At 56.2% G+C, this 106,192-nt stretch carries 100 protein-coding genes, 2 tRNA genes and 7 pseudogenes (1 of these 109 cut by a window edge); 58 read left to right on the top strand and 51 right to left on the bottom strand.

Going from position 1 to position 106,192, the window contains the following annotated elements; all coding sequences use genetic code 11:
- The 13 genes from nuoG to AC2FGB_RS10335 all read left to right on the top strand — a co-directional run.
- A protein-coding gene (nuoG, locus tag AC2FGB_RS10275) for an NADH-quinone oxidoreductase subunit NuoG (RefSeq protein ID WP_496693924.1) crosses the window boundary here: on the top strand, positions 1 to 393 show its 3' portion. 1,629 nt of this gene lie to the left of the window's left edge; only the last 393 of its 2,022 coding nucleotides appear in the window; the start codon falls outside the window, past its left edge; the stop codon is at positions 391 to 393.
- 204 nt (positions 394 to 597) lie between these two features.
- On the top strand, positions 598 to 1,635 hold the full coding sequence (gene nuoH / locus AC2FGB_RS10280; RefSeq protein WP_142634879.1) for an NADH-quinone oxidoreductase subunit NuoH: 1,038 nt from the start codon (positions 598 to 600) through the stop codon (positions 1,633 to 1,635).
- A 1-nt stretch (position 1,636) separates the two neighbouring features.
- Positions 1,637 to 2,131 carry an NADH-quinone oxidoreductase subunit NuoI gene (nuoI, locus tag AC2FGB_RS10285; RefSeq protein WP_496693923.1) on the top strand — a complete coding sequence of 165 codons (495 nt, stop codon included), beginning with the start codon at positions 1,637 to 1,639 and terminating at the stop codon, positions 2,129 to 2,131.
- A complete protein-coding gene (locus AC2FGB_RS10290) occupies positions 2,128 to 2,538 on the top strand; it encodes a carboxymuconolactone decarboxylase family protein (protein WP_142634878.1) in 411 nt (136 codons plus the stop codon). Before nuoI ends, AC2FGB_RS10290 begins: the two co-directional genes overlap by 4 nt.
- Positions 2,535 to 3,137 carry an NADH-quinone oxidoreductase subunit J gene (locus tag AC2FGB_RS10295; RefSeq protein WP_281972815.1) on the top strand — a complete coding sequence of 201 codons (603 nt, stop codon included), beginning with the start codon at positions 2,535 to 2,537 and terminating at the stop codon, positions 3,135 to 3,137. Before AC2FGB_RS10290 ends, AC2FGB_RS10295 begins: the two co-directional genes overlap by 4 nt.
- 86 nt (positions 3,138 to 3,223) lie before the next feature.
- Positions 3,224 to 3,706 carry a hypothetical protein gene (locus tag AC2FGB_RS10300; protein ID WP_496690844.1) on the top strand — a complete coding sequence of 161 codons (483 nt, stop codon included), beginning with the start codon at positions 3,224 to 3,226 and terminating at the stop codon, positions 3,704 to 3,706.
- Entirely contained in the window at positions 3,703 to 4,008 is a 306-nt protein-coding gene (gene nuoK, locus AC2FGB_RS10305; RefSeq protein ID WP_050602759.1) for an NADH-quinone oxidoreductase subunit NuoK, read from the top strand. The genes AC2FGB_RS10300 and nuoK overlap by 4 nt, the downstream gene beginning before the upstream one ends.
- Before the next feature lie 6 nt (positions 4,009 to 4,014).
- Entirely contained in the window at positions 4,015 to 6,165 is a 2,151-nt protein-coding gene (gene nuoL, locus AC2FGB_RS10310) for an NADH-quinone oxidoreductase subunit L (RefSeq protein ID WP_282021421.1), read from the top strand.
- Positions 6,165 to 7,709 (top strand): NADH-quinone oxidoreductase subunit M, encoded by a 1,545-nt coding sequence (locus AC2FGB_RS10315; protein ID WP_496689761.1) that lies wholly within the window; start codon positions 6,165 to 6,167, stop codon positions 7,707 to 7,709. The genes nuoL and AC2FGB_RS10315 overlap by 1 nt, the downstream gene beginning before the upstream one ends.
- 15 nt (positions 7,710 to 7,724) lie before the next feature.
- Positions 7,725 to 9,167 carry an NADH-quinone oxidoreductase subunit NuoN gene (gene nuoN / locus AC2FGB_RS10320; RefSeq protein WP_496689762.1) on the top strand — a complete coding sequence of 481 codons (1,443 nt, stop codon included), beginning with the start codon at positions 7,725 to 7,727 and terminating at the stop codon, positions 9,165 to 9,167.
- A 36-nt stretch (positions 9,168 to 9,203) separates the two neighbouring features.
- The gene (locus AC2FGB_RS10325) at positions 9,204 to 9,953 is read left to right on the top strand and encodes a biotin--[acetyl-CoA-carboxylase] ligase (RefSeq protein ID WP_281972819.1); all 750 of its coding nucleotides are present in this window, start codon (positions 9,204 to 9,206) and stop codon (positions 9,951 to 9,953) included.
- Positions 9,954 to 9,964: 11 nt separating this feature from the next.
- On the top strand, positions 9,965 to 10,744 hold the full coding sequence (locus AC2FGB_RS10330; protein ID WP_142634866.1) for a type III pantothenate kinase: 780 nt from the start codon (positions 9,965 to 9,967) through the stop codon (positions 10,742 to 10,744).
- Positions 10,741 to 12,408, top strand: coding sequence for a ribonuclease J (locus tag AC2FGB_RS10335; protein WP_271950165.1), 1,668 nt, complete (start codon positions 10,741 to 10,743; stop codon positions 12,406 to 12,408). Before AC2FGB_RS10330 ends, AC2FGB_RS10335 begins: the two co-directional genes overlap by 4 nt.
- Before the next feature lie 6 nt (positions 12,409 to 12,414).
- Here the strand turns inward: AC2FGB_RS10335 and AC2FGB_RS10340 are convergent, their stop codons facing one another.
- Together AC2FGB_RS10340 and AC2FGB_RS10345 are read right to left on the bottom strand one after the other, a co-directional pair.
- A complete protein-coding gene (locus AC2FGB_RS10340; RefSeq protein ID WP_282021545.1) occupies positions 12,415 to 13,119 on the bottom strand; it encodes an NUDIX hydrolase in 705 nt (234 codons plus the stop codon).
- A gap of 25 nt (positions 13,120 to 13,144) precedes the next feature.
- Positions 13,145 to 13,543, bottom strand: coding sequence for a DUF983 domain-containing protein (locus tag AC2FGB_RS10345; protein WP_142634860.1), 399 nt, complete (start codon positions 13,541 to 13,543; stop codon positions 13,145 to 13,147).
- Between the two features lie 222 nt (positions 13,544 to 13,765).
- Here AC2FGB_RS10345 and AC2FGB_RS10350 point away from each other — a divergent pair, with 222 nt between their 5' ends.
- From AC2FGB_RS10350 to AC2FGB_RS10365, 4 genes are read left to right on the top strand one after another with little or no spacing between them, the layout of a single operon-like run.
- Positions 13,766 to 14,233: an EF-hand domain-containing protein gene (locus AC2FGB_RS10350; protein ID WP_496689764.1), complete on the top strand. Its 468-nt coding sequence runs from the start codon at positions 13,766 to 13,768 to the stop codon at positions 14,231 to 14,233.
- Between the two features lie 6 nt (positions 14,234 to 14,239).
- Complete coding sequence (locus AC2FGB_RS10355) at positions 14,240 to 14,854, top strand: RNA polymerase sigma factor (RefSeq protein WP_271950161.1); 615 nt, start codon at positions 14,240 to 14,242, stop codon at positions 14,852 to 14,854.
- Positions 14,847 to 15,188 (top strand): hypothetical protein, encoded by a 342-nt coding sequence (locus tag AC2FGB_RS10360; protein WP_496689765.1) that lies wholly within the window; start codon positions 14,847 to 14,849, stop codon positions 15,186 to 15,188. Before AC2FGB_RS10355 ends, AC2FGB_RS10360 begins: the two co-directional genes overlap by 8 nt.
- On the top strand, positions 15,185 to 15,658 hold the full coding sequence (locus AC2FGB_RS10365; RefSeq protein WP_271950157.1) for a periplasmic heavy metal sensor: 474 nt from the start codon (positions 15,185 to 15,187) through the stop codon (positions 15,656 to 15,658). The genes AC2FGB_RS10360 and AC2FGB_RS10365 overlap by 4 nt, the downstream gene beginning before the upstream one ends.
- A gap of 5 nt (positions 15,659 to 15,663) precedes the next feature.
- Here the strand turns inward: AC2FGB_RS10365 and AC2FGB_RS10370 are convergent, their stop codons facing one another.
- A complete protein-coding gene (locus AC2FGB_RS10370; protein ID WP_496689766.1) occupies positions 15,664 to 17,085 on the bottom strand; it encodes a diguanylate cyclase in 1,422 nt (473 codons plus the stop codon).
- Between the two features lie 66 nt (positions 17,086 to 17,151).
- Between AC2FGB_RS10370 and AC2FGB_RS10375 the strand changes: the two genes are divergently transcribed.
- The 5 genes from AC2FGB_RS10375 (at position 17,152) to AC2FGB_RS10395 (ending at position 21,536) form a co-directional block, all read left to right on the top strand.
- A complete protein-coding gene (locus AC2FGB_RS10375; RefSeq protein ID WP_142634849.1) occupies positions 17,152 to 17,436 on the top strand; it encodes a DUF3572 domain-containing protein in 285 nt (94 codons plus the stop codon).
- Between the two features lie 25 nt (positions 17,437 to 17,461).
- Positions 17,462 to 18,157 carry an HAD family hydrolase gene (locus AC2FGB_RS10380; RefSeq protein WP_271950155.1) on the top strand — a complete coding sequence of 232 codons (696 nt, stop codon included), beginning with the start codon at positions 17,462 to 17,464 and terminating at the stop codon, positions 18,155 to 18,157.
- Between the two features lie 118 nt (positions 18,158 to 18,275).
- On the top strand, positions 18,276 to 19,835 hold the full coding sequence (locus tag AC2FGB_RS10385) for a trimethylamine methyltransferase family protein (RefSeq protein ID WP_281994861.1): 1,560 nt from the start codon (positions 18,276 to 18,278) through the stop codon (positions 19,833 to 19,835).
- A 121-nt stretch (positions 19,836 to 19,956) separates the two neighbouring features.
- Entirely contained in the window at positions 19,957 to 20,544 is a 588-nt protein-coding gene (locus AC2FGB_RS10390) for a heme NO-binding domain-containing protein (protein WP_271950151.1), read from the top strand.
- A complete protein-coding gene (locus AC2FGB_RS10395; RefSeq protein ID WP_496693922.1) occupies positions 20,541 to 21,536 on the top strand; it encodes a diguanylate cyclase domain-containing protein in 996 nt (331 codons plus the stop codon). The genes AC2FGB_RS10390 and AC2FGB_RS10395 overlap by 4 nt, the downstream gene beginning before the upstream one ends.
- 45 nt (positions 21,537 to 21,581) lie before the next feature.
- Here the strand turns inward: AC2FGB_RS10395 and AC2FGB_RS10400 are convergent, their stop codons facing one another.
- The 8 genes from AC2FGB_RS10400 to AC2FGB_RS10435 form a co-directional block, all read right to left on the bottom strand.
- Positions 21,582 to 22,280, bottom strand: a complete 699-nt coding sequence (locus AC2FGB_RS10400; RefSeq protein WP_496693921.1) for a CbiX/SirB N-terminal domain-containing protein — start codon at positions 22,278 to 22,280, stop codon at positions 21,582 to 21,584.
- Between the two features lie 69 nt (positions 22,281 to 22,349).
- Entirely contained in the window at positions 22,350 to 23,282 is a 933-nt protein-coding gene (locus tag AC2FGB_RS10405) for an AEC family transporter (RefSeq protein WP_142634838.1), read from the bottom strand.
- Between the two features lie 62 nt (positions 23,283 to 23,344).
- Positions 23,345 to 24,142 (bottom strand): MBL fold metallo-hydrolase, encoded by a 798-nt coding sequence (locus AC2FGB_RS10410; protein WP_271950144.1) that lies wholly within the window; start codon positions 24,140 to 24,142, stop codon positions 23,345 to 23,347.
- Positions 24,139 to 24,945, bottom strand: a complete 807-nt coding sequence (locus AC2FGB_RS10415; protein ID WP_496693920.1) for a TatD family hydrolase — start codon at positions 24,943 to 24,945, stop codon at positions 24,139 to 24,141. The genes AC2FGB_RS10410 and AC2FGB_RS10415 overlap by 4 nt, the downstream gene beginning before the upstream one ends.
- Positions 24,942 to 26,063, bottom strand: coding sequence for a DNA polymerase III subunit delta' (locus tag AC2FGB_RS10420; protein WP_496791777.1), 1,122 nt, complete (start codon positions 26,061 to 26,063; stop codon positions 24,942 to 24,944). Before AC2FGB_RS10420 ends, AC2FGB_RS10415 begins: the two co-directional genes overlap by 4 nt.
- A 10-nt stretch (positions 26,064 to 26,073) precedes the next feature.
- Positions 26,074 to 26,697, bottom strand: a complete 624-nt coding sequence (gene tmk, locus AC2FGB_RS10425; RefSeq protein WP_496693918.1) for a dTMP kinase — start codon at positions 26,695 to 26,697, stop codon at positions 26,074 to 26,076.
- Positions 26,694 to 27,815, bottom strand: a complete 1,122-nt coding sequence (locus tag AC2FGB_RS10430; protein ID WP_281972839.1) for a D-alanyl-D-alanine carboxypeptidase family protein — start codon at positions 27,813 to 27,815, stop codon at positions 26,694 to 26,696. The genes tmk and AC2FGB_RS10430 overlap by 4 nt, the downstream gene beginning before the upstream one ends.
- Before the next feature lie 64 nt (positions 27,816 to 27,879).
- Positions 27,880 to 29,064 (bottom strand): SPOR domain-containing protein, encoded by a 1,185-nt coding sequence (locus tag AC2FGB_RS10435; protein ID WP_496693917.1) that lies wholly within the window; start codon positions 29,062 to 29,064, stop codon positions 27,880 to 27,882.
- Positions 29,065 to 29,268: 204 nt separating this feature from the next.
- Here AC2FGB_RS10435 and AC2FGB_RS10440 point away from each other — a divergent pair.
- From AC2FGB_RS10440 to AC2FGB_RS10455, 4 genes and pseudogenes are all read left to right on the top strand, one after another.
- Positions 29,269 to 29,358, top strand: a tRNA-Ser gene (locus AC2FGB_RS10440).
- A 434-nt stretch (positions 29,359 to 29,792) separates the two neighbouring features.
- A pseudogene (locus AC2FGB_RS10445) lies at positions 29,793 to 31,139 on the top strand (DUF3604 domain-containing protein).
- A 107-nt stretch (positions 31,140 to 31,246) separates the two neighbouring features.
- Positions 31,247 to 31,333, top strand: a pseudogene (locus AC2FGB_RS10450) (IS6 family transposase); the annotation flags it as partial.
- Positions 31,327 to 31,521, top strand: a pseudogene (locus tag AC2FGB_RS10455) (IS6 family transposase); the annotation flags it as partial. The pseudogenes AC2FGB_RS10450 and AC2FGB_RS10455, both read left to right, overlap by 7 nt.
- On the opposite strand, the gene AC2FGB_RS10460 reads toward AC2FGB_RS10455, so the two are convergent.
- Together AC2FGB_RS10460 and AC2FGB_RS10465 are read right to left on the bottom strand one after the other, a co-directional pair.
- Positions 31,503 to 33,155 carry a GMC family oxidoreductase gene (locus AC2FGB_RS10460; RefSeq protein WP_496689772.1) on the bottom strand — a complete coding sequence of 551 codons (1,653 nt, stop codon included), beginning with the start codon at positions 33,153 to 33,155 and terminating at the stop codon, positions 31,503 to 31,505. The pseudogene AC2FGB_RS10455 and the gene AC2FGB_RS10460 overlap by 19 nt on opposite strands.
- Positions 33,156 to 33,165: 10 nt before the next feature.
- Entirely contained in the window at positions 33,166 to 34,266 is a 1,101-nt protein-coding gene (locus AC2FGB_RS10465; RefSeq protein ID WP_246097150.1) for a LacI family DNA-binding transcriptional regulator, read from the bottom strand.
- Between the two features lie 166 nt (positions 34,267 to 34,432).
- Between AC2FGB_RS10465 and AC2FGB_RS10470 the strand changes: the two genes are divergently transcribed.
- From AC2FGB_RS10470 to AC2FGB_RS10505, 8 genes are all read left to right on the top strand, one after another.
- Positions 34,433 to 35,899 (top strand): aldehyde dehydrogenase family protein, encoded by a 1,467-nt coding sequence (locus AC2FGB_RS10470; protein ID WP_221929474.1) that lies wholly within the window; start codon positions 34,433 to 34,435, stop codon positions 35,897 to 35,899.
- A 54-nt stretch (positions 35,900 to 35,953) separates the two neighbouring features.
- Positions 35,954 to 36,928: an ABC transporter substrate-binding protein gene (locus AC2FGB_RS10475; protein ID WP_496693916.1), complete on the top strand. Its 975-nt coding sequence runs from the start codon at positions 35,954 to 35,956 to the stop codon at positions 36,926 to 36,928.
- Positions 36,929 to 36,995: 67 nt separating this feature from the next.
- Positions 36,996 to 38,528, top strand: a complete 1,533-nt coding sequence (locus tag AC2FGB_RS10480) for a sugar ABC transporter ATP-binding protein (RefSeq protein ID WP_496693915.1) — start codon at positions 36,996 to 36,998, stop codon at positions 38,526 to 38,528.
- Complete coding sequence (locus tag AC2FGB_RS10485; protein WP_271946110.1) at positions 38,513 to 39,490, top strand: ABC transporter permease; 978 nt, start codon at positions 38,513 to 38,515, stop codon at positions 39,488 to 39,490. Before AC2FGB_RS10480 ends, AC2FGB_RS10485 begins: the two co-directional genes overlap by 16 nt.
- A 3-nt stretch (positions 39,491 to 39,493) precedes the next feature.
- Positions 39,494 to 40,492 carry an ABC transporter permease gene (locus AC2FGB_RS10490; RefSeq protein ID WP_142634806.1) on the top strand — a complete coding sequence of 333 codons (999 nt, stop codon included), beginning with the start codon at positions 39,494 to 39,496 and terminating at the stop codon, positions 40,490 to 40,492.
- Positions 40,489 to 41,589 carry a mandelate racemase/muconate lactonizing enzyme family protein gene (locus tag AC2FGB_RS10495; protein ID WP_496693914.1) on the top strand — a complete coding sequence of 367 codons (1,101 nt, stop codon included), beginning with the start codon at positions 40,489 to 40,491 and terminating at the stop codon, positions 41,587 to 41,589. Before AC2FGB_RS10490 ends, AC2FGB_RS10495 begins: the two co-directional genes overlap by 4 nt.
- Complete coding sequence (locus tag AC2FGB_RS10500; RefSeq protein ID WP_496693913.1) at positions 41,586 to 42,626, top strand: zinc-dependent alcohol dehydrogenase; 1,041 nt, start codon at positions 41,586 to 41,588, stop codon at positions 42,624 to 42,626. The genes AC2FGB_RS10495 and AC2FGB_RS10500 overlap by 4 nt, the downstream gene beginning before the upstream one ends.
- Positions 42,623 to 43,393, top strand: a complete 771-nt coding sequence (locus AC2FGB_RS10505; RefSeq protein ID WP_093961700.1) for an SDR family oxidoreductase — start codon at positions 42,623 to 42,625, stop codon at positions 43,391 to 43,393. The genes AC2FGB_RS10500 and AC2FGB_RS10505 overlap by 4 nt, the downstream gene beginning before the upstream one ends.
- 30 nt (positions 43,394 to 43,423) lie before the next feature.
- Here AC2FGB_RS10505 and AC2FGB_RS10510 read toward each other — a convergent pair whose 3' ends face one another.
- The 7 genes from AC2FGB_RS10510 to AC2FGB_RS10540 form a co-directional block, all read right to left on the bottom strand.
- Positions 43,424 to 43,843: a secondary thiamine-phosphate synthase enzyme YjbQ gene (locus AC2FGB_RS10510; RefSeq protein WP_496689776.1), complete on the bottom strand. Its 420-nt coding sequence runs from the start codon at positions 43,841 to 43,843 to the stop codon at positions 43,424 to 43,426.
- Between the two features lie 111 nt (positions 43,844 to 43,954).
- A complete protein-coding gene (locus tag AC2FGB_RS10515) occupies positions 43,955 to 44,818 on the bottom strand; it encodes a sugar phosphate isomerase/epimerase family protein (RefSeq protein WP_496689777.1) in 864 nt (287 codons plus the stop codon).
- 12 nt (positions 44,819 to 44,830) lie between these two features.
- Entirely contained in the window at positions 44,831 to 45,721 is an 891-nt protein-coding gene (locus tag AC2FGB_RS10520) for an NAD(P)-dependent oxidoreductase (protein ID WP_496689778.1), read from the bottom strand.
- A gap of 224 nt (positions 45,722 to 45,945) precedes the next feature.
- The gene (gene uxuA, locus AC2FGB_RS10525) at positions 45,946 to 47,127 is read right to left on the bottom strand and encodes a mannonate dehydratase (RefSeq protein ID WP_496693912.1); all 1,182 of its coding nucleotides are present in this window, start codon (positions 47,125 to 47,127) and stop codon (positions 45,946 to 45,948) included.
- Complete coding sequence (locus AC2FGB_RS10530; RefSeq protein ID WP_496693911.1) at positions 47,124 to 48,176, bottom strand: Gfo/Idh/MocA family protein; 1,053 nt, start codon at positions 48,174 to 48,176, stop codon at positions 47,124 to 47,126. Before AC2FGB_RS10530 ends, uxuA begins: the two co-directional genes overlap by 4 nt.
- Positions 48,173 to 49,174 (bottom strand): Gfo/Idh/MocA family protein, encoded by a 1,002-nt coding sequence (locus AC2FGB_RS10535; protein ID WP_496693910.1) that lies wholly within the window; start codon positions 49,172 to 49,174, stop codon positions 48,173 to 48,175. The genes AC2FGB_RS10530 and AC2FGB_RS10535 overlap by 4 nt, the downstream gene beginning before the upstream one ends.
- Positions 49,171 to 50,187: a Gfo/Idh/MocA family protein gene (locus AC2FGB_RS10540; protein WP_496689781.1), complete on the bottom strand. Its 1,017-nt coding sequence runs from the start codon at positions 50,185 to 50,187 to the stop codon at positions 49,171 to 49,173. Before AC2FGB_RS10540 ends, AC2FGB_RS10535 begins: the two co-directional genes overlap by 4 nt.
- A gap of 123 nt (positions 50,188 to 50,310) precedes the next feature.
- Between AC2FGB_RS10540 and uxaC the strand changes: the two genes are divergently transcribed.
- Positions 50,311 to 51,654, top strand: a complete 1,344-nt coding sequence (gene uxaC, locus AC2FGB_RS10545; protein ID WP_496693961.1) for a glucuronate isomerase — start codon at positions 50,311 to 50,313, stop codon at positions 51,652 to 51,654.
- Positions 51,655 to 52,851: a mannitol dehydrogenase family protein gene (locus AC2FGB_RS10550; protein ID WP_496693909.1), complete on the top strand. Its 1,197-nt coding sequence runs from the start codon at positions 51,655 to 51,657 to the stop codon at positions 52,849 to 52,851.
- Here the strand turns inward: AC2FGB_RS10550 and AC2FGB_RS10555 are convergent.
- The 10 genes and pseudogenes from AC2FGB_RS10555 to AC2FGB_RS10600 all read right to left on the bottom strand — a co-directional run bounded on the left by AC2FGB_RS10555 (position 52,838) and on the right by AC2FGB_RS10600 (position 63,843).
- Complete coding sequence (locus tag AC2FGB_RS10555) at positions 52,838 to 53,701, bottom strand: sugar kinase (RefSeq protein WP_281994843.1); 864 nt, start codon at positions 53,699 to 53,701, stop codon at positions 52,838 to 52,840. The genes AC2FGB_RS10550 and AC2FGB_RS10555 overlap by 14 nt on opposite strands.
- The gene (locus tag AC2FGB_RS10560; protein WP_281994842.1) at positions 53,698 to 54,579 is read right to left on the bottom strand and encodes a DMT family transporter; all 882 of its coding nucleotides are present in this window, start codon (positions 54,577 to 54,579) and stop codon (positions 53,698 to 53,700) included. Before AC2FGB_RS10560 ends, AC2FGB_RS10555 begins: the two co-directional genes overlap by 4 nt.
- A 3-nt stretch (positions 54,580 to 54,582) precedes the next feature.
- Positions 54,583 to 55,512, bottom strand: a pseudogene (locus AC2FGB_RS10565) (NAD(P)-dependent oxidoreductase); the annotation flags it as partial.
- A 98-nt stretch (positions 55,513 to 55,610) separates the two neighbouring features.
- Complete coding sequence (locus AC2FGB_RS10570; protein ID WP_142634776.1) at positions 55,611 to 56,615, bottom strand: Gfo/Idh/MocA family protein; 1,005 nt, start codon at positions 56,613 to 56,615, stop codon at positions 55,611 to 55,613.
- Positions 56,612 to 58,114, bottom strand: a complete 1,503-nt coding sequence (locus tag AC2FGB_RS10575; protein ID WP_496689783.1) for a UxaA family hydrolase — start codon at positions 58,112 to 58,114, stop codon at positions 56,612 to 56,614. The genes AC2FGB_RS10570 and AC2FGB_RS10575 overlap by 4 nt, the downstream gene beginning before the upstream one ends.
- A gap of 24 nt (positions 58,115 to 58,138) precedes the next feature.
- Entirely contained in the window at positions 58,139 to 59,089 is a 951-nt protein-coding gene (locus AC2FGB_RS10580) for a phytanoyl-CoA dioxygenase family protein (protein WP_282021400.1), read from the bottom strand.
- A 10-nt stretch (positions 59,090 to 59,099) separates the two neighbouring features.
- Positions 59,100 to 60,722, bottom strand: a complete 1,623-nt coding sequence (locus tag AC2FGB_RS10585; RefSeq protein WP_142634770.1) for a TRAP transporter large permease — start codon at positions 60,720 to 60,722, stop codon at positions 59,100 to 59,102.
- Positions 60,722 to 61,564 (bottom strand): TRAP transporter small permease subunit, encoded by an 843-nt coding sequence (locus tag AC2FGB_RS10590; protein WP_496693908.1) that lies wholly within the window; start codon positions 61,562 to 61,564, stop codon positions 60,722 to 60,724. Before AC2FGB_RS10590 ends, AC2FGB_RS10585 begins: the two co-directional genes overlap by 1 nt.
- Positions 61,565 to 61,580: 16 nt before the next feature.
- Positions 61,581 to 62,750, bottom strand: coding sequence for a mandelate racemase/muconate lactonizing enzyme family protein (locus tag AC2FGB_RS10595; RefSeq protein WP_142634768.1), 1,170 nt, complete (start codon positions 62,748 to 62,750; stop codon positions 61,581 to 61,583).
- 79 nt (positions 62,751 to 62,829) lie between these two features.
- Entirely contained in the window at positions 62,830 to 63,843 is a 1,014-nt protein-coding gene (locus tag AC2FGB_RS10600) for a TRAP transporter substrate-binding protein (RefSeq protein ID WP_496693960.1), read from the bottom strand.
- Between the two features lie 198 nt (positions 63,844 to 64,041).
- Here AC2FGB_RS10600 and AC2FGB_RS10605 point away from each other — a divergent pair, with 198 nt between their 5' ends.
- The gene (locus tag AC2FGB_RS10605) at positions 64,042 to 64,692 is read left to right on the top strand and encodes a GntR family transcriptional regulator (protein ID WP_142634766.1); all 651 of its coding nucleotides are present in this window, start codon (positions 64,042 to 64,044) and stop codon (positions 64,690 to 64,692) included.
- Here the strand turns inward: AC2FGB_RS10605 and denD are convergent.
- On the bottom strand, positions 64,689 to 65,624 hold the full coding sequence (denD, locus tag AC2FGB_RS10610) for a D-erythronate dehydrogenase (RefSeq protein WP_496689784.1): 936 nt from the start codon (positions 65,622 to 65,624) through the stop codon (positions 64,689 to 64,691). The two genes, AC2FGB_RS10605 and denD, sit on opposite strands and share 4 nt — an antisense overlap.
- Positions 65,625 to 65,653: 29 nt before the next feature.
- Positions 65,654 to 66,538 carry an NAD(P)-dependent oxidoreductase gene (locus tag AC2FGB_RS10615; protein ID WP_496689785.1) on the bottom strand — a complete coding sequence of 295 codons (885 nt, stop codon included), beginning with the start codon at positions 66,536 to 66,538 and terminating at the stop codon, positions 65,654 to 65,656.
- 190 nt (positions 66,539 to 66,728) lie between these two features.
- On the opposite strand from AC2FGB_RS10615, the gene AC2FGB_RS10620 reads away from it, so the two are divergent.
- Genes AC2FGB_RS10620 through AC2FGB_RS10640 form a run of 5 tightly spaced genes read left to right on the top strand, consistent with a single transcriptional unit; the run spans position 66,729 to position 71,663 of the window.
- Positions 66,729 to 67,487 carry an SDR family oxidoreductase gene (locus AC2FGB_RS10620; RefSeq protein ID WP_142634760.1) on the top strand — a complete coding sequence of 253 codons (759 nt, stop codon included), beginning with the start codon at positions 66,729 to 66,731 and terminating at the stop codon, positions 67,485 to 67,487.
- Complete coding sequence (locus AC2FGB_RS10625) at positions 67,484 to 69,280, top strand: IlvD/Edd family dehydratase (RefSeq protein WP_496689786.1); 1,797 nt, start codon at positions 67,484 to 67,486, stop codon at positions 69,278 to 69,280. Before AC2FGB_RS10620 ends, AC2FGB_RS10625 begins: the two co-directional genes overlap by 4 nt.
- An 11-nt stretch (positions 69,281 to 69,291) precedes the next feature.
- Positions 69,292 to 70,140 carry a fumarylacetoacetate hydrolase family protein gene (locus tag AC2FGB_RS10630; RefSeq protein ID WP_496693907.1) on the top strand — a complete coding sequence of 283 codons (849 nt, stop codon included), beginning with the start codon at positions 69,292 to 69,294 and terminating at the stop codon, positions 70,138 to 70,140.
- Entirely contained in the window at positions 70,133 to 71,056 is a 924-nt protein-coding gene (locus AC2FGB_RS10635) for a 2-hydroxyacid dehydrogenase (protein ID WP_281994834.1), read from the top strand. The genes AC2FGB_RS10630 and AC2FGB_RS10635 overlap by 8 nt, the downstream gene beginning before the upstream one ends.
- A 16-nt stretch (positions 71,057 to 71,072) precedes the next feature.
- Complete coding sequence (locus AC2FGB_RS10640; protein ID WP_271946164.1) at positions 71,073 to 71,663, top strand: LysE family translocator; 591 nt, start codon at positions 71,073 to 71,075, stop codon at positions 71,661 to 71,663.
- A 47-nt stretch (positions 71,664 to 71,710) separates the two neighbouring features.
- On the opposite strand, the gene AC2FGB_RS10645 is transcribed toward AC2FGB_RS10640, so the two are convergent.
- Complete coding sequence (locus AC2FGB_RS10645; protein WP_271946167.1) at positions 71,711 to 72,478, bottom strand: SDR family oxidoreductase; 768 nt, start codon at positions 72,476 to 72,478, stop codon at positions 71,711 to 71,713.
- 69 nt (positions 72,479 to 72,547) lie between these two features.
- Here AC2FGB_RS10645 and AC2FGB_RS10650 point away from each other — a divergent pair, with 69 nt between their 5' ends.
- The 4 genes and pseudogenes from AC2FGB_RS10650 to AC2FGB_RS10665 all read left to right on the top strand — a co-directional run.
- Positions 72,548 to 73,606 (top strand): L-idonate 5-dehydrogenase, encoded by a 1,059-nt coding sequence (locus tag AC2FGB_RS10650; RefSeq protein ID WP_496689789.1) that lies wholly within the window; start codon positions 72,548 to 72,550, stop codon positions 73,604 to 73,606.
- A 4-nt stretch (positions 73,607 to 73,610) separates the two neighbouring features.
- Positions 73,611 to 74,420: a phytanoyl-CoA dioxygenase family protein gene (locus AC2FGB_RS10655; protein ID WP_246097144.1), complete on the top strand. Its 810-nt coding sequence runs from the start codon at positions 73,611 to 73,613 to the stop codon at positions 74,418 to 74,420.
- Positions 74,421 to 74,488: 68 nt separating this feature from the next.
- Positions 74,489 to 75,196 (top strand): annotated as a pseudogene (locus AC2FGB_RS10660) (IS6 family transposase).
- A 1,066-nt stretch (positions 75,197 to 76,262) separates the two neighbouring features.
- Positions 76,263 to 76,567: pseudogene (locus AC2FGB_RS10665) on the top strand (transposase); the annotation flags it as partial.
- On the opposite strand, the gene AC2FGB_RS10670 reads toward AC2FGB_RS10665, so the two are convergent.
- From AC2FGB_RS10670 to AC2FGB_RS10710, 9 genes are all read right to left on the bottom strand, one after another.
- The gene (locus AC2FGB_RS10670) at positions 76,558 to 77,679 is read right to left on the bottom strand and encodes a Gfo/Idh/MocA family protein (protein ID WP_496689790.1); all 1,122 of its coding nucleotides are present in this window, start codon (positions 77,677 to 77,679) and stop codon (positions 76,558 to 76,560) included. The pseudogene AC2FGB_RS10665 and the gene AC2FGB_RS10670 overlap by 10 nt on opposite strands.
- Complete coding sequence (locus AC2FGB_RS10675; protein ID WP_496693906.1) at positions 77,676 to 78,752, bottom strand: Gfo/Idh/MocA family protein; 1,077 nt, start codon at positions 78,750 to 78,752, stop codon at positions 77,676 to 77,678. The genes AC2FGB_RS10670 and AC2FGB_RS10675 overlap by 4 nt, the downstream gene beginning before the upstream one ends.
- 12 nt (positions 78,753 to 78,764) lie before the next feature.
- A complete protein-coding gene (locus tag AC2FGB_RS10680) occupies positions 78,765 to 79,772 on the bottom strand; it encodes an ABC transporter permease (protein WP_496690824.1) in 1,008 nt (335 codons plus the stop codon).
- Positions 79,769 to 80,710 (bottom strand): ABC transporter permease, encoded by a 942-nt coding sequence (locus AC2FGB_RS10685; RefSeq protein WP_496693905.1) that lies wholly within the window; start codon positions 80,708 to 80,710, stop codon positions 79,769 to 79,771. Before AC2FGB_RS10685 ends, AC2FGB_RS10680 begins: the two co-directional genes overlap by 4 nt.
- Complete coding sequence (locus AC2FGB_RS10690) at positions 80,707 to 82,191, bottom strand: sugar ABC transporter ATP-binding protein (RefSeq protein ID WP_496693904.1); 1,485 nt, start codon at positions 82,189 to 82,191, stop codon at positions 80,707 to 80,709. The genes AC2FGB_RS10685 and AC2FGB_RS10690 overlap by 4 nt, the downstream gene beginning before the upstream one ends.
- Positions 82,192 to 82,264: 73 nt before the next feature.
- Positions 82,265 to 83,302 (bottom strand): ABC transporter substrate-binding protein, encoded by a 1,038-nt coding sequence (locus tag AC2FGB_RS10695; protein WP_142634734.1) that lies wholly within the window; start codon positions 83,300 to 83,302, stop codon positions 82,265 to 82,267.
- Between the two features lie 45 nt (positions 83,303 to 83,347).
- A complete protein-coding gene (locus tag AC2FGB_RS10700; protein WP_496693903.1) occupies positions 83,348 to 84,262 on the bottom strand; it encodes a sugar phosphate isomerase/epimerase family protein in 915 nt (304 codons plus the stop codon).
- Positions 84,263 to 84,272: 10 nt separating this feature from the next.
- Positions 84,273 to 85,427 carry a Gfo/Idh/MocA family protein gene (locus tag AC2FGB_RS10705; RefSeq protein ID WP_496693902.1) on the bottom strand — a complete coding sequence of 385 codons (1,155 nt, stop codon included), beginning with the start codon at positions 85,425 to 85,427 and terminating at the stop codon, positions 84,273 to 84,275.
- A gap of 12 nt (positions 85,428 to 85,439) precedes the next feature.
- Positions 85,440 to 86,168: an SDR family NAD(P)-dependent oxidoreductase gene (locus tag AC2FGB_RS10710; RefSeq protein WP_496693901.1), complete on the bottom strand. Its 729-nt coding sequence runs from the start codon at positions 86,166 to 86,168 to the stop codon at positions 85,440 to 85,442.
- Between the two features lie 177 nt (positions 86,169 to 86,345).
- Here AC2FGB_RS10710 and AC2FGB_RS10715 point away from each other — a divergent pair, with 177 nt between their 5' ends.
- The 5 genes and pseudogenes from AC2FGB_RS10715 (at position 86,346) to AC2FGB_RS10735 (ending at position 90,645) form a co-directional block, all read left to right on the top strand.
- Positions 86,346 to 87,374 (top strand): LacI family DNA-binding transcriptional regulator, encoded by a 1,029-nt coding sequence (locus tag AC2FGB_RS10715; RefSeq protein WP_281972354.1) that lies wholly within the window; start codon positions 86,346 to 86,348, stop codon positions 87,372 to 87,374.
- A gap of 76 nt (positions 87,375 to 87,450) precedes the next feature.
- Complete coding sequence (locus AC2FGB_RS10720) at positions 87,451 to 88,611, top strand: fatty acid desaturase family protein (protein ID WP_281994830.1); 1,161 nt, start codon at positions 87,451 to 87,453, stop codon at positions 88,609 to 88,611.
- The gene (locus tag AC2FGB_RS10725; protein WP_496693900.1) at positions 88,611 to 88,922 is read left to right on the top strand and encodes a MocE family 2Fe-2S type ferredoxin; all 312 of its coding nucleotides are present in this window, start codon (positions 88,611 to 88,613) and stop codon (positions 88,920 to 88,922) included. The genes AC2FGB_RS10720 and AC2FGB_RS10725 overlap by 1 nt, the downstream gene beginning before the upstream one ends.
- A 22-nt stretch (positions 88,923 to 88,944) precedes the next feature.
- Positions 88,945 to 89,994 (top strand): hypothetical protein, encoded by a 1,050-nt coding sequence (locus AC2FGB_RS10730; protein WP_282027511.1) that lies wholly within the window; start codon positions 88,945 to 88,947, stop codon positions 89,992 to 89,994.
- A 106-nt stretch (positions 89,995 to 90,100) separates the two neighbouring features.
- Positions 90,101 to 90,645, top strand: a pseudogene (locus tag AC2FGB_RS10735) (DDE-type integrase/transposase/recombinase).
- Positions 90,646 to 90,862: 217 nt separating this feature from the next.
- Here the strand turns inward: AC2FGB_RS10735 and AC2FGB_RS10740 are convergent.
- The 8 genes from AC2FGB_RS10740 to AC2FGB_RS10775 all read right to left on the bottom strand — a co-directional run bounded on the left by AC2FGB_RS10740 (position 90,863) and on the right by AC2FGB_RS10775 (position 98,404).
- The gene (locus AC2FGB_RS10740) at positions 90,863 to 91,960 is read right to left on the bottom strand and encodes a M56 family metallopeptidase (RefSeq protein WP_281994828.1); all 1,098 of its coding nucleotides are present in this window, start codon (positions 91,958 to 91,960) and stop codon (positions 90,863 to 90,865) included.
- Positions 91,947 to 92,342, bottom strand: coding sequence for a BlaI/MecI/CopY family transcriptional regulator (locus tag AC2FGB_RS10745; protein ID WP_142634715.1), 396 nt, complete (start codon positions 92,340 to 92,342; stop codon positions 91,947 to 91,949). Before AC2FGB_RS10745 ends, AC2FGB_RS10740 begins: the two co-directional genes overlap by 14 nt.
- A 65-nt stretch (positions 92,343 to 92,407) precedes the next feature.
- Complete coding sequence (locus AC2FGB_RS10750; protein ID WP_142634713.1) at positions 92,408 to 92,812, bottom strand: DUF2160 domain-containing protein; 405 nt, start codon at positions 92,810 to 92,812, stop codon at positions 92,408 to 92,410.
- An 8-nt stretch (positions 92,813 to 92,820) separates the two neighbouring features.
- Positions 92,821 to 93,618 carry a carbohydrate ABC transporter permease gene (locus AC2FGB_RS10755; protein WP_142634711.1) on the bottom strand — a complete coding sequence of 266 codons (798 nt, stop codon included), beginning with the start codon at positions 93,616 to 93,618 and terminating at the stop codon, positions 92,821 to 92,823.
- Positions 93,615 to 94,478, bottom strand: a complete 864-nt coding sequence (locus AC2FGB_RS10760) for a carbohydrate ABC transporter permease (RefSeq protein ID WP_142634709.1) — start codon at positions 94,476 to 94,478, stop codon at positions 93,615 to 93,617. Before AC2FGB_RS10760 ends, AC2FGB_RS10755 begins: the two co-directional genes overlap by 4 nt.
- Positions 94,475 to 95,551 (bottom strand): ABC transporter ATP-binding protein, encoded by a 1,077-nt coding sequence (locus AC2FGB_RS10765; protein WP_271946215.1) that lies wholly within the window; start codon positions 95,549 to 95,551, stop codon positions 94,475 to 94,477. The genes AC2FGB_RS10760 and AC2FGB_RS10765 overlap by 4 nt, the downstream gene beginning before the upstream one ends.
- A gap of 1 nt (position 95,552) precedes the next feature.
- Positions 95,553 to 96,602, bottom strand: coding sequence for an ABC transporter ATP-binding protein (locus tag AC2FGB_RS10770; RefSeq protein WP_142634705.1), 1,050 nt, complete (start codon positions 96,600 to 96,602; stop codon positions 95,553 to 95,555).
- A gap of 62 nt (positions 96,603 to 96,664) precedes the next feature.
- On the bottom strand, positions 96,665 to 98,404 hold the full coding sequence (locus tag AC2FGB_RS10775) for an ABC transporter substrate-binding protein (RefSeq protein WP_271946219.1): 1,740 nt from the start codon (positions 98,402 to 98,404) through the stop codon (positions 96,665 to 96,667).
- 319 nt (positions 98,405 to 98,723) lie between these two features.
- Here AC2FGB_RS10775 and AC2FGB_RS10780 point away from each other — a divergent pair, with 319 nt between their 5' ends.
- From AC2FGB_RS10780 to AC2FGB_RS10810, 7 genes are read left to right on the top strand one after another with little or no spacing between them, the layout of a single operon-like run.
- Positions 98,724 to 100,085, top strand: a complete 1,362-nt coding sequence (locus tag AC2FGB_RS10780; RefSeq protein WP_496693899.1) for a V-type ATP synthase subunit B — start codon at positions 98,724 to 98,726, stop codon at positions 100,083 to 100,085.
- Positions 100,063 to 100,668, top strand: coding sequence for a V-type ATP synthase subunit D (locus tag AC2FGB_RS10785; RefSeq protein ID WP_496690811.1), 606 nt, complete (start codon positions 100,063 to 100,065; stop codon positions 100,666 to 100,668). The genes AC2FGB_RS10780 and AC2FGB_RS10785 overlap by 23 nt, the downstream gene beginning before the upstream one ends.
- Complete coding sequence (locus AC2FGB_RS10790; RefSeq protein WP_496693898.1) at positions 100,665 to 102,461, top strand: V-type ATP synthase subunit I; 1,797 nt, start codon at positions 100,665 to 100,667, stop codon at positions 102,459 to 102,461. Before AC2FGB_RS10785 ends, AC2FGB_RS10790 begins: the two co-directional genes overlap by 4 nt.
- On the top strand, positions 102,458 to 102,901 hold the full coding sequence (locus AC2FGB_RS10795; protein ID WP_281972343.1) for an ATP synthase subunit C: 444 nt from the start codon (positions 102,458 to 102,460) through the stop codon (positions 102,899 to 102,901). Before AC2FGB_RS10790 ends, AC2FGB_RS10795 begins: the two co-directional genes overlap by 4 nt.
- Positions 102,901 to 103,578 (top strand): hypothetical protein, encoded by a 678-nt coding sequence (locus tag AC2FGB_RS10800; protein WP_496693897.1) that lies wholly within the window; start codon positions 102,901 to 102,903, stop codon positions 103,576 to 103,578. Before AC2FGB_RS10795 ends, AC2FGB_RS10800 begins: the two co-directional genes overlap by 1 nt.
- A gap of 1 nt (position 103,579) precedes the next feature.
- The gene (locus AC2FGB_RS10805; RefSeq protein WP_496693896.1) at positions 103,580 to 104,272 is read left to right on the top strand and encodes a hypothetical protein; all 693 of its coding nucleotides are present in this window, start codon (positions 103,580 to 103,582) and stop codon (positions 104,270 to 104,272) included.
- Entirely contained in the window at positions 104,269 to 106,110 is a 1,842-nt protein-coding gene (locus AC2FGB_RS10810; protein ID WP_496689808.1) for a V-type ATP synthase subunit A, read from the top strand. The genes AC2FGB_RS10805 and AC2FGB_RS10810 overlap by 4 nt, the downstream gene beginning before the upstream one ends.
- 5 nt (positions 106,111 to 106,115) lie before the next feature.
- Here AC2FGB_RS10810 and AC2FGB_RS10815 read toward each other — a convergent pair.
- Positions 106,116 to 106,190, bottom strand: a tRNA-Glu gene (locus AC2FGB_RS10815).
- Positions 106,191 to 106,192 lie beyond the last annotated feature (2 nt).

The following is a 106,192-nucleotide window of genomic DNA, read 5'->3' on the forward strand; positions in this document are numbered from 1 at the left end:
GGCGCAGCCTATACCGAGGAAAACGGCCTGTTCGTGAACACCGAAGGCCGCCCGCAACTGGCGATGCGTGCCGGGTTTGCACCAGGTGAGGCGAAGGAAAACTGGGCGATCCTGCGCGCTTTGTCTGCCGAACTGGGTGCGACGCTGCCTTATGACTCGCTGGCGCAACTACGCACCGCGCTGATCGAGGCGGTGCCGCATCTGGCCCGTATCGACGAGGTGATCGAAAACGAGGTTCAGGCGCTGAAGCTCGGCCCTCTGGGCAAGGCGAGCTTCCGTCACACCGTCAAGGATTTCTACCTGAGCAACCCGATTGCACGGGCCTCGCAGTTGATGGCTGAGCTATCGGCGCAGACGCAGGCACGCAAAGGCGAAAAGATCGCGGCGGAATGAACCGAAACTCTGTCATATCGCATTTCGACCCTGTGCTGGTCGGACAGGGGCTCGCCCCTGTTTTGCCTATGAAACGGAATAAAAAGGGTGGCGTAGAGGCTGCAGATGCTGTTTACACCAACGCGCCGACCCAGACGCACTTTACGCAGGCACATGGCCTTAGCATTTCGTGCGGAAAACGGAATACCCACGGTGTGAGGACCAATGGCTGAATTCTTTAACACCCCAGGCGGAATAGCCCTCATCATTCTGGCACAAGTGCTTGCCGTTGTGGCCTTTGTGATGATCTCGCTGTTGTTCCTTGTCTATGGAGACCGGAAGATCTGGGCGGCGGTTCAGATGCGCCGTGGCCCCAACGTGGTGGGCGTCTATGGCCTGCTGCAATCGGTGGCCGATGCGCTGAAATATGTTGTTAAAGAGGTGGTTATCCCAGCGGGTGCAGACCGCACCGTCTTTATCCTCGCGCCGTTGACCTCATTTGTTCTGGCGATGATCGCCTGGGCCGTGATTCCGTTCAACGACGGCTGGGTGCTGTCGGATATAAATGTCGCCATCCTGTATGTCTTCGCCGTGTCCTCGTTGGAGGTTTATGGCGTGATCATGGGGGGGTGGGCGTCGAACTCAAAGTACCCTTTCCTTGGCTCATTGCGCTCTGCCGCTCAGATGATTTCCTACGAGGTCTCGATTGGTCTGATCATCATCGGTGTGATCCTGTCGACCGGGTCGATGAACTTCGGTGACATCGTGCATGCGCAAGACGGGCGCTTTGGGTTCTTCAGCTGGTACTGGTTGCCGCATTTCCCAATGGTCTTCCTGTTCTTCATCTCGGCGCTGGCCGAAACCAACCGCCCACCGTTTGACCTGCCAGAGGCGGAATCCGAACTGGTCGCGGGCTATCAGGTCGAATACTCGGCCACGCCTTTCCTGTTGTTCATGGCTGGCGAATATATCGCCATTTTCCTGATGTGCGCGCTGACCACGCTGCTGTTTTTCGGCGGCTGGCTGTCCCCGATCCCGGGCCTGCCCGACGGCGTGTTGTGGATGGTCGCGAAGATGGCGTTCTTCTTCTTCCTCTTCGCAATGGTCAAGGCGATCACGCCGCGCTACCGCTATGACCAGCTGATGCGGCTGGGTTGGAAAGTCTTCCTGCCCTTCTCGCTGGCTTGGGTAGTCTTCGTGGCCTTTGCGGCGAAATTCGACTGGTTCTGGGGGGCATTCGCCCGTTGGAGCGTAGGAGGCTGACATGACCCAAATCGACTACACCCGCGCCGCCAAGTATTTTCTTCTACAGGATTTCTGGGTCGGCATGAAGTTGGGGCTGAAGTATTTCTTCGCAGCGAAGGCCACCCTGAACTACCCGCATGAAAAGGGTCCTCTGTCTCCGCGTTTTCGCGGTGAGCACGCCCTGCGTCGTTACCCCAACGGTGAAGAACGCTGTATTGCCTGCAAACTCTGCGAGGCGATCTGCCCTGCACAGGCCATTACAATCGACGCCGAACCGCGCGAAGATGGCAGCCGCCGTACCACGCGCTATGACATCGACATGACCAAGTGCATCTATTGCGGTTTCTGCCAAGAGGCCTGCCCGGTCGATGCCATCGTCGAAGGTCCGAATTTCGAATTCGCCACGGAAACCCGCGAAGAGTTGTTCTACGACAAGGAAAAACTGCTCGACAACGGTGAGCGCTGGGAAGCCGAGATCGCCCGCAATCTGGAAATGGACGCGCCGTACCGATGACTGACGCCCCGACAAATCCGTTTGAGCTGATGATGAAGCAGGCGCAGGACATGGCCAAGGCGATGAACCCTGCGATGGAGAGCTTCTCGCCCAAAGGGTTCGAAACTCTATGGCCGACCATGCCGAAAGAAGTCATGGAGATGATGTTCGGCAACACCGTCAACAAAGACGGGTTGGATGCCAAGACCCGCCTGTTGCTGACACTGGCCGGGCTGACCTGTCAGGGCGCGCAGGCGGATGCGGCGGTGCGTCAGACCGTGCGCCACGCTGTGGAAGCCGGTGCCAAGAAACAAGAGATCGTGGAAACGATCGGTCAGATGTCGGTCTTTGCCGGCATCCCGGCCATGACCCGCGCGCTGGAATTGGCGCAAGAGGTCATGGGCGATAACGAGGATGAGGATCAATGACCGTCTTTGCCTTCTATCTGTTCGCCATCAGCGCCATCACCGGCGGGCTGTTCACGGTGATCAGCCGCCAGCCGGTGCATTCCGTGCTGTGGTTGATCCTGTCCTTCCTGTCCGCGGCAGGATTGTTTGTGCTGCTGGGGGCTGAGTTCGTGGCGATGCTGCTGATCATCGTCTATGTCGGCGCGGTCGCGGTTCTGTTCCTGTTCGTCGTGATGATGCTGGACGTGGATTTTGCTGAGCTCAAGGCCGAGATGGCACGCTATATGCCGCTGGCCTTGCTGATCGGTCTGGTCATCCTGATGCAGTTTGTCATGGCCTTTGGGGCTTGGGACAGCGCGCAGGGTGCTTCCGCCAATCTGGCACAGCCGGTTCCAGTGGATCGTCACAATACCGAGGCACTGGGTGTCATCCTTTACGACCAATACTTCCTTCTTTTCCAACTGGCGGGCCTGATCCTGCTGGTGGCCATGATCGGTGCCATCGTGCTGACGCTGCGCCACCGTCAGGACATCAAGCGTCAGGACATCATCGGCCAGATGATGCGCGACCCGGCCAAGGCGATGGAGTTGAAGGACGTGAAACCGGGGCAGGGGTTGTGAGAATTTACGCGATCATAGGGCTATCAGCATGGCTTACGATTTCGTCAGGATCGGCCATGGCAGAGTGCCCTATCGGTAGTTGCAGTATGAGCAAGCCGCTTCATCACTTCGACAAGCCCGCCGAAGTTAAAGAGGATTGTAGCTTCTCTGAAGCTGGCGACGGTTGGAGCTCCTTTTTTTCAGGGAACGCTGCAACGGATATTGGTAGTGGTCGGGTAGGCCAGCGTTGGACCCTTACCGGGGAATGTGTTCGCAGCGAAAGTGTGCTGGTCGTGGATTGCAATTCCAAAGAGCTCATCCAAATCCGTGGCGTGTGTGCTCCTCCGGGCTCAGAATATCGGGTTTCTGTGGGTAATTTTTCGGCAGATCTTCTGTACCCACCTCACGGGAAACTGCGTTTGGCGTCTGGGACGACTGTCCAAGACTTGGTGAAATTATCCAAACAGGCTGGTTATGACCACTGGACAACTATCGACGGCTTTTTGAGCAGGGCCAAAAAGAAAAATCGCATCAACCCCTACTGCGGCTGCAAACTCTACTACCCAGACTCGCCAGGAGCGAAGCTATGATCGGACTTGAACACTATCTTACGGTCGCGGCGACGCTGTTCGTCATCGGCATCTTCGGTCTCTTCCTGAACCGCAAGAACGTCATCATCCTGCTGATGAGCATCGAACTGATGCTGCTGGCGGTGAATATCAACCTTGTGGCGTTCTCCAGCTTCCTGGGCGATCTGGTCGGGCAAGTGTTTACGCTGTTTGTGTTGACCGTGGCGGCGGCCGAGGCGGCGATCGGGCTGGCCATTCTGGTCTGTTTCTTCCGCAACCGCGGCTCGATCGCGGTTGAAGATGTCAATATGATGAAGGGGTAAGGGCACATGGAAACCACCATCCTCTTTGCCCCGCTGGTGGGCGCGATCCTGTGCGGGTTCGGCTGGAAGTTCATTGGCGAGAAAGCCGCCATGTGGACCGCCACGGGCCTGCTGTTTCTGGCCTGTCTGCTGTCGTGGATCGTCTTCCTGACGTTCGACGGCCACACCCAGCAGATCGAGATCATGCGCTGGATCGAAAGCGGCTCGCTCTCGACAAGCTGGGCCATTCGTCTGGACCGGCTGACAGCAATCATGTTGATCGTGGTGACGACCGTCTCGGCGCTGGTGCACCTGTATTCCTTTGGCTACATGGATCACGATCCGCAATGGCGCGAAGGCGAAAGCTATAAGCCACGCTTCTTTGCCTATCTGTCCTTCTTTACCTTTGCCATGCTGATGCTGGTGACCGCGGATAATCTGGTGCAGATGTTCTTTGGCTGGGAAGGTGTGGGCGTCGCGTCTTATCTGCTGATCGGGTTCTATTACCGCAAGCCAAGCGCCAATGCGGCGGCGATGAAGGCGTTTATCGTCAACCGGGTTGGGGACTTTGGCTTTGCGCTTGGCATCTTTGCGCTATTCCTGCTGACCGACAGCATCAATTTCTCGGACATCTTCGCCTCTGCCCCGGCATTGGCCGAAGAGAAGCTGCACTTCCTGTGGGGTGAATGGACCGCGATCGAGGTGATCTGCGTTCTGCTGTTCATCGGTGCGATGGGCAAATCGGCACAGTTGTTCCTGCACACCTGGTTGCCGGACGCGATGGAAGGTCCGACGCCTGTATCAGCCCTGATCCACGCCGCGACCATGGTGACCGCTGGTGTCTTCCTGATCTGCCGCATGTCGCCGCTGATGGAGTTCGCGCCGGGTGCGACCGGGTTCATCACCTTCCTTGGTGCGTCGACGGCGTTCTTTGCCGCGACCGTGGGTTTGGTGCAGACCGATATCAAACGCGTCATCGCTTATTCGACCTGCTCGCAGCTGGGTTACATGTTCGTCGCCGCGGGCGTTGGTATGTACTCGGCTGCCATGTTCCACCTGTTGACGCACGCGTTCTTCAAGGCGCTGCTGTTCCTTGGCGCTGGTTCCGTGATCCACGCGATGCATCACGAGCAAGAGATGACCGAGTATGGCGGATTGCGGAAGAAGATCCCTTATACGTTTTGGGCGATGATGATCGGCACGCTGGCGATTACCGGCGTTGGTATTCCTCTGACCACATTTGGCTTTGCCGGGTTCCTGTCGAAAGACGCGATCATCGAAAGCGCCTTTGCCGGAGGCACCGGCTACGCGTTCTGGATGCTGGTGATTGCGGCGGTATTTACGTCATTCTACAGCTGGCGTCTGATTTTCCTGACCTTCTATGGCGAGCCGCGCGGGGACAAGCACACGCATGACCATGCGCATGAAAGCCCGTTGGTCATGCTGGTTCCGCTGGGCGTTCTGTCGCTGGGTGCGGTTTTCGCCGGGATGATCTGGTATGGCAACTTTTTTGGCCACACCGACAAGGTCGGCCAGTTCTATGGCATTCCGGTTGCAGAGGCTTCGGTGGATGGCCACGCGGCAGAGGGCGCGCATGGGGACGATACCCATGCCGAAGATGACCACGGCGACGATACGCATGCGGATGCCGGTCACGCGGAGGACAGCCATGGTGAGAAGGACGCGCAGGGCGGCGATCACCATTATGCCTTTGTTGGGACGCCCGGAGAAGGCGCGCTCTACATCGCACCGGACAATCATGTGCTGGACGATGCGCATGCTGTTCCGAAATGGGTCAAGGTCTCACCCTTCGTTGCGATGCTGCTTGGTTTCATCGTGGCCTATTGGTTCTATATCGTGAATACGACGTTGCCCGCGCGCTTGGCAGCAAACCAGCGTCCGCTTTATCTGTTCCTGCTGAACAAATGGTACTTTGATGAGATCTATGACGCGATCTTCGTCAAACCTGCCTTGGCACTTGGGCGGTTCCTGTGGAAACGCGGCGACGGCAACACGATTGACGGTTTCCTGAACGGGGTAGCGATGGGCATCGTGCCATTCTTCACCCGCCTCGCAGGCAAGGCGCAGACTGGTTACATATTTACCTATGCCTTCTGGATGGTCCTGGGAATTGCTGCCCTGGTCACCTGGATGTCGATCGGCGGAGGCGCACACTAATGGACAATATCCTCTCGATCGTCACCTTCATCCCCGCAGCGGCGGCCGCCATTCTGGGGCTGTTTCTGCAGGGCGACGACGCAGCCGCGCAACGCAATGCCAAATGGGTGGCCATGGTTGCGACGACGGTGACCTTCCTGGTCTCGATTGGCATCTATACCGGCTTTGATCCTGAAAACACCGGCTTCCAGATGGTGGAAGAGGGCCAGTGGCTGATGGGTCTGAAATACAAGATGGGTGTGGATGGCATCAGCGTCCTGTTCGTGTTGCTGACCACTTTCATTATGCCGCTGACAATTCTGGCCAGCTGGAATGTGACAGACCGCGTCAAGGAATACATGATTGCTTTCCTGCTGCTGGAAACGCTGATGCTTGGCGTGTTCATGGCGCTGGACCTGGTGCTGTTCTACCTGTTCTTCGAAGCGGGTCTGATCCCGATGTTCCTGATCATCGGCATCTGGGGTGGTAAAGAGCGCATCTATGCCAGCTTCAAGTTCTTCCTCTACACGTTCCTTGGCTCTGTGCTGATGCTGGTGGCTATGGTTGCGATGTATGCGGATGCAGGCACGACGGATATCGAAGCGCTGATGGCGCATCATTTCTCGTCCGACAGCTTTACCGTTCTGGGCATCCATATCGTAGGCGGTATGCAGACGCTGATGTTCCTGGCGTTCTTTGCCTCATTTGCGGTGAAGATGCCGATGTGGCCGGTCCACACCTGGCTGCCGGATGCACACGTGCAGGCGCCGACCGCAGGGTCGGTCGTGCTGGCGGCGATCCTGTTGAAGATGGGTGGCTATGGCTTCCTGCGGTTCAGCCTGCCGATGTTCCCGGTGGGGTCGGCGGTGATGACCGATCTGGTGCTGTGGATGTCGGCCATCGCTGTGGTTTACACATCGCTGGTTGCTCTGGTGCAGGAGGATATGAAAAAGCTGATCGCTTATTCCTCGGTCGCACATATGGGCTTTGTCACCATGGGCATCTTTGCGGCAAACCAGCAGGGTGTCGACGGAGCCATCTTCCAGATGCTCAGCCACGGGTTCATCTCGGCGGCGCTCTTCCTGTGTGTCGGCGTGATCTATGACCGGATGCACACCCGCGAAATCGAGGCCTATGGCGGTCTGGTAATCCGGATGCCTGCCTACGCGCTGGTCTTCATGCTGTTCACCATGGCTAATGTCGGCCTGCCGGGCACCAGTGGGTTCATCGGAGAGTTCCTGACCCTGATGGGCGCTTTCCAGGTCAATACCTGGGTGACTGCTGTGGCCGCGACCGGTGTTATCTTCTCGGCGGGATATGCTTTGTGGCTGTATCGTCGGGTCGTATTTGGGGATCTTATCAAAGAAAGCCTCAAGGCGATGACTGATATGAGCTCGCGCGAGCGGTTGATATTTGCCCCCCTGATCGTCATGACGATCCTGTTGGGTGTGTATCCGTCGCTAGTAACAGATGTGATTGGCAACTCGACTGCCGCGCTGATTTCGAACTATGATACGGCTCTGGCCGCGGCTGAGACCGCGACCCAGACAGCCGCCTCGCATTAAGGAGGCTTTGGAGACATGATCCAGGCTGATCTGACAATTATCCTGCCAGAGATCGTTCTGGCACTATATGCGATGGCGGCATTGCTTGCGGCTGTTTACACCACCAAGGACGGGCTTGCGCCGACATTGGTCTGGGTGACAGCAGGGCTGATGGCGCTGCTGGCGTTCTGGATCGCCACCAATGGCGACGGAACGAACATCGCGTTTAACGGCATGTTCGTTGATGACGGATTCGCGCGCTTTGCCAAAGTGGCGATCCTGCTATCTGCCGCAGCCGTTTTGATGATGAGCCAGGACTATATGACCCGCCGCGGGTTGTTGCGTTTCGAATACCCTTTGCTGGTGGCGCTTGCCGCTGTCGGCATGATGATGATGGTCAGCGCGGGTGACCTGATGTCTCTGTATATGGGGCTCGAGCTGCAGTCGCTGGCGCTATACGTTGTGGCTGCGCTGCGTCGTGACAGCGCCAAATCCACCGAGGCTGGCCTGAAATATTTCGTTCTGGGCGCGCTTAGCTCGGGCTTACTGCTGTATGGGGCTTCGCTTGTCTACGGCTTTACGGGTACCACGTTGTTCTCGGGCATCATTCAGACCGTTCACCACGGCGATGTGACCCTCGGGTTGCTGTTTGGGTTGATCTTCCTGATCTCGGGGCTCGCGTTCAAGGTTTCGGCTGTTCCGTTCCACATGTGGACGCCGGATGTCTATGAAGGATCGCCCACACCAGTCACTGCCTTCTTCGCCACGGCGCCCAAAGTGGCCGCCATGGCCCTGTTTGCCCGCGTGTTGCACGACGCATTTGGAGGTGTCGTAAAGGACTGGCAGCAGGTGATCGTACTCTTGTCTGTTCTGTCTATGCTGTTGGGGGCCGTGGCTGCCATCGGACAACGCGACATTAAACGGCTGATGGCGTTTTCGTCGATTGCCCATATGGGGTATGCGCTGATCGGACTGGCGGCTGGGACCGAGCTGGGTATCAAGGCGATGCTGATGTATCTGGCGATTTACGTGACCATGAATGTCGGAACTTTCGCCTTTATCCTGATGATGGAACGGGACGGTAAACCTGTTACCGACATTGACGCCTTGCGCCAGTATTCCAAACGCGATCCGGGTAAGGCTCTGGCCGTGCTGATCCTGATGTTCAGCCTTGCCGGTGTTCCACCGATGCTTGGGTTCTTTGCGAAATTCGGCGTCTGGCAAGCGGGTATTGAGGCTGGCCTGACCGGTCTGGTTATCATGTCTGCCATCGCCTCGGTGATCGGTGCATTCTATTACCTGCGGATCGTATACTATATGTATTTCGGTGCCGAGAATGACGACCCGATCGACGCAAATTCGTCTCCGGTTCTGTGGGTTGCTCTGATGGGGTCAGCTGCATTGATGTTGGTTGGCGTATTCTATCAGTTTGGGATTGAGGGCGCAGCGGCAGCTGCAGCGGCGACGCTTGTTAACTGATTTCGACCATTGCCCGCGGCCTAATGTTCTTGTGACATGAGCGATTGGCCGGATGGATATGGCCTGCATGTATTGCAAGAGGTCGATAGCACTCTGAACGAAGCCGCCCGGATCGCGCCGATGGCTCAGGGTCCGGTCTGGATCCTGGCGCACCGCCAGACACAGGCGCGCGGTCGGCGCGGACGGGTCTGGACCAACCCCGAGGGAAATCTTGCCGCAACGCTGCTGATGCGGCCCGCAGGACGCCCGGAACAGGCCGCTCTGCGCAGTTTTGTCGCCGCCTTGGCCCTGTTTGATGCATGTGTGGCGGTCACCGGACGCATATCGGGTTTGTCGCTAAAATGGCCCAATGATGTGTTGCTGAACGGTGGCAAGCTTGCGGGGATACTGCTGGAAAGTACCGGGCAGGGGCGGGACGTCTCGCATTTGGCAATCGGCATCGGCGTCAATCTCGCGCAGGCACCGGCTGCAGATAAAGTCGAACCAGGTGCGCTAAGGCCGGTTTCGCTGTTGTCCGAGACAGGGGCAGATGTCACCACCGAAGACTTTTTGACCGAGCTTGCATCGGCCTATGCGCGTTTCGAGGCCCAGTTTGTAACCTACGGGTTCGAACCCATCCGCGCTGCCTGGTTGTCCCGCGCAGCTAAGCTGGGTGAGGTCATCACCGCGCGTACTGTCACCACTGAGACCGTCGGGACCTTCGAAACGGTGGACGCACGGGGTAACCTTGTCCTAAACACCGCGAAGGGCCGCGTCAGCATACCTGCGGCAGACGTATTTTTCTGAAAGGGGCACCAATGCTTCTAGCCATCGACTGCGGCAACACCAATACCGTTTTCTCGATCTGGGACGGTGAGGAATTTGTCTGCACGCTGCGCACGTCTACGCACCATGCCCGAACGGCGGATGCCTATTTCACTTGGTACTCTACGCTGGTCAAACATTATGAGATCGAAGCTGATATCACCGATGTGATTATCGCCTCGACCGTGCCGCGTGTGGTTTTCAATCTGCGCGTCTTTGCGGACCGGTTTTTTGGCTGTCGCCCATTGGTCGTGGGCAAGCCAGAGTGTCTGCTGCCTGTCAGCCCGCGCATAGACGAGGGTACGGTCCCTGGCCCGGATCGCCTGGCCAATGCTGCCGGGGCGTTTGAACGGCATGGCGGGGATGTGGTTGTTGTCGATTTTGGAACGGCCACCAACTTTGACGTGGTGTCTTCGGATGGAGCATATGTCGGCGGCATCATCGCCCCAGGTGTAAACCTGAGCCTTGAAGCGTTGCACCAGGGGGCCGCCGCGTTGCCGCATATCGACATTACACGTCCCGAAAAAGTGATCGGAACAAATACGGTTGGCTGCATTCAATCTGGCGTGTATTGGGGCTATTCCGGTCTGATCGAAGGGCTGATTGCCCGGATCAAGACGGAATACGGCATGCCGATGAAAGTCGTGGGAACCGGGGGGCTTGCGCCTCTGTTCGATCAGGCAGATGTTGGGTTTGACGCTATAGAAGACGATTTGACGATGCACGGACTGACCGTGATCCATCGCTATAACAAGGAAAATGGCTCAACATGAGCAGTGAACGACTGATCTATCTGCCCCTGGGCGGGGCGGGCGAAATTGGGATGAATGCCTATGTCTATGGCTATGGCAAGCCGGGAAAGGAGAAGCTGATCCTTGTCGATCTTGGTGTAACCTTCCCAGATATGGACACAACACCCGGTGTCGACCTGATCCATGCCGATATCAACTGGCTAAAAGAACGTGCCGACCGGCTTGAGGCGGTATTCGTCACCCATGCCCACGAAGATCATGTCGGCGCTGTGGCGCATTGCTATGACGACTTGGGCGCCCCGATCTATGCACGCGCTTTCACCGCAAATCTCGCACGTCGCAAGATGGAAGAGAAAGCCCATCCGACAGACGCGGTTCAGACCCTGTCAGCCTGGCCTGAACAGGTGACGGTTGGCCCGTTTACAGTCGGGTTTTTGCCGGTATCGCACTCGATCCCCGAAAGTGCGGCGCTTGTCATAGACTCGCCTGCGGGGCGAATCGTGCATACAGGGGATTTCAAGCTGGATGCCAACCCTGTGGTAGGTGAACCGTTTGATCAGGACCTTTGGGCAGAGATTTCAAAGGACGGTGTGAAAGCATTGGTCTGCGACAGCACAAATGTGTTTTCAACGCATGCGGGCCGCTCGGAATCCGAGGTAGGGCCCGAGATCACCAAATTGGTCGAAAATGCCAAATCAATGGTGGTTGCGACGACTTTTGCCTCGAATGTCGCACGGGTGAAGACGCTGGCCGAGGCTGGGCAGCGCGCGGGACGCTCGGTCGTTCTGTTGGGTCGTGCGATGCGGCGGATGATCGAGGCCGCGACGGAAACCGGTATTCTCACGGATTTTCCCAAGGTTATCAGCGCCGAAGAGGCCGTAGATATCCCGCGCCAGAACCTGATGCTGATCGTAACCGGCAGCCAGGGCGAACGCCGTGCGGCCAGTGCCCAGCTTGCACGCGGTAAATACCGCGGGATCGAGTTGAAGGAAGGCGATCTGTTCCTGTTCTCGTCGAAGACGATACCGGGCAATGAGAAGGGCGTAATCTTCATCATGAACCAGCTCAGCGAAAAAGGCGTTGATGTGGTGGATGACAGCTCGGGTCTGTATCACGTCTCTGGCCATGCCAACCGGCCTGATCTGGAAAAAGTGCACGCCATAGTCAACCCGCAGATGGTTATTCCCATGCATGGTGAACACCGACATCTGCGCGAACATGCTAAACTGGCCGAAGCGGGTGGTCGTACCGGGGTTGTGGCAGTCAATGGCACGATGCTGGATCTCAGCGGCAATGCTCCCAAGGTCGTCGACTACGTCGAGACAGGCCGAACTTATCTGGATGGAACCGTAAAGGTCGGAGCCTTGGATGGAGTTGTCCGCGACCGCATTCGCATGGCCTTGAACGGGCATGTAACCGTGACGGTTATTTTAGACGAAGAAGACGAACCGTTGGGTGAACCTTGGTGCGATACGATGGGCTTGGCCGAGACCGGAACATCGCGCGCAGCACTGGTCGAAGTTCTGGAAGAGGACCTGAACCAGTTCCTCATGCGGGCGGATGCCAAAACCCGGCGCGACGATGACAAGCTGGAAGAGGCACTGCGCCGGATCGTGCGTCAGACAGCAAAGACCGAGATCGGCAAAAAGCCCGAGGTGACCACGGTGATCAGCCGAATGAAGTAGGTTCGGCTAGAAGTCCTGTTCGGACATTGGATAGCCTTTGATCTGTAAGAACAGGCTTTGTTCTTCTTGATTGAGGAAGAACGGAACGCTTTGGGGTGGTTCGGGTCGTGTGACCCGGGCTGCGACTTCGGCCAGAACAACTTCGGTTATGAAGGGAAGATCAAGCTCGCGCGCCTTGTTCAACGGAACCCATTGCAGGTGAGACAACTCATCCGAAGCGCGGCCAAAGTCATCCAGATCGCCTTGCAGGGCGTCTGCATCTACCAAAAAGAATCGTGCATCGAACCGGCGCGTACGGCCGGGCGGGGTGACGGCGCGAAAAACAAACTGCAATGCCTGTGCAGAGGGCAGAAATCCTGCCTCTGCATAGCTTTGCCAGTCAATCGGCACCTCACCTGTCCAAGCGCCGGGAACTCCAAGCACCAGGCCGGTTTCCTCCCAGAGCTCGCGGATTGCGGCGGCCGCCAAAGCATTCTGCAGCCCGGGCGGAGACTGTTCAGTAAGCCGATCGCGGCAGAGCTGGGACATGTCAGCCGATAGCGGGACAAGGGCGTCCTCTGCGTCTACCGCGCCACCTGGAAACACGAATTTGTTCGGCATAAAAACGGCTTTTGCGCCCCTTTGACCCATCAAAATGGAAGGGTTCGTCATCCGGTCCCGCAACACGATAACTGTTGCAGCGTCCCGTATAGCCGTTTTGTCTGTACTCATCTCAGGGCCGACCCAATCATTCCAGTCATCGGTCCGTTTCGAACCCATGCATCCGTCGTGCCCACTGATAGGCGACAACGGCCCCTTTCATTCGCGGTAGCAGGAACAGTGTCAAGGCTGTACATCCGAATGCAAAAATCAGGAACATGTTCAGCGGGTCAGGGCGCCACTGGACATAAGAGATGTGCAAAGCGGGCGCCAGCAGGTGACCGACCAACAGGATCGTCAGATAGGCTGGACCGTCATCCGCACGGTGATGAAACAGTTCCTGACCACAGCTGCTGCAGCTGTCATTCACCTTCAGGTAGCTGTGCAACAGCTTGCCTTCACCGCATTTTGGGCAGCGGCAGCGGAAGCCTTTGATTAGCGCAGGCCGGGTTGGACGGTCGTTCTCGGATATTGTGTCGATCGTTTGATCTGTCATTTTGAAACTCGCGCATTCAGATTGCCCTGATATTGCGCTTGTTTTGCCCCACAGAAAAGGGGGGTGCGTCGCTTTGTGCCGCGATGAGATGTCCGGAAATTATGAGGTCGATGGCAGTGAGCAACAGAAAAAATTCAAATTGGGCGACGGAAACCGAAAACTGCACCGTTTTAACCTATGTGAGCAGCGACAAACCGGTCGCGAGAAACAAAGGAAAACGATATGAAAAGCGCGAAACTTATCCCGGCCATTCTGGTATCGGCCATTGCATTGACAGGCACAACCGCCTTGGCTGTCGGTCCGAAAGGCCGTGAGGACGTGACCTTTCAAGAGTTGGACCTGAACAATGATGGTCAGGTCACGCAGGAAGAAATGCAAACCTATAGGCAACAGCGTTTCACCAATGCCGACACCAGTGGCGACGGCATGTTGAGCGTCGACGAGATGCAAGCGGCTAGCCAGAAGAAGGCGAATGAGCGTGTGAATCAAATGTTCGAAAAGCATGACGCCAATCAAGATGGCCTCTTGTCCGATGATGAGTTGCCCAAGCCGCGCCGTGCTGGCAAGATGTTTGACCGCATCGACGCGGACAAAAATGGCACGATCTCGGAACAGGAATTTGCCGATGCAAAAAACCGGATGGGCTGGCATCACAAAAAACGTGACAAGGCTGGCACCGACGACAGCTAATGAAGGATGCGGGACCTGAGTACCTCATCAACGGGGGCTCGCAGCCAAAGTCAGGCTGCGGGCGACCCCGGAGACGATGCATTGTTGCGGCGGTTCGCCGAGGGTGACGCTGATGCGGCACGCATTTTGACCGATCGGCTTGGGCCGCGCAGTTTTTCGGTGGCGCTCAGGCTGTTGAACGACCGGGCCGAAGCCGAAGATGTCACACAGGAAGCCATGATGCGCCTATGGAAGATGGCGCCGGATTGGGTTGCTGGACAGGCAAAGGTGTCGACTTGGCTTTACCGGGTCACTCTGAACCTGTGTGTCGATATTCGGCGGAAGAAATCGGCGGACAGTCTTTCTGATGTTGCCGAACCTGAAAGCGATGCGATCAGTGCAACCGAACACCTTCAGGATGCCGCCAGGTTGGACGCACTGCAGTTCGCGTTGGCGCAACTTCCGGACCGGCAACGTCAGGCTGTTGTCTTGCGCCACATCGAAGAGTTGCCCAATCCCGAAATCGCGGGAATCATGGATGTTTCCGTCGAAGCTGTAGAGAGTCTGACAGCTCGGGGAAAGCGGGCACTGGCACAGCAGTTAGCCACAAGAAGAGACGAGTTGGGATATGCCGATGGATGAAAATAGCGACCTGAATCACCTGTTTTTACGTGCTCGTCAAGAAGATGAGCCGTTACCCGATGCTCTCGCCCTTCGTATTCTGGCCGATGCGGAAACCGTTCGTTTGCAAAGGCTTCAGAAATCACCCCAAGGGTTCTGGGCACAGGCATTGGATAGTTTCTTTGGCTGGCAGGGGATGGGAGGTTTGGCGGCCGCGGGCATTGCTGGCATCTGGATTGGATTGACTGCCCCGGCCTTTTTGCCTGATCCGGCGACGTTGCTTTATTCGCAATCCTCTGGCTTTGAGGTTGCGGATATGGATCTGAATACAATCTTCCTGGAGGAAGGCGAATGAGCGAACAGTCAAAACCTAAACGCCGGTGGATGCCTGTCCTGCTGATCGTGTCCCTTGCTATCAATCTGCTAGTCGTCGGTGCGGTTGTTGGCACGGCGCTGCGCGTCAGAAACAATGACCACGTCAAAACCCCTCCGGGATTTGGATCGGCGCTTTATCGCGCGCTTCCCAAGCATGAACGCCAGGCGATGCGGGCCGAGCTTTCGGGCCTGCACCGCCAAGGTGTCGATCATCGGGCGGCGGATTTTCAAGCCCTTGGCGACGCACTTCGCGCCGAACCCTTTGCGGCTGACGCTGTAGAGGCTTTGTTGGGTCAGCAGGCGCAGGTGATGTCAGAGATGCAGTCTGCTTTGCAGGAACAGTGGCTGATCCGTGTGTCAGCCATGAGCCCGAAAGAACGCGTCGAATACGCTGATCGTCTGGAAGATGTGGTGCACCGAAAATCGAAAGCGGGCAGAAAACACGACTGACCGGATCAGGCTGCGTGATCCTGGACCATGACCTGATTGCGTCCCGCCTTTTTCGCAGCATACAGGGCTGTATCCGCAGATTTTATCATGTTGTCCAATGGTGCGGGTGGGATGCCCCGGCGAAACGTGTTGTCATCAGCTGTAATGAGGCCGATGCTGATTGTCACTGCGATTGGTTCGGCGGCCTCGGATAGGTCAAATGGACACTGGCAGATGTCGTCGCAGACGGTTCGTGCGATCCCCAATGCTCGAGGCCCCGTAGTTTCAGGCAGACCGATCAAGAATTCTTCGCCACCGATCCGTGCCACAAAGCCGTCAGAACCAATGGAATTGCGCATGCGCCTGGCTGTTTCGATCAAGACCTGATCGCCTCCGGCATGGCCAAACTTGTCGTTGATTGATTTGAAATGGTCCAGATCGGCCACCATCACGGTAAACCCGAGCCCGGTCTGCGCAGACTGCCGGGCGATTTGCTTCAATGCTCGCATTGCATAGCGGCGGTTATGCAGGCCGGTCAGTGGATCCACCCAGGATTCCGCGATGCCACGCCGCAAAGAATCCCGCATCTGGTCAATTCGGCTTTTGCGGGCGAGCTGGTTATCAAGCCGCAACAGAGTTTCACGGGGGCAGAGCCCCGCCATACAGATGGCATCAGCGCCACGATCCAGCGCTTCGGCAGCCAGAGACGCGTCATCCTTTCTCAAGATGCCGATCAGCACCGTGTGCCGTGTTGCCCCGCGCGATTTCAAATCCGCCAGAATACTCAGGCCTGAAGATTCGCCATCAATTTCGACAATAATCGCGTCCGGGATGGGGCCGGAAAGCAGGCGGTGAAGGTTCGATATCGTGTGAATTGACAGACTGTGATGCGTATGTTCGGACAGCGCCTTCTGCCAAAGCGCCCCGGTTTTAGCGGATTGCGTCAGTAGGGCGGCGCGCGCAGCTTTGGGTGGCGTAGCAAAGGCGCTTGTCGCTTCAGCAAATCCCAAACATGGCGATCCGCTATTGTCTTGCAATTCCTGCGTATCGGCGCGTGCCCTTAGCAAGCTGCGAACCCGAGCTAGCAACAACGTGTCCTTGAACGGGTGCGCCAATACATCGTCCAACCCATCTGACAATGCCCTCAACCTTGCGGATTTGTCGTTTTGCGGCGCGATAGCGACAATGGGTATATCCGCCAGATCCGGGTCGGCCATTACCACTTTCTTGACATCTGCCGCCGTTCCATCCGGCAATGACTGCGCGGTTAAGATCAAATCGGGGCGCACACGTTTCAACAGCCCATCAAGACCCCGCAGATTTTCCCCCTGTGCGACGTGATACCAGGCCGCGGTAAGCTGTACCTTCAGCATAATTCGATTGGTTGAGGTCCCGTCCAGGACAAGGATCGTGCCTTGCACCGACATATCAGTCACCGTTGATTGCATGCGTTGCTAAAGTGTTTATGACTCTGGTTAACAAACCCTTTCCAATATCAGATCAGGGGCTTCTTTATGCCAATTTCCGCTCAATCCGCCGAAACGCTGGCGCTGAATGCCCTTGCCTGGCTTGTGGGCAATGATGACCTGCTGCCTGTATTTCTGGGTTCGACGGGGGCTTCGGTGCAGGACATAAAAGACAGGGCAGCAGAGCCGGAGTTTCTGGGCTCTGTTCTGGATTTTCTAATGCTTGACGATTCGTGGGTAGTCGAGTTTTGTGACGTCAATTCTGTGCCGTATGATCAGCCGGGCCAGGCCCGCGCCTTGTTGTCTGGTGGCGCGGAAGTTCATTGGACCTGAAAGCCTACCGGGCAGGAGTTTCACAATGCCAATCCAAGCCATCCTGTTCGACAAAGACGGTACCCTGTTTGATTTCGCGGAAACCTGGGGCACGTTCGGGCGCAATTTTTTACTGCGAGTGACGAACGGAGATCATGCCCGGGCGGCCGAGCTTGGGCAGGTGATCGGCTTTGACCTCGAACAGGTTGCCTATTCTGAGGACAGTGTTGTCATTGCGGGCACCGTCGAAGAAATTGCCGAGGTTCTAGAGCCGCACCTCCCGGAAATGCCGCGCGAAGAGTTGGTGGATCTGTTGAATGCCGAATCGGCCTCATCTCCGCAAGCCCAGGCCGTTCCGCTTATCCCGTTCCTTGAGGGGCTGCGTGAGGCAGGGCTGAAACTGGGTGTTGCGACCAATGACGGAGAAATGCCCGCATCCGAGCATCTTTCGTCTGCAGGAATCCGCGAACATTTCGATTTTGTCGCCGGTTATGACAGTGGGCACGGATTCAAGCCAGGCCCGGGTCAACTCTTCGCCTTTGCTCAGCATGTGGGGGTAAACCCAGAAAACATAGCAATGGTGGGCGACAGCCTGCATGATCTGCAGGCCGGACGGGCAGCAGGTATGAAGACGATCGGGGTTCTGACGGGTCTGGCGCGTGCAGAAACGCTCGAAGCGATGGCGGATGTCGTCTTGCCAAACATCGGACATATACCTGCATGGTTGTACGAAAATGCGTGATCGGGCTGTGAATTCGGCGGTTCAGACGTCGAAACCGACATAGCCTGTCGCAGACAGAGCGGCCAACAGTACGCGTTCGGGGCTTGCTTCTAGAAAGCCAAGTTCCGAGGAGTGTCCAATGGCCGACAAGAAAGCACGCAGAGGTCGCAGCGGAGGACGGGCCGGTGCCGCCGAGAGACGGGGCGCAGCGGTTATTGATCAGATGCCGTGGAGCCTTCCGATCAACACCGACAAACCAACCGAACCGTTGGACGAGATTGGCGTTGCGGCGATCCATGAGGGCGCAATGCGGATTCTCGAAGAGATCGGGATCGAGTTCTACAACGAAGAGGCAATCGGAATCCTGCGTGAGGCCGGATGTACGATCAACGGCGACAACGTTCGAATGGGCCGGGACTTTGTCATGGAAATGGTGCGTAAAGCCCCAGCCACCTTTACCATCACACCGCGTAATCCCGACCGCGCAATCGAGATCGGGGGCAAAAACCTGCTGTTCGGAAATGTGTCGTCCCCGCCGAACTACTGGGATATGGAGATTGGCACCAAGGTACCGGGAAATCGCGAGATGTGCCGGAACCTGTTGAAGCTGACGCAGTATTTCAACTGTATCCATTTTGCCGGCGGATACCCGGTCGAGCCAGTGGATATACATGCCAGCGTCCGGCATCTGGATGTTCTCTACGACAAGCTGACTCTGACCGATAAGGCGATGCATGCCTATTCGCTGGGCAAGGAACGCGTCGAAGACGTCATGGAAATGGTGCGGATTGCAGGGGGTCTGAGCCATGAAGAATTCGAAGCCAAGCCGAGGATGTATACCAACATCAACTCGACCTCGCCGTTGAAGCACGATCAGCCCATGATCGACGGTTGCCTGAGGTTGGCGCGGCGCGGGCAGGCGATTGTTGTGACGCCGTTCACCTTGGCCGGGGCGATGGCCCCCGTCACAATGGCCGGTGCAGTAGCGCAATCCCTGGCTGAGGCTCTGTGCGCGATTGCATTGTTCCAATATGTGCGACCAGGGATTCCTTGTGTCATCGGTACGTTCACCTCGAATGTGGATATGAAATCTGGTGCTCCGGCTTTTGGAACGCCGGAATACATGCGGGCGACACAGATGACCGGCCAGATGGCCCGATTTTACGACCTGCCCCTGCGGTCTTCGGGTGTCTGCGCGGCAAACGTTCCGGATGGCCAATCTGTGTGGGAGACCTCGAACTCATTATGGGCGGCGGTGCAATCGGGCACCAACATGGTCTATCACGCTGCAGGTTGGCTTGAGGGTGGCCTGATCGCAAGCCCTGAAAAGTTCATTATGGATTGCGAGATATTGCAGCAAATTCAGCGGTATATGCAGCCGGAATTGACGGCAACCGGCCCTGATGAGATTGCTCTGGATGCGATCCGGTCAGTCGGCAATGACGGGCATTTCTTTGGCATTCAGCACACTCAGGACCGCTATACCACCGCGTTTTATCAGCCGTTTCTGAGTGACTGGAAGAACTATGAGGGTTGGGAAGTCGCAGGAGGCGTCTGGACCGCTGAGCGCGCGCATCACATGTTCAAGGAAATCATCACCAGCTTTGAAGCTCCGGCAATGGATGAGGGCATCCGGGAAGAGCTTGCCGACTTTGTTGCACGACGCAAAACCGAAGGCGGAGCGCCGACAGATTTCTAGCGTAATCTCAGTCACTTCCACTTCGATACTTGCGTGAATTCTATGTGGTGACGCCCGCGTGTTGGGTGTTTGTTAACAAATTTCAGAGCACACTGCGTGAGAAACCAATTTGAGGTCTCTTATGCATGGTCTGATCAACCGGGCGATTCAATCCTTTGTTGCGGTGACCTACGGGCAGCCGTGCTGGATGCGCGTGATGGATTCAGCCGAACTGGGCTTTGCCGAGTTCGAGGCCATGCTTGTTTACGACGATGATATTACCGAGCAGGTATTGGATAAGGTATGCACGGTCCTGAAACGTTCACGAAGTGACGTTCTTGAAGACCTGGGAACGTACCTTGTGTCTCATCCCAACATGGAAGACCTGCGCCGTCTGTTGCGATTTGGCGGTGTCAGCTATCTGGAATTTCTCCATTCGCTTGATGATCTGTCAGACCGGGTCAGATTGGCCGTATCGGATCTAAATCTTCCGGCACTTGAATTGCACGAGCTTTCACCGACGGAATACAGATTGTCCTGCCATCCAGGCCTGCCTGGCTTTTCAAGCGTCATGGTTGGTGTATTGCGCGCGATGGCTGATGATTACGGGGCTCTGGCTATGCTATCGCATGAGGGCCAGCAGGGTGAGATCGAGTTTATCTCAATCGTTCTGGTAGAAAGCGCTTTTTCAGAAGGTCGGCATTTTGATTTAGGGGCGCGAAAAGCATGATGAACACGAATAATCTGGCAGAGCTTTTACAAACCCTGTGCCCAATGTTTTTGCTGGTGAACGAGGATGGGAAAGTGACCCGCGTCGGATCAACCTTGCAAAAGCTGCGCCCTGAAAAGCCGATGGAAGGTCAGAGCTTTCTGGATATCTTTGAGCTGCTTCGCCCTAGGGCGGTTACCACAGTTTCAGGCTTGATGTCCCAGGCCGGCACCAAGTTACAGCTCAGGTTCCATGACGCCCCGCGCACAGCATTGAAGGGCCTTATCGCTCCGCTGCCCGAAGGTAAGGGGGCGGTCATCAATCTGTCTTTCGGAATATCGATTTTGGATGCGGTCCGGGACTATGCCCTGACCAGTGCGGATTTCTCGGGCACTGATCTGGCGATCGAATTATTGTATCTGGTCGAGGCGAAATCGGCAGCGATGGAGGCGTCCAGATCTCTGAACCTGCGCCTTCAAGGGGCGATGCTTGCCGCCGAGGAAAAGGCATTTACAGATACACTGACGGGGCTGAAAAATCGCCGGGCGATGGATGTTCTATTGGATCACATGATCTCGTCCAAATCTCCATTCGCGCTGATGCATCTGGATCTTGATTTTTTCAAATCGGTCAATGACCAATTCGGGCATGCCGCGGGCGACTATGTGTTGCAACAAGCGGCGCGGATCATGGGTGAGGAAACCCGCGGAGACGATACAGTGGCGCGTGTCGGCGGGGACGAATTTGTAATTATATACAAAGGATTGACGGACGAGGGTGTTCTCTCTGCAATCGCCAGCAGGCTGATCGAACGTCTGCGGGAAACTATGATGTTCGACAACGTGTCGTGCCAGGTTTCAGCCAGTATAGGCACGGCGCTTTCGACCCAGTTTCCATCGCTTAAACCGGCTGAGATTTTGCATGCGGCAGACCTTGCCCTGTATGCGGCCAAGCGAAATGGCCGGTCTCGCCACTGTCTATATTCGCAGCTTGTGGATCACTCACACAGATAGGTTTCCCCCTAAAGGAACCGGCAAAGTGTATGTGGTCAGACGACTCTATTTCGATGAAGAAAAAGCTTTGAGAACGGACGCTATGTGTTGCTGCACCAGTGGCAGTTCACCCACAACCGGTAAAACCTGTCCCTTGAACTTGGCCTTGCTTAATTCTTGCGGCACATCCTCAAGAACATGGCCACCCGTGCAGGCAAAAAATGGCAAACACAGGGTTTGGGCGCCGGTTCCTGCGGCGGCCACAGAAATCGAAGGGGCCTCTTCGACAAACCCAAGGCGCAGGGATCCAAGTGGTATCAGTTGCAACAAAGCGTCGCCGAATGCCGTTGCAACGGCGGAAGGGTTTCTGCTGCGGCCCGATCCATGCGCAGCGATCACAAGGTCCGTTTCTTGTGACCGCCAGTCTTTGTCCTGCAGCGTTCCCTCAAGGGTTTGCGCGACCAACTGGGGCAATTTCGGGTCCGCGCCCAAGGGATCCAGAATAGGGTTTCGGCGGTCACCAATACGTTTCGGCAGCACATCTGTGACAAACCACCCTTTGGCCATGAATAGGGGATAGATGACGGCGTTGCCGGGAATCTTGTCCAGTGTGCTGTCAAGTGCCCCGGGGGCTGCCAGCGTTGCAGAATGAACCGAAACACCGGCACACAGGGCATTTACATCGGCCGCATAAGCCGCCAAGGCCGCTTCGGCTGGTTCTGGGTCAGAAGGTTGGCCATGGGTAACGATAAGGGCGTGTGTCATAAATCTGTCCTGTCCGCTTTAGCGATAGGTGCGCCGCGTCGTGTAAAAGTCAATCCGCCTGCGGCACCGTCAGCCCAATAGGGTCAGCCAAAACCAGACGCTCAGGATAGATACTGCCGTCCCCAACAGAACAGAGGATGCAGCAACCCGTTTGGCGCGGCCATAGATGTTTGCAAAGATATAGGCGTTGAAACCAGGGGCCATGGCGGCTGTCATCACTCCGGACCGGAATAGATCCTGTGGCAGTCCAAGGGTGGATCCGAAAAGCCAGAAAAGGCTCGGGTGCAGCAGCAGAGAAACGCCGCAGACAAAGGCGATCGCCCTTAGGTCACCTTCGGGTCTGTATTTAACCAGAACGCCCCCAAGCGCGAATAGCGCGCCGGGAAGGGCCGCGCGGGTCACCAGGCCAAGGGCATCATCTACAACGGCTGGCACGCCGAGCCCGGACAGATTTACGATGAAACCCAGTGAGATCCCGACAATCAGAGCGTTGCGAAACATCGCGGTCAGGACCGAGCGAACCATTCGCGATCCTCCGTGGCCTCGGTTCCGGATCACCTCCATTACCGTGATGCCTAGGCCGTAACAAAACGGCGAGTGAAAGGCGATGACGGCATAATTGCCCGTAAGGCTTTCAGGGCCATAAGCCCGTTCAGTAATCGGCAATCCCAGCAGGACGGAATTGGAGAACAGGCAGCAAAAACCGATTGCGACGCAATCTTCCCATTCGCGGTTGAAGATCAGTCGCGCGCCGAACAGGCCGGCACAAAAGCAAAGCGCAGCAGCAGAGTAAAAGCTGATCAACAGCTTGGGATCAAAACTGACACTGAGGTCGAGATGTGAAATCGCAAGAAACAGAAGGCAGGGGATTGCAAAACCCTGAGTGAACTTCATCAGGCCATCAATGTGGTTTTCCTTGAAGTATCCAAGAAGAGTGGAGACGTAACCGGCTCCAATAACAAGAAAAACTGGAAGGATGACTTCAATGAGATTTTGCAGCATGTCAGCGTTCCGCAACAGTTATTCGCGCGGGAAAGGATATCTGCATGATCTCGGCCAGGGCTCTACAGAGCCTGATGTATCACCATGCCGTCATAAGCAGGGGTGATGTTGTCTGCGGTTTCTGCGTCGACCGTGGCATAGTCAAGATCGATATGCATGTTGGTCAGAACCGCGGTTTTTGGTTGCAACAGGTCGATCCAGCCAAGGGTCTTTTCCAGATGCGCATGGGTCGGGTGCGGGGACCGGCGCAGCGCGTCGATCACCAGACAGTCCAGACCCTCTAATGTGGTCCAGGCATCGTCATATATCTCTGCCACGTCCGGCAGGTAGGCCAGATTGCCCATTTTGAAACCAAGTGCGTCGATTGATCCGTGGTTCACCTTGAAGGGGTGAAACGGGATAGGGCCTCCGGGGCCAGTGATCTCGAACGGGCCGTCGATTGTCTTTAGATTGAGGATCGGCGGGTAGGGTGAGTTTTCGGGTTGGATGAAGGCATAGCCAAATCGGCCCAAAAGATCATTCTGGGTGTCACCATCAGCCCAGACCGGCACCCGTTCGCGCATGTTGAAGACGATCATGCGCAGGTCGTCAATGCCGTGGACGTGGTCGGCATGGGAATGGGTATAGACCACCCCGTCCAACCGCCCGGTGCCGGTGTCCAGCAGCTGGCTGCGCATGTCAGGCGTTGTGTCGATCAGAACCGAGGTGGTGCCTTCGGGCCCGTCACGTTCGACCAGCATCGAGCAGCGGCGGCGGATGTTCCTGGGGTTTTCGGGGTCGCAGTCGCCCCAGTGACCGCCAAGACGTGGCACTCCACCTGACGAGCCGCAGCCCAAAATGGTGCAGCGCAGCGTGGTCATGCCGCCGCCTTGTAAGAGGCGACCTTGGTGAAAAGTCTTTCGAAATTGGCCTGCGTCTGCGCCGCGAAATCGGCATAGCCCATGCCAAAGACCTCCGCGCCTTTGCGGGCGGTGTGGGCGGTATAGGCCGGTTCATTCCGTTTGCCGCGAAACGGGGGCGGCGCCAGATAGGGCGCGTCGGTTTCAACCAGGATGCGGTCTACTGGCGCATTTGCGAAAATATCGCGCAATTCCTGGCTTTTGGGAAAAGCGGCGATGCCCGACATGGACAGGTAAAACCCAAGATCCAGGGCGGACTGTGCCAGCTCGGCCGAAGACGAAAAACAATGCATCACACAGGAATAGGGGGCATTGCCGTGTTCTTCGGCCAGAATGCGGGCCATGTCTTCGTCCGCCGCGCGCGCATGAATGATCAAAGGCAGTCCGGTACGCTGGGCGGCCTCGATATGAACGCGCAGGGATTGCTGCTGAACCTGCGCACTGTCGGCGGTATAGTGATAATCCAGCCCGGTTTCACCGATACCAACAAACTTGGGGTGCTGTGACAGTGCCACCAGCTCGTCCACAGTTGCCATCGGTTCATCGGCTGCACTCATCGGGTGCGTGCCTGCCGCGTAGAATACCGGCGCGTGAGCCTCAGCTATGGCGCGCACAGTGGGCTCGTTCCTCAGCCTGGTGCAGATCGTCACCATCCGGGTCACACCGGCTTCGGCCGCATTTGCGACGATCAGGTCCAACTGTCCTTCAAAATCGGGGAAGTCCAGATGGCAATGGCTGTCGGTGATTTGGGGGGTGTCGCTCATCTGTTCTGACCGGCGGTTTCCTGTATCTTGAACACCGTATCTAGGACCAGAGCGGCAGGGTCAAGGTTCACCGCCTGCCCGTGGCGGGCGCGGGCGGTGATCTGGGCTGCGGTTTCCGCCCAAAGGCGTGCCTGCTCCGGCGATCTGGACAAACGGGACAGGATATCACCTTCGTTCGGCGCGGCCTCTGGCGATGGCGGAGCACCAGTCGCACCGGTCACAGCAAGACGTGACAAGGCAATGTCGATCAGCGTCAACAGCAACTCGAACCGTTCGGCTGCTCCGCGCTGTGCGGCAGCCTCGGCCAGAGCCAGAGCGCGTTGTCTGTCCAGCCGGGGCAGGGTGCCCAGGATCACGATGAGCTCGGCATATATTTCGAGTCCGCTCAGATTTATCAGGCGGACGGCGTCCCCAACGGACCCGCTGGCCAGAGCGGCCAGATGGTCGGGGTTTCCAGTCAGCTCAACCCCGGTCTGGGTCAGTGCGGCGTTCATATCTTCCGCGTTCAGCGGCGAAAGGCGCAAGGTACGGCACCGGGATCGGATCGTGGGCAAAAGGCGCGACGGCTGATGCGAAATCAACAGCAGCGTCGTCCTCGCAGGCGGTTCTTCGAGCATTTTCAGCAATGCGTTGGCGGCGCTGATGTTCATCTCGTCAGCGGCATCGACGATGACGACACGGCGGCCCCCATCGGCCGAGGACAGGCCGAAGAACTTCCCAAGTTTGCGAATGTCGTCCACAACGATTTCATTCTGCAACCTGCCCTGATCGTTCACGGATCGTTTGATGGCGGCCAGGCCAGGCTCGGCACCAGCCAGAATTCGATGAACAACCGGGTGATCTGGTGGAATCTCAAGCGTTTCAGGGGGAGGTGGCGCGCCAAACAGCCCATCCTCTTCGACAGCCGGGGTCGCCAGCAGAAACCGCGCGATCCGCCAGGCCAGCGTCGCCTTGCCCACACCTCGGGGGCCGGTCAGCAGCCAGCCATGGTGCAGGCGATCAGAAGCATAAGCGCAAAGAAAGGCCTGCTCGGCCTCTGCCTGCCCAAACAGATGTGGCGTTTCGCGCGGATGAAGGGCACCGGGTGCCTGATCCGGGATCGGGATGTCGTTGTTCATCAATCGTCCGTCACAAGGCTTGCACGACGATATCTGTCACATCGCGGGCAACACTGTCCATGTCCCTGTTGCCATCGACCAGGCGAAACCGGTCGGAAAATTCATCCGCCAGTTCCAGAAAACCGGCCCGCATCTTCTGTTGTAGGTGAATGCCGAAATCCTCGAACCGTTCTTCGGTGCCCTGCCGGCCCTTGGCCCGAGAGAGGCCGGTTTCAGGATCCATGTCGATCAACACGGTCAGATCCGGTTCACGTTTGATCATCAGCTTATGCAACTGATCGACCAAACCACGCAGGTCGCCGCGTGATAGGCCCTGATACATGCGGGTGCTATCGGCGAAACGGTCGCAGATGACGATCTTGCCCGCAGCCAAAGCGGGTTCAATGGTGCGTTCCAGATGGTCGCGCCGCGCAGCAGTGAAAAGCAGGATTTCCGTCTCAGCTGACCAGCGATCGGGATCGCCTTCAAGAACCAGTCTGCGGATTTCCTCGGCCCCGTCAGAGCCGCCAGGTTCACGCGTTAGAACGACATCATGCCCGAGCCCGCGCAAATGCTCGGCCAGCATACGCGCTTGCGAGGATTTGCCTGATCCATCGATACCTTCGAAAGTCAGAAATAACCCGCCTGCCGTCACATCGCGCCCAACGGGTTACCAATGACATCTTTCGCGACAATGCCGCCAACTGTCATAATCCGCACGAAGAAACCGCCCTTTTCGACGCTTTCCGCTGCAACCAGGGGTCTACGGATCTCGGGCAGGCCATCGGGTTTGATGACAAGCTCAGCGATTTCCTGTCCTTTGGCGATGGGGGCCTCAAGCGGACCGTCATAGACTATTTCTGCCTCAACATTCTTATCCCCGAGAACAGGCAGCAGCAGTGTCAAATCCTCATGCGGGACAAGATCAACCGTTTTCGAAGTGCCCATCCAGATATCGGCTTGTCCTATCGGTTTTTCTGCTTCGGCAAGCTGCCTCTCGACAAAATTGCGAAACGACCAGTTAACGACGGCCTCAGCCTCCTCTGCGCGGCGGGCGACGCTGTCGAGCCCCGACAAAACGAAAATGACCCTGCGATCCCCCTGCTGTGCCGATCCTACAAGGCCATAGCCCGCTTCTTGCGTGTGGCCAGTCTTTAGCCCATCTGCACCAATCCCAAGTTTCAGTAAGGGATTCCGGTTACGCGAATTTGACGGCACCCGGTTGTCGAATTCGAACTCTTCCTCGGCGAACAGAGGGTAATATTCGGGAAAGTCGCTAATCAGATGGTCGGCCAGAATGGCGAGGTCATGCACAGACATCATGTGGCCTGCGGCTGGCCATCCGTTCGAATTCGCAAAGTTCGAATTATTCATGCCCAGCTGTTGCGCGCGTTGGGTCATGAACCGGGCAAACCCAGCTTCGGTTCCGTCCGGGCTGAGGGCTTCGGCGATAACAACACATGCGTCATTTCCTGACAGGACTATGATCCCGCGCAGCAGGTCTTCGACCCGGACACGGTCCTGCGTGTTCAAGAACATACTTGAGCCCTTATAGCTGGTCGCATGTTCGGAAACCGGAAGTTCCTCATTCAGTTCCAGGCGACCGTCCCGCAGCGCTTCGAATGCTACAAACAGGGTCATGAGTTTGGACATGGACGCGGGCGGCAACGGCTGGTCTGCGTCTTTGGACAAAAGAACGGTTCCTGTCGTTTGGTCCATGACATAGGCAGCACGGGCTTGCGTATCGAAAGCTTGTGCGGGCAGGGCAAACATAGCCAAACTGAGGGTCAGTACAGATGATCGAAATGAGGACAGCACGAGGGGGACCTCCTTTTGCTTAATTCTTCACGGTATAGGCGTCAGAAAAGCCCAGATCTTTGACGTCGCTTTGCATTGCGTTTCGTTCCGCCCGCGTCAAAGCAGGACCAACGATCACCCTCCAAACGGTTTTGCCATTGGCTTCGAGTTTTTGAACTTTCGCAGGCAACCCGTTTCGCCGAATTTTCTCGGCAGCACCTTCGGCATTTTCTTCAACTGTGAAAGTGCCCACCTGAATAAACGGTTTTGAAAGCGATGAAACGGAGGCAGCCTCAGTGCTGGCTGCGGTTGCTGCCGGGGTAGGGGCGGCCTCTTCGATGGCCGCTGCAGCGCCCTCAATCGGGTCCAGAGGTGTTTCGGTGATTTCGTCGGCAGACTTCTTTTGCCACCATTTACGCTTCGGTGCAGCCTCGGTTGGCGGCGTGACAGTGGGATCGGTCAGATTTGCGGTTGGTGCTGGCTCAGGCGCCGCCTCGATAATCTCTGTTGCCACCTCATCGGCCTTTTCTGCGGTTTCAGCCACGGCTGCAGCTGTCGCAGCACCAGCTGCGGCAACTGGAGCCTTCTTTTGCCACCATTTACGCTTGGCTGGTTTATCAATGTCTTCGGACACATCTGCCGTGGTCTGGCTATCGGTTTTCTTTTCCTGAGGTTCAACCGCCTCAGCAGTTGGGGTCTCTTCGGGTTCAGCGACCTCTTCGGGCTCAGGAGCTTTTTCTTCTACTTTCTCGGCAGGCTTGCGCCGCAGGGCAACAACTTCAACCCGAGTCGGTGCGCCTGCGAGGATACCCAGTTTCGCGGCGGCAGTCGAAGACAGTTGCAGCGCAGGGCCCGGCAAGTTGCGTTCGCGGCGGAAAAGTGCGCCGGTTACGGATTTGTTGTTCTTTGTATTCGTTATCCGAACACGTTCAGGCTGTGTAACGTCCGGGTGCGCGACCCAGATTCCGCCCAACGAGGGGCGCCCATCCCACAAACCGGCTTCGGTGACCTTGAAGACATCAGGAGCTTCAACATCATCACGCGCGTTCCCTGTCGTTTTGGGAAACAGCTCTAATTTGCCGTCGTCCTGCACGCTTTCGTCCGCCTGCTCGGTGGATGTTCCACCCGATGTCAGGGCCTCGTCGCACCCTGACAGAGCCGCAACTGTTATTACCAGAACCGCCAGTGCCCGCGGTTTTGCGCGTGTCGTGGTCGCTCGATCCATATTTGCAATCCCTTGCCTGTAAGGGGCCTCTTTCATCGTACCCCGCCGCCGATCGCTGGTTCTGAACTGCCAGCCTGTCACGGTCTTTCACGCAAAGCATAGCCTGCACGTTCGGCCATGGAAAGTCTGCTGCACAGGCTTCGGCAAGATTTCCCTATTTGGTCTTGCCACCGTTTAAAGATAGCCTTAGACCCGGCCCCACGCGGGGAGGTGGCAGAGTGGTCGAATGCGGCGGTCTTGAAAACCGTTGGGCGTGAGAGCGTCCCCAGGGTTCGAATCCCTGTCTCCCCGCCACTCATACCTGTCTCACTTCAGTTGTGTTTTCTGATCCGGAATTGCGCTGCAATTCCCGCGAGTTGGCGCATGCGCTTTCAATCAGAGACGGAGCAAACCGTACACTCAGAACGCAATTCAGGCCTCAGTCTCAGTGGCGCATTTTGGCGGGGTCGCTTTGGGAGGGATTTCCCTGATACTCGGCAATTTACAGGGAATTTTCGTGAGATGGGTCTGGAACCCAGAGTTTCTCCTCTCAGAAATGTATGTTTTTCAGAGGTCTATGCTGCAAATTCCCAAAAAGGTGGAGCAGGGAATTGTTCCGTCGGATCAGGGAGGGCGAACCTTGTAGCAGGGACGAAGGACTTGGAGATGTCAGAAGCCGAACAGGCGTTCCTGTTCGGACCAATCAGGTGCGTGGGTCACGCTGACCAGTCAGATGAGGCTGCTCAGCCATGGTGCCTGAGAACCCGATCAAGAACGCTTACTTCGGCGAAACTCATGTATATACTTCGTTTTCACTTGATGCCTACATTGGAGGTGCACGCCTGACACCTTCGGACGCGTATCGCTTCGCGAAGGGTCAACCTGTCTCGGTAAACAACGTGCAGCGCAGAATCGGTCGACCTCTGGATTTTGCGTCCATTTCCGTTCATGCAGAATTTCTTGGCGAGATGCTCTCAACGCAGATCCCATCTGCTCCAGGGCATTACCAAGAAGCTGCTGGCTCTACACTGTTGGCCATCCCACAAAACTCCAACGGAAGCAAAGGCTTGATGTTTGAGCCGATCGACAATGCCGGAAATCCAATCACGCGCGAATATGCCGAGCGCCGCGCCAAGTGGGAGCCGTTGATCGAAATGATGCAGATCAAAGGCAATTCCGAAACCCATCCCGGCGTGTCGCCTAACGATGAATTTGCGAACTTCGAGAATGCAGAGAGTATCGCTGCATTCAGTGAACGTTTCTTTCGCACCGATGGCTTCGTCCGTTGGGCTGCGACTAAAGGGCTCGACTATGAGCAGAAGCTAGGTGCGAACCCTTGAAAACTTGGTTTCATCGGAGGCACAGACAATCATAACGGTACCCCAAGTGATGTCGATGAGGCGACTTATAATGGCAGCCATGGTGTTGCCGACGGTACTATCGAACAACGCCGCGAAGGCGAGATAGACGGCTGGTTGCTTGGCCCCGACGCCAACCCGGGCTCGCTCGCAGGCGTCTGGGCGTCCAAGAACACACTTGGTGCGATTTTTGACGCGATGCAAAGCCGCGAAACCTTCGCCACATCAGGCCCTAGGATACAGCCGCGTTTCTTTGGCGGTGCAATACTCCAAAGCAACAACGATCCCGTGAAGCTTGTAATGGACGGTTATGCCAACGGCGTGCCGATGGGCGGTTCTCTGACAGCTTTGAACGGCTCACCAAATTTCGCGGTGCACGCATTAAAAGATCCGATCGGAGCCAACTTCGATCGCGTACAAATCATCAAGGGTTGGGTCGATGTGGGCGGATCGCCGCAAGAACGTATCATAGATGTAGTGTGGTCAAGAGATCGCGTGCCGGACGTGAATGGCAAGCTGCCGCCCATTGGCAATACGGTTGATCCTGAAACTTCGACTTACAGTAACGCAAACGGAGCTGCGGAGTTGTTTGGTCATTGGACAGACGACGATTTTGATCCTGGCCAACATGCTCTGTACTACATGCGCGTCATCGAAATACCAACTCCACGCTGGACGACGTATGACGCCGTCCGCCACGGCTTGCCGCTCCTTGAGGATGTCGCGGTGTGGATATAAGAACGAGCATAGATTTCGCCAATTTGGTATTCACCGGAGCAGTAGCCCACGGTCTTGTCAGAAGAACTTTGCTTGAGCGGGGCAGGGCGGTTGCGTAGTTTTTGCACATGACCAAACCTGCCTCTTTTAAAAACTTCAAGACCAGTCCCGAGATCATCCGCCTTGCTGTGATGCTGTATATTCGATTTCCGCTCTTCCGTTTCGACGACGCGAACGCGCGACGCAACGGTTCAGGCGCATGCGAAGTTTACGGAAATTCGCTGCCGTTCATTCTTCCGTCTAAAACCACTTCAACCAAGAAAGATCGCTCACCAGCCGAGACACCTTCAAGCTGACCCGCGCCGCCGCTCTTAGCGAGTGGCGTCAACTTTGTTCCGGATAAGAATTGCGTCCCTCGCGTACTGATCCGATGCCAAGGATAAGGTCGGCGCATCGTTCGCCAAGCATCATGGCAGGTGCGTTTGTGTTGCCGGCGTTGATGTCGGGCACTGCGGACATGTCGCACACCCGTAAGCTCTCGATCCCGCGAACGCGCATTCTGGCGTCCAGCACTGCCATTCCGTCGCCGTCCCGGCCCATTTTGGCAGTGCCCGCCGGGTGATAGTTGGTTTTTACGAATCTCTTGCAATGTGCTCGCAGCGTCTGGTCGTCGTCCGCTATCGGAATGACGATTTCGCGGATCCTTTGTGCAAGCGGGCCCGACGTGAATGCCCGACGAAAGAACCGCTGCCCCCGGATCATCTCTTGCATGTCGTCCTCATGCTTCAGAAGGTTGGGCGAAACCACCGGCATAGCTTGAGGATCGGCCGAGCGAAGCCGAACCTCTCCGCGTGATTTCGGTTTGACCACGACGGTCGTAACGGTCACGCCAAAGTCATCCTGCACCTCGTCCAGCGCGTCGCGATCCAGATAGACGATGGGCACGCAAAAGGCTTGAATGGTCGGTTCTCCATCAGGAACCGACGGATTGACGAAGGCACCAGCTTCGACCCCGGCCGAAGTCACTGGGCCGCTGCCGAAAAGTTTGAACTGTATGCCGTTGCGAAGCATCCGCCAGCCATCACCTTGTTTAAAATATCCGTATGGACCGTTGGCAAAGGCGGTGATGGGAACTTCGGGGTGGTCGATCAGGTTCTGACCGACCCCAGGCAGTGGGCAGACCACAGGAATACCGTGTTCGGCAAGATGTGCATCCGGTCCGATACCCGAAAGCATGAGGATTTTCGGCGTGACCAGAGCGCCCGCCGCAAGGATAACCTCACCATCACACCGGACGGTGTGGAACCCGCCTTTGTCGCGATACTGCACCCCGACGGCCTTGTCGCTTTCGATGATGACTTTTCTGACCGTGGCGCCAAGCCGTATGGTCAAGTCCGGGTTCGTCTCGAGAGGGGCGAGGAAAGCATAGGCTGACGAGCTGCGCTTTCCAGCGCGATTGGTGAACTGATAGAACCCGACACCGCGCTGTGTTGCGCCGTTGAAGTCCGTGTTGAATGGTTCACCAAGGGCCTGCACCGACTGAACGAACCAACGGGACATGTCGTCGATATACCCCGGATCAGAGACCTGCACCGGACCATCGCTGCCATGCAGGTAATTATGAAGCCTGTTGTTGTCTTCAATCCTGCGGAAATAGGGCAGCACATCATCCCATCCCCAGCTGACCCCGTCGTTGGTCTGTCGTAGCAGGTCGTTCCACGCGTCATAGTCAGAAGGGCGGCCGCGCATATAGACCTGCGCATTCACTGACGACCCGCCGCCCAGTACGTTGGCCTGCGGAATCTCATGCACGCGGCCGTCCAGGTGGTCCTGCGGTTCGGTCTGGTGGTAGGTCATGAACTTGGACCCGTTGATCATCTTGAAAATACCCGGCGGCATGTCCAGCAATGGATGGTGGTGCGAATGCCCGGCCTCCAGCACCAGAACCCTGCACTTGCCCTGGTTGACCAGTCGGGCGGCGGCTGCGGCACCGGCTGAGCCGCCGCCGATGACGATGTGATCGAAGGTTTCCGTCATGATGTCGCCTTCAGGTCCGGCGTTTGGGTTCTCTGATCGAGTCGCGCTCGACCAGTTCGCATTCAAGCTTCACGAGTGGGTGCCTCTGACCATCCGTCGGCCCGTGGAATAGCTGTTCGACGACCCAGCGTCCCATCGCCCGGGTGGGAAGAATCATCGAGGTCAGTGGCGGCGAAAGGTGTCGCGCGGTTTCGTCATCGTCAAATCCGATGACCGAGATGTCCTCGGGGATGGACAGGCCAAGTTCCTTGAGTGCCTCATAGCAACCGATTGCCATGCGGTCATTCTGACAGAAAATGGCGGTTGGCGGAGAGGGCAGGTCCATCAATTCGCGCGTGGCGGCATATCCGGCGCTGGGCAACCAATTGCCTTCGACAACCAAGTCCTCGTCGAATGGAATGTCGGCGGAAGCCAAGGCGTTTCTATACCCGGTCGTTCGTCCCGCGGCGCATTCCATGAACGGCTCGCCGGTGATAGTGGCGATTCGTTTGTGCCCGGCCTTGATCAGGGCGTTGGTCGCCGTATGTCCAGCAGCGACTTCGCCGGGGATCACCGCAGGAAACGAGAGGTCGTCGCAAAAGCAGTTTAGCAGCAGAACCGGGGTTGCGGCCTGCGTGAGGATTTCCGGAACGACCACCCGCCGGGTGAAAACAGTTGCGTAAACGATGCCCGCAACCTGTTGGTCGAGGAAATACTTAAGCGTTCTGGGTTCGACCTCTGGGTCGTTTTGGGTTTCTGCCAGCAATACAAGATTTCCGGTGTCCCGAACGGCCTGTTTCACGCCGCTAAACGCGTTTACCATTTCGGGGCTCGACGCCAGATCGTCCACGACAAAAGCGATGGTGTCGTCTAGTGCCGAGGGTCGGCGCGCGCTGTCTTGGGGTTTCCTGAGTTGAGAGGGCATGGCGTATCCAAGCGTATTGGCGGCATCCAGGACTCGTTGCTTTGTGTCCTCGGAGATTTTGACGGAATCGTTCTTGTTCAGAACCAGCGATACTGTCGTTTGTGAGCATCCAGCGACGCGTGCAATGTCGTGCATCGTTATGCGCTGTCGGCCCGCGACTCGTCCTACACCCCTGTGTTGTCCGGCCTTGTTCGCTTGATCGTTCATCGCTCAACCTTTTTGTTCGTATCCTTTTTACCGATTATGCGGAGGACGTGCAACTAATATTAGCGGATAGTAATTAATATTAGTGTTGACTAAATAATAATATTAGTGTTTTGATCGGTGGTGCGGTCGCCATTGTGGTTTGACCGAGCAAGCGCGGGAGGCGAAATTGCGGTCTGTAGTGGGGGAGTTGGGTCAAGTCGTTCGGCATTCGATGTTCATCGATGGCCGCTTTGTCGACCTTGACGCGGACACGGTTGTTGTCGAAAACCCTGCGAATGAAGAGATCGTTGCGCTAGTTCCAGATGGCGCCGCCGCTCACGCGGATGCGGCGGTCGAAGCGGCCCATCGGGCTTTTGGCTCGTGGTCCTCGCGCCCGGCGATCGAGCGGGCTCGACTGGTCCTGAGGCTCGCTGAGGCCGTCCGGATCGACGCCGGTCGTTTGGCTGCTCTGATCACCGCCGAGCAGGGCAAGCCGATCTCGCAAGCCCGAGGTGAAGTGGATGCTGCCGTCACCTTTCTTTGCCATGCGGCTGAAGAGGCCCGGAGGATTTCGGGTGACATAGTTGCGTCGGACAACGAGTCCGAGGAAATCCAGATCCGGCGTCATCCTTATGGCGTTGTTGTTGCGTTGACGGCCTGGAACTATCCGTTGGCATTGGCCGCCAGGAAGGTCGGACCCGCGCTAGTCGCGGGCAACACCGTAGTTCTGTTGGGGCACGAAATCACGCCGCTATCCGGTCTTGCGGTCGCCGAGCTTGCCAACAAGGTCGGGTTTCCGCCCGGTGTTCTTAATGTTCTGACAGGCAAGGGGCCGGTGGTAGGGCAGCGGTTGGTCGAACACCCCGATACGTCACTGATCACGATGACCGGCAGCACACGCGCCGGGAAAGAGATTTTTCGCGCCGCGGCCAACCGGATCAAGGTTGTTCGGCTCGAGCTTGGCGGTAAGGCTCCGTTCATCGTGATGGAGGATGCGGATATTGACGCCGCCGTTTCGGCCGCCATTGCCGCCCGGTTTGCCAATTGCGGCCAGATTTGCACCTGCAACGAGCGTATGTATCTGCATCGCGGCATTGCGGATCAGTTCTTGGAAAAATTCGTGTCCGCGGTCCGCGCTTTGTCGATCGGGGAACCGATGGACGACTGCGATTTGGGTCCCAAAGTCAGCAAGGCCGAAGTGACCAAGGTCGCCGAGATCATCCAGCGCAGCATCGCCGAAGGCGCCACGGTTCATCTTGCAGGTGGGCCCCTGACGGACGGGGCGCACCATAAGGGGCACTGGATGTCCCCGACGGTTCTTGAGGTCTCAGACAACAGCAATGCCGCGATGCAAGAGGAGGTCTTTGGCCCCGTGGCAACAGCCATGCGAGTAGATGATTTTGATCAGGCGATAGACGTAGCGAATGACACATCATTCGGGCTGTCTGCCTATCTCTTTACGGCATCGCACCGGCGATTGATGGAGGCCCCGAGCCGTTTGAAGTTCGGCGAACTGTATCTGAACCGCTCCAATGGCGAGGCCGTGCAGGGATTTCATACCGGTTGGGGTATGTCCGGGGTTGGGGGTGAAGACGGCGCATATGGCTTCGATGGCTATCTGAGGAAACAGACGACTTACATGAATTGGGCATGACCTAAAACTCGCGGTCAAAACGTTGGCGACCGCACCAATGGAGGAGGAATAACCATGAAACGCAGAACTCTTTTGATCTCGACGGTTGTCGCGGGTGCGCTGTTGGGCACGACTGCGATTGCGCAGGATCTGCCACAGCTTGAGCAGAAGGAGCGCTACAAAGTTGGCTTTGCGCAGATGGAGTCGAACAATCCGTGGCGCATTGCCGAGACCAAATCGTTCCATGACACGGCCGAGGCCTGCGGCTGGGACCTTATCGCGACGGATGCAGCTGGATCTGCGGCCAAGCAGGTTGCGGATGTGGACAGCATGATCGCACAAGGCATCGACGTTCTGTTTCTGCCTCCAAGGGAAGAAAAGCCACTGATTCCGGCGGTTATGAAAGCACGCGCCGCCGGCATTCCGACTTTTCTCGTGGACCGCTCGGTTGATCCGACCGTCGCCAAGCCAGGCGAGCATTTCGTAGCATTCCTGGGATCGGACTTCATTGATCAGGGCAACCGGGCCGCGCAATGGCTGATGGAAAATTTCGACGGCGACAAGGGCGTCATCGTCCAGTTGGAAGGCACAACTGGTTCTTCACCTGCAAATGACCGTAAAAAGGGTTTCGACGACGCGATCACAGCGGACGACCGCTTTGAGATCGTGGCTTCTCAGACCGGTGACTTTGCGCGCGACATGGGTCGTCAGGTGATGGAAACCCTGCTGCAGGCGCACCCCGATGTGAACGTGGTCTACGCCCACAATGACGAAATGGCGATCGGCGCGATCCAGGCTCTGGAACTGGCCGGCCGCAAGCCTGGCGAGGATGTGACCATCGTTTCGATCGACGGGACACGCGATGCTCTTCAGGCCATCATCGATGGCAAGATGGGGGTCACGGTGGAAAGCTCGCCCTTCTTCGGTCCTCTGGCTTGTGAAATCATGAAGAAATACGCGGCTGGCGAGACGATCCCGGAATGGGTGAAAGTCGAAGATCGCATCTTTACCAAAGACAATGCGGCTGATCACATCGACGAAGCTTATTGATTCTCCCTGGTGGGTGGTGCTGGCCTGTGGTCGGTGCCGCCTGCAAGCAATCGGAGGAAGACATCTTATGAATGCGCTCGTCTCGATGTCAGGAATTGAAAAGTCCTTTGCCGGCGTACCGGCACTGAGCCAGGCCAGTCTGGAGATCGCACTTGGCGAGGTTCATGCGCTGATCGGTCAGAACGGTGCCGGCAAATCGACGATGATCAAGGTTCTGACCGGAGTTTACGATCGGGATGCCGGCGACGTCCATTTGGCGCGTGGGCCTAGCCGCATTTCCACCCCGCGCGAAGCGCAGGAATCCGGAATTGCCACGATCTATCAGGAGCTCAACCTGGTTCCGCTGCGGTCAGTGACCGAGAACATTATCATGGGGTACGAGCCCAAACGTCTCGGTTTGGTCGACTGGCGCGAGGGCAACAGGCGCGCACGCGAGGTTCTTGCGCGCTTTGGCATAGAAATTGACGTGACTGAGCCGCTAGGAAATTTCTCGACTGCGATCCAGCAGTTGGTTGCGATTGCGAGGGCTGTTTCTCTTGACGCGAAGCTGGTCATTATGGACGAGCCGACGTCGTCGCTTGATGCCAGCGAGGTCGAGGTTCTGTTCGGTGTGGTGCGCGAGTTGAAGAAACAGGGCGTGTCCGTTCTGTATGTCTCGCATTTCCTCGATGAGCTGTTCCAGATCTGCGATCGGGTCACAACGATGCGCGACGGGCGCACTGTCAGCACTCGCAATGTCCAGGACACGACCAAGCTGGAAATGATCGCGGACATGCTGGGCCGCAACAAGGACGAGATTGCGGCAGACGGTTTGACGGACTTCGCCGGCGCCAAGGCTAAGAAAGGCGATATCGTTCTGCGGGCCGACTCTGTTTCGACAGGCCCACGACTGACGCATTTCGACCTCACGCTCCACCGCGGGGAAATCGTTGGGTTGGGCGGGTTGCTGGGCTCTGGCCGGACTGAGGCGGCGCGCGCTTTGTTCGGCGTGGACGGAGCACTCAGCGGCGCAATCGAGATACACGGTGCGGTCGGGCAACCGTCCGGACCGGGTGAAGCGATAGCAAACGGGGTCGGCTTTCTGACCGAAGATCGCAAGGCCGAAGGGATTATTCCCGACATGTCCGTGCGTGAGAACATAACGTTGGCCCTTTTGCCGAAACTAGCCAGCCGTGGTCAGATCGATTTTGCCCGCGAGCGAGAGATCGTTCAGGCCTTCATCGACGATCTGGGCATCAAGGCGGCGCATATGGACCAACCCATTCGCGAGCTGTCCGGCGGCAACCAGCAGAAGGTGCTGCTTGCCCGTTGGCTGGCGACGCAGCCCGACATCCTGATACTCGATGAGCCGACCCGAGGCGTGGATGTCGGCGCCAAGCGAGAGATCCAATCGTTCATTCGGTCTTACGTCGAGAAGGGGTTTGGCGTGGTCCTCATTAGTTCAGAATTCGAAGAACTGGTAGAAGGCGCCGACCGCATCGTGGTCATGCACGAGGGGCGCTCGGTCAAGGAACTGACCAACCCCGGGATTACCGAGAACATACTGGTGCGCGCGCTTGCGCATCATGAAGGAGGATCTGGTTCATGGACCGAGCAATGAAGTTGCCGCAACGGGTCGCCTCAATGCCCTTCCGCTTTCATGGCGGCATCGCCGCGTTGGTCGCCCTGCTGGTGTTCAACGCGTTTTTCACCCCCAATTTCCTGCAGATGCAGACCCTGTTCGTGAATATCAGCCAGGTTGCCACGATCGCCATCGTGGCCATGGGTATGACGCTGGTCATCGCCACGGGTGGAATTGATCTGTCGGTTGGCGCTGTCATGGCTCTGGCGGGGGCGTTGGCCCCGCTGATCTTTCTGTCGGATCTGGGCGCCGCCAATCCGATGCTTGGCGTCATTTTGGCCATTGTCCTGCCACTGTTCGTCGCGGGTTTATGCGGGGTATTCAACGGCGTGATGGTTGCCGTGTTGAACGTGCAGCCCATTATTGCGACGCTCATTCTTTTCATCTCGGGTCGCGGTATTGCCCAGGTTTTAACGAATGGCAACCTGCAGACATTTTCAAACCCTTCATTCAGTTATCTTGGAACCGGCAAGGTGCTTGGCTTGCCGTTCCAGGGTTGGCTGGCGCTGGCCATTGCCTGTGTGCTGTTCTGGGTGATCACCAGAACCACTTGGGGCCGCTACCTGCTGGCGATCGGCGGCAATGAACGCGCGGCCTATCTGGCCGGTGGTCCCGTCCGGCGGGTCAAGATCGGGGCCTATGTCATCTGCGCGGTGCTTGCGGGCTTGGCTGGTCTGATCGTGGTTGCGATCAACTCGGCCTCGGACGCCGCGCGCAACGGCAATCTGATGGAGCTTGACGCCATCGCGGCCGCTGTCGTTGGCGGGGCTCTTTTACAAGGCGGACGGGCGCCGATCTTTGGTGCCATACTGGGAGCCGTCATCATCCAATTGGTCAAATATACATTGCTGGCCAACGGGGTAGAGGACGAAGTTGCACTGATCGCCAAAGCGGTCATTATTATCCTGGCCGTCTGGGTCCAGCAGTTCCGGAGGGCTTGATCGATGTTGGATGAAACGGCTTTTGACCTGCGAAAGTACCTTCGGCGCAATTCGGCTTCGGTGACGGTGTGGATCGCACTGCTGGCTTTGATCCTGTTTGGGCTGATGCGCTATGACAACTTTGGCAGCGCCTACAATTTCTCGTCTTTCCTGAACTACAACGCGATGTTCATCGCGATTGCGCTGGGTATGTGTTTTGTGATCATGACCGGCGGGATTGATCTGTCGGTTGGATCCGTTGCGGCCTTTACGTCGGTTGTTGCGGCCTATCTCAGCCCATACGGGATTCAGGTTGCGCTGCCGGGGGCCGTGCTTGCCGGGGTGGGCTTCGGAGCGATCAACGCCTTTTGCATCATCATCCTTCGGATTCCGCCCTTCATCGCCACGCTGGCCACCATGCTGGCCGCAAAAGGCGGCGCACTGGTGATTTCGGGCGCCCAGACAATTTCGGTTGATTGGGGGTCGAACTTCACCAAGCTTGGCATGGGGCAGGCGTTTGGTCTGTTTCCATGGGCAATAGTCATAGTGGCCGGACTGACGCTGGTACTGTGGCTGGTGCTGGAAAGAACAACCATCGGGCGGACCGTCTTGGCGATCGGTGGCAGCGAGGATGCCTCGAACCTCATGGGTCTGAAGGTGAATCGCGCCAAGGCTTTCGTCTACCTGCTTTCGGGCGGCTGCGCAGGGCTGGCTGGCGTCTTTCTGGCCTCGGGTTTTGGAGCCGGACAACCCCTTGAGGGCATCGGATGGGAATTGTCGGCCATCGCGTCCGTTGTTGTGGGCGGTACCTTGTTGACAGGTGGGATGGGTTCGATCCCTGCGACCGTGGCCGGAGCGCTTTTGCTGGGTCTGGTGTTCAACGTTCTGAACTTTGAAAACGGTCAGGGGACCATCAGTTTCAGCGCCTATTGGCAGATGGTCATACGTGGAGGCTTTCTTTTTGTGGTCATCCTCTTACAGTCTCGGGTTATTGCCAGGCAGCAGAAGGTCTTGGGTTCGTGAATCGCATAGAAAGTGTTTCAGCGCGGCTGTTCAACGTCCCGCTCGCCGAAGTCCTGGTCGATGCCAAACATGGCGATCACACGTTCTTTCAATTGATCACCGTTACCATTCAAACGTCGGATGGGGTTGAGGGGGTTGGGTATACCTATACGGGCGGCAAGGGCGGTCATGCCATCTTGGCGATGATCCAGCATGATCTAGCGCCGTTCCTGGTTGGACAAGGCGCCGAACAGATCGAAAGCCTGTACGATGCCATGCAATGGCATGTGCACTATGTGGCACGGGGTGGGATCGCCTCGTTCGCCATTTCGGCCGTGGATATTGCCCTTTGGGACATTCGCGGCCGAACGCAGAATGCACCACTATGGCAAATGGCTGGTGGAGCGTCCAAACGGTGCAAGGCCTACGCCGGCGGGATCGACCTGAATTTCTCGTTGGAGAAACTGCTGTTGCAGACCGAAGGCTACCTTGCGCGTGGGTTCAACGCGGTCAAGATCAAGGTCGGTCAACCGGATCTGGCCGATGATCTGGCGCGGGCCCGGGCGGTGCGCGAAATGTTGGGGCCGGACCGGTTCTTCATGGTCGACGCGAATTACTCAATGAGCGTCGAGCAGGCCATCGTGGCAGCCCGAGGGTTCGCCGACTGCGATACCCTGTGGTTCGAGGAACCGACAATTCCAGACGATTACAAAGGCTATGGCCGAATTGCCGAAGCCACGGGCGTGCCCCTTGCTATGGGTGAAAACCTGCACACGATTCACGAATTCGAGTACGCCTTTGATGACGCGAAGCTGAGTTTCATCCAGCCCGATGCCTCAAACTGTGGCGGGATTACCGGCTGGTTGCGCGTGGCCGCGCTGAGCGCCCAGCACGGCATTCCGGTTTGTAGCCATGGCATGCAGGAGCTGCACGTCAGCCTTGTTTCTGCGCAGCCCAATGCGGGTTGGCTGGAAGTACACTCATTCCCGATAGACCAGTACACGACCCGTCCGCTGGTCGTGGAAGACTGCCTGGCCGTGGCCCCGGATACGCCGGGGACCGGAGTGGAATTCGACTGGGACAAACTGAATGCGGAACACAGGGAGATGCATACATGACGACCCAGACGATCTCTGCGGCGTATTACAGGGGCAACAAGAGCTTTGCCGTGGAACAGGCTCAGGCGACGGCACCGGGCCCCGGCGAGGCCGCCATTCGCGTTGCCTATTGCGGGATTTGCGGGACGGATATGCACGTCTACCACGGCAACATGGATGCCCGTGTCGGCCTGAACCGGGTAATTGGGCATGAGATGTCCGGTGTCGTAGAAGCGGTGGGCGAGGGCGTCGATACGATAAAGCCCGGCCAAAAGGTCGTCGTCCGACCGCTTGATCACTGCGGCGAGTGCCCGGCCTGCAAACGGGGGCATCAGCATATCTGTCAGAACCTCAAGTTTCTCGGCCTCGATACCGATGGTGCCATGCAAGAGATCTGGACCGTTCCGGCCCACACCTTGCACGTTCTACCGGATGAATTGCGCATGGATCACGCGGCGCTGATCGAGCCGGTCGCCGTTGCCTGCCACGATGTGCGCTTGTCTAGCCTGCAATCTGGCGAGGACGTCGTCGTCATCGGCGGCGGCCCGATCGGCATCCTGGTTGCCATGGTTGCGCGGGACGCGGGCGGAAACGTCGTGATTTCCGAAGTGAACCCAAACCGCTTGGCCATTGCCGAAAAGCTTGGTTTTGACACGATCAACCCAATCGAAACCGATCTGGTGGCCACGATCAACGGGCGCACGGGCGACAAAGGGGCGGATGTAGTTTTCGAGGTATCGGGAACGCAGCCCGGTGTTGATGCGATGACAGCCGTTGCCGCGACGCGGGCCCGGATCGTGATGGTCGCGATCCATGCTCAAAAACCCAAGATCGACCTCTTCCAATTCTTCTGGCGAGAGCTGCAACTGATCGGTGCTCGGGTCTATGAGCCGGAGGATTACGAGAAGGCGATCGCAGTTGTCGCCTCGGGCGGAGTGGACGCGGATGTCGTGATCACTGATGTCAGCCCTCTGGCAGACATTCAGGCCGCGTTCGAAGCACTGGATCGCAGCCCAACCGCAATGAAAAGCCTGATCGAAGTAGGACCGCGTTCATGAGTGTTTTGCAAAGTTTCGACCTGACGGGAAAAACGGCCCTTGTGACCGGATGCAAACGCGGCATCGGGCGCGGCATGGCCGAGGCATTGGCATCGGCTGGAGCAGACATCATCGGAGTGTCCGCCTCGCTCGAGCTGTCCGGCTCGGAGGTCGAAAAAGCCGTCACCGCGATGGGGCGCAGTTTCCGGGCTTACCAATGCGACTTCTCGGACCGCTCTGCACTGCATGGGTTTATTGATCAGTTAAGAGCCGATGGACAAACCCCTGATATCCTTGTCAACAATGCCGGAACAATCAAACGCAAACCTGCCGCCGAACACCCGGACGACTGGTGGGACGAAGTGATTGAGGTCAACCTGTCCTCTCAGTTTGTTCTGTCTCGCGAGATCGGCAAGGACATGCTGGCGCGCGGCTCGGGCAAGATCATCTTCACCGCCTCGCTGCTGACGTTTCAGGGCGGCATCACCGTTCCCGGATATGCGGCCTCGAAAGGTGGGATTGGACAGCTGACGAAGGCCCTGGCCAATGAGTGGGCCGGGCAGGGTGTGAACGTGAATGCAATCGCCCCCGGCTACATCGCGACCGACAATACCCAAGCCCTGCAGGACGATCCGGTCCGATCAAAGTCGATTCTGGAACGAACACCCCAAGGCCGTTGGGGTACGCCTGGTGATTTTGCCGGACCTGTAGTCTTTTTGGCTTCTGCAGCGTCGGACTACGTCAACGGTGAAATCCTTGTTGTCGACGGGGGCTGGATGGGGCGGTAACACCGTCAACGCGCCACGGGACCTAAGGCATCACGTCCCGATGTAGTGCACCTTCAATCGTCGTGTCTTGGGTGCCTCGCGATGTTCGAAGAGATACAGGCTTTGTACGCGGCCCAGCGGAAGCTGCCCCTGTTCGACCGGGATGGACACCTGCGTTTGCGTCAACAGCGCCCGCAAATGCGATGGCGCGTTGTCGTCTTCGCTCGGGCGATGGTGATATTTGCCTGGTGATTTGGGGACCAGTTCTTCGAAGAACGTCTCGATATCCTTGACCACCTCGGGATCGGCATTGGCCTGAACCAACAGCGCGGCACCGGTGTGGACGCACCAAAGGGTCAGCAGGCCCGAGCCAAGTTCATGGTCAGACACCGCACCCTGAACCACCCCGCTGATGTCGGCGAGGGATTTGCCGGGCGTTTCAATGGACAGCTCAAAAAACTCTTGCTTCATCCATCAGATCCTTTCCTTGATCTTGCGCGAATGCGCCCAGCTTTCCGCACCCCATTCGGCATTCAACTTTGAGGCTTAAGTATTTGATTTATAACATTCTATGACTTTCATTCATGCAAACAGGCTTTTGAACCTGTCTACGCACAAACGAAACCCATCTTCGAAATTTTCGTTGCCGGGATGATAAACGCTTTCCAAGGAAATCACGCCATCATAGCCATCGGATCGGAGCGCGTCCGCGATGGGTTGGAATAGGGGCGCGAGCTGACCTTCCCCCATACGGCGCACTTCCAGCGTTGCCCGTGGCGTGTCGACCTTTACGTCCTTGATGTGAATGTGACCTAAATAGCCGCCGCGCAGTTCTTCGTAACCGTCCGGGTATGCCAGTTCATGGCACCAGCAGTTGTTTCCGGGGTCCCAAAGTACCTTCAACGCATCCTTTGCATCCAACTCGTCGATCAGTTTGCGGGCTGTATAGTTGGAATTGACCAGCGTGCCGTTTCCGGTTTCCACGACAAGCGTCACCCCCTCAGCTCTTGCCAGTTCAACCGCCGGCGCGATCAGAGGCGGCATCGAGTCCCACACCCCATGCGCCACGTTCCATTTCTCGGCGCCGTTTTTTCCCCAGAGTATCTGCTCTTTTCGTTGGGTCATGATCCGAACGAGCGGAGACCCAACAACATGCGCCATGTCGATTACGCGTTTCAAGGCGTCCATGTGCCGAGTGTGCAGGTCGTCGCCGGGCCTGTTGGCAGCTGTCATCCCCGCAAAGATATGGCGTGACAGACATGACACAGGCTTGCCCCGGTCGCGCAAAAGCGCGTCGATCTCGGCAATTTCCTGCGGGGAATGGTCCCCGACCTCCGTATCTCCAACGAACTGAAGCTCTGCATAGTCCAGACCGAATTCGTCCATTACGTCCACGGCATGCCGCAGTTCGCGGGAAATGCCGTCGCAAATCACACCAAGTTTCATGTTCGTCCCCCCTCAGCGATGCAATTCTGCGCCAACGATCTCTTCGATGACCTGAGTACACACCCAGTTGTCGCCGTTCGGGTATTTGGTTTTTCCTGCGTGAAAGATCTGCATTGCGGATGACGCTGTGTGCATTGGAACGCCCAACGAACCGGCCAGTGCCAGCGAGATAGTCAGGTCCTTGTGCATGGTTGCGATATGGCTACCGGTGGCCTCGAACTTGCGATCAATGATGTTTTCAAGGGCGGTATTCACGACGCCGCACCCCGCGCTGGATGAGGAGAACACATCAAGTAATGCCTGACCGCTGACACCGGCTTTGGCCGCCAGGGCCGCAGCCTCGAATGTGGCGGAAAAGATCGATCCGATCAGAGATTGCAGGCAGGCTTTCACGGTTTGCCCGTCGCCGGCGTTTTCTCCGACCCGATGAATGGTTGCCGACACTGCCTGCATGACTTCTGCATTTCTGTCCAGCACATCCGCAGCACCGGCAGCCATCATCGTCAATGTGCCGTTCTGCGCGCCGGGGAACCCACCCGAGACAGGGGTGTCTATTAGGTGGATGCCCGAGCCCTCCATATCCTGCCCGATGGCGCGGGCTTCGGCCGGGGTAATGGTCGCCGACAGGATGACCGTTCCGCCTTTCGCCATGTTCGGAACCAGCCCGTTTTCACCCAAGATGACATCGCGGGCCTGATCTCCGCTCATCACCATGACAAACACAGTGGCGGCGTGACGACCGACTTGCCCCACGCTGTCCTTGGGCCGGCCGCCCATGTCGGCAAATGCCGTCATGCGTGTCATGCTCAGGTCGAAACCGGATGTTTCAAAGCCATTCTTGATCAGGTTCTTGGCAAGGCCGCTGCCCATGTCGCCAAGACCGATTACGCCTGCGGTTTTCATTTGGACTCCTCCCGTTCTTCCGTCGTTGCCGTCTGGCAGACGTTTCGAAAAATGATGCCCCAAGGCATCGGTTTTCGCGGGAGTTTCACGCGTCTTGAACAGACGTCGGGCGAGTCCGGAAGACACCCCGCTGCCCGTTTACGTCCCGCAAGTAAACGAAGAATGCGGCGCACAGGCAAGCAAAGAAGTGTTACGGACGGAAAGAAACTGCCTGATCCGACGTGTCAGGAAAACGCCGCCATGATGCCGCGCAATTCTGCCAGCCCGCGCATTCGTCCGATCAGCGGATAGCCGGGAGTGCTGTGTCCGCCCAGATCGCTCAGCAGCTCTTGTCCGTGGTCGGGTCGCATCGGAATTTGCCAGTCGTCCCGCCCTTGAGATTTGCGGCGGCGTTGTTCTTTCATCAGCTCGCGAATGGTTCCGATCATGTCGGTGTCACCCTCCAGATGCGGAGCCTCATAGAAATCGGGTTTCTGGCTGTCTGACCCCGCGATGCGTCGGGTGTTTCGCAAGTGAACAAAGTGAATCCGGTCGCCATGTCGGCGAACGAACTCCGGCCCATCGAATTCAGGGGAAACACCCAGCGATCCGGTACACAAGGTTGCGCCGTTCGCGGGCATATCAACCGCATCCAGTACGGCGCCGTAGTCCTCGGTACTGGACATGACCCGCGGCAGACCGAGCAACGAGAAGGGCGGATCATCGGGATGACAGCACAAGCGCACCCCCAATTCTTGGGCTATCGGGGCGACCTCAGACAGGAAGTCGATGAGGTTTGCGCGCAGCCGGTCACGGTCTATCTCGGCATATGTCTGCAGCAAGCCGCGCACGTCCTCTACGCTCCACTGATCGTTGGCGCCGGGCAGCCCCGCGGTGACATTGTGCTGCAACTGGGCCTTGGATTCCTCCGACATGCGCGAAAAGCGATCATTGGCCGTTTGCTGGACGACGCTGGAATAGTCTTCCGACGCGCCCGGACGTTCGAGAATATGTATGTCGAAAACAGCAAAATCGGTCAGGTCGAACAGCATGGCCGTTCCGCCATGCGGCTGTGGGGCACGAAGGGCGGTGCGCGTCCAATCCAGGATCGGCATGAAGTTGTAGCAAACAACTTTGACGCCACGGACGGACAGGGCCCTGAGGCTGGACTTGTACGCCTGCAGATGCTCGGCCATGTCTGCCGACTGCGTCTTGATAGCCTCCGATACGGGCAGGCTTTCGACAACGTCCCAACTGTACCCGGCCGCGGCAAGAACGGCCTGCCGGTCGGCGATGCTCGGTTCATCCCAAGGCTGTCCGGGTGGGATGTGATGCAGCGCGGTGACGATTCCCTGAACCCCGACTTGATGGAGATCGGCCAGGGCGATCGGATCCTCGGGTCCGAACCAACGCCAGCATTGTTTCATGGCAGCCATCCTTCATACAGTGGGTGATCGGGCCTGATGGGAAGGGCAACGCGCTGCCCGGTGCGCGCTGCGTGATAAATCGCCGTCACAAGGCCGATGGACGCAGCGCCATCCTTCAGCGTAACGGCCGAATTTGCCTCGGACCGCAGTGCCTTGCCGACTTCGGTAAAGAACCCTTCGAAACCTGTTGGTTCGGCAGCGGCTGCTGCAAGGGCCTCGTCGATAGCGGCTTGATCCACCGGATCCCGCGCGGCGAATGACCAGGGCGTTTGGCCCGGGGCATAGGGTTCTGTGCCAGAGGTGGCGGTCACCTTTTCAAAGACGAACCGCAGGCGGGTTTCGTCCGTGGCGGCGCCCAGGGTGATATTGCTTGTGCACAAGGCTCCGGAAGTCATGCCGAAGCAGATCGCGGCGCAGTCTTCCGTCTCGATCGGGTTGACCCGCGTCGTTGTCATTGCAGACACCCAGGCGATATCGCCCGCGATATGAGTCAGCAGATCATGGTTGTGGATGGCATGGCCCAGAACCGCGCCGCCGCGTTCACCGGCCCATGTTCCTCGCCACGGCACCGCGTAATAGTCCGCCTCTCGGGACCAATGGGTTTCAAGCGCGGCAGTTTGGACCGCTCCGGTCAGGCCTGCGCGTTGTAAGTGGCGCAGTTGGGCCAGTGACGGGCCCCACCGGTATTGAAAGACCGGAAACACCTGCTTGCCCGCGCTGCGTGCGGCTATGGTGATCCGATCCACATCCTGCAGCGAGGTCGCAAGAGGCTTTTCGCAGACAACGTGTTTTCCTGCGGCCAGTGCCGAAAGGGTGGTCGGTACATGCAGATGGGGCGGTAGGCAGATGTCGATGACATCAATCGCCGGATCATCCAGCGCGTCCTGAATATTGGTCAGAGAGCGAAAATCCGAGTTCTGTCGAATCTGTTCTATCCGGTCCGTATTCTGGTCGACCATGGCGGCTACGCGGAAGTCGCGGTCAAGCCGTTCCAGTGCGCTCAGATGTTGCGCACCGATACCAGCGCCAAGGATCGCAACGTTGATCATCTGCGTTCCGCCATTTCCTGCGCACGTAGCGCCAGTTCCATGACCTTAAAGCAGTGGGTCTGCGTCATTGCAGTTTCGGTCCGGTTACGGATGTCATCGGCGAGGCGCGCAAAGTAGGGAAGGCCGTCGTCAGATGCGTCGATCTTTTGGCAGGTTTCACCATTCACGAGGATCAGATGGTCCGTCCCTGAGGCCCCACCCACATCAACATATTTTCGCAACTCGATATAGCCTTCGGTTCCTAGGATCGTCAGACGACCATCCCCCCAGTTCGGAAGGGCATCCGGCGTAAACCAGTCAACCCGGATATACCCGGTACCATTCTCGCTGCGCAGATTGAGCTCTCCGAAATCCTGCAACCCGGGATCCTTGGGGTTTGCGTAGTTCGCCACGCAAGCGTTTGTGATTTCCGCGGTTTCCGAACCTGTGTAATGCAAGAACTGATCGATCTGATGCGAGGCAATGTCGGTCAGAATTCCGCCATAGCGGTCACGCCTAAAAAACCACTCCGGCCGGGTTGCCCGGTTCAATCGGTGCGGGCCAAGTCCGACCGTTTGGATCACGCGCCCTATGGCACCGGCCTCGACCAACTCGGTCGCCATGGTGCTGACCGGCGTTTCAAATCGTTCGGAAAAATTTACCGACCAGATTCGACCGGTGTCCGCGACCGTTCGCTTGATCTGGTCGAGTTGCTCAAACGTCGTGCAGCCCGGCTTGTCGCTCATGACATCCATGCCGTTCTGCATAGCGCGAATCGTCAACGCGGCCCTATCTGCCGGAATTGCGGAAATCAGCGCTAGATCCGCCCCGCAGGTTAGGGCGTCTTCCAATCGGGCCAGCCGCGGAATATTGGGAAACCTTTTGACGTAGCCCGGTAGCGTTTCTGGATCGCCTTGTGTCCAGTAGCCGACACAGTCCACGCCGATTTTACGCATGTTTTCCGTCATGCCATAGATATGGCGGTGGTCCAGACCAAGGGCGACGCAGGTCAGGCTCATGAGGCGACTCGTGTTTTCTGGCCGGTTCGATTGGCGATCTGCATCGCGTCTATGACGGCGTGAGTCAAAAGGGCACTGCGTCCGCTGGCCAGCGGCCTCGTTCCACCGGCGACGGTCTTGGCGAAATCCTCGATAACCGTCTGGTGCCATTCATGGGTGAACGCCATGGGATCGGCCCCTCCGCCTGTGGCGGACGTTTCGCCAACCGTGGATTTCCGTCCATCGAAAGTGGTCAAGGTCAGGACACCTGAATCCAGATGCGCTTTGGCGCGCGTGCCCTGGATCGTGATAGATTCAGCGGCCCCAGGATATTCGGCAGTAGTTGCCATCAACGTTCCCACCGCGCCGTTATCCATTTCAAGGATTGCACCTGCCCAATCCTCGGCCTCGAGATCGTGTAACGGAGTTTTTCTCATCATGGCTTGAATGCCCGAGATCGGCCCCAGCAGCCACATCGCAAGGTCAAGCGTGTGGATTGCCTGCGAGATCATGACACCGCCTCCGTCGCGAGCGTAAGTGCCGCGACCCGGCTCGTCATAGTAGCTCTGATCACGCCACCAGGGGACACGGATCTCCACCGTGGCGATCGCGCCCAGCTCACCCTGTTCAATGGCTGATTTCAGCGCCTGCGAAGCGGCGCGGGCGCGGTGCTGAAAGACTATGCCCAGCGGAACACCAGACACCTCGCACTGCTCGACAATGGCCGTCGCGGCGTCCAGCGTTCTTTCGATGGGCTTTTCCATCAGGATCGGTTTCGAAGCGGTCGAAAGAACCCGCACCAACTCTGTGCGCTGATCAGGCGGGGTTGCGATGATCGCAAAGTCGACGTCTGGTTCGTTTGCGATTTCCTCGACCGAGCTGAATGTGCGGGTGTCGTTTCGCTGCGCGAACTCAGCTGCTTTTTCAGGATTGCGCCCGAGGACGCCGGCAAGATTGAGGCCTTGGTCCGATGCCCGAATGGCAGCCACATGCGTGCCCGAAACCATCCCCAAACCAATCAGCGCAATATTCATTCATTCCCCCGGATCACCCGGTCAGTCTGCGGGTTCGAACGGGAAAGATGCAACCATTAAAAACTGTGTTAACAATTGCGGGCAGCAGTATCGGAGGAAGAATTGACCGATAATTTGAATGGCATGGCGGAAGACCTGTACTTGGGCATCAAGAACCTGCCGATCGTGTCTCCGCATGGTCACTGCGATCCGGGGTGGTTTGCAGCCGATGAGCCGTTTCCCAACCCGGCCGAGCTGCTGGTGGTTCCCGACCATTACGTGTTTCGTATGCTCTATTCGCAGGGCGTTCCCTTGTCCGAACTTGGCGTTGGGGAAGAGGGGCGAAAGAAGGATCCTCGCGCCGTATTTCGCACCTTTGCCGAGCACTGGCATCTGTTTCTGGGAACGCCATCTCGGATATGGATGTACTACGTGCTGCAAGAAACGTTGGGCGTGTCTGAGGAGTTGTCTTCGCGCACGGCTGACCTGATTTATGATAAGATCTCAGAAAAGCTGGTGCGACCCGAATTTCGTCCGAGGGCTTTGTTCGACAGGTTTGGGATCGAGGTTCTGGCCACCACGGATTCTGCTCTCGACGGCCTCGCGGAGCATCGGGAGATTCATACAAGTGGTTGGGGCGGGCGCGTTGTTCCGACGTTCCGCCCAGACGGGGTTTTGGATGGGGCGGACCCGGAGTTCGTACACAACCTGAACAAGTTGGCTGAGCTGACAGGCTGCGATCTGGGCAGCTATGATGGCTACCTCAACGCGCTGCGAATGCGGCGGGCTTATTTCATCCAGCTGGGATGTACTGCCACCGACCACGGTATCGAACGTGTGCAGATCGAGTGGCTGGAAGACCCGGATGCGCTGTACCAACGGCTGAGACGGCGGGAAGGTACCGAACAAGATGCTCGCCGGTTCTATGGGCATATGCTGATCGAAATGGCGCAGATGTCTGTCGATGATGGTCTGACCATGCAGATACATGCTGGCAGCAAGCGCAACACGAACCACGCGGTAATGCGGGACTTCGGACGGGACAAGGGGGCCGACATTCCAATCGCGATGGATTGGGTCACGGGCCTTGAGGCGCTGTTGAACAGGGTTGGAAACTCGGCGGAACTGCGCATTATACTCTTCACATTGGACGAAAGCACCTATGCCCGTGAATTGGCCCCTATGGCGGGACATTGGCCGTGCCTTAGGATAGGGCCGCCTTGGTGGTTCCACGACAGCCCAGCCGGGATTGCGCGGTATTTCGATCAGGTCGTTGAAACGGCCGGATATTACAATTTGGCCGGATTCAATGACGATACGCGGGCTTTTCTGTCCATTCCTGCACGTCACGACCTGTGGCGACGGGGGGTGGCGATTCATCTGGCCCAGCAGGTTGCGCGCGGCTATTTCGGTCGGGACAGTGCCGAGCATCTGGCGCGGTTGTTAGCGGTCGATCTGGCGAAACAGGTTTACGGATTGCAAAGCTAGATGGGTACAATTCTTCACTTCGGCCTTGGAAACTTCGCCCGGGCGCATTTACTGGACTACACCGATCATGCGGGCGGATGGGGCGTTGTCGGCGTCAGCCTGCGTTCATCCTCGGTTCGGGATGGATTGGCGCGACAAGGTTTCGAGTACGATTTGTGCGTACAGGGGCAGGGCGTCCGGCGCATCAAAGCTCTGCGGGATGTTCTGGTCGCGCCCAAGGATTGCGCAGAGATTTTTGATGTGATGGCGGATGCCGAGATCATTTCGGCAACCGTTACCGAGAAAGGTTATCACTTGGACGCCGCGGGCAAGCTGAACCTTCAGGACCCAGCGATTGTCGCCGATCTGGCGCGTCAAGGGCCCGCGACGCTGATCGGGTTTCTAGCTTTTGGCCTTGCGGAACGGCGCAAGCCAGTGACAGTGCTAAGCTGCGACAACCGCATGGAAAACGGCAAAACGCTCGAAACGGCAGTTGCCGATTTTGCGGAAGCAGCCGGTCTGGACGTGAATTGGGACGCTGTTCGCTTTCCTAACGCGATGGTCGACCGGATCACCCCGGCTACCACGGACGCCGTTCGCGCAATCAGCGGCGATCCTATGGCTGTTCCAACCGAGGCGTTCTCGGAGTGGGTGATCGAGGACAATTTCGTTGGCCCACATCCGGATTGGCCGGGCGTGCAACTGGTCGATGACGTGGCCCCGCACGAGATGCGAAAGCTGCGCATGTTGAACGGTGCCCATTCCCTCTTGGCTTATGCCGGGTTGGAACAAGGCCTGAACTACGTTCACGAAGCGGTTCGAGACCGGGTTTTGCGCCCGCTGGTTGCCGAGTTGATGCTGGATGCGGGCGCAACGCTGCCCGCTTCACTGCAAGCACAAGCTCCGGACTATGCCGAGGCTCTGTTGCGCCGTTTTGAAAACCCCGAGCTGGCGCACCGTCTGGACCAAATCGCGATGGATGGCAGCCAGAAGCTGCCGTATCGCTTTGTTCCCACACTCCGTGAAACCGGCTCTCAGGCAGTGATCGCGGGGATGCGGGCCTGGATCTCCTATTGCGTGTCTGAGACAGCCGAAGGCAGGGCGCTGACCGATCCTTGCGCGTTGGAAATCGCCTCGGCTGTCAAGCAGCCAGATCCGGTAGTACCGCTCTTGGGTCTTGTTGGTGCTGAGGATCTCGCGCCACTTATCCGGGAATGATCGCGCCGCGGAACTGAACAACGGTGGAAGCCAGATTGTGTCCAGCCATCAGGGCCTCGGCCTGTGAATTTCCCGTCAGCAAGGCCGCGAGGTACCCACCGTTGAAACTGTCGCCCGCCGCTGTGGTATCCAGCACGTTATTGGCAGGCTCATAGGTTTGGTCAATGTTCTGGCCGATGGGCAGAGGACCATTCTCTCCGCGTTTCAACGCACCGACACCGTGATGATCGGCAAAGCGTGCCGCCACCTGATCAGTGCTTTCCCCGAAAAGCGCCATCTCATCGTCGATAGATGGTAGGGCAATATCTGCACGCTGCCAAAGCCGTTGGTTGATTTGCCGGGCGTGTTCGACGCTGTCCCAGAGACGCGGACGAAAATTGCTGTCATAGACCAACCGAACTGAAGAGCCTTCTAGCCAGTCCAGAAGCGCAAGCCTCACCGAATGCGGAAGAATGGCTACGGAAATCCCTGACAAGTACAGCACGTCGTAACCGTTAAGTGGGCTGAAGTCGTGATCGGCAAATAGCTGACGGGCGGCCGCCTCGCTGCGCCAATAGGTAAAGCTGCGTTCACCGTCCGCAGATGTCGTGATTGCGTATAATCCCGGAGAGGCGTTCGGAATGATGCGGATGCCGGATGTCCCGATTCCATGACTGGCGATAAAGCCGGCGATGCGCCCTGAGAACGGGTCGTCGCCCAGACATGTCATATACTCCACCTGCAGATCAGGAGCGGCGCGGTGCATGTAGATGGCCGTGTTCAGCGTATCCCCCGCGACGCCCACCTTTGCACCGGTTTCCAGCATGGACAATTCGATCATTGCTTCGCCGATGCAGGCAATTCGCGTCATTTCTTTTCTCTCTTCCAGATGATGAGACCGGCAGTCATGATTAGAGCAGCCCCTGCCAAAGTGAATGCGCCCGGTACCGTGTCAAAGAACAAATAGCCCCAAATCGCAACGTAGATCAGGAACGAATAGGTGAATGGCATCAACTGGTTCGCCGTTCCGAACCGATGCGCGTTCGTCAATAGTTGATGCCCGCACCAGCCAAAGACGCCAAGGCCGATCAGTACAATCAGGCTCCACGTGTTTTCTGGCTGGACCCAAAACCATATGGCGAACGGCAGCAGAACCACCGTCCCGGTAAGCCCAAGGTAGAATTGCATGGTGTCCACGGCAACAACCCCGGACAGCTTGCGCGTCATGATCGAGTACAAGGCCAAAGCGGTGGCATTGTAGACGATCAACAGCATGGTCGGATGAAAGGCTGAACCAAACGGCCGCACGACAACCAACACCCCCAGAAAGCCCAGGGTAATAGCCGCCCAACGCCATGGACCCACGCGTTCTTTCAAAACGAAGACGGACAGAAAACACACGATGACCGGGCTTGAGAACATGATTGCTGACACGACGGTCAGAGGCAAAAACCGCAGGGCATAAAAATTGAAAACGGTCGCCGAGATCAGCAGCAAGGCCCGGCTAATGACCTGCCATGGATGGTCGGTCTTGAACCTGCTGGCCTCAATCCCGCCCTTGGCGATCACGCCCACAGAGATCACAAAGTGCCCCGCATAGCGCATGAATGCCAACTGAAATGCCGGCACGCCCGCCAACGCCAACCACTTGGCCCCAAGATCCACCAGCGAAAAGAATAGCCACGCCGTCAACATCAGCACGATGCCAAGGCGCGGCAGGTCCGCAGTGGGGCTGGCGGTGACGGCCATCGATCAGGTGTTGAAACGCTTGACGTAGTAGTCAACCATCTGGCTGACCATGTCGTCCGCCTGACCGTGGTCGCGCGCGTCAATCAGCGCCGAAAGCGCGCCCTGCGACATCACGCTGGTAACGCCTGCCTCGCGTGCCATGCGGTCATAATACCCAAGATCTTTTGCCGCGTTCTTGATGGCAAAGGCCAGCTGATTTGGGTCATCCTCGACGCCGTAGGCTTTGACGAAATCCATCATTCCGGAATACAGCGGCCCTGCGGCCATAACGTCATACACCTGCTTGCGGTCAACACCGGTAATATCTGCCATGGCAAAAGCTTCGGCCATTGCGTTCGCGACGGTCATTCCGAAGAAGTTGTTGATCAGCTTGATCGTGTGTCCGGACCCAACGGGGCCAAGGTAAAAAACGTTTTCGCCCAAGTCTTTCAGTGTCGGCTCGGCCTTGTCAAAGGCAGCCTTGTCGCCGGAAGTCATAATGTTGAGCTTGCCCTCTAGCGCGTGCGAAGGCGTACGGCCAAGCGGCGCATCAAGATAGCTTCCGCCGGCTGCGGCAACCTCCTCGGCCAAGGCGCGTGTGCTGCCTGGAAGCGAGGTGCCAAAGTCGATGACGATCGCCCCGGGTTTCAATCCCGAAATCACTCCATCTGCACCGCGCATACGGCCCTCGACCTGTTCGGAGGTACCCATGCACAGCATCACGATGTCACTGGCCTGAGCCAGCTCGTGGGCGTTTTCCATCTCGCGGGCGCCTCGGTCAATCGCGGCGTCCAGGTATGTGCGGTCGCGGTTTCCCAATACCGTGACCGAGTATCCTTGGTCCAACAGTCGGTTCACCATGGCTCCGCCCATTAGTCCCAAGCCGATAAACCCGATTGATGGTTTGCTCATTGGTTTCCCTTTCCGTAAATGTCTCTGGTTTTCATTCTTGTGTCTGGCGCGGGCGGTTTTGAAGTTCGGATGCTCATATTGCCCGGCGTGTAATCATAGGTTTTTGGGTGGCCCGGTTCTTCGCCGGGGCCGGATTTCCTTCAGGTCGGTGCCCGCGCTCGAGCTGACCGCGCTTTTAGCCCCTGTTCTATCCGTGATGTGACCTCGAGCGTCCGGGCCGCATCCTCGACGTCGATCAACGGTGAGGCGCCGTCGATCACGTCAAGGAAGTGATCCAACTGGGCCTCCAGCGGCTCGCGTTTCTGTTTCGGTCGTAGAAGTTGGTCTTTTTGGGCCGCAGTGCCCCAATCCTTACCACGCCACAGGGTCATGGAAGGAAAACTTACAGCGCCCTTGGTTCCAGTGATCCACATCATGTCCTGTCGGGTTGTGCCGATGTTCGGGTTTTCGCCGGTTCCGGCCTCAAACCCCCAAGGGCTGGGTGCGGTGTCGGCAAAGCTGATAGTGCCCGTTGCGCCGTTTTCGAACGCGATCGCGATAGCCCCGCTTTCTATCCGATCTGATCCGCGGATCGACGCGCCAGGCAGGGCGACGACATCTGAGATTTCTCCGATCACAAAGCGCATGACATCGATATCATGCACCAGGTTGATCATGACTGGGCTGCCATCGAAAGTCCGCCAGTTCTGTTCAAAATAACTCTCGGGTTTGCGCATGGCCCACAGCAACGAGACGTTGATAACTTGTCCGATCGTACCTTGCGCGATCACCTCTTTCAGTTGCTGCAAGGTTGTGTGATAACGCCGATGGTGGCCTACAAGGCTGCGGACATTAGCCTGGCGAACGGCCGTCCTCAGGCGCAGGGCATCATCGACTGATGCGGCAACCGGCTTTTCGATTAGCATGTGCCAACCGCGGGATGCGGCCAGAATGCCGTGTTCTGCATGCAGGCGGGTCGGCGTCGCAATGATGACGCCATCCACCGGGTCCTGCACCTCGTCCACACTAGCAAAACGCGGCACGTCTATCTTGATCGAGCCATCTGGATCGGCCAACCCGACCAACATACAGCCGGGATGCTCAATCACGGCGCGGACGTGGCGGATACCGATCAATCCACCGCCGGCTACAAGGATCCTTTTCACATCACCGCTCCGATTTGCCAGGGAACGAATTCGTAGTCACCCAAGCCCTGCGCCTCGGACTTGGTCCGCGCGCCCGAGGCGACTTGGAGCAGCAGTTGGTATATTTCCCGTCCTTTTTCTTCGACGCTGGTACCTTTGGTCAGAATGTCGCCCGCATCCACGTCCATGTCTTCGGGCATGCGCGCTGCCAACTCAGAGTTAGTAGCGATTTTCAGCGTGGGTGCCGGTTTGGACCCAAATGCAGAGCCGCGTCCCGTGGTGAAGCACACAAGGTTGCACCCGGCCGCAATCTGCCCAGTCACCGAGGCTGGGTCATATCCGGGGCTGTCCATGAAGGTGAAGCCTTTGGCGGTGATGGGTTCGGCGTATTTGAATACACCGGTCAAAGGGGTGGTTCCGCCCTTCGCCGCTGCCCCCAGCGATTTCTCAAGGATGGTCGTCAGACCGCCTTGCTTGTTGCCGGGGCTTGGGTTGTTGTCCATCGAACCGTGATTGCGAGCGGTATAGTCCTGCCACCAATCGATCAGTCCGATCAGTTTGTCCCCAGTTGCACGACCAAGGGCGCGGCGGGTTAAAAGGTGTTCGGCTCCATAGATTTCGGGCGTTTCCGCAAGGACTCCTGTGCCTCCTTGGGCAATCAACAGGTCGCAGGCATGTCCGAGCGCAGGGTTCGCGGTCACACCTGACCAAGCGTCCGATCCACCGCATTGCAGCGCAACCATCAGTTCGGACGCCGGGGCTTCGCTGCGCCGCGCTTCATTGGCAAGGGGCAGCATCTGGTTGATCTTGCTGATGCCCATTTCCACGGTCCGGCGCAATCCGGCGACGTTCTGGATGTTCATCGTATGGAAGGTGGGGCTCTGCTTCAGCCCATACGCGTCCAACAGCCAGTCGATCTGGTTCATCTCGCAGCCCAGACCGACCATCAGAACAGCAGCGTGGTTGGGATGTTTCGCAAACCCCCACATGACCCGTTGAAGAGCTTCGAAACCGTCGCCAGAGTCGGCCATTCCGCAGCCCGTTCCGTGGACAAAGGCAACCACGCCGTCGACGTTCGGAAACTCTGCCAGCTTGTCCGGTGTGAAGTGGTTGGCAATCATGCGGGCCGCAGTCGCCGAACAGTTCACGGTGGTCAGAACCGCGATGTAATTGCGCGTACCGAACCGACCGTTGTCCCGGTGGTAGCCCATGAACGTATCGACCGAGGTGGCGGGTTTCATGGGCCGGTGGTCCGTCGCAAACTCGTAGTCCACGCTGGTATTACGGAACTCGATATTGTGGGTGTGCACATGGTCGCCAGGTTCGATCCGTTGGGTGGCGTAACCGATAATCTGGGCGTATTTTCTGACCGGATCACCGGGTGCAAGCATACGCGTGGCGACCTTGTGTCCCGAAGGGATGCGCGCATTGGTCGAGACATCTTCGACCATACTACCGGCCTCCAGCGGCCGAGTTGCAACCACCACGCTATCCGTTCGATCTAAACGTACAAAAGTCATAATCAGCTTTCTTGGCGGCAGCAGCTAGGCGCAGAACGGCGAGTCCGATGTCCACCGGTGAATATCTATATGCGGCTGTCCGGACAGCCTTGCTCTGGCCGCTTCCCAATTGGACTTGCAGACGCGCCAATCTCGCAGCTCGGTTTCGGGGTGCGATCTGGACCTCGCGATGAAGCTGGGGAAATGATCTCGACCGGTGGGTTGGCCTGTCGCACTGAAGCGGATGTCGAACGACCAGCGGAACCGGTCCGTTTCATTGACCAGCGAAGCATGTGGCGTCAGAGGGTGAAACAGGATGATCCCGCCTGCCTTGACAGGAAGGGGCACGGCTCGGCCTTCGTCAATGAACCCGTCGGCAATGCCTGTCTGTGTCCGCGCGCAATGCGGCAGGATGGATTGGTCTTGTGCCTTTGGCAGCACTTGCAAGCAGCCGTTTTCAACCGTTGCATCGTTGACGGCAATCCAAACCGTGACCATGTCGGTCTGGTCCGCATCCTCCAACGCAACCGCCCGGTCCTGATGCCAGTCCGTTGCGGTGATATGCGCGCGCACCTCGTCCTTGCACAGCTTAAGGGCAGGGGGCTTCAGCCGAACGTGCTGGATCGGATTGCTGACCAACTCTGGCCCGATCAACTGCTCGACAACGTCAAGCATGGGCTGGGCCGTCAGCAAGTCGAACACTGCGGGCCCAATATGTAACGGTGTGTCCGCCATGATCCGATCGCCGGGCAACGAGATGTCCAGCGGCTGGAAATAGTCGCAACCGGCCTGATAGGCGGACAGAAGTTTGTCCCAGAAGGTCATTCTCGACGGGTCGTTCTTGACCAGCCCTTTGTTGTACCAACCGTCATAGAGCCGGTTCAGGACATCCGAGTATTCGGCCTGTACCCGATCCAGGACATCGCCGGGAATTACATCTTCGACCACGAGGTATCCGTCCGTCCGGAACTTGCCAATCTGATCTTGTGTCAGCATGGGTGCAACCTCACAACAGCAGCGCGATGATGCCCGGCCAGATCAGAAGAACGGAAAGCGCCAGCAACTGGATCCCGATGAATGGCAGGAAGCCGCGGAAGATATCCGTCAGGCTGATATGCGGCGGGGCTACCGACTTCAGGTAGAACGCGGCCGGTCCGAAAGGTGGCGAGAGGAAGCTGACCTGCATGTTCATACAGAACACGACGCCGAACCAGATGGCGACATGACTCGGCTCTAGCTGGCCAAAGACCCCGATTTCCTCAATGGGAAGGCGCAGGACGATCGGTAGAAAGACCGGAATGATCAACAGAACGATGCCGACCCAATCCATGAATGCGCCCATGAACAGCAAGATCAGCATCATCACCAGAATGACCAGCATGGTCGGCAGCTCCTGGCCGACGATCAGGTCGGCCACGTATTGGGGCCCGCCAGCAATGGTGTAGGCACCCGCCAGCGCGGCGGCCCCGATCGTAACCCAGATAATGGTACCTGTGGATTTTAACGTCCGCATCAAGCTGTCCCAAACCAGCTCAAACGATCCCTCGCCCCGCAGGATAGCGATGATCAGGACGGCGAAGGCGCCCATGCCTGCTGCCTCGGTGATGCCTGTGATCCCGCCATAGATCGAGCCGAGAACGACGCCGATGACGACCAGCGGTGCAACGAGGCCTTTGCCCATTTCCCACCCTATTTTGGCGCGCTCTCTGCCAAAGACGAAGAAGATCAGCAGTAGGGCGACGATCGTGATGCCGGCAAACCAGGGCAGGTAGTCAGCTGTCCCCAGCCGCGCTGGTTCACCCTGGCTGGCAGCGTTTGATCCGGAAAGCTCGAAGAACGCAGCCCGGATAAACAGAACGGTGGAAAATCCGGCGACGACGATGCTCATGAAAGCCCCAAACAGTTTGCGTTTTTCAGCCGGTTCGGGGTCATTCGGGTCCGGCTCCGGCAGCGGAGCGTGATGAGGATTCAACTGCGTGCGGATGATGATGTACAGGATGATCATGGAGGCCAACATGAAGCCGGGAATGAAAGACGCGGTGAACAGCGACTTGATCGAGGTTTCGGTGATCAGCCCATAGATGATCAGAACGATCGAGGGAGGGATCATAGTGCCAAGCGACCCCGAGGCGCAGATGACGCCGATCGCGAGATTCTGATCGTAGCCGAGGCGCAGCATCTGGGGCAGGGCGATAAGGCCCAGCAGGACAACCTCACCGCCGATGATGCCGGACATGGCCGCCATGATCACCGCCATGATCGAGGTCACGATTGCGATGCCGCCGCGTGTTCTGGACAGCCAGACATTCAACGACGAATACATGTCCCGCGCGATCCCGGACCGCTCTAGCAGCGACGCCATGAAGATAAACAATGGAACTGATATGAGCACGTAGTCCGTTAAGAGCCCGTATATCTTCTGCGCCAGGATATAGAGCGGCCCAGTGCCTGGCCGACCGGTGAGAACCCCGTCGCCGAACGAAAACGGGTTCAAAAGCAGTGTCGGTTCAAACTTCAGGACCAGAACCAGAACAGCAAGAGAAGCCGAGGCCAGACCCAAGGGCATTCCGATCGCCAGAAGCACGATCAGGGCGACCATCAGGATGAGTGAGATTGTTCCAATATCCATCAGTCTTGTCCCACCGCTCGTTTGATCATTTCAATTTCGTCTTCGTCCGGTTCATCTGTGTGGATTTCCGGTTCTTTGTTCCAATCCGCGATCAAGTTCAAAATTGCTTGCATTGCGACGAGCGTAATCACGATCAGCACCATCGGCTGCAACGTCGCCGGGATCGGAGGATTGAAGGCGGAGCCATAAAGCTCCCATTTATAGAGCTTGTTGACGAACACCTGTTTGTAGCTGCCGTAGACCAGAAAGAAGGCAAACAGTACGATCAGGATTGTCGAAACCGTATCAAAAACACGCTGAAGCCAACGTGGAACTGCGTCGTACAGCAGGAATATTCGAATGTGACTGCGTTGTTGCATGGCGTAGTAGCCAGACATCAAAAACACAAAGCTGGCGAACCAGAGTGTCATTTCGTTGGCCCACTCGGTCGGCTTTTCCAGGATATAACGCATGAAGACTTCGTAGAGCATGACGACAGTCATGATTGCGATCATCATCATGGTAACTCGGCCTATGAACAGGGCGAAACGATCCATAATCGTCGAGCCTTGGAACTCCATTGTCGCTGGGCGCACGGTCTTGGTGCCAAACACTGCAAGAAACGGTAGAAGGACGAGCGCGGCCATGTCGATGATGTCGACATACCCCCCGAACACGCCAGGTAATTCGGGCGTGACGTCGCTGCGCAGATATATTTCCGTTACCTGGCTTTTGAGGGATTCAGAGGTGTAAGGCAGCCAATCCAATAGGAATGCCGGGAGATGCCAAACAAGCCAACTGGCAGTCGCGACGAAGGCCAACGGTATGAGCCATTCAATTGGTCCGCCTGAATTCTTGTGCATCGCGTAACCCTCGTCCCTATCCTTCGATCCTGTAGTGATCAATAAAGTCTCGATCCGGCTCGACCCCCAGTCCGGGGCCAGTCGGGATCATGACACGGCCGTTGTTGGCCTTGACCTGATTTTGAATTTCCAGCGGTACGGTCAGCAGATCGTCCCGAAACTTGTTGTCCGTCGTGTCGAACTCCAGCATCGGTTCCCAAGGATGCAAGCCGCCTGGAATTGGGGGCATGGCCGCCAGTAAATGCAGATTAGTCGCGACAGCGATGGCGCTACCCCAGACGTGATTTACGACCGGAGTGAAATGTGCGTGGCATAGTGCTAGTATCCTGAGATACTCTGAAACACCGCCCAAAGCGCATACTTCTGGTTGCGCTATATCGATGCCGCGATTTTCAAGAAGATTGCGCCAAGCCCAGCGATTGAAAACTGCCTCCCCGCCCGAGATGTTGACTTTCAGCGAAGTGCGCAATTCGCGGTACCCGTCAATGTCTTCTGGCGCGACAGGTTCTTCGAACCAATATACGTCCAGTTCTTCCAACGCCCGACCGACAAAAAATGCGTCCGAAGTCGTATAAGCATGGTTTGCATCGACCATATAAGGAAAGTCGTCACCAACTCCGCGTCGAACTGCTTCGCACAGCTTCACATCAGGCTTCGGGCCAAAGCCCGTTTTCATTTTGGTGGCGGTAAATCCCATTTCTTTGATCTTTGCGGCTTCCTCCTCAAAACGGCTGGCCAGACTAGAAATCGGTTCATCCCGAAGCATCATGCCGTAACCGTAGCAAGGAACGCTTGTGCGATGCGCGCCGCCGACAAGCTTATGGAGGGGGAGGCCAGAGATTTTGCCGGTGATATCCCAAAGTGCGATGTCCACCCCGGACAAAGCCTGTATTGGCATTCCGCTTTGGCCATGGTCTCGCAGAAGGTTGTACACCTTGTGCCAGATCACGTCTTTGTCCAAAGGGTCCATGCCAAGGACCAATGGTTGGATTACCTTTTCTACGATAGACTTGTTGGCAATGGCTACGTTTCCGGGACCAAAACACTCCCCCCAACCGGTTACCCCTTCATCTGTCTGAATCTCGACCAGATGGGTTGTACGCTTGTCATAATACTGTTGCGAGTAGCCCAGAACTTCCGGCATGTCGTACTGCAGTATGTGACTTATTATTCTGTTGATTTTCATGAAGTTCTGGATCCCGGCGCCAATCCGGAGGGGCCGCTAGTGCGGCCTCTCCGTGCGTCGTAATTCGGTCGAAGCCTGACTACTGCATTGCTCCCAGGTCACGCAGGAATTTGATGTGGCTTTCCAAAAGCGCCTGTGCCTCAGGGGTCGTCGCGAATTCAGTCCAACCGACCTGAACGGCCGCGCGATACGCTGCCAGGTCTTCAGGCGACCATTCGTACAACTGAACACCTTTTGCTTTCAGGTCTTTTGCAGTCTGAGCGTTCTGCACTTCATTGATTGTGGCATTGTGCAATGCCAAGCTATCCATTGCGACTTCCATGATCTTCTTGTGGTGCGCAGGCATAGCTTCCCAAACTTCTTTGCGACAGGCCAGGTGATCTGCCGGCATCGAGTGAAAACCGGGATAGTTTGTGTGACCTGCGATCTCGTACAGACCCAGTCCCACGTTGTTAGTCAGGTTCGCGGCATCCGCGCCATCAATGATACCGGTTTCCAAAGCCGTAAAGATTTCGTTGAAGTCCATAACGATCGGAGAAGCACCAAGTTCCGCGAACACTTTGGTCGCAAGGCCTGGAGGGGAGCGGAATTTCCAATCTTTGAAGTCGTCCACTTTTGCAATCGGCTTGGTCGAAGAAAGCGACTCCGGCCCGGGAATCCACCATCCGATGAACTCCATGTCGTAGCCGTTGTATAGATCATTCACAGCTTCTCTTCCGCCGCCATGAAGAAGCCAAGCCATTTGCTGATATGGGTTCTGATACCCGCCGAGCAGGTCGCCCGCAAACTGGAAGGCCGGATTTTTACCGGTCTGATAGCCGCCGCCCGTCATGTCGCAGTCCAAAATTCCCGTAGCAGCGGCATCGAAGGTTTCAACTGATTTGACCACCGAAGAGGAATAGAACATTTCAACTTCGATTTCGCCGTTCGACATCTCCTGAATGTCTTCAACGAATTTTGCAGCCATCTGACCAGAAAGAGTTTCGGGCGAAAAATGGGTTTGAATTCTAAGTTTCGTTGTTTCAGCCATCGCGAAACCGGCTGCCATTGTCGTGGCTACGGCCGCCACGGCCGCTGTCTTGACTATTTTCATGGTGTCCTCCCAGACGTTGAGCATTGCGCTTAGTGGGAGATCTTGTCGCCTCCGCTGCTGTCACGCCGATAGACGTTAAGCCGACGAATCGAATGCAACAAGAAAAATTTGAAATTTCTAAAAATTTCGAGATTATTGCATAAATTCGAAAAATTGCTTACGACGCTACTTGGACAAAAATTGAAGGCGCATACCTGGATGAAAGAAGAAATCGATATTTATCAAGACCTTAAAATGCGCCTAATCTCTAATGGATTTGAGCATGGAGCCAAGGTGAGAGCCGAAGAACTTCGTAATGAGTATGGCTGTTCTGCGAGTGCGGTTCGGGAAGTCCTTTTTCGTTTGGCCGCTGTTGGATTGGTGGACTTTCAGGAACAAAAAGGTTTCCGCGTGCCGATGCGTTCGCCGCAGAAGCTTATCGAATTGACACACGTCCGTGTTTTGTTGGAGGCCGAAGGCACTGCGATGTCGATCCGCAATGGCGGAGTGGATTGGGAAGCAAGATTGACGGCCGCTCATCACAAACTTAGCCATATCGAAAAACGCATACACTCCACAGACGACCCGAGCGGCCTTATCGAGATATGGTTTGCCTCGGAGAAGGAGTTTCACCAAACGCTTATTTCTGCCTGTGGCTCGGAAACCTTAAAACAAATGCATAGCCGAGTTTACGCGCAATTCAGACAGCAATTGATGGTGGCAGATCGGAACTTTGAGTTCATTTCTCAAAACATAAGACACCATGCCGATATACTTGAAGCAGCATTGTCAGGGGATGAGCAGTTAACACGAGAAAAGATTCACGATCATCTGAAACGCCACCTAACTGGAAAGACGATGGGCGACTAAAGCCGAAAATCGTCTTCCAAATACACCTGAATGATTTCGTCGAAGCTTGATTCCGCCTTGAACCCCAACTCCCGAGCGCGATCTGTTTGAAAGTCGCGCGGCCAATTCTTGACTATTCGTTCGATTGCCTCGTCGGGTTCTCGCCTGATGAGGCCAACTGCATCTTGACCGGCCACATCGCGCAGCGCTTCGATTTGTTCGGCGACGGTGCAACTTACGCCCGGCATGTTTAATGCGCGTCTGTCATTCAAAAGCTGCGTGTCCAGTGTTGCTGCATGGGTCAAAAAAGTCGCAGCGGCGCGGGGGCTGGCGTGCCAGTGGCGAACAGTTACGGCAACTGGTAAGACAGCCTCATCCCCATTCAGTGGCTCTCGGATTATACCTGAAAAGAAGGAAGAAGCGGCAGCGTTGGCCTTGCCCGGGCGTACACACAAAGTGGGCAAGCGCAAGGAAATACCGTCGATGTATCCTTTCCTGCTGAAATCCGTGATCATCAACTCAGACGCTGCTTTCTGCGCTCCGTAACTGGTCAAAGGTGCCGAGAGGAACTCATCGCCAATCTTTTCAGGGAACGGTGCTCCGAAAACTGCTATGGACGAGGCAAAAACCAGACGAGGCGTGTACTCGCCTCCTGATGCCGCGTGTTCATCTCTGAGTGCATTCAGCAGTGCCCAGGTCGCCATAAGGTTGACATCCCAGCCCAACGCAAAGTCTTTCTCAGCTTGGCCTGAAACGATAGCTGCAAGGTGGAATATGACGACCGGGCGCTGAGCTGCAACAGACTTGGCGATGCCTGGCGCAGTCAAGTTCCCCACAATTTGCTTACCTGGCGCACTGTCGAGCGGGAACGAGAGATCGAACAGTGAGATTTGGGCTTCTGGTCCAAAAGTTTCTTGGGTCGAAATTCTATGAGCCAGTTTCTGGCCCAGCATTCCTCCACCGCCTAACACAAGGATCCTCGTCACAGCATCCCGTTCCGTTTTTTAAGTTCCAAATACAAGGCCGAATGATCCAGCTCAGCCCCATCCATTTCGTCTATCAAATATTCGAAACGGTCGCGCACAGATTGGGTGCTGGGTAGCTCAACGCGAAGGCTGCGCGCTTCCTCTAGTGTGTTGTCCAAATCCTTTATTTGAAACTTAGACAAACCTCCGGGTACAAAATTTCCGTCAGACATGCGTTCGCCATGTTGTTGCAAAATAATGCTATCCGCAAAGCCCCCCTTCAGCGCGGCCCTCAACGCGGTTGGGTCTGCACCGCCTTGCTGAGCCAGTAGTGTCGCTTCGGCGACAGCAGATATTGTCACAGCGACAATTGTTTGATTGGCCAATTTGCACAATTGACCGGAACCACTTGGGCCAACATGCACAGGCCGGCCTATTGCTGTCAGAACCGGTCGCATGCGCTCCATAACGTCCTTATCACCACCGACCATGATCGCAAGGGTGCCAGCTTCGGCACCTTTGGTGCCACCGGAAACCGGGGCGTCCAGATGCTGCACCCCCATCGAGGATAATTGCGCGGATTGCTCTCTGGCGTGTTCGGGTTTAGCGCTGGACATATCAATCCAGATCATCCCCGGTTTGAGTTGTTCGCGGAAAGCCTCGTCAGAAAGTAGCGCGCCGGTCGCGTACCCATCCGACAGCATGGTTACTATTACGTCTGCACCCGAAACCGCCAGCGGGGCAGTTTCCGCCAATGTCGCGCCTTCTGCCGTCAACGGTTTTGCCTTTTTCAAGCTGCGGTTCCATACGGTTAGCGGAAATTCGGCGCGCAAAATATTCCTCGCCATAGGAGCGCCCATCAGGCCGGTTCCCAATAGAGCTACTTTTAACTGCTTGCTCATAATCCTCTGTCCTTCCGAAGGTGCGCCACGCATGGTTATGGCCAAACCAAAATCTCTGTCATACGCTAACGGCTCTGGGCCCACATGCCAGAAGTCGTTGCAAATCCGCCAAGGTTTCTCTGCTTCTCGGTTGATCTGTGGGACGAAGTAACACTTGTCCAGTCGCCACTTTTAGGGTCGGAAAATATATATGTCAGAGAGACTTAAGGGAAAAAACGTCCTGGTCACAGCCGCCGCGCAAGGGATCGGACTTGCAAGCGTAATTGCGATGGCAAGAGAGGGTGCGAAAGTCTATGCGACGGATATTAACCCTGGAAATTTAAATTTGATTCGCGATCAGAATCACGAAAATCTCGAAATTTTCGAGATGGATGTGACGAATAATGACAGTATTCATCATGGGGTCGCGCGAGCGAAGCCGGACGTTTTGTTCAACTGCGCCGGGTTCGTGCATCACGGAACGATTCTGGATGCGACCGATGAAGAATGGGACTTCGCCATGGACCTTAATGTGCGCTCAATGGTGCGCACGACAAAGGCTGTATTGCCGGGGATGCTAGAGCGCGGAGGAGGCTCGATAATCAATATGTCTTCCGCACTGGGTTCCATAATCGGTGCGCCAAATCGTTGTGTATATGGAACGACAAAGGCTGCTGTTGTTGGGCTGACTAAATCAGTAGCCGTTGACTTCATAACACAAGGAATTCGGTGCAATTGCATTTGTCCGGGAACAGTCGACAGTCCCAGCTGGCGTGACCGCGTAGATGCGTTGGGAGAGCAACTGGGCAGCAGAGAAGAAGCCCTTGCACAATTTGTGGCGCGTCAGCCTATGGGGCGTGTGGCGAAGGCAGAAGAGATTGCTGCATTGGTCGTCTATCTGGCAAGCGATGAAAGTGCATTCACCACGGGACACACGCACATAATTGACGGGGGATGGTCAGGCCAATGACTAAAATATCAAAAAATGATCTGCGATCTCGCAAGTGGTTCATGAACTCTGAGAACCTTGAGATGACGGCATTGTATTTAGAGAGATACCTGAACTACGGGTTGACCCGCGCAGAACTGCAATCAGGCAAGCCGATCATTGGGATTGCTCAGACCGGCAGTGATTTGAGCCCCTGCAACCGGCATCATATCGAGTTGTCCAAACGCGTTCGCGACGGAATCATCGCCGCCGGGGGAACGTGCATCGAAATACCAGTCCACCCGATACAAGAGACCGGTAAACGGCCAACGGCCTCTCTCGACCGCAATCTAGCTTATCTGTCCCTCGTTGAGAGTCTATTCGGGTACCCGATTGATGGCGTTGTTCTGAACATTGGTTGCGACAAGACAACGCCCGCTCTTCTTATGGCCGCTGCGACCGTCAACATCCCAGCGATTGCGCTGTCGGTCGGCCCAATGCTCAACGGCTGGTGGAAAGGTGAGCGCGCCGGATCAGGAACGGTTATTTGGAAAGCGCGCGAAGACCTTGCGGCTGATGAAATCGACACCGATGAGTTCATGGAGATCGCAGCCGCCGCGGCACCTTCGGTGGGTTATTGCAATACGATGGGAACAGCAACGACCATGAATTCGCTTGCTGAAGCCTTGGGAATGCAATTGCCGGGATCAGCAGCCATACCTGCCCCGTATCGAGAGCGCGGTCAAATCAGTTATGAAACGGGTAAACGCATTGTGGACATGGTCTGGGAGGATTTACGCCCCAGCGATGTGATGACACGTCAGGCTTTTGAGAATGCGATTGTCATAAACTCGGCGATTGGCGGATCGACGAACGCGCCGATTCACCTGAATGCAATCGCCCGGCATCTTGGTATTCCATTGAACAACGATGACTGGCAGAAACTTGGCCACGAAGTTCCTCTGTTGGTTAACATGCAGCCTGCGGGCAAATATCTGGGCGAAGATTACCAGCAGGCCGGGGGTGTTCCCGCCGTTGTCGGAGAGCTTCTTGATGCTGGATTGCTGCCGCATCCCGATGCGATAACGGTGAACGGTAAGACGATGGGCAATAACTGCTCGACGCGCCGGTCTCAGAATAGCGACGTAATCAAGCCTGTCAGTAGCCCGGTTAAGCAACAGGCGGGGTTCATCAATCTCTCGGGCAACTTGTTCGAGAGTGCGATTATGAAGACATCTGTGATCTCACAGGCATTTCGAGAGACCTACCTGTCGAACCCGGATGATCCTAATGCATTCGAGGGCAGGGCGGTTGTGTTTGATGGGCCCGAGGATTTTCACCATCGGATCGATGATCCCGCAGAAAAAATAGACGCAAACTGTATTCTGATTATGCGCGGAGCAGGACCAAGAGGGTACCCAGGTGCCGCAGAGGTCGTGAACATGCGACCACCTGCATATTTGTTGAAACAAGGCATCGAAGCCCTTCCTTGCATCGGTGATGGCCGGCAATCCGGCACATCAGGAAGCCCGTCTATCCTGAATGCTTCACCCGAAGCAGCAGAGGGCGGTGGGTTGGCCTTGGTGCGAACTGGCGACCGACTGCGCATCGATCTAGGTAAAGGCACAGCAGATATGCTGGTTTCGCTTGAAGAACTGCATGAACGCGCCCGCGATCTGGAGGCAAAAGGTGGGTATTCAATGCCGCCCAACCAATCCCCGTGGCAGGAAATATTTCGCGAAAAAGTAGATCGGTTGGATCGCGGTATGACGCTCAAAGGTGCAGAAAACTACCGCGATATTGCGCGAGGCTTCATGCCACGCGACAATCACTAAAAGGAAAAGAAATGAAACTAGTTCGTTACGGAGCCGAGGGCTCGGAAAAGCCTGCCCTGGTCGACTCTGAGGGGCATTTGCGGGATCTGTCCGCTCACATCAATGATATCACCGGCGAGATTTTAGATGACGGAACTCTTGATAGTCTGCGCTCATTAGATCCGAGTAACCTGCCAATTGTGGAGGGTGATCCTCGTATCGCACCGTGTGTCGGCGACATCGGTAAATTTCTTTGCATCGGTTTGAACTACTCGGACCATGCTGCAGAAACCGGCGCAGATATTCCCGAGCATCCGATCCTTTTTTTCAAGGCTAACTCAGCGGTCATTGGGGCATATGACGAGGTTGTCATGCCGCGGGGATCTACACACACCGACTGGGAATGCGAACTGGGCGTCGTCATAGGCAAAACAGCCAAATACGTTTCCAAGGCCGACGCACTCGAATATGTTGCGGGCTATTGCATCGTAAATGACGTGTCGGAAAGGCATTTTCAAACTCAACTGACCGGTCAATGGACCAAAGGAAAATCGTGCGACACATTTGGCCCTACCGGCCCGTGGCTAGTGACCCGGGATGAGGTGCCTGATCCTCAAAGCCTTGGAATGTCACTGGATGTAAACGGTCAGCGCATGCAAACCGGGAATACTGCTACGATGATCTTTTCCGTTACCGAGATCATAGAGCATCTTAGCCAACTATTCACACTGCACCCCGGTGACGTAATTTCAACTGGAACACCGCCCGGTGTTGGAATGGGGATCAAACCGGAGCCAATTTATCTGAAAAAAGGCGACGTCATGGAGCTTCGCATCGATGGGCTTGGTGTTCAGCGGCAAAAGGTTGGTCAAGATGACTGACTTGTTGCAAATCGGAGGGATCACTGAACGGATGCGAGAGCGCCTGTCCGCAGCGTTCGACATTCATCAATTGGACAATTTCAACGCGGAAAGTGTTACGCATATTGTAACGAACGGACATGATGGTGTTCCCCATGACCTGATGACATCACTCAGTAACCTGAAGATGATCAGTGTCTATGGGGTCGGTTACGACGCTGTCGACGCAAATGCTGCGGTTGAGCGTGGGATTGTTGTTACGCACACACCCAATGTTTTGAACAAAGAAGTCGCAACCACCGCCGTTCTGCTGTTTCTGTCATGTTATCGAGAGCTCATACGTGACGATGATTACGTTCGGTCCGGACGGTGGGAAGTTGAAGGTAATGCCCCTTTGACGCGATCAGCGGACAATCAAAAGATAGGCATTCTTGGTCTTGGTCGCATTGGTCAGGCGATCGTTGATAAGTTGGAGCCGTGGGCCCCCGAAATTTCTTATCACACCCGCAATCAAAAGGATGTCCCGTACCCGTATTTCGACAATTTGGTTGAAATGGCAGAACATGTGGACGTCCTCATATGCATCACGCCCGGCGGTCCTTCGACCAACAAGTTGGTCAACGCTGAGGTGCTGCACGCGTTGGGGGCAGGCGGCACTCTGATAAACGTTAGTCGAGGTTCGATCGTCGACGAAACTGCCCTCATTAATGCATTGCAAAACGGTGAGCTCGGGTGGGCAGGGCTTGATGTTTTCGAGGACGAACCGCGTGTTCCAAAAGCATTGCGCGAGCTGTCCAATGTCGTTCTGCTCCCTCACGCTGGTAGCGCGACTATTGAGACGCGTGCAGCTATGGGTGACCTAACTGTCGACAATCTCCTGCAACACCTTAAGGACGGATCGGTGATCACAGCTGTGCCGGAATGCAGAGATCTGTAAAAGGTCAATCTGAAAAGTGTTTGAGTTTGCTGTTGCGGTTTTCTTTCTGCTGATTACGCCGGGCCCAGGTGTCTTAACAACTGCGGGCATTGGATCAGCATTTGGTTTTCGAGCTGGACTCGCTTTTGTGGCTGGTTTGATGCTGGGCGGGTTCATCAACATGATGTTGGTTGTTTCTGGAGTCGCTGCAGTAGCTTTGGCTATACCGGTACTTAGAACTTTGCTGCTATTTGCCTCTGTCGGGTATTTGGGATTTCTCGCCTGGCGTATTGCAAGCGCTGGCTCAAAGGTCGGGTTTTCCCCCGCGGTCTCGCCACTTGGTTTTGCGAACGGGCTGACACTTCAGTTCATTAATCCCAAGGCTTACGTGGTCGGCACTGCATTGTTTTCAGGGTTTGCCTTTATGCCCGATGCGCCCGTTTGGGAGGTCGTCATAAAAATCGTAGTATTCAATATGATTTGGGTGCCAGTTCACATGATCTGGCTGGGTGCTGGCGCAAAGCTGGGCAGCCTTGATTTAAGTGAGAGTTCACATCAAAGGATCAACTTTGCGATGGCGGCTTCATTGATGGTTGTTGTGGTGATTGCTTTGGCGTCGGCGCTTTAAACGAAACCTGCGTCAGTCGTACCTAGCAGACGGTTGAAAGACACAAATCAAAGTGACGCCGTTATTCCGCCATCAACGTAGAGAGTATGTCCATTGACGAAACTGGATGCAGGGGAGGCAAGGAATATGGCGGCGCCGACAAGTTCTTCTACATTGCCCCAGCGACCGGCTGGGGTGCGTTTCTCAAGCCATGCACTGAACTCTGGGTCAGCAACCAATGCGGCGTTCAAAGGTGTATCGAAATATCCAGGCGCAATGGCATTGCAGTTTAGACCATATTTAGCCCAATCAGTTGCCATTCCCTTTGTAAGGTTGGTCACGGCGCCTTTTGTCGCCGTGTAAGGCGCAATACCCGGTCTTGCTAATGCGGATTGAACCGAAGCAATGTTAATGATCTTGCCTGACTTTCTTTCAATCATGTGCCGTGCCACAGCCTGACCGACGTGAAAGACGGACGCAACATTTGTCTGTAGTAGGCGCTCGAACGCTTCAGCCGGGAAATCCTGTAACTCCGTCCTGTGTTGCATTCCGGCGTTGTTTATCAGGATGTCTATGGGGCCGGCGTACTCTTCAAAGTTGTCCACGGCAGATCGGACACCTTCATGATCGGTTACATCGAACGAAAGTTCACGTACCGAGGCGCCTGTTTCCCTCAACTCGGATGCTGCTGCCGCTAGCTTCGCGGTGTCGCGCCCGTTCAAAACGACCTGAGCACCGGCGGCAGCCAAGCCACGGGCCAACGCAAATCCAATGCCTTGGCTAGAGCCTGTTACTAGTGCGCGTGTTCCCTTTAGGTTGAACATTTCAAGCGTCATGCAAAAACCCCTTGGTTGTCAGCACCGACTATCCGTATCTTTTGGCAATCTGTATAGGGAGTTTGTGCAATGTCTTCGGCCAGTGTTGCTGTTGTTATCCATGCCGCAAAAGATCTGAGGTTGGAAAACCGAGACGTACACGATGTGGGGCCAGACGAAGTCTTGATTGCCATGCGCGCGGGTGGGATTTGCGGATCTGACCTGCATTACTACAACCACGGTGGTTTCGGTGCGATAAAGTTGCGTCAACCGATGGTACTTGGACACGAAGTCGCCGGGGAAATCGTGAAAGTTGGGTCAAGTGTGCAGGGGGTGCACTCAGGTCAACTCGTTGCAGTTTCTCCATCCCGCCCTTGCCAAGCCTGCATTTATTGTCTGAACAGGCAGCAAAACCACTGTCTTGATATGAAGTTCTATGGCAGCGCGATGCCGTTCCCGCATATCCAAGGCGCTTTTCAAAGCAAACTCGTGGCAAAAGCAGGTCAATGTGTTCCGGCAGATGGGTTGAGCCCCGCGCAGGCCGCTATGGCCGAACCTCTGGCGGTCTGTTTGCACGCGATTAAACAAGCTGGGAGCCTCTTAGGTAAAACGGTACTTATCACGGGATGCGGTCCGATCGGCTGCCTCACGATCTTGGCAGCACGTCGTTCAGGGGCGGCCAGAATAGTGGCGACCGATATCTCGGACCAGACCCTCGCTTTGGCGCGTGAATGCGGGGCAGACGATGCCATCAACACTTACGCCGATCCGCAAAAACTGGAGACGTTTGAAAAGGACAAGGGCCAGATTGATGTCCAACTGGAGTGTTCCGGGGCTCAATCTGCTCTGGCTTCTGGAGTCGCATGCTTGCGACCGGGTGGAACATTGGTTCAGCTTGGTCTGGGCGGAGATATGACAGTGCCGATGCAAGCGTTGACTGCAAAAGAGATAGTGCTTCGCGGGTCTTTCCGTTTCCATTCCGAGTTCTCAGTCGCGGTCGAGATGATGAGAAGCGGACTAATAAACGTCGACCAGTTGGTGACGCATTCCTTCGAAGTTGGCGAGGTTGTCACTGCCTTTGAGGTCGCGTCTGATCGAAGCCAATCAATGAAGGTACAGTTAACGTTTCCGGAAAATGACGATGGATAGACGAATGCGTGATACTGCAAAGGCTTATGAAAGAGACGGTTTCGTAGCGCCGCTGGATATCCTGACAGCTTCCGAGGTCCAAACGCTGCGCGATGGTTTTGAGAAAGCAGAGCGCATTCTCAGAGACGACCCGGAGAAACTCAAGCTTCTATATTCTTATCCGGACAGGCTAATACCATCATTCGATGCACTTCTTCGCCATCCGAAGCTGATTGAGGCTGCTTCAACAGTGTTAGGGCCGGACCTCATGGTTTGGAGCGGAGCACTTTTCGTAAAAGAAGCGCGATCATCAAAGATAGTCTCGTGGCACCAAGACTTGACCTATTGGGGTTTGGATGATGCTGAAGAGGTAACCTGTTGGGTTGCGATTTCAGAAGCGTCTGAGCAAAGCGGGTGTATGAGGTTTGTTCCTGGCAGCCATAAAAGCCGTATCGTGCCTCACGTGGACACCTTCAGCGAAAACAACCTGTTGTCACGAGGGCAGGAAATCGCAGTCGATGTGAAGGAAAAAGATGCGGTCGCTGCCGAATTGCGTGCGGGGCAGGCATCCATGCATCACGGGCATCTCTTTCACGCATCAGGGCCCAATAACACAGACGATAGGCGCATTGGTGCGGCGTTGCGTTTCATAAAGCCCTCAATGAAACAGCAAAACGGCGTGAAGACTTTGGTTGCGCTAGTCGCAGGCCGAGATGATTATGGGCATTTTTTAGTTGCGCCCTCCCCTCAGGGTTTTTTGCATGAGAACGATTTCGATTTGTGTCAAAGGGATGCAGATCGCAAGAAACAAATACTCTTCGCGGGAGTGAAGTGACACCCCTGGCAGGTCTTGTCAGAAGAACTTTGCTTGAGCGGGGCAGGGCGGTTGCGTAGTTTTTGCACATGACCAAACCTGCCTCTTTTAAAAACTTCAAGACCAGTCCCGATATCATCCGCCTTGCTGTGATGCTGTATATTCGATTTCCGCTCTCGCTTCGGAATGTCGAAGATCTGCTGCATGAACGAGGCATCGACGTGAACCACGAAACTGTCCGGTATTGGTGGAACAGGTTCGGCCCGATGTTTGCTGCTGAGATAAGGCGGAAGCGAGTCCAGCAACTGCGGGCATTTTCGAAATGGAAGTGGCACGTGGACGAAGTTTTTGTGAAGGTGAATGGCAAAAGGTACTACCTCTGGCGGGCCGTAGATCATGAAGGCGAGGTGCTGGAAGCCGTTGTCACCAAGCGCCGAAACAAAGCTGCAGCACTGAAATTCCTCAGGAAACTGATGAAGCGGCACGGTTGCGCCGAAGAGATCGTCACAGATCGCTTCGCTTCCTACAAGGCTGCGCTCAGAGAAATGGGCGCGCTCAAAAAACAACAGACGGGCAGGTGGCTCAACAACCGCGTCGAGAATTCGCATCTTCCGTTTCGACGACGCGAACGCGCGACGCAACGGTTCAGGCGCATGCGAAGTTTACAGAAATTCGCTGCCGTTCATTCTTCCGTCTAAAACCACTTCAACCAAGAAAGATCGCTCACCAGCCGAGACACCTTCAAGCTGACCCGCGCCGCCGCTCTTAGCGAGTGGCGTCAACTTTGTTCCGGATAAGAATTGCGGATCCCGCGGCACACTGAGACTGGTTCGAATTAGTCTGGCAGCACCGCCACTCATACCTGTCTCACTTCAGTTGTGTTTTCTGACCCGGAATTGAGTCGCAATTCCCGCGAGTTGGCGCATGCGCTTTCAATCAGAGACGGAGCAAACCGCACACTCAGAACGCAATTCAGGCCTCAGTCTCAGTGGCGCATTTTGGCGGGGTCGCTTTGGGAGGGATTTCCCTGATACCCGGCAATTTACAGGGAATTTTCGTGAGATGGGTCTGGAACCCAGAGTTTCTCCTCTCAGAAATGTATGTTTTTCAGAGGTCTATGCTGCAAATTCCCAAAAAGGTGGAGCAGGGAATTGTTCCCACAGATCAAGGAGGGCGAACCCTGTATCTGGGAGGCCGGTTCTTGAGGTGTCAAAAGTCGAACGACATTCCTGTTCGGCCCAATCAATTGCGTGGGTAACGCTGACCAGACGCTTGAGTGTGAGTTCGGGCGGCTAGGTGCTGTCGAGAATCGTGGCCTGAATCTTCGGTGAGAGAAAGGCAGTCAGGTCGCAACTCCCGATGAAGCGAGAGAAATCCTGGACTTGAATGGAGGGGACCGCGTCGCGTTTTGAGGATAGGATGACTGACATCAACTCCCATCGAGCAACATTTTTTTGGATTTCTGAAAACCCTAAGGAGATCGAACCATGCGAGTGAGTGTTTTGACATTCAGCGCGCTTCTTACAGGTTTTACTTCCGTTCAAGCTCATGCTCAGATCGCGGCTGAGGACATCACCAATCTTTTGCTCAGCAACCGGTCTGGAGACTGCGCGGACTATGCTGGAGTATATTCTGCTTCAGTGGAAGACATCACGCGACAACAACAATTTAGGCCCATTGATTTCCGTTTGGCTGCGTGAATCATCGCGCTCAAATGAGCGGTGCACATGTCTGATCGGGCGCACCAAGGGCGGCATGAACACATAGTTGCATGCGGTTTGTGACAGATGAGCCCCTTTGCGCTATTGGTTCAAGCACAATGGCGAATGAAGCCCCTGGGATCTGTCTGTCACTGCCGGATAGGTCAGCAACTACATTAGCGCGAGGGCATTGGTCAGCAGCCCGCCAAATGTCGAATGGTAGCTGGGTGAGCGCGGATATGATGCCGATTGGTTCAGAGAAGCGTTGAAAGACAAAGGGATACGCGCGTGCATCCCAGGCCGCAAACAGCGCAAGACAACTGTCCGATACGACAAGTGCCGCTACAAACGTCGCAATCGGATTGAGATCATGTTTGGCAGATTGAAGGACTGGCGACGCGGTTCGACAGGTGTCTCAAAGTCTTCCTCTCAGAAATCGCTCTCGCCGCTTTGGTCATCTATTCGCTATGTGTCCTGAGCCTAATGCTTCCTATCTCGACCTCCCTTTTGCGTTTAGACGAAGCAACCGCGGCGAGAACGATGGCCAATGATTTTAGGTTGGTTCTTGCAGATGTTGAGGGCTCTCGGTCGTCTTCAATTGAACAAAGAAGCTCCCCCATGGCGCCACGAAACCCGTCGTTGAACCATTGTCCTTCGAGTGCAGGCCGCGCAATGCCATGCGCTGTCTCAAGTGTCACAGATTGCGTCGACAGATCCGGTCCAACTGATGTCAGGCTACCGGTCGTACCTGCAACGTATGTTGTATCGCGAGGCCCAAAGGGAACGCCCCCGTCAAAAACCAGGCTTGCTTGGCCTTGGTCCAAACGAACCAGAGCCTGCGACATCAGAGGCACTTTGTTGGCCTGGCCGCGTGCAGATGTAGCAGCTGCAAAGACGCTTTCTGCTCTATCTCCGACAAGAGACGCAAGAAAGTCGAACCAGTGAATTCCAAAGTCGTAAAGTATCAGCTGGTCGATTTCGTCAAACGGGGTACCTGCAGTCCAGCTGTGATCCCAGTGAATTGAGATATGGGCCGACAGAACATCACCGATCAATCCGGCTGAAACCGCCTCACGCATCCAGGACAGGTGCGGGGCCCAACGACCGTTCTGGTTTACCGCTAGTTTAACGCCTTGATCATCTGCCAGCTTCACAAGGTCATTACCCAGATCGAGGTCGGTAACAAAAGGCTTCTGGCTGAGCACGTGTTTGCCTGCTTGCAGGGCAGCTCTGATGATTGGCACACGATGTTCGGGGTGCAGCGTGACATCGACAACGTCGATCTCGCTATCGGCAAGAAGCGCCTCCCAGTCATCTTCGATGCGTGCAGAGGGGCAGTATTCAGCAGCTTTCTCTTCAGCCTTTGAGCGCGTACGGTTCCAGATTGCGGCGACGTCCCAGCCTGCTGTTCGGTAGGCATCAAGATGGCTTGCAGAAATCCCACCCGTACCAATAACCCCGATCCGGGGTTCATAGCGTCGAGGCATTGGTGGAAGATACTGCAGATCCGGCGCATCGATTTCGTGCAGATGAGCAGATTTTAGTGCGTACTGGTCTGTATTGGCACTGTCTGAGGTCATGCGAGTAATCGAAGTGTTCGTTTTTCATATGCCGAGCGGAGCGCTGTATCGACGATCCGTTGCGCTGTCAGGCAAAGTGCTGGATCCAGTGGCCCTTTGACCGGGACTTCTCTGGATATGCAGTCAAGGACGTACTCAATCGCATTTCGTTCACCTAACGGTAGCGGAGTCACTGGTATCTCGTGCCGGTCAGGTCGTGTGCGGGTTTGAACCGTTATGTGATCGGCATAATCGGGCGATGAAATGGTGCCGTCTGTGCCCACAAAGACGAATCCGCAAGTTGGTTGAGGTTGCGTTGTCCACGGGTCGGTGAAGGTGCCCCAGCGCGTTTCCATTTTTGAGAGCCCGGTTTCATAACGGCAAACGGCAATGGCGTGTTGATCGACCTCAATCCCCGGTGTCTCATCGACTGTGCATGTCACCTCGATCGGCTCCTCGCCCCCCATATACCAGGTTCCAAGCGTCGCGCCGTAGCCAAGGTAATCCAACAGCGACCCACCGCCCGATGCACGCTTATACCACCATGAGTTCGGTTTCTGACGCTCAACCTCGCCCGGGGTGACTTCGACCTTGTCGGCCAGATGGTATAGAGGTCCGCGATTTCCGTCGTAGAAATGCACTTCGTGCAGGTCGCCGATCATCCCGTCATCAATCAACCGTTTGGCCGTCACATGGCTTTCGACCCATCGCAAAGGCCAGTTGATGATCAACTGCTTGTCGGTCCTATCCATTGCAGCCATCATGCGGCGCGCATCATCAGAAGATGCGGCAAAGGGCTTTTCGACAAAAACATGCAGGTCGTAAGAGGCCAGACGTTCGGTATATTCCGCATGCTGAGCCGTTGCCACACAAAGAATTGCCATGTCGTAGGGTCCCGCAGCCATGCATGTGTCGAAGTCGGTAAAGATCCGATCTTTGGGAACGCTGAAGGCCGTTGCCGCTGCCTTCATCTTGTCCCAATCAGGATCGAATATACCGGCGATTTCAGCGTCTGGATGATCGTGCACCATCCGAAGCAAGTCACCCATATGCATGTGATCGAAACTGATGCCGACGATCCGGAATTTGGCCATTGGAAACTCCCTTTAGCGCGTGCCGGTGATCCTGACGTAGAGTGCGGTAACTGCAAGAATGATCAGCCCAAACAGGGCCGTGCGCGCACCTTCCGGCATTTGCATCAATGTTAGCATAGTATCCAGCACACGCAGAATAAGTGCGCCCACAATCGCACCTGCGAAACTGCCACGACCTCCGAAGATTGATGTGCCGCCAATCACCGCCGCAGCGACAGAGGGTAACAATAAGGGGTTGGCAAGGCTCAGCGAAGTTTGACGGATCATGCCGAGATAGAGCAAGCCAGCCAGCGCAGCGATCAAACTTGAAAGCACGTAGAGCCCCAGATAGACCTGCCATGCTCGGACCCCGGACAGCTTAGCGGCCTGCTCATTGGAGCCTAGGGCGAACAGCAGCCGACCAAATCCTGTATAGCGCATCAGCCACAGGATAAAGAGCGCAAACGGGATGAATACAAAAAGGCCATTCGGCATTCCAGCGGTGCGGCCGGTTCCGAGCCAGGCAAGGAAGGCGGGTATTTCGGTGCCAGCATTGATAACGAGGCGTTGATAGACCTGCAGACATCCGGTGGCGATTAACCCCGATCCCAGTGTCATGATCAATGGATGGACCCGGACCAATCCCACACCGATGCCATTTACAACGCCCACAACTAGGCCAGCTGACAGCGCGATCAATACTGCAGGTGTCACGCCCCAAATCGCACTAAGTGTTGCGCAAACGAAGGCTGACACGGTGGCAACTACCCCGACCGAGAGATCAATTCCTGCGGTTAGCATTGTCAGCACCTGACAAGCCGCAAGCATCGCCAATGGAATTGCGAACTTGATCAGGTTGCCAACCCAAAAGGTTGAAATCAGCCCATCCCGACCTGCTCGGACCGGGGTAACGATACCTGGCCGCAATACTTCGAGCACAGCGATCATCAAGACAAGGAAGACCAATAGCGGGATGATCGGGTTGTCGCGCAGATAACGGCCAAAGCGGACCATCGGTGGATCTATGGTGTCCATGCTCATCGGCGGGCTCCTTTTAGTGAAGCCGCCGTGCCCAGCATAACGACGAGAACCATAATCGTGCCTTCGATAATCGTGGTCACGTTTGGATCGACGGCCAGCAATGTCAGGATCGTCCGAATGATCCGCAAAATGAACACCGCGATGATCGGCCCAAGCAGACCGCCTTTGCCACCGCCCAGCACGACACCGCCCAGAACTACGGCCGCGACCGAGGCCATAAGATATGGCCCCGGAACCGGCTCTCCAATCCCGGTCAGCGCAGCGAGGCTTAGACCGCCCATGGCGCAAAACAGCCCGCATAGCGCATAGGCCGTTATCTTTGTTCTTCCCACTGAAACGCCAGAGCGGAAGGCGGCAAGCTCGTCTGATCCGGTGGCGTAAATCGAGAGCCCGAGTTTGGAGCGCCGGATTGGCATCCAGACAACAGCGATGCCAAAGGCAATAATGAGCAGTGCTTTGGGCAGTCCGTTGAACAGAAAGTGACCGCGTATTGCCTGTTCCAGCCAATCTGCAGTCGCGCCGCCCGGTGTCTCTAGGATCAACAGCGCGACGCCTTCCCAGACAAACAGCATGCTGAGTGTCACAACGATGTCTGGCACGCGCGTTACAACGATCAAAAGACCATTGATCAACCCCATCAAAAACCCGACCCCCAACACGATAAACAAAGCCGGTACACCGGCCATGCGTTCCATCAGAACGGCAGCGGTCACGGCGCAGACCGCCATCATGGACGCAACAGACAGGTCGATACCGCCGACGATTACGACGATGGCCATTCCAGCGGTTGCGAAAGCAAAGGGCAGGGCGGCGCGGGCAATACTCTCCAGTCCTGACGCACCGAAAGTCGGCTGTATCAATTTCGTGATGGTCAAAAGGACCATGAGAAGAACCGCTAACCCCATGACCCATGCGTGTTTTCGGATGGCCACGCTCACGCCGCGCCCTCCGTTTCGGTCAGGCCATAGGCCGCACGCATCAGTGTTTGTTCATCCGCGTCAGCGGCATCAATCACATCAACCACGCGACCGTTGAAGATTACGACCGCGCGGTCACAGGCAAGTGGGATTTCTTCCAACTCGGACGTGTAGAATAGAACCGCCGCTCCTTGATCTGCCAACTCACGGACAAGCGGGTAAATCTGGCGTTTTGTGCGCACATCGATGCCACGGGTCGGATCGAATAGAAGCAGGGTTTCGACACCTGTCGCGAGCCAGCGACCAATGGTGACTTTCTGTTGGTTGCCACCTGAAAGCCTTTGCACCTCGCCCTGCGCGCGTGTGTCGATCTGCAGCTTCTCAACCGCGTAAGCGACCCGATCGCGCTCATGCCGCAATTTTATTGGCCCCCAGTTCTTGAACCGGGCTGAAAATGGCAAAGCGATGTTTTCTTTAACTGACCTTTGCGCCAGCAGAGCGTCTGAACGATCGCCCGGAACGAAGGTTATCCCGACTGCAATGGCGTCGGCGGGGTGGGCGAAGTTTACGGGCTTTCCATCAACTTCCATCGATCCTGAAGACAGGCGATCAAAGCCCGCAAGAACCTCAAACAGTTCATCCTGCCCCTGACCCTCAAGCGCGACCACCCCTAGGACCTCGCCGGGGAATAAGTCGAACGAAACATCCGAAAAACTGGGCTCAAAAGCCAGTGACTTAATGGTCAGGCGCGGTGTCTTAGCCTGTGGTTTATTTGCTCGAAGGATCTGACGTGTTCCAATGTCAATCTTCTGACCCAGCATCAATTCGACCACGCGTTCTTCTACGCCGGGTTCAATGTCGAGATCTCCGACAGACATGCCATCCCGCAACACAGTGGCCCGATCGCACAGTTCCGAAATCTCGGTGAAACGGTGAGAAACATAGATCACACCCATCCCGTCATTTGCTTTGCGCCTTACGGTCTTCAATACGCGTTCAACCAGATCCGTCGGCAGCGCCGCGGTCATTTCGTCCAGCAAGAGGACATCTGGTTCAACAGCCAGCGCGCGCGCCAGATCAAGGATGCGCAGTGTAGCAAGTGGCAGGTCGCCAATCATTGCCGATAGTTTCAGACCTTCGATACCAAGTTCTGTAACCCAATTTTGAAACTGATCAACAGGTGTGTCTGTCAGCCGAAGATTGTCGGATACGTCGAGATCAGGTATGAGTGAGGGTTCTTGATAAACCGGCACCAAACCGGAACGGCGCGCCTCGGCGGGGCTTCCGACAAACGCATGTTTGCCTCTGATCAATACCTGTCCAGCGTCGGGTTTAAGGGCACCGGTAATGATCTTGACGAAAGTGGACTTGCCAGCACCATTTGCGCCCATCAAGGCGACGATCTCGCCTTCAGCAACCGTGAGGTGCGCATTGGTCAACGCCCGTACGGCGCCAAAACTTTTGGCCACGTCAGACGCGTCGAGAAGTGGTGTGCTGCTCATGGAAGTCCTTGAATGCCGAGTGGGTTGGTTTTGCCTTCCGCCCAGCTAAAGGCGGAAGGCCAGTCAATTCGGGTCAACCTTCGCCGGGTCCCTTACAGTCGATGATTTGTTCCATCGTGTAGTCGGTCCAGCCGGGAACGGTCACTGATACGGGCCACTCTGGGTCAAGGTTAGGATTCTGAGCCGCTGTGATCGTTTCACGGCCTGCGTCCGTCGCATTCTCCCAAAGCACAGGATCTACAAGAACGGTTTTGTTCTCAGGTGCCTTGCCGTTAAGAATGTCGACAGCCAGAGCAATGCCTGCGCCGCCGACTGAGCCAGGATTTGTCACTGCCGCGCCGTTCAATCCCTCAACCTCGGTCAAGTATTGAACAAAGCCCGCGTTGTCTGCGCCGACGATCGGCACCAAAGGTGCCCCGGATTCGGTGAACGCATCGACGATTACGTTGTCGATGCCGCTGGTCCAGACACCGTCAAACGGGATGCCGGTGGCCAGGTAATCAAAGATCTGTTGCTTACCCTGGTCTTGCTGCCAGCCGGTGAAAACTTCATGCACCACATTGATATCGGGGTGTTCTGCCAACGCGCGTTTAAAGCCGTTGTCGCGGTCAGTATCGGCTGAGACGCCAGCAATGCCTCGCATATAGACAACGTCACCTTTGCCACCGAGCTGTTCAAATAACCACTTGGCGCCAAGATAGGCGTATTCTTCTTGATTGTTCGAAAGAATGTAGGCGCCTTCAGCCGAAACACCGGCATCCACGGCAACAATGACGATATCTTGCGCCATTGCTTTTTCCAGTGCCGAATTCAAAGCATCCGGGTTGGATGGGTTCAGCACGATGGCGTCTACACCCGCTTCGATGAGGTTGTTGATGTCTTCCAGTTGCCCGGCTGAATCAGTGTTGCGATGCGCGACGATCAGGTTTGTCACATCGGCTTCGACCAGAGCTTGGGCACGCATGGCGCAAATCATCTGTTCGCGCCAGCCATTGCCTTGAACGGTGTTGGACACTCCGATTGTGTATTGCTTGTGCCCGTCAGCCATCGCCACAGTTGAAAGAGACGCTGAAACTGCAAGAGCAGCAACACCATAAAGTAGGTTCTTCATTTTAGTTTCCTCCCAGTTTTAGTCATTTCAAATTTGATAATTTCTTCACTTGATGAATGGTGACAGGACATCCCGGGCCAGCAGAAAACCCCGCTTGACCTTTTCGTCAGTCCCTTCGAACAACCTGTCTTCATGTTCGATAATGATCGGACCGTCGTAACCGGCGCGGTACAGGCCGGAAAAGAAACCGGACCAATCCACATCGCCCAGCCCGCAAAGCCGTGGGATTTGCCATCCCATGCCGGTAGACATCACACCGTTGTCATAAAGCCCGTCCTCATCAACCATCACGTCCTTGGCATGGACATGAGCCATGTGAGAACCGAACTCCTTGATGAACCGTGTCTGATCGATGAACTGCCAGATCAGATGTGAAGGATCGAAGTTCATGCCAACCGCATCGCCCCATTCCTCGAATATTCGCCGCCAGATTCTTGGCGAGTAAGCAATGTTGTGACCCCCGGGCCATTCGTCATAGCTGAAGATCATCGGGCAGTTCTCAAAGCACAGACGCACACCAGAGTTTTGTGCATGCTTCACGATCGGATCGAAAATTTCGGTGGCACGCTCCCAGTTCGCGTCGAGATGCAGAGTGCGATCTCCGCCGACGAATGTGTTGACAACTTTGATGCCCATAACACCGGCGGCGGTGATTACTTTGTTAAGATGTCCAATAACTTCAACCCGATGCTCTTCATCGGCGTGGAGCGGATTGGGATAGTACCCCAGACCCGAAATCTCGACCCCCTGATCGCCGAGTTGCCCAACAATTTCAGTGCCCTGATCCGCAGAAAGGCCATCTACGTTGATGTGGCTGGTTCCCGCATAGCGCCGTTGTTCGCCACCTGACGATGGCCAGCAGGCGACCTCCATCGCCGAAAACCCATTGGAACCGGCCCAGGCCGCCACCTCAGTCAATTGAGAGTTTTCGAATGGTGCAGTCAGTAAGCCCAGTTTCATGTCATCGCCCTCAAATCTCGCTCAAATCGACCCAGCGGCTCTCACTCGCCGACTTCACGACTGCATCGCAGAACTGCATCTCGTAGTGGCCGTCCTCAAATGTGGCCCATGTGCTGCCTTGTTGCCGCCCGCCCGCGATGACGTCGGCATAGACCGCCCGGAAAAAGTTGAAGAATGAATCTGCGAACCCTTCGACATGCCCGGGCGGCAAGGTGGCGGCTGCGATCCCCGGACCGTTCATCAAGGTGAAGTCACGCATCAGGGTTTGGTTGGGCGCGTCACGATGCCCAATGAACAGATGATCAGGAGTTTCACTGTCCCAAGCCGCACTGGCATTTGCTCCGGCGATGTCCCATTGCAACGAGTTCTTTCGACCCATGTTCACCTGGGATGTGCTCATCACGGCCCGCGCTCCGTTCTCATATCGGATAAGGATCATCGCAGCATCGTCGGTGTCGATATGCACAGTTTCGGTTTCGCCGGTTCCGCTGGTAAATGTCTCAACCGGGCCAAGAGGTTTCTGGCGTTCCGGAAGGAAGGTTGTCAGCTCAGCAAAGACAGAGGTCGCCTTCAACCCGGTGACGAAGCTGGTCACGTCAACCCAGTGCGTTCCGATGTCACCAACTGATCGCAGCGCGCCGCCCATTTCGCTTTCTAGCCGCCAGTTCCAGTCGCTAGGTTTGGCAAGCCAGTCCTGATGGTAGTGCCCGGTAACAAAACGGATATCACCCAGATCCCCGGCCATTACCATGCCGTGGGCTTGTTGGTTCAGCGGATAAAAGCGAATGTTGTAACAAACCGCTGCAACCTTGCCAGAAGCCTTGGCTAGGTCGACCATCTCGGCGCTTTCTACGGACGTCATGGCAAGTGGTTTCTCGCAGATGACGTGTTTGCCCGCAGCTAGGATCGATTTCACTTGCGGATAGTGTGCGTGGTTAGGGGTCGTTACGTGCACTATATCGATGTTTTCATCCGCCAACAGATCCTCCAGAGAGTCATAAGCCCGGGCTACGCTCATTGCCCGCGCTCGTTCCCTTCCGCGCTCTGGCGATGACCCAAGAACACCTCTTACGTCCACGCCCAGACGCCGAAGTGCCTGAACGTGCACTGTTCCTATGAAGCCAGTCCCGATCACCGCAGCGCGGATTTTTGCGAAGTCACTCATCGTGCACTCCTGTCAAACAACCGAATACCCTCCGTCCACGATCACGCAGGCACCGGTCACAAAGGCTGCCGCATCGGATGCGAGAAACAAGGCTGTTCCAGCAATATCTTCTGGGTGACCCCAGCGTGCCAAGGGTGTGCGTGCTTCTACAGCTGTTGAGAAACTGGCGTCTTTTCGGGCTTTCGCCGATTGCTCGGTCACGATGAACCCGGGCGCGATCGCGTTCACCCGAATACCGTCTTTGGCCCACGCAATCGCCAGTGATTTTGTTAGTTGTTCCACGCCGGCTTTTGACGCGCCATAGGCTGGGTTGAGCGGTGAACCAAAGCGCGCATACATGGAGGCAACATTTATGACGCGCCCTTTCGCAACCGAAAGGGCAGGGTGCAGCGCTTCGGCGCAGCGAAAAGACCCGGTCAGATTTACGTCCAGCACGTGGGAAAAGAACTTAGGTGCCATTTCTTCACCGCGTCGAGTCACCGCCGCACAGTTTACCAAGACGTCAATATGGCCCCGTTCACCTGCAAATTTGTAGACTTCCTCGGTGTTGGTTACATCCAGTTGAATGTAGTCAAACCGGGCAGCGTCCTCTTCGATGCATTGCGGTTCCACACCGGTAATCTCCACTGTGGCACCCGAGTCCTGGAATTCTTTTGCAATAGCGGCACCAATGCCGGCTCGGCTGGCACCGATCACCAGGACCTTTGCCCCGGCAAAGTCGAATGTGACCTTCGAAACCATCAAAGAACCCGGCTTTTGTTGCGTTTGAATTCGGATGCCATCAGTTTCCCTCGTTTGGCGAAATCGTTACTGCAATCGATTACATTTTGGAAAATACCTACTTTCCAAATTGTGTAATCGATTACATAATCGGCATCACATGAGATTCGAGTCAAGCCAGAAATCGACTGCCAAGCAATGAGCAAGATACCCAAACCCGCCACAATACAGGACGTCGCACGTGTTTCGCAGGTGTCGACAGCCACTGTCAGTCGTGTTCTGTCCAATCCTGATCTGGTGTCAAAATCAACACGTGTTGCTGTTTTGGAAGCTATTCGCGAGACGGGATATCGCGTTAATCAGGCAGCCCGAAACCTGCGGATGAAAAGGGCGGGGGCCGTACTGATCCTTGTTCCCAACCTCGGCAAACCTTTCTATTCGGGCATACTTGCCGGTATCAGTGAGGGGTTTGCGGGATCGGACTATGCAGTTCTGATTGCCGATACCGAAAGTAATCCGCTGCAGGAAGAAACTCTTGCCGGGTACTTTCGAGACGGCCGGATAGATGGCGCAATCTCTTTGGATGGTGGCATTCCTTCGACCGCACTTCAGCAATGCGTCACATACGGCGCCGGCGACCGCATAGTATTTTTGTGTGAATGGGTGGAAGGCGAGGCCTTTCCGGTGATTTCCAGCGACAACGCCGAAGGTGCGCGATTGGCGATCAGGCACCTGCATGATTTGGGCCACAAAAAAATCGCGCATGTTACCGGTCCCGACGGGAATGTTCTGACGACCGCTCGGCGTAAGGGCGTGGTCGAAGAACGGACACGCTTGGGGCTTCCAGCGCGGCCCGAGTGGATTATCAGAGGCGACTTTTCGCTGGAATCCGGACATGAGGCCGCCAGACGAATACTTGCGATGGATGAGCGCCCAACGGCGGTGTTCTGCGCTGCGGATATGGTTGCCTTTGGGTTGATTTCTGGGCTGGTCGCGGGTGGGTTGAAGGTGCCCGGTGACATTTCGGTTGTTGGTTTCGACGATATTGAAATGTCAGGATCTTATGTTCCGGCTCTGACAACAATCCGACAGGACCGACACCAACTGGGACGCCGTGCGGCAGAGGTTTTGCTGGGCCAGTTGGCGAACACTGGCAAAGCGCTTCCAATGAAATCAGCGCTTCCCGTAGAGCTTGTAACACGGGCGAGCTCTGCGCCGCCCAATTAGCGAAGTCAAAATTCAGGCGCCTTTGCTATAGTCAACGAAGAAGCGGGTGGCGCTGTGAGCGATGGAGAAAGGGGAAATGAGTAAGTCGACCATACCCATTGGCTCTGAACTCACTGTTCGGGATTATTCCCTGACTGGTGCGAATACGCGTCAAGCGATAGAAAACGGTCTGTCGGCCGCAGAGTGGTACCACAGCGATGTTCCTCGTAAGAAGCTGAAATCGCTTATGAAGCGCAGGGATGCGCCGGCCATTCGTGACACAGTGATCTGGATCGCTTTGCACTTTGTATTTGCGGCTAGCGGGCTGTACTTCTGGGGTAGCTGGCTTTGCGTGCCTTTCTGGTTTGCATACGGTGTCGTGTATGGTTCGGCCTGCGACAGCCGTTGGCACGAATGCGGACACGGAACGGCGTTTCGAACCCGCTGGATGAACGACGTCGTGTACCACATCGCGTCCTTCCAGATTATGCGAAACCCGGTCAATTGGCGCTGGAGCCACGCTCGGCATCACACCGATACACTCATTGTTGGCCGCGATCCGGAAATAGCGTGGATGCACCCGATCAGCCTCGTCCTGAAAGCGCTTGCGTTTGTGGGGATTGTTGAAACGTGGACCTCGCTCAAAGTTCTGACGCGAAATGCGATGGGAAACTTGTCGCAAGAAGAGCGGGATTACATTCCGGAAAGCCAATGGCCCAAAGCGGTCCTTTGGGCGCGGATTCACATTGCAATCTACGTTGCCGTCTTGTTGATTTCATTTGTTTTGCTTGTCTCCGGGGCCGCATGGAAATCCCTGATCCCCATACTCTTAATCGGAGGTCCTCGGGTCTATGGGTGTTGGCATTTTGTAATGACGGGGTTGCTTCAGCATGGAGGGCTTGCGGAGAACGTTCTTGATCACCGTTTAAATTCACGTACACTTTATATGAACCCGATAAGCCGTTGGGTTTACTGGAACATGAATTACCATATTGAGCATCACATGTTCCCGATGGTTCCGTATTACTCTCTTCCAGCGCTTCATGATCTGATCAAGGATGATCTGCCGCCGCCGAATACTTCGATTTGGGACGGCTACAAAGAAATGATGGGTTCTGTCATGAAGCAGCGTGTTGACCCGAGTTACGCCATACGAAAGTCTCTCCCGCCGACGGCCCGCCCATATCGGGAACATTTTCACTTGGCAGTTCCGGAGAGAAACACGGGGTTAGAAATCGGTGATCGAGGAGGAACGTAATGCCTTGGGTTGACGCATGCGCCGTAGACGATGTTGAGGAAGAAGATCTCATTCGTTGGGACCACGACGGTAGAACCTACTTGATTGTTCGCAGTTTGGACAATGAGTTCTATTGCACCGACGGCCTCTGTACACACGAACAAGTGCACTTATCGGACGGTCTGGTGATGGACAATGAGATAGAGTGCCCCAAGCATAATGGGCTATTCGACTATCGCACGGGCAAAGCTTTGAGGGCGCCCGTATGCGAAGATCTTCACACCTACGAAACCAGAGTAGGAAATGGTCGCGTCATGGTATTGGTGGAATGATTTTTTGGGCTAGGAGTGGTTTGTGATCGAGCTGTCCGCAACAGGCATCCGGCTTTCATTCGATTTGCAGTTGGGGTTGATCGAGAGTTTCAGTGTGTACGACGGTAACGCTGAGATTTCACCACTACATCGCGCACCTTGGGTCGGCACAGACGAAGTTATGCCCGAAGGTATAGCTCCTCATTTGGAAAAACTCGGCGGTGATTTCTTCTGCGCCCCATTCGGGTCAACTGAGGGGACATCGCCGCTGCATGGGTGGCCAGCTAACTCTCGTTGGAGACTAGAAGAAAAGACCGACAGCTATTTGCGCGCTGAGCTCGACAGAACGGTCTATGGAGCTAGGCTGCAAAAAGAGATTACACTGCATCCTGAGCATCCATTCGTCTACCAGCGTCACACTTTCATTGGTGGCGACGGCACAATGCCGGTTGCAAATCACGCAAATGTATCCTTGCCCAATGGTGGGATCATCCATACCTCTCGAAAGCAGTGTTGGCGAACGCCTAAGGTTGAACAGGAAGTTGATCCGGCATTAGGCTATTCAGCGCTTAGATATCCGGCTGAAAGCCAAACGTTGGCGTCTTTTCCCGGGAAAGACCGCGAAGTGAATCTGTCAAACTACCCATGGTCTCCACAGAGTGAAGACTTTGTTGTTGGATTGGATTCGCCTGATGAGGAATTGGGTTGGACCGCGGTAACTCGCCCCGTGGAGGGCGACATGTTCCTGTCGCTTAAATCGGCTCAGGCTTTGCCGATGACGATGTTGTGGCATTCGAACGGTGGTCGATACTATGCTCCTTGGTCGAGCCGCCACTTCGCCTGCCTTGGGGTTGAGGAGGGGGCCGCGTCGCCCATCCTGGGAAATGTCGAAAACAGTTTCCCCAACGATCACGGCGTCATTCATCTAAACCCCGATCGCCAAGTTGAGGTTACACATGTCATCGGGGCGCTTCGTTGGTGTAGTGGAGCCAGGGTGATTGCAGTTGAAACTCTGGGAAACCAACTTTTGATCCGAGGTACAGAAAATCAGGAGATTCTTGTGCCATTCGATCCGCAAGCCCTGAACATTTGAACGGGTGGTGCTAAGGGAAATTGGCTTGAGACAGGCAGGGCAGTTTCGTAGCTTCGCTTGATGAAAAAAACGCTCACTTTTTCTCTGCTTCAAAACCAACCCTGAGATCATTCGTCTAGCAGTGATGGTGTACGTTCGATTCTGGTTGAATAGGTTTGGCCCTATCTGTTCCGCAGAAATTAGCCGAAAACGCATAAATCGGATGCGATGTTTCGCGAACTGGTAGCGGCATCTAAATAAGGTTATTGTTGAAGATCAACGGCAAGCAATATCACCTGTGGCGGGTAGCCGACCATGAAGGCGAGGTGCTGGAAATCTATTTCACGAAGCGCCGTGATCGTGTTGCGGCCCTTTTACACTTGAAGAAAGCGATGAAACGATGCGGCCAGTCAGGTTTCGTCGTCACTGACAAGTTGCACTATTACGACGCGGCGATGAAAGTCATAGGAAATGCCTCAAGGCAAGAAACCGACCGTTGGAAGAACAATCTTGCTGAGTATTCACATCTTCCGTCGGCGAAAAGAACGTGCGATGCTCTGCTTCCGGCAAAGGCGGTGTTTGCAAAAGTTTGCCGCAGACGACACTTCCGTCCATAGTCATTTCAATCATGAACGGCAGCTTTACTCACGCGACAAGTTCAAACTCAGTTGAACCGCCGCTCTTTCGGCGTGGAGCCAATTTATTTTCGCCTAATTTTCAGCTTTCTGAGGTAGACTGAGACTGGTTCGAATTTGCCTGACAGCACCGCCACTCAGCCTGTTTCACCAAGCAACCTGCGATTTCTTTCTTCTGCAAACGCGGATTGGCTTCGCTGCAAGAATGTGCGTCGCGCTGCAGATCCTTCGAAATTATTTCCCACGAATAAGGGTCAGTTGCCCTGATTGCGGGCTTCCAACCGTTCAAGGTTCACAACGGTCGACAGCATCAACCTGTCATGGCTCCAGTCGTCTACAGGCTGCAATGACGCAGCGCCTAACGCCAATATCACAGCAAAAGCCACGCTTAAGGCAAAGAACAGAGGGGGCATTGTGGGTTGGATTGCAGGGGCATCTGCCAGGGCAATCACACGTTGACGCAAGACGCGTTTGGCCTTGCCCCCTTTAACCAATGCTACGTTCAATACACGCGGGCTGCCGCGCATTACTGAATTGGAGCAATAGTTCAGCAGGCAGGACGTGTATTCGACCGCGTTGATTTCACGGCGCGAAACGACGGATTGATCACAGGCCAGCTCGCGCAGCCGATCGAATTGAAACTTGAGAATCAGATATGCCGGGTTCCAGAACAGGAACGGCCGCAAAAGCTCGAACCCCAGTTCCCATTCAACATCGGCAGCCCTTACATGTTGCAGCTCGTGTGCAAGGGCAAACCGCATATCGCTGGGGGTGTTGAGCAGATGGCTGGGCAATACCACATGCCTGCGCCACAAACCGCGAACGGCGAAGGGGACTGTGACCCGGTCGGACAGGCGGATATCGACCTTTTCCGAGCTTCGCCACAGATAGCTGGAGCGAACAATGCCTCGGATTGCCAAACCGTCACGGATAATGCGCAGGATGCAGACCGCAGAATAGAGCGCCATTACCACCAAGATTGCCGATATAATCGGGTTTTCTCCTGCAAGGGTCTGTTCGATCCACCTTTGCCGGGTATTGAGCAGGGCCTCGAACTGGGTGGCGGGCATGGCGATATCGCCACGCAGATAGGCGGCAACGGCAAGATCCCCAATGGCGACCCCGCCTTCAACGGAATACATCGCCATGACCAAACCAGCCCCGATTGCCAAAAGGGGGCTGAGCAGTACGCAAAGACACAGAATTTTCAATGCGCGCAGCTGTGCAACAAACCCGTGTCGCATCTGCGTCATTGAAACCACGTATCTTGCCGCGATCCATACAATCGCTGCTAGGGCAAGAACCAGATTCAGTTCGAGAAATGCGTCGAGAACCGGTTTAACCGCTGTCATTTTGCAGTCTCCTCTCTACCAGTGCCCGAATATCCTCAAGATCTGCCTCGCTCAGACCGGCGTCATCTACCAACCGTGCAACCAGCGTGGCTGGTGTGTCATCGAACAAGGTTCGTGACAGGTTCTGCAGTGAGCGCGCCTGATACCTATCCTTTTCCAGAAGCGGCGTATAACTCAGGGTCTTGCCGTTTTTGCGACTTTCTACAAAGCCTTTTTCGTCAAGAATGCGAAGGATTGTGGCCCCTGACGTATAGGCCAGGTTCCGATCTGGTGGCAGCCGGTCCAATACATCACGCACCGAGCCCTGACCCAGAGCCCAGAGTTCGTTCATGAACTCCAGTTCGACCTCGGTCAGCAGGTTTGTCGTCTTTTTCTTTCGCATTGATCCCAGTGCCGTCATTTTACCTGTGCCTGACAGACAAGCATCCTTTGATGGTTTCGCAAAGCTTAAACTTTCCAGAACACGAAAACGCCCCAGCCGATGGACAGGAACAGCGGTGTCCAGACCGGTTGCCCGACTAGCCCTAACCAGGCCAGAAAAATGTAAGCTGCCCCAAGCAATGTGATGAACAGCCGGTCGCCCAATGTGGTGGTCAAGCCCAGAACGCCGCGCCGTTCAATCCCGTCGCGGTATTTGAACCCTTCCAGCAGACCGATCAGCGCGATGGCTGAAAAGATGCCGACAAATACGGCCAGGGTCGCCGGTGTCCACGCCATCCAGAAATCCGGCCACAAGGGCGCGGTCCAGGAAAACTCTTTTTCTTCGGGCTGACCCACACTTCCCCACCCGGCCTGTGCTTGCGCCAAGGCCGAACCGGGGATCAGAAAGGGGATCAAAAGCAGTTTACGCATATCGAACCTCATACACGCCCCATCGCGAAACCACGCGCGATGTAGTTGCGGACAAACCAGATGACGATGGCGCCGGGGATGATGGTCAGCGTCCCGGCGGCGGCCAGCAGGCCCAATTCGTACCCGGCGCTGGACGCGGTTCGGGTCATTACGGCAGCGATGGGTTTGGCCTCGACCGCTGTCAGAGTCTTGGCCAACAGCATTTCGACCCATGAGAACATGAAGCAGAAGAATGCCGCGACGCCTACACCCGCTTTGATATTTGGCAGGAATATCGTGACGAAAAAGCGCGGAAAGGAATACCCGTCCACATAAGCGGTTTCGTCCAACTCTTTGGGGATGCCACGCATGAACCCTTCCAAAATCCACACCGCTAGCGGCACGTTGAACAGCGTATGCGCCAGCGCCACCGCCAGATAGGTGTCAAACAACTGAATTGACGAATAGAGCTGAAAGAACGGCAAGGCGAACACAGCAGCCGGTGCCATCCGGTTGGTCAGTAGCCAGAAGAACAACTGCTTGTCCCCTAGGAACCGATAGCGTGAGAACGCATAGGCCGCTGGCAGGGCTACACAGACGGAAAGTACCGTGTTCAGCGTCACATAGGTGATCGAGTTGATGTAGCCCCAATACCACGTCGGGTCTGTGAAGATCGTGATGTAATTTTCCAGCGTAAAGGTCTGCGGGAACAGAGAAAAGCCCGACAGGATCTCGTTCGTGGTCTTGAAGGACATCGCCACTAGCCAATAGATCGGCAACATCAGGAACGCGATATAGAGGATCGGGATGAGGGAGCGCTTTTTCATTCGGCGTCATCCTTTGTCATCAGAGTGTAGAAGACCCATGAGACCAGCAGTGTGATGGCGAAATAGATCAAGCTCATCGCAGCCGCAGGGCCAAGGTCGAACTGTCCCAGTGCGATCTTTACAAGATCGATCGACAGTAAGGTGGTCGAGTTTCCGGGACCCCCGCCAGTCAAAACGAAGGGTTCGGTGTAGATATTGAAACTGTCCATGAACCGCAGCAGGATGGCGATTGTCAGAACCGTCTTCATCTTGGGTAACTGGATATACCGGAACACTGACCACGGGCTTGCACCGTCGATCTTGGCCGCCTGATAATAGGCGTCCGGGATCGAAACCAGGCCCGCATAGCACAGTAGAACCACCAGCGAAGTCCAGTGCCAGACATCCATGATGATGACAGTGATCCAGGCCGACAATGGCTGCTGTGTCATGTCATAATTGATGCCCAGCACGTCATTCAGAAAATACCCCAGCAGGCCGATTTTTGGCAGGGTAAAGATGTTCCACATCGAGCCGACTACGTTCCAGGGGATGAGCATCGGCAGAGCCATCAGGACCAGACAGACCGGCACCCAAAAGCCTTTGCGCGGCATCGACAGGGCAACAATGATGCCCAGCGGCACCTCGATGATCAGGATCATGAAGGTAAACAGGAACTGTCGCCCCAAAGCGGCCTGAAAACGGTCGGAGCGCAGGATTTGTTCGAACCATCCCAGCCCTTCCCAGAAGAACTGGTTATTGCCGAAGGTCTCCTGCACCGAGTAGTTGACTACCGTCATCATTGGCACCAGCGCGTTGAACGCAACCAGTGCCAGAACCGGCAGGACAAAGAACCATGCTCTTTGGTTTATTGTTCTCATTGGGCCCGCTCCTGCGTTGCGATCCAGCCGTCGCGATAGACGCGGGACTGCTCGGGTTTGAATTGCAGAAAGACCATCGAGCCTTGTTCGGGCGCATTGTGTTCGGTGACGGCCTTGATCGGTGTGTTCCCAACCATGGCACTGACCACGTAATGGCGCCCGATATCGGCTACTTTGGTGACATGTGCCGGTATGCCGGATTGGCCGAAGCCTACATATTCCGGGCGTATTCCTAGATCGGTGCGACCACCTTCACCATGGGTCGGACCTTCCAAGACCACCTCATGCCCTTCGAAAATAGCGCGATCGCCCTTGGTCTCGCAGGGCAAGACATTCATGCCGGGCGAGCCGATAAAGTGACCAACGAATGTATGCTGAGGCCGCTCGAACAGTTCAACCGGCGTACCAATCTGAACCACTTCACCATCCTGCATGACCACGACTTCATCAGCAAAAGTCAACGCCTCGGTCTGGTCGTGGGTGACGTAGATCATTGTGGCTTTTACGCGCTGGTGCAGCTCTTTCAACTTGGACCGCAGTTTCCATTTCAGATGCGGGTCGATCACGGTCAGCGGCTCATCAAACATCACCGCATTCACGTCATCGCGCACTAGTCCGCGCCCCATCGAGATTTTTTGCTTGTTGTCCGGGCTCAGGCCAGAGGCTTTGGTGCCTAGCATATCCGCGACATCCAGCATTTCGGCAATCTCATCAACACGCCGCTTGATGGTTGCCGCGTCAACGCCCCGGTTTTTCAGAGGAAAGGCTAGGTTCTCGCCTACGGTCATCGTGTCGTAGATCACTGGAAACTGAAAAACCTGCGCAATGTTGCGCTGATCAGGGGGCAGGGCGGTCACGTCGCGGTCATCAAACAGGATCTGCCCCTCGGAGGGTGTCAGCAGGCCCGAGATGATGTTCAGCAGCGTAGACTTGCCGCAGCCTGATGGCCCCAGCAGCGCATAGGCCCCACCATCGCGCCAAGTGACGTCGATTTCCTTCAGCGCATAATCCTCGGGGCCTTGCGGCGATGGCATATAGCTGTGTCGAAGGTTTGAAAGCTTGATCTGTGCCATGTCAGGCCACCCTTTTGCCGTCTTGGCCGAAATACCGGCAATGGGCCGGATTCATATAGAAACTATGGTCTTCGCCAACCTGATAGGGATGTACGCCCGCCGCCAATGAAACCCATGCGTCGTTCCCATGTTGGAAATGCGCACTGGAGTCAGATCCGGATAGCTCGGTCACGATCACACGCCCGGTCAGTTCTACATCTGCGTCCGATGTGCGGAATGGCGTCACGCGATGCGGGCGTACCGCAACTGTGTATTCACCGTCTGCGATGCCGGTGACGGCCCATCCACCGCCCCCTGCAAGTTGCGCCTGCGCACCCGAGACGGTGATATGCGCGACGTTGATGGGCGGATCCGAGAACACACGTGCGGCAGCGATGTTTTCCGGATTGCGGTAGATATCAGCGGTTGGCCCAAATTGGGTGACCCGGCCGTCTGCCATCAGAGCGGTATGACCACCGAGCAGCAATGCTTCTTCCGGTTCTGAAGTCGCATAGACCACAACGGCCCCGCGTCCGGCAAAAAGATCAGGAAGTTGCTCGCGTAGCTCTTCGCGCAGTTTGTAGTCCAGATTGGCAAGGGGTTCATCAAGGAACACGGCCCGGCTTTCCTTGGCAATCGCGCGGGCCAAAGCGGTGCGTTGTTGTTGTCCACCCGACAGCTCGTGCGGGCGGCGCTGCAGCATCGGGCGCAGCTGCAGCAGATCAGCGGCCTCTTCCACGCGGCCTTCGATTTCGCTTTTCGCCATGCCTGCTACGCGCAGGGGCGAGGCAATGTTGTCGAAAACGCTCATATGGGGGTAATTGACGAAAAACTGGTGCACCAGACTGATCTTACGCTTCTGCGTATTCAGCCGGGTCACGTCCTGCCCGTCCATCAGGACCTTGCCTGCGGCGATCGGATCCAGTCCGGCCATCATCTTGATCAGTGATGTTTTCCCGGAACCGGTGGCACCCAGTAACACATTGAAATGGCCTGTTTGCAGCGTCAGATTCGTGGGTTTGATATGGATGACGTTGCCGACTCGTTTGGTCGCGTCTTGAAGTTCGATCATCTGGTGTTCTCTGGGGGTATTTGGGGGTAGGCCGGGTCTGAGCCCGGCCTACGAGTTTACGCTTACTGGGACTGCCAGCGCTGAACCAGTTCGTCATAGTTGACGGTCTGGCCTTGCGGCTTTTCGTTCTCCAGCTTGGCTTTTGGCGAACCCGGCTTTTCCAGCCAGAAGGACGCATCCTGCGGCTCGTTCAAGCGCGGACCACAACCGCCGTAGACACCGGCGCTTTCATCCGCGGCCTGCATCCGGCCCATTGTGATGTCCATCTCTTCGGCCAGACGATCCATCGCTTCTTGCGGAGTGAAGGCACCCGAGTTCACGTCACCGATCTGCTGCCACCAGATCTGGGCCAGCTTTGGATAATCCGGCACGTTGATGCCGGTCGGCGACCATGCCACGCGGTCAGGTGAGCGATAGAACTCGACCAAACCACCCAGCTTGGGCGCGCGTTCGGTGAACGACTCGTGGTTGACCGAGCTGTCGCGAATGAAAGTCAGACCCACATGGGACTTCTTCACGTCGACCGTCTTGGATGTCACGAACTGGGCATACAGCCAAGCCGCCTGAGCACGATCCGCAGGGGTCGACTTCAGGAAGGTCCAGGATCCCACGTCCTGATACCCAACCTTCTGACCATCTTCCCAATAGGGGCCATGCGGGCTCGGCGCCATCCGCCAAAGCGGTGTGCCTTCGTCGTCGACGGTGTTGTTGCCTTCGGACTTCGGCTTCACCATGTCGGCGGTAAAGGCGGTGTACCAGAAGATTTGCTGGGCCACGTTGCCTTGACTAAGCGCCGGCAGCGACTGGTAGAAGTCATAAGACGCGGCACCTGGAGGCGCATAGTTGCGCAGCCATTCGTCCCATTTGCGGATCGCATAGACCGCAGCTGGACCGTTCGCAGCACCACCGCGCGACACAGATGCGCCAACAGGGTTACAGGTGCCCGCTTCCATGCGGATGCCCCATTCGTCAACGGGGATGCCGTTCGGCTCACCCTTGTCGCCTGCACCAGCCATCGACAGCCACGCGTCGGTCATACGCCAACCCAGGTCAGGTGCGCGCTTGCCGTAATCCATGTGGCCATAGATCGCGGTACCGTCGACTTCTTTCACATCGTTGGTAAAGAAATCGGCGATGTCTTCGTAAGCGGACCAGTTGACCGGAACGCCCAGATCATAGCCGTACTTCTCTTTGAACGCGGCTTTGTTTGCCTCATCGTCGAACCAGTCCTTGCGGAACCAATAGAGGTTCGCAAACTGCTGATCAGGCAGCTGATACAGCTTGCCATCCGGACCGGTGGTGAACTGAATGCCCATGAAGTCATCCAAATCCAGCGTCGGAGAGGTCGTGCCCGCCCAGTCGCCACCCATCATGTCGGTCAGCGGATACGCCAACTGCAGACGAGAGTGGGTGCCGATCAGGTCACTGTCGTTCACGTAGCCGTCATACAGATTCCGACCTGTTTGCAGCTGGGTTTGAACGGCTTGAACTACTTCGCCTTCACCCAGAATCTGGTGATTGACCTTGATGCCGGTAATTTCTTCGAACGCCTTGGTCAGAACCTCAGATTCGTAAGAGTGCGTAGGGATGCCTTCGGACAGGACGTTGATTTCCATGCCATTGTAAGGCTGTGCAGCTTCGATGAACCATTGCATCTCGGCCATCTGTTCGTCTTTCGACAGGGTTGATGGCTGGAATTCGTCGTCGATCCAGCGTTGTGCTGCGGCTTCGTCGGCCCAAACGGGACCGTGCCCCGCAATGACGGCAGCCGCCGCCACTGCGGAAAGTAGATGTCTCCGCATCTGTTTCCTCCCAAAGATAATGTGATCCGGCGCAGACCGGATGACGATCAGCATCAGCGATTTGCCTCCTGCGTGTCAAACTAAATTTTTAGTAATTGAGGTGATGACCGGGATAAATTTCTGAAAATGAATTGATTTATGTCATGTTTTAAAGCACCATTTGCCCATTAATTTCAGTTCGCAGACCCCTTGAATGCAGGGTCGCGCGCATGGTTTTTCGGCAGACGCTGTGATGCGGGTCCATTTGAAAAGCAGACCTTTGTGACCGTTTTCTGCACGATTTGAGTTCAATCAAGTTTTCAGGCTATGAGGATCAGAAATGTCCCGAAGTCTTCTGAAATTTACCCGCGTTCTCGAGATCGTGGGGGATACGCTAAAGATAAAAGTTCCGAGTGACGGGTCCGCTGACGCGACGGTGCGTTTCAACGATCTGGCCGTGATCGAAACTGTCGATGGGCACAGAACGCTGGCGCAAGTCATCTTCATCGACCGCGATGTGATAACCTTGCAAGTGTTCTCGGGTACCAAGGGGATTTCGACCGAGGCGACAGCAACGTTCCTTGGTCATCCGATGCAAACCCCGTATTCGGCCAATATTCTGGGCCGGGTGTTTGACGGCGCAGGCGAGGCGATTGACGGCGGCCCGGACTTGTCTGCCGAACCGCGCATCGACATTGGGGGACCAACGGTGAACCCGGTTGAGCGGTCGGTTCCCAACAAGATGATTCGCACGGATGTGCCGATGATCGACGTGTTCAATACGCTGGTCGAAAGCCAGAAGATCCCAATATTTTCGGTATCCGGCGAGCCGTTCAACGCGTTTCTCAGCCGCATCGGCATTCAGGCGGATGCGGATATTGTTGTGTTTGGCGGGCTAGGGCTGATTTTTGACGACTTCCACACGTTCAGAACCTCGTTCGAGGATGCGGGCGTGTTCTCGCGGACCGTGATGTTCGTCAATCAGGCCATGGACCCGTTGGTCGAACGCCTGCTGGTGCCGGATATGGCGCTGGCCGTTGCCGAGAAATTCGCTGTGGAAGAGGGCAAGCGTGTTCTGGTCCTGCTGACGGATATGACCGCCTATGCCGATGCGATGAAAGAGGTTGGGATCAGTCAGGAGCGCGTCCCATCGCAGCGTGGATATATGGGCGATCTCTATTCGCAACTGGCACGACGGTATGAGAAAGCTTGCGACTATGCCAAGGGTGGATCGGTTACTGTGCTGACTGTCACAACCATGCCCGGGAATGACGTGACGCATCCGGTGCCGGACAACACCGGATATATCACTGAAGGCCAGTTTTACCTGCATTCCGGCGTGATCGACCCGTTCGGCAGTTTGTCGCGCCTCAAGCAGAATGTAATCGGCAAAACCACACGCGAAGACCACGGCCAGATCATGAACACGATGATCCGGTTCTATTCCGAAAGCCGAGATGCCGCGCAGAAACAGGCCATGGCGTTTGACCTATCGGATTATGACAACCAGTTGCTGAAATTCGGCGCTTTGTTCCGCAAACGCTTTATGGACATCAACGTCTCGATCCCGCTGGAGGATGCGCTAGATCTGGGATGGAAGACACTAGCTGAATGCTTTGCCCCCGAGCAGTTGCTGATGAAGCAGGATCTGATCGACAAATACTTCCCAAAGGATGCACATGGCGCGGTTGCAGCTGAATAAATCGTCGCTTGCGCGCGAGCAGACGCAGCTGAAAAGCTATGAGCGGTTCCTGCCGTCTCTGGACCTGAAGCGTCAGCAACTGATGGCTGAACGGGCCAAGGCACGTAAAAATGTGCAGCACCTGCAGGACGAGGTGACGCGCTTGGCACAGCAGGTCGGGGAAAAGCTGCCCATGCTGGCGCAACAAGGTGTCGACCTGGAAGGGTTGGTCGAACTAAAGGATTACCGGCTGAAGAAGGTCAACGTGGTTGGCGTTACCATGCCCGATCTGGACCGAATCGAGGTCGCGGTACGTCCGTATTCCCTTTTGGCCAAGCCACATTGGGTGGATGCAGTGGCGCGTTTGTTGCATGACATGATCGAAACCCGATTGCGCGTGAAAGTGGCCGAAGAAAGGGTCAGGATTTTTGACAAATCAGTCGCCACGATCACGCAGCGCGTCAATCTGTTCGAGAAGGTGTTGATCCCGCGCGCCAGGGCCAACATCAAGAAAATCCGCATCTATCTGAGCGATGAACAGATGCAATCCGTTGTGCGCTCGAAAATCTCCAAACGCAAACATGCGAAGGAGGTTGCGGCATGAGTGTTGCAAGGCTGAAAAAACTGTCTTTGGTCGGCCGTGCCGCGAACAAGGGGGACACTCTAGGCGCGCTGCAGACATTGGGATGCATGCATGTTTTGCCTTTGGCACCGCCGCCGGCAGAGCCAGAGCGGATCAATGAGCGTGGTGCCCGAGATGCGTATAAAGCATTGCGGTTTTTGAAAGAATCGTCGGAAACGCGCCGTCAGGTTCGGCGCGATTCTGGTTTTGATATGGACCAGTTCGTCGGTGAAGTCCTGGACTTGATGCAGCGCATAAGGGATATGACCGACCACCGGGATTTTCTATCCCACCGGATCGCTCAGGTGCGCCCGTGGGGAGATCTGGATTTTCCGCCGAGTGATGTGTTGGCAGGCAACCGGCTTTGGTTCTATCAACTGCCGCTAAAGCACCGCGAGGCACTGGCGGAGCTTCAGTTGCCCTGGGCCATCCTGCAAGAGGATCACCGGTTTCTCTACGCCGTTCTGATCGCCCCGGAAGATCCCGAAGACGACATCCTTCCAGTGCCGCGCACCCATACGGGTTCGTTGCCCATTCACGAGCTTGAAGCTCAGCTGGAAGAGGCCGAAATCGCCATTGAGGCGCTGGAAGCCGAGCGTATCGGGCAGACCCGTTTTCTGACGTTGATGCGGCGTAATCTTGCCGCCGCCGAAAGCGCAGCCGAACTGGCCCATGCCACGCAAAAGGTCCGCGACGAAGGCGAAGTGTTTGCCCTGCAGGGTTGGGTGCCCAGCGATCAGGTCGAGGCTGTCCTGGACATGGCCAATTCGCAGAACGCCGCTGTTTTGATCGAAGACCCGGGCCCGAACGAGATACCTCCGACGCTGCTTGAGCAGCCGGAAAATCGCAGTGCAGCGGTAGACCTTGCCCTGTTCTATCAGGTTCCTGGGTATCGAGAATGGGACCCCAGCATAATCGTGTCCGTCTCGTTCGCGATCTTCTTTGCGATGATCGTTGCGGATGCCGGCTATGGCCTGGTTATCCTGCTGGGGCTGTTGGCCTTCTGGAAACGTCTCGACAATACACCAGCGAAAAGATCGTGGCGGCTTTATGGTCTGATCATTTCGGGCGCGACGGTCCTGTACGGGATTTTGGTTGGAAGCTATTTTGGCGCTTCCCCGGCCTCGAGCACGATCTGGGGGAAACTCAAGCTGTTGGACCTGAACAATTTCGACTCGATGATGATGATTTCAATCGTGGTCGGCGTTCTGCACCTGATATTGGCGAATGCGCTTGCAGCACGCGCGTCTTGGGGGCGGCGCAGTTCCGTTGCCAATCTTGGCTGGATCGCGGTGTTGATCGGCGGGTTCATACTGTGGCTGAGCTATATGAAAGGCGGACCCACAGCACCGGGTGCTGCGATTATGATCGCAGGCGCTTTGGCGATCCTTCTGTTCACCAGCGAGCGCGAGATTGCCAAACCGTCAGACTGGCTTTGGCGCCTTATAGAAGGAGTGCAGGGGCTGGCCGGGGCGATGGGCGCCTTTGGAGATGTGCTTAGCTATATGCGCCTGTTTGCACTGGGACTGGCCTCGGCCTCACTGGCGATTACGTTCAACGAATTGGCGGTCTCGGTGATGCAGTCTCTGAAAGGGCTGGGCCTTCTGTTTGGCGTGCTGATCCTGATCGCCGGGCACATCCTTAATTTCGCGCTCGCCATGATGAGTGGCGTCGTTCACGGATTACGTCTCAATTACATCGAATTCTTTAAATGGGGTCTGCCGGATGAAGGCATCGTCTTTCGCCCGTTCGCCCGCAAGGAGGTTCAGGAATGAATGAGCTTGTACTTACATTGGGCTGGTTGGGAATCTATGCCCCCATGGCGCTGGGCGCCGCAGCAAGCGCGATTGGCTGTTCCATTGCTGGACAGGCCAGTATCGGAGCGATGACGGAAACCGAAGGCGGGTATGGCCGGTTTATCGGCGTGTCGGCCTTTCCATCGACGATGGTGATCTACGGCATCGTCATCATGTTCACGCTGAACCGCGATGTGACGCCTGAAAATGCAGGCGGGCTGTTCGGGATCGGTATCCTGTCGGGCATCGCCCTGATGTATTGCGGCATCTGGCAGGGAAGGGCCTGTGCTGCAGCGATCAACGCAACCAAGGAAAAGCCCGAGATTTTTGGCCTGGCACTTGCGCCGGCTGCAATCATTGAGGGCTTTGGCGTATTTGCCTTTGTCTTTGCTTTGGTCATCAGCGCGGGGATTAGCTGATGGCACAGGACGGGATTATTTCGCATGGGGTGGATGCGCTGATCGACAAGCTGCGCAGCGATGGTGTGGCTGCCGGTCAGGCCGATGCAGACAAGCTGCGCGCTGAAGCCAAAGCCGAGGCGGCCAAAATTCTTGCCGATGCCAAGCGCGACGTAGATGAGTATCGGAAAAAGGCCCGTGCCGAAGCGGATAATTATCGCACAGCCGGAGAAGAGGCGCTGAATACAGCGATGCGTGATGCGGTGCTTACAATGAAGGCCGGTCTGACAGATCGATTCCGCAAGGATGTTGAACGGCTGGTCACCCAAGAAATGACTGATCCTGAACTGCTGAAACAAATGATCCTTGAAGTCGTCGGTCGCGCCGCGTCAGACGCCAGACTGGAAGGGCCCGCGCAGGTCATACTGCCTCCCAGGGTCGCCACTCAGGATGACATCAAACAGAACGCCGATGATATTCAGTCGGGAAAGCTGACGCGTTACGTTCTGGGACTGACGGCTGAAATGCTGAAGGAACAGGTTGAGCTGCACAGCGCGGATGACACCCAGAATGGCATCCGCATCCGGGCTGATGAACAGGGGGTTGTTCTGGATCTGACCGATAAGGCCGTCGCCTCGTTGTTGATGGAACATTTGCAGCCGCGCTTTCGTGCCGTTTTGGAAGGTGTGATCCGGTAACATGTCGGACCCTGACGCCTATATCGCGCTGATCAGCAGCCTGCCGGGCTCGGAACGGTTGTTCATCGCCAAACAACCTCCGCTGTCGCGGCTCAGGCTGGACCGGCGATTGCGGGTGCTGACACCAGCGGATGCGCGGGTTCTGGAGGTAATGGAACACGCTCTGAACTGGAACAACTATGATATGAACGTCTCGGATGCACAGACCATTGAGCGATGCAAAGAAGCGCTCCGGCACATTCCACAACCGACCTTGCGCAAGCTGTTCATGGAACGGATGGATTTGAGGATTGCGGTTGCCGCGCTGCGCCTGCGCAAACAGGGGGGTGCTGCACCTAGTGGCGTCTATGCCATTGGACGCTGGAGCCGACACATTCCAGCCAACTGGGGCGACCCTGCCTTTCGGCTGGAAACCCCAATGCCCTGGATCAAAGAAGCCAAACACTTGCTGGATGTCGATGACCCCCTGGGGCTTGAACGGTTGCTTTTGTCGGTCAGCCATATGCAACTGAAACGCTACGCCGCGCGCCATCTGTTCGATTTCGAAGCCGTGGCGATTTATGTTCTGATCTGGAATATTTTTGATCGCTGGGCGCAAAGCAATGCGCGTGACGCGGCAACGCGCTTTGAGAAACTGGCGCAACACGCCATGGCAAGTGCGATCGACTTGGATTTTGAGGGAGTAAGCGCATGACAGCCCCAACCTCCGCCACGCAGACCTCTACTGCCCGCGTCGTCTCGGTACAGGAAGGGCTGGTACAAATTCAGGCGAACCCTGATGCCACAGGCCATCCCGGACAGCTGGTCAAGAATGAGGTCGTTTTCATTCTGCCCACGCGGCCCGGCCCCGGTGGACGTCAGGAACGTCTGAAAGCCGAAGTGTTACGGGTGCGGGGCGACACTGCCGATGTGCAGGTTTACGAAAGCACTGATGGCGTCGCCGTGGGCGACCCGGTCGAACAATCGGGGCAGCTGCTCTCGGTCGAACTTGGTCCTGGGCTGTTGGGGCAGGTGTTTGACGGCTTGCAGTCGCCTTTGGCCAAGGTGGCGGCAGAATTCGGAACCTTTCTGCCGCGTGGGGCGGACGTTGCGCCCCTGGACACTCAGGCAAAGTGGTCGTTTACCCCATCGGTCAAGGTGGGCGACACGGTCACAGCAGGCGACAGCATCGGGGCGGTGCCCGAGGGGCATTTCACCCATAAGATCATGCTGCCCTTTAATTGGGTTGGGGACTACAAAGTCATTTGGGTTCAGAAGGGTGCGGCCATGATCCATGATATCGTGGCGCGGCTTGAAGATGCACAGGGGGGTGAGCACACGCTGACCCTGTCGCAGAAATGGCCGGTACGGCGGGCTTTGCCGGAAAACGTTCTGAAACGCACCTTGTCCGAGCGGCTCTATCCAACCGAACCTGTCCTGACCTCTCAGCGCCTGATCGACACGTTCTTTCCGATAGCCCGCGGTGGGACGGCCTGTATTCCCGGTCCGTTCGGCGCAGGCAAGACGGTGCTGCAGAACCTGATTGCACGCAACGCCAAGGTGGACATCGTGATCGTGGTGGCCTGTGGTGAACGCGCGGGTGAGGTTGTCGAGACGATTGCGGAATTCCCGAAGATGACCGACCCGACCACTGGCGGCAGTCTGATGGACCGGACGATCATCATCTGCAACACCTCCTCGATGCCCGTAGCCGCGCGCGAGGCGTCTATATTCACCGGGATCACCCTGGGCGAATATTACCGCCAGATGGGGTACGACGTGCTGCTGATTGCGGACAGTACCAGCCGCTGGGCTCAGGCCATGCGCGAGACCTCCGGCAAGCTCGAAGAAATTCCGGGGGAAGAGGGCTTTCCCGCCTATCTCGAAAGCTCGATCAAGGGGTTGTACGAACGCGCCGGAGCGATGAAGACCAATGATGGGGACACCGGCAGCCTGACCCTGATCGGGACCGTGTCACCGGCAGGTGGGAACTTTGATGAACCGGTCACGCAATCGACGCTGTCCACGGTGAAGTGTTTCCTCGGCCTGTCGTCCGAACGCGCCTACAAGCGGTTCTATCCCGCAGTCGATCCGATGCTCAGCTGGTCGCGTTATCTGGAACAGCTCTCGGACTGGTACGACACCAACGCCGAAGCCGGATGGACGGCCAAAGTGCGCGACTTGCTGGCATTGATCGAAAGGGGCGAACAGGTTGACCAGATGATGCAGGTGACCGGCGAGGAAGGGGTCACGATCGAGGATTTTGTGACTCAGCAAAAGGCGCTGTTTGTCGACATGGTCTATCTGCAGCAGGATGCCTTTGACCCGGTGGATGCGTCGGTTCCGCTAGAGCGTCAGAAGATGACGTTCAAACTGGTCTATGGCGTCACTCAATCCACCGCGCAGTTCGCCGACAAGGCCGAGGTACGCCAGGTCTTCACTCAGCTTACGGGATTGATGAAGAACTTCCACTATGCCGCCGAAAACACGCCGGAATTCAAATCTGTCTGGGGACAGGTGCAGGCCCTGTGTCAGGAAAAGTTCGGTGTGTGAAGAAATGGTAGCCCGTAGGGGAATCGAACCCCTCTTTCCAGGTTGAAAACCTGGCGTCCTAACCGATAGACGAACGGGCCAC

This window comes from Ruegeria sp. CDSC021 (genome assembly GCF_059610845.1).

Coding starts and splice junctions, on each gene's coding strand:
- AC2FGB_RS10695 (WP_142634734.1), bottom strand. CDS start 83,302: ATGAAGAACCTACTTTATGGTGTTGCTGCTCTTGCAGTTTCAGCGTCT.
- AC2FGB_RS10550 (WP_496693909.1), top strand. CDS start 51,655: ATGGGTACAATTCTTCACTTCGGCCTTGGAAACTTCGCCCGGGCGCAT.
- AC2FGB_RS10620 (WP_142634760.1), top strand. CDS start 66,729: ATGTCAGAGAGACTTAAGGGAAAAAACGTCCTGGTCACAGCCGCCGCG.
- AC2FGB_RS10435 (WP_496693917.1), bottom strand. CDS start 29,064: ATGGATCGAGCGACCACGACACGCGCAAAACCGCGGGCACTGGCGGTT.
- AC2FGB_RS10765 (WP_271946215.1), bottom strand. CDS start 95,551: ATGGCACAGATCAAGCTTTCAAACCTTCGACACAGCTATATGCCATCG.
- AC2FGB_RS10655 (WP_246097144.1), top strand. CDS start 73,611: ATGCGTGATACTGCAAAGGCTTATGAAAGAGACGGTTTCGTAGCGCCG.
- AC2FGB_RS10465 (WP_246097150.1), bottom strand. CDS start 34,266: ATGAACGATCAAGCGAACAAGGCCGGACAACACAGGGGTGTAGGACGA.
- AC2FGB_RS10515 (WP_496689777.1), bottom strand. CDS start 44,818: ATGAAACTTGGTGTGATTTGCGACGGCATTTCCCGCGAACTGCGGCAT.
- AC2FGB_RS10745 (WP_142634715.1), bottom strand. CDS start 92,342: ATGCGAAAGAAAAAGACGACAAACCTGCTGACCGAGGTCGAACTGGAG.
- nuoL (WP_282021421.1), top strand. CDS start 4,015: ATGGAAACCACCATCCTCTTTGCCCCGCTGGTGGGCGCGATCCTGTGC.
- AC2FGB_RS10715 (WP_281972354.1), top strand. CDS start 86,346: ATGAGCAAGATACCCAAACCCGCCACAATACAGGACGTCGCACGTGTT.
- AC2FGB_RS10680 (WP_496690824.1), bottom strand. CDS start 79,772: ATGAGCATGGACACCATAGATCCACCGATGGTCCGCTTTGGCCGTTAT.
- nuoK (WP_050602759.1), top strand. CDS start 3,703: ATGATCGGACTTGAACACTATCTTACGGTCGCGGCGACGCTGTTCGTC.
- AC2FGB_RS10560 (WP_281994842.1), bottom strand. CDS start 54,579: ATGGCCGTCACCGCCAGCCCCACTGCGGACCTGCCGCGCCTTGGCATC.
- AC2FGB_RS10395 (WP_496693922.1), top strand. CDS start 20,541: ATGATGAACACGAATAATCTGGCAGAGCTTTTACAAACCCTGTGCCCA.
- nuoI (WP_496693923.1), top strand. CDS start 1,637: ATGACCCAAATCGACTACACCCGCGCCGCCAAGTATTTTCTTCTACAG.
- AC2FGB_RS10345 (WP_142634860.1), bottom strand. CDS start 13,543: ATGACAGATCAAACGATCGACACAATATCCGAGAACGACCGTCCAACC.
- AC2FGB_RS10520 (WP_496689778.1), bottom strand. CDS start 45,721: ATGAAAACCGCAGGCGTAATCGGTCTTGGCGACATGGGCAGCGGCCTT.
- AC2FGB_RS10705 (WP_496693902.1), bottom strand. CDS start 85,427: ATGAGTGACTTCGCAAAAATCCGCGCTGCGGTGATCGGGACTGGCTTC.
- AC2FGB_RS10710 (WP_496693901.1), bottom strand. CDS start 86,168: ATGGTTTCGAAGGTCACATTCGACTTTGCCGGGGCAAAGGTCCTGGTG.
- denD (WP_496689784.1), bottom strand. CDS start 65,624: ATGCTGGGCCAGAAACTGGCTCATAGAATTTCGACCCAAGAAACTTTT.
- AC2FGB_RS10780 (WP_496693899.1), top strand. CDS start 98,724: ATGTCCCGAAGTCTTCTGAAATTTACCCGCGTTCTCGAGATCGTGGGG.
- AC2FGB_RS10480 (WP_496693915.1), top strand. CDS start 36,996: ATGAATGCGCTCGTCTCGATGTCAGGAATTGAAAAGTCCTTTGCCGGC.
- AC2FGB_RS10300 (WP_496690844.1), top strand. CDS start 3,224: ATGAGCAAGCCGCTTCATCACTTCGACAAGCCCGCCGAAGTTAAAGAG.
- AC2FGB_RS10750 (WP_142634713.1), bottom strand. CDS start 92,812: ATGCGTAAACTGCTTTTGATCCCCTTTCTGATCCCCGGTTCGGCCTTG.
- AC2FGB_RS10385 (WP_281994861.1), top strand. CDS start 18,276: ATGGCCGACAAGAAAGCACGCAGAGGTCGCAGCGGAGGACGGGCCGGT.
- AC2FGB_RS10760 (WP_142634709.1), bottom strand. CDS start 94,478: ATGAGAACAATAAACCAAAGAGCATGGTTCTTTGTCCTGCCGGTTCTG.
- AC2FGB_RS10585 (WP_142634770.1), bottom strand. CDS start 60,722: ATGGATATTGGAACAATCTCACTCATCCTGATGGTCGCCCTGATCGTG.
- AC2FGB_RS10475 (WP_496693916.1), top strand. CDS start 35,954: ATGAAACGCAGAACTCTTTTGATCTCGACGGTTGTCGCGGGTGCGCTG.
- AC2FGB_RS10770 (WP_142634705.1), bottom strand. CDS start 96,602: ATGATCGAACTTCAAGACGCGACCAAACGAGTCGGCAACGTCATCCAT.
- AC2FGB_RS10420 (WP_496791777.1), bottom strand. CDS start 26,063: ATGAACAACGACATCCCGATCCCGGATCAGGCACCCGGTGCCCTTCAT.
- AC2FGB_RS10740 (WP_281994828.1), bottom strand. CDS start 91,960: ATGACAGCGGTTAAACCGGTTCTCGACGCATTTCTCGAACTGAATCTG.
- AC2FGB_RS10725 (WP_496693900.1), top strand. CDS start 88,611: ATGCCTTGGGTTGACGCATGCGCCGTAGACGATGTTGAGGAAGAAGAT.
- AC2FGB_RS10790 (WP_496693898.1), top strand. CDS start 100,665: ATGAGTGTTGCAAGGCTGAAAAAACTGTCTTTGGTCGGCCGTGCCGCG.
- AC2FGB_RS10810 (WP_496689808.1), top strand. CDS start 104,269: ATGACAGCCCCAACCTCCGCCACGCAGACCTCTACTGCCCGCGTCGTC.
- AC2FGB_RS10785 (WP_496690811.1), top strand. CDS start 100,063: ATGGCGCGGTTGCAGCTGAATAAATCGTCGCTTGCGCGCGAGCAGACG.
- AC2FGB_RS10380 (WP_271950155.1), top strand. CDS start 17,462: ATGCCAATCCAAGCCATCCTGTTCGACAAAGACGGTACCCTGTTTGAT.
- AC2FGB_RS10295 (WP_281972815.1), top strand. CDS start 2,535: ATGACCGTCTTTGCCTTCTATCTGTTCGCCATCAGCGCCATCACCGGC.
- AC2FGB_RS10690 (WP_496693904.1), bottom strand. CDS start 82,191: ATGAGCAGCACACCACTTCTCGACGCGTCTGACGTGGCCAAAAGTTTT.
- AC2FGB_RS10370 (WP_496689766.1), bottom strand. CDS start 17,085: ATGCAATCAACGGTGACTGATATGTCGGTGCAAGGCACGATCCTTGTC.
- AC2FGB_RS10555 (WP_281994843.1), bottom strand. CDS start 53,701: ATGACGCGAATTGCCTGCATCGGCGAAGCAATGATCGAATTGTCCATG.
- AC2FGB_RS10605 (WP_142634766.1), top strand. CDS start 64,042: ATGAAAGAAGAAATCGATATTTATCAAGACCTTAAAATGCGCCTAATC.
- AC2FGB_RS10330 (WP_142634866.1), top strand. CDS start 9,965: ATGCTTCTAGCCATCGACTGCGGCAACACCAATACCGTTTTCTCGATC.
- AC2FGB_RS10365 (WP_271950157.1), top strand. CDS start 15,185: ATGAGCGAACAGTCAAAACCTAAACGCCGGTGGATGCCTGTCCTGCTG.
- AC2FGB_RS10755 (WP_142634711.1), bottom strand. CDS start 93,618: ATGAAAAAGCGCTCCCTCATCCCGATCCTCTATATCGCGTTCCTGATG.
- AC2FGB_RS10595 (WP_142634768.1), bottom strand. CDS start 62,750: ATGAAAATCAACAGAATAATAAGTCACATACTGCAGTACGACATGCCG.
- AC2FGB_RS10335 (WP_271950165.1), top strand. CDS start 10,741: ATGAGCAGTGAACGACTGATCTATCTGCCCCTGGGCGGGGCGGGCGAA.
- AC2FGB_RS10540 (WP_496689781.1), bottom strand. CDS start 50,187: ATGAATATTGCGCTGATTGGTTTGGGGATGGTTTCGGGCACGCATGTG.
- AC2FGB_RS10625 (WP_496689786.1), top strand. CDS start 67,484: ATGACTAAAATATCAAAAAATGATCTGCGATCTCGCAAGTGGTTCATG.
- AC2FGB_RS10535 (WP_496693910.1), bottom strand. CDS start 49,174: ATGAGCCTGACCTGCGTCGCCCTTGGTCTGGACCACCGCCATATCTAT.
- AC2FGB_RS10375 (WP_142634849.1), top strand. CDS start 17,152: ATGCCAATTTCCGCTCAATCCGCCGAAACGCTGGCGCTGAATGCCCTT.
- uxuA (WP_496693912.1), bottom strand. CDS start 47,127: ATGAAACAATGCTGGCGTTGGTTCGGACCCGAGGATCCGATCGCCCTG.
- AC2FGB_RS10615 (WP_496689785.1), bottom strand. CDS start 66,538: ATGAGCAAGCAGTTAAAAGTAGCTCTATTGGGAACCGGCCTGATGGGC.
- AC2FGB_RS10800 (WP_496693897.1), top strand. CDS start 102,901: ATGGCACAGGACGGGATTATTTCGCATGGGGTGGATGCGCTGATCGAC.
- AC2FGB_RS10460 (WP_496689772.1), bottom strand. CDS start 33,155: ATGACGGAAACCTTCGATCACATCGTCATCGGCGGCGGCTCAGCCGGT.
- AC2FGB_RS10580 (WP_282021400.1), bottom strand. CDS start 59,089: ATGCTGACACAAGATCAGATTGGCAAGTTCCGGACGGACGGATACCTC.
- AC2FGB_RS10340 (WP_282021545.1), bottom strand. CDS start 13,119: ATGAGTACAGACAAAACGGCTATACGGGACGCTGCAACAGTTATCGTG.
- nuoH (WP_142634879.1), top strand. CDS start 598: ATGGCTGAATTCTTTAACACCCCAGGCGGAATAGCCCTCATCATTCTG.
- AC2FGB_RS10350 (WP_496689764.1), top strand. CDS start 13,766: ATGAAAAGCGCGAAACTTATCCCGGCCATTCTGGTATCGGCCATTGCA.
- AC2FGB_RS10315 (WP_496689761.1), top strand. CDS start 6,165: ATGGACAATATCCTCTCGATCGTCACCTTCATCCCCGCAGCGGCGGCC.
- AC2FGB_RS10405 (WP_142634838.1), bottom strand. CDS start 23,282: ATGCTGCAAAATCTCATTGAAGTCATCCTTCCAGTTTTTCTTGTTATT.
- AC2FGB_RS10530 (WP_496693911.1), bottom strand. CDS start 48,176: ATGATCAACGTTGCGATCCTTGGCGCTGGTATCGGTGCGCAACATCTG.
- AC2FGB_RS10355 (WP_271950161.1), top strand. CDS start 14,240: ATGCGGGACCTGAGTACCTCATCAACGGGGGCTCGCAGCCAAAGTCAG.
- AC2FGB_RS10325 (WP_281972819.1), top strand. CDS start 9,204: ATGAGCGATTGGCCGGATGGATATGGCCTGCATGTATTGCAAGAGGTC.
- nuoN (WP_496689762.1), top strand. CDS start 7,725: ATGATCCAGGCTGATCTGACAATTATCCTGCCAGAGATCGTTCTGGCA.
- AC2FGB_RS10415 (WP_496693920.1), bottom strand. CDS start 24,945: ATGAGCGACACCCCCCAAATCACCGACAGCCATTGCCATCTGGACTTC.
- AC2FGB_RS10410 (WP_271950144.1), bottom strand. CDS start 24,142: ATGACCACGCTGCGCTGCACCATTTTGGGCTGCGGCTCGTCAGGTGGA.
- AC2FGB_RS10575 (WP_496689783.1), bottom strand. CDS start 58,114: ATGACTTTTGTACGTTTAGATCGAACGGATAGCGTGGTGGTTGCAACT.
- AC2FGB_RS10290 (WP_142634878.1), top strand. CDS start 2,128: ATGACTGACGCCCCGACAAATCCGTTTGAGCTGATGATGAAGCAGGCG.
- AC2FGB_RS10635 (WP_281994834.1), top strand. CDS start 70,133: ATGACTGACTTGTTGCAAATCGGAGGGATCACTGAACGGATGCGAGAG.
- AC2FGB_RS10360 (WP_496689765.1), top strand. CDS start 14,847: ATGGATGAAAATAGCGACCTGAATCACCTGTTTTTACGTGCTCGTCAA.
- AC2FGB_RS10700 (WP_496693903.1), bottom strand. CDS start 84,262: ATGAAACTGGGCTTACTGACTGCACCATTCGAAAACTCTCAATTGACT.
- AC2FGB_RS10500 (WP_496693913.1), top strand. CDS start 41,586: ATGACGACCCAGACGATCTCTGCGGCGTATTACAGGGGCAACAAGAGC.
- AC2FGB_RS10675 (WP_496693906.1), bottom strand. CDS start 78,752: ATGGCCAAATTCCGGATCGTCGGCATCAGTTTCGATCACATGCATATG.
- AC2FGB_RS10485 (WP_271946110.1), top strand. CDS start 38,513: ATGGACCGAGCAATGAAGTTGCCGCAACGGGTCGCCTCAATGCCCTTC.
- AC2FGB_RS10645 (WP_271946167.1), bottom strand. CDS start 72,478: ATGACGCTTGAAATGTTCAACCTAAAGGGAACACGCGCACTAGTAACA.
- AC2FGB_RS10590 (WP_496693908.1), bottom strand. CDS start 61,564: ATGCACAAGAATTCAGGCGGACCAATTGAATGGCTCATACCGTTGGCC.
- AC2FGB_RS10650 (WP_496689789.1), top strand. CDS start 72,548: ATGTCTTCGGCCAGTGTTGCTGTTGTTATCCATGCCGCAAAAGATCTG.
- AC2FGB_RS10630 (WP_496693907.1), top strand. CDS start 69,292: ATGAAACTAGTTCGTTACGGAGCCGAGGGCTCGGAAAAGCCTGCCCTG.
- AC2FGB_RS10390 (WP_271950151.1), top strand. CDS start 19,957: ATGCATGGTCTGATCAACCGGGCGATTCAATCCTTTGTTGCGGTGACC.
- AC2FGB_RS10510 (WP_496689776.1), bottom strand. CDS start 43,843: ATGAAGCAAGAGTTTTTTGAGCTGTCCATTGAAACGCCCGGCAAATCC.
- AC2FGB_RS10670 (WP_496689790.1), bottom strand. CDS start 77,679: ATGACCTCAGACAGTGCCAATACAGACCAGTACGCACTAAAATCTGCT.
- AC2FGB_RS10720 (WP_281994830.1), top strand. CDS start 87,451: ATGAGTAAGTCGACCATACCCATTGGCTCTGAACTCACTGTTCGGGAT.
- AC2FGB_RS10805 (WP_496693896.1), top strand. CDS start 103,580: ATGTCGGACCCTGACGCCTATATCGCGCTGATCAGCAGCCTGCCGGGC.
- AC2FGB_RS10400 (WP_496693921.1), bottom strand. CDS start 22,280: ATGACACACGCCCTTATCGTTACCCATGGCCAACCTTCTGACCCAGAA.
- AC2FGB_RS10795 (WP_281972343.1), top strand. CDS start 102,458: ATGAATGAGCTTGTACTTACATTGGGCTGGTTGGGAATCTATGCCCCC.
- AC2FGB_RS10505 (WP_093961700.1), top strand. CDS start 42,623: ATGAGTGTTTTGCAAAGTTTCGACCTGACGGGAAAAACGGCCCTTGTG.
- AC2FGB_RS10600 (WP_496693960.1), bottom strand. CDS start 63,843: ATGAAAATAGTCAAGACAGCGGCCGTGGCGGCCGTAGCCACGACAATG.
- AC2FGB_RS10490 (WP_142634806.1), top strand. CDS start 39,494: ATGTTGGATGAAACGGCTTTTGACCTGCGAAAGTACCTTCGGCGCAAT.
- uxaC (WP_496693961.1), top strand. CDS start 50,311: ATGGCGGAAGACCTGTACTTGGGCATCAAGAACCTGCCGATCGTGTCT.
- AC2FGB_RS10775 (WP_271946219.1), bottom strand. CDS start 98,404: ATGCGGAGACATCTACTTTCCGCAGTGGCGGCGGCTGCCGTCATTGCG.
- AC2FGB_RS10430 (WP_281972839.1), bottom strand. CDS start 27,815: ATGTTTGCCCTGCCCGCACAAGCTTTCGATACGCAAGCCCGTGCTGCC.